Annotated in this window: 115 protein-coding genes, 1 tRNA gene and 2 pseudogenes (2 of these 118 running past the window's edge); 60 read left to right on the top strand and 58 right to left on the bottom strand. The window is 68.7% G+C overall.

Annotated features, from left to right (window positions below):
* Positions 1-190 carry the 5' end (the start) of a hypothetical protein gene (locus tag IEY31_RS03685; RefSeq protein ID WP_188969148.1) on the bottom strand. Its footprint begins 284 nt before the window's first position, so only the first 190 of its 474 coding nucleotides appear in the window; its start codon is at positions 188-190; its stop codon lies beyond the left edge, outside the window.
* A 112-nt stretch (positions 191-302) separates the two neighbouring features.
* Between IEY31_RS03685 and IEY31_RS03680 the strand changes: the two genes are divergently transcribed.
* Both IEY31_RS03680 and IEY31_RS03675 read left to right on the top strand, forming a co-directional pair.
* Positions 303-935 (top strand): MazG family protein, encoded by a 633-nt coding sequence (locus tag IEY31_RS03680; protein ID WP_188969146.1) that lies wholly within the window; start codon positions 303-305, stop codon positions 933-935.
* A complete protein-coding gene (locus IEY31_RS03675; protein ID WP_373289106.1) occupies positions 932-1,543 on the top strand; it encodes an NUDIX hydrolase in 612 nt (203 codons plus the stop codon). Before IEY31_RS03680 ends, IEY31_RS03675 begins: the two co-directional genes overlap by 4 nt.
* 85 nt (positions 1,544-1,628) lie before the next feature.
* Here the strand turns inward: IEY31_RS03675 and IEY31_RS03670 are convergent, their stop codons facing one another.
* Positions 1,629-2,654, bottom strand: a complete 1,026-nt coding sequence (locus IEY31_RS03670; protein WP_188969144.1) for a PEGA domain-containing protein — start codon at positions 2,652-2,654, stop codon at positions 1,629-1,631.
* A 325-nt stretch (positions 2,655-2,979) separates the two neighbouring features.
* Here IEY31_RS03670 and IEY31_RS03665 point away from each other — a divergent pair, with 325 nt between their 5' ends.
* Positions 2,980-3,912, top strand: a complete 933-nt coding sequence (locus tag IEY31_RS03665) for a cation diffusion facilitator family transporter (RefSeq protein WP_188969142.1) — start codon at positions 2,980-2,982, stop codon at positions 3,910-3,912.
* A 24-nt stretch (positions 3,913-3,936) separates the two neighbouring features.
* On the opposite strand, the gene IEY31_RS03660 is transcribed toward IEY31_RS03665, so the two are convergent.
* The gene (locus IEY31_RS03660; RefSeq protein WP_188969140.1) at positions 3,937-4,518 is read right to left on the bottom strand and encodes a 3'-5' exonuclease; all 582 of its coding nucleotides are present in this window, start codon (positions 4,516-4,518) and stop codon (positions 3,937-3,939) included.
* Positions 4,515-5,147, bottom strand: a complete 633-nt coding sequence (locus tag IEY31_RS03655; RefSeq protein ID WP_188969138.1) for a hypothetical protein — start codon at positions 5,145-5,147, stop codon at positions 4,515-4,517. The genes IEY31_RS03660 and IEY31_RS03655 overlap by 4 nt, the downstream gene beginning before the upstream one ends.
* 150 nt (positions 5,148-5,297) lie before the next feature.
* On the opposite strand from IEY31_RS03655, the gene fdhF reads away from it, so the two are divergent.
* From fdhF to IEY31_RS18890, 5 genes are all read left to right on the top strand, one after another.
* A complete protein-coding gene (fdhF, locus tag IEY31_RS03650; protein ID WP_188969136.1) occupies positions 5,298-8,369 on the top strand; it encodes a formate dehydrogenase subunit alpha in 3,072 nt (1,023 codons plus the stop codon).
* A gap of 24 nt (positions 8,370-8,393) precedes the next feature.
* Positions 8,394-8,897, top strand: a complete 504-nt coding sequence (locus IEY31_RS03645; protein ID WP_188969134.1) for a DUF1641 domain-containing protein — start codon at positions 8,394-8,396, stop codon at positions 8,895-8,897.
* Positions 8,898-8,917: 20 nt separating this feature from the next.
* The gene (locus IEY31_RS03640; protein WP_188969132.1) at positions 8,918-9,721 is read left to right on the top strand and encodes a formate dehydrogenase accessory sulfurtransferase FdhD; all 804 of its coding nucleotides are present in this window, start codon (positions 8,918-8,920) and stop codon (positions 9,719-9,721) included.
* A gap of 198 nt (positions 9,722-9,919) precedes the next feature.
* Positions 9,920-11,341, top strand: coding sequence for an OFA family MFS transporter (locus IEY31_RS03635; protein ID WP_188969130.1), 1,422 nt, complete (start codon positions 9,920-9,922; stop codon positions 11,339-11,341).
* An 18-nt stretch (positions 11,342-11,359) separates the two neighbouring features.
* Positions 11,360-11,491 carry an MFS transporter small subunit gene (locus tag IEY31_RS18890; protein ID WP_268238917.1) on the top strand — a complete coding sequence of 44 codons (132 nt, stop codon included), beginning with the start codon at positions 11,360-11,362 and terminating at the stop codon, positions 11,489-11,491.
* A gap of 89 nt (positions 11,492-11,580) precedes the next feature.
* Here the strand turns inward: IEY31_RS18890 and IEY31_RS03630 are convergent, their stop codons facing one another.
* Positions 11,581-12,381: an alpha/beta fold hydrolase gene (locus IEY31_RS03630; protein WP_188969128.1), complete on the bottom strand. Its 801-nt coding sequence runs from the start codon at positions 12,379-12,381 to the stop codon at positions 11,581-11,583.
* A 64-nt stretch (positions 12,382-12,445) separates the two neighbouring features.
* Between IEY31_RS03630 and IEY31_RS03625 the strand changes: the two genes are divergently transcribed.
* The 6 genes from IEY31_RS03625 to IEY31_RS03600 all read left to right on the top strand — a co-directional run bounded on the left by IEY31_RS03625 (position 12,446) and on the right by IEY31_RS03600 (position 18,686).
* The gene (locus tag IEY31_RS03625) at positions 12,446-13,189 is read left to right on the top strand and encodes an AzlC family ABC transporter permease (RefSeq protein ID WP_188969126.1); all 744 of its coding nucleotides are present in this window, start codon (positions 12,446-12,448) and stop codon (positions 13,187-13,189) included.
* On the top strand, positions 13,186-13,482 hold the full coding sequence (locus IEY31_RS03620) for an AzlD domain-containing protein (protein WP_188969124.1): 297 nt from the start codon (positions 13,186-13,188) through the stop codon (positions 13,480-13,482). Before IEY31_RS03625 ends, IEY31_RS03620 begins: the two co-directional genes overlap by 4 nt.
* A gap of 166 nt (positions 13,483-13,648) precedes the next feature.
* Complete coding sequence (locus IEY31_RS03615) at positions 13,649-15,307, top strand: PASTA domain-containing protein (protein ID WP_229723293.1); 1,659 nt, start codon at positions 13,649-13,651, stop codon at positions 15,305-15,307.
* A 28-nt stretch (positions 15,308-15,335) separates the two neighbouring features.
* Positions 15,336-16,469, top strand: coding sequence for a cysteine desulfurase family protein (locus IEY31_RS03610; RefSeq protein ID WP_188969120.1), 1,134 nt, complete (start codon positions 15,336-15,338; stop codon positions 16,467-16,469).
* Positions 16,466-17,068: an HD domain-containing protein gene (locus tag IEY31_RS03605; protein WP_229723292.1), complete on the top strand. Its 603-nt coding sequence runs from the start codon at positions 16,466-16,468 to the stop codon at positions 17,066-17,068. Before IEY31_RS03610 ends, IEY31_RS03605 begins: the two co-directional genes overlap by 4 nt.
* A gap of 31 nt (positions 17,069-17,099) precedes the next feature.
* Positions 17,100-18,686, top strand: a complete 1,587-nt coding sequence (locus IEY31_RS03600) for a GMC family oxidoreductase (protein WP_188969116.1) — start codon at positions 17,100-17,102, stop codon at positions 18,684-18,686.
* Between the two features lie 89 nt (positions 18,687-18,775).
* Here IEY31_RS03600 and IEY31_RS03595 read toward each other — a convergent pair whose 3' ends face one another.
* Positions 18,776-19,636: a GNAT family N-acetyltransferase gene (locus IEY31_RS03595; RefSeq protein ID WP_188969114.1), complete on the bottom strand. Its 861-nt coding sequence runs from the start codon at positions 19,634-19,636 to the stop codon at positions 18,776-18,778.
* A gap of 378 nt (positions 19,637-20,014) precedes the next feature.
* Between IEY31_RS03595 and IEY31_RS03590 the strand changes: the two genes are divergently transcribed.
* Positions 20,015-20,587, top strand: a complete 573-nt coding sequence (locus IEY31_RS03590; protein ID WP_188969406.1) for a DUF4258 domain-containing protein — start codon at positions 20,015-20,017, stop codon at positions 20,585-20,587.
* Between the two features lie 70 nt (positions 20,588-20,657).
* Positions 20,658-21,980, top strand: a complete 1,323-nt coding sequence (gene mnmE / locus IEY31_RS03585; RefSeq protein ID WP_188969112.1) for a tRNA uridine-5-carboxymethylaminomethyl(34) synthesis GTPase MnmE — start codon at positions 20,658-20,660, stop codon at positions 21,978-21,980.
* Positions 21,981-21,989: 9 nt separating this feature from the next.
* On the opposite strand, the gene IEY31_RS03580 is transcribed toward mnmE, so the two are convergent.
* The 3 genes from IEY31_RS03580 to IEY31_RS03570 form a co-directional block, all read right to left on the bottom strand.
* Positions 21,990-22,481 (bottom strand): DUF4385 domain-containing protein, encoded by a 492-nt coding sequence (locus tag IEY31_RS03580; RefSeq protein WP_188969110.1) that lies wholly within the window; start codon positions 22,479-22,481, stop codon positions 21,990-21,992.
* 68 nt (positions 22,482-22,549) lie between these two features.
* A complete protein-coding gene (locus IEY31_RS03575; RefSeq protein ID WP_188969108.1) occupies positions 22,550-23,191 on the bottom strand; it encodes a Dps family protein in 642 nt (213 codons plus the stop codon).
* Between the two features lie 47 nt (positions 23,192-23,238).
* Positions 23,239-24,156 (bottom strand): MBL fold metallo-hydrolase, encoded by a 918-nt coding sequence (locus IEY31_RS03570; protein WP_188969106.1) that lies wholly within the window; start codon positions 24,154-24,156, stop codon positions 23,239-23,241.
* 37 nt (positions 24,157-24,193) lie between these two features.
* Here IEY31_RS03570 and IEY31_RS03565 point away from each other — a divergent pair, with 37 nt between their 5' ends.
* Together IEY31_RS03565 and IEY31_RS03560 are read left to right on the top strand one after the other, a co-directional pair.
* Positions 24,194-25,210: a threonine ammonia-lyase gene (locus tag IEY31_RS03565; protein WP_229723291.1), complete on the top strand. Its 1,017-nt coding sequence runs from the start codon at positions 24,194-24,196 to the stop codon at positions 25,208-25,210.
* Between the two features lie 42 nt (positions 25,211-25,252).
* Positions 25,253-26,200, top strand: a complete 948-nt coding sequence (locus IEY31_RS03560; RefSeq protein ID WP_188969102.1) for an aldo/keto reductase family protein — start codon at positions 25,253-25,255, stop codon at positions 26,198-26,200.
* A 95-nt stretch (positions 26,201-26,295) separates the two neighbouring features.
* On the opposite strand, the gene IEY31_RS03555 is transcribed toward IEY31_RS03560, so the two are convergent.
* From IEY31_RS03555 to IEY31_RS03545, 3 genes are all read right to left on the bottom strand, one after another.
* Positions 26,296-26,463 carry a hypothetical protein gene (locus tag IEY31_RS03555; protein ID WP_188969100.1) on the bottom strand — a complete coding sequence of 56 codons (168 nt, stop codon included), beginning with the start codon at positions 26,461-26,463 and terminating at the stop codon, positions 26,296-26,298.
* Positions 26,464-26,769: 306 nt separating this feature from the next.
* Positions 26,770-27,021: a hypothetical protein gene (locus tag IEY31_RS03550; protein ID WP_188969098.1), complete on the bottom strand. Its 252-nt coding sequence runs from the start codon at positions 27,019-27,021 to the stop codon at positions 26,770-26,772.
* A gap of 88 nt (positions 27,022-27,109) precedes the next feature.
* Positions 27,110-27,727, bottom strand: coding sequence for a ParA family protein (locus IEY31_RS03545; RefSeq protein ID WP_188969096.1), 618 nt, complete (start codon positions 27,725-27,727; stop codon positions 27,110-27,112).
* Between the two features lie 63 nt (positions 27,728-27,790).
* On the opposite strand from IEY31_RS03545, the gene IEY31_RS03540 reads away from it, so the two are divergent.
* The gene (locus tag IEY31_RS03540; RefSeq protein WP_188969095.1) at positions 27,791-28,030 is read left to right on the top strand and encodes a hypothetical protein; all 240 of its coding nucleotides are present in this window, start codon (positions 27,791-27,793) and stop codon (positions 28,028-28,030) included.
* Positions 28,031-28,283: 253 nt separating this feature from the next.
* Positions 28,284-29,129 (top strand): PIG-L deacetylase family protein, encoded by an 846-nt coding sequence (locus IEY31_RS03535; protein WP_188969093.1) that lies wholly within the window; start codon positions 28,284-28,286, stop codon positions 29,127-29,129.
* Positions 29,130-29,169: 40 nt separating this feature from the next.
* Here the strand turns inward: IEY31_RS03535 and IEY31_RS03530 are convergent, their stop codons facing one another.
* The 4 genes from IEY31_RS03530 to IEY31_RS03515 form a co-directional block, all read right to left on the bottom strand.
* Entirely contained in the window at positions 29,170-29,775 is a 606-nt protein-coding gene (locus tag IEY31_RS03530; protein ID WP_229723290.1) for a type 1 glutamine amidotransferase family protein, read from the bottom strand.
* A complete protein-coding gene (locus IEY31_RS03525) occupies positions 29,772-29,978 on the bottom strand; it encodes a hypothetical protein (RefSeq protein WP_188969091.1) in 207 nt (68 codons plus the stop codon). The genes IEY31_RS03530 and IEY31_RS03525 overlap by 4 nt, the downstream gene beginning before the upstream one ends.
* Complete coding sequence (locus IEY31_RS03520) at positions 29,975-30,364, bottom strand: DUF3208 domain-containing protein (RefSeq protein ID WP_373289104.1); 390 nt, start codon at positions 30,362-30,364, stop codon at positions 29,975-29,977. Before IEY31_RS03520 ends, IEY31_RS03525 begins: the two co-directional genes overlap by 4 nt.
* A 170-nt stretch (positions 30,365-30,534) precedes the next feature.
* Positions 30,535-31,974 carry an amidase family protein gene (locus tag IEY31_RS03515; protein WP_188969087.1) on the bottom strand — a complete coding sequence of 480 codons (1,440 nt, stop codon included), beginning with the start codon at positions 31,972-31,974 and terminating at the stop codon, positions 30,535-30,537.
* A gap of 163 nt (positions 31,975-32,137) precedes the next feature.
* On the opposite strand from IEY31_RS03515, the gene IEY31_RS03510 reads away from it, so the two are divergent.
* From IEY31_RS03510 to IEY31_RS03500, 3 genes are all read left to right on the top strand, one after another.
* Complete coding sequence (locus IEY31_RS03510) at positions 32,138-33,004, top strand: prephenate dehydratase (RefSeq protein WP_188969085.1); 867 nt, start codon at positions 32,138-32,140, stop codon at positions 33,002-33,004.
* Between the two features lie 171 nt (positions 33,005-33,175).
* Complete coding sequence (locus tag IEY31_RS03505; RefSeq protein WP_188969083.1) at positions 33,176-33,676, top strand: AMP-binding protein; 501 nt, start codon at positions 33,176-33,178, stop codon at positions 33,674-33,676.
* Entirely contained in the window at positions 33,657-34,076 is a 420-nt protein-coding gene (locus IEY31_RS03500) for an AMP-binding enzyme (protein ID WP_188969081.1), read from the top strand. The genes IEY31_RS03505 and IEY31_RS03500 overlap by 20 nt, the downstream gene beginning before the upstream one ends.
* 22 nt (positions 34,077-34,098) lie before the next feature.
* Here IEY31_RS03500 and IEY31_RS03495 read toward each other — a convergent pair.
* Together IEY31_RS03495 and IEY31_RS03490 are read right to left on the bottom strand one after the other, a co-directional pair.
* Positions 34,099-34,818 (bottom strand): annotated as a pseudogene (locus tag IEY31_RS03495) (GMC family oxidoreductase N-terminal domain-containing protein); the annotation flags it as partial.
* A gap of 259 nt (positions 34,819-35,077) precedes the next feature.
* The gene (locus IEY31_RS03490; protein WP_188969079.1) at positions 35,078-35,884 is read right to left on the bottom strand and encodes an AAC(3) family N-acetyltransferase; all 807 of its coding nucleotides are present in this window, start codon (positions 35,882-35,884) and stop codon (positions 35,078-35,080) included.
* A gap of 314 nt (positions 35,885-36,198) precedes the next feature.
* On the opposite strand from IEY31_RS03490, the gene IEY31_RS03485 reads away from it, so the two are divergent.
* Positions 36,199-37,485, top strand: coding sequence for a 3-isopropylmalate dehydratase large subunit (locus tag IEY31_RS03485; protein ID WP_188969077.1), 1,287 nt, complete (start codon positions 36,199-36,201; stop codon positions 37,483-37,485).
* 136 nt (positions 37,486-37,621) lie between these two features.
* A complete protein-coding gene (locus IEY31_RS03480) occupies positions 37,622-38,893 on the top strand; it encodes a hypothetical protein (RefSeq protein WP_188969075.1) in 1,272 nt (423 codons plus the stop codon).
* A gap of 90 nt (positions 38,894-38,983) precedes the next feature.
* Here IEY31_RS03480 and IEY31_RS03475 read toward each other — a convergent pair.
* Positions 38,984-39,265: pseudogene (locus tag IEY31_RS03475) on the bottom strand (DUF4180 domain-containing protein); the annotation flags it as partial.
* Positions 39,266-39,311: 46 nt separating this feature from the next.
* On the opposite strand from IEY31_RS03475, the gene IEY31_RS03470 reads away from it, so the two are divergent.
* From IEY31_RS03470 to IEY31_RS03455, 4 genes are read left to right on the top strand one after another with little or no spacing between them, the layout of a single operon-like run.
* The gene (locus IEY31_RS03470; protein ID WP_188969074.1) at positions 39,312-39,830 is read left to right on the top strand and encodes a DinB family protein; all 519 of its coding nucleotides are present in this window, start codon (positions 39,312-39,314) and stop codon (positions 39,828-39,830) included.
* Entirely contained in the window at positions 39,827-40,345 is a 519-nt protein-coding gene (locus IEY31_RS03465; RefSeq protein WP_229723289.1) for a DinB family protein, read from the top strand. Before IEY31_RS03470 ends, IEY31_RS03465 begins: the two co-directional genes overlap by 4 nt.
* Positions 40,339-40,821 carry a dCTP deaminase domain-containing protein gene (locus tag IEY31_RS03460; RefSeq protein WP_188969073.1) on the top strand — a complete coding sequence of 161 codons (483 nt, stop codon included), beginning with the start codon at positions 40,339-40,341 and terminating at the stop codon, positions 40,819-40,821. The genes IEY31_RS03465 and IEY31_RS03460 overlap by 7 nt, the downstream gene beginning before the upstream one ends.
* 40 nt (positions 40,822-40,861) lie before the next feature.
* Entirely contained in the window at positions 40,862-42,154 is a 1,293-nt protein-coding gene (locus tag IEY31_RS03455; RefSeq protein WP_188969072.1) for an aminotransferase family protein, read from the top strand.
* Between the two features lie 25 nt (positions 42,155-42,179).
* Here IEY31_RS03455 and IEY31_RS03450 read toward each other — a convergent pair whose 3' ends face one another.
* Entirely contained in the window at positions 42,180-42,929 is a 750-nt protein-coding gene (locus IEY31_RS03450; RefSeq protein WP_188969071.1) for a WecB/TagA/CpsF family glycosyltransferase, read from the bottom strand.
* Between the two features lie 95 nt (positions 42,930-43,024).
* Between IEY31_RS03450 and IEY31_RS03445 the strand changes: the two genes are divergently transcribed.
* A complete protein-coding gene (locus IEY31_RS03445; protein ID WP_188969070.1) occupies positions 43,025-43,699 on the top strand; it encodes a Crp/Fnr family transcriptional regulator in 675 nt (224 codons plus the stop codon).
* 79 nt (positions 43,700-43,778) lie between these two features.
* Entirely contained in the window at positions 43,779-45,335 is a 1,557-nt protein-coding gene (gene bshC, locus IEY31_RS03440) for a bacillithiol biosynthesis cysteine-adding enzyme BshC (RefSeq protein ID WP_188969069.1), read from the top strand.
* Positions 45,336-45,430: 95 nt separating this feature from the next.
* Here the strand turns inward: bshC and ftsY are convergent, their stop codons facing one another.
* The 5 genes from ftsY to IEY31_RS03415 form a co-directional block, all read right to left on the bottom strand.
* Complete coding sequence (gene ftsY, locus IEY31_RS03435) at positions 45,431-46,387, bottom strand: signal recognition particle-docking protein FtsY (protein WP_188969067.1); 957 nt, start codon at positions 46,385-46,387, stop codon at positions 45,431-45,433.
* A 151-nt stretch (positions 46,388-46,538) separates the two neighbouring features.
* Entirely contained in the window at positions 46,539-48,299 is a 1,761-nt protein-coding gene (locus IEY31_RS03430; protein WP_188969065.1) for a GAF domain-containing sensor histidine kinase, read from the bottom strand.
* A 117-nt stretch (positions 48,300-48,416) separates the two neighbouring features.
* Positions 48,417-49,175 (bottom strand): metallophosphoesterase family protein, encoded by a 759-nt coding sequence (locus IEY31_RS03425; protein WP_188969063.1) that lies wholly within the window; start codon positions 49,173-49,175, stop codon positions 48,417-48,419.
* Positions 49,176-49,177: 2 nt separating this feature from the next.
* Positions 49,178-50,263 carry a quinone-dependent dihydroorotate dehydrogenase gene (locus IEY31_RS03420; RefSeq protein ID WP_188969061.1) on the bottom strand — a complete coding sequence of 362 codons (1,086 nt, stop codon included), beginning with the start codon at positions 50,261-50,263 and terminating at the stop codon, positions 49,178-49,180.
* Between the two features lie 167 nt (positions 50,264-50,430).
* Positions 50,431-50,895, bottom strand: a complete 465-nt coding sequence (locus IEY31_RS03415; RefSeq protein WP_188969059.1) for an Rrf2 family transcriptional regulator — start codon at positions 50,893-50,895, stop codon at positions 50,431-50,433.
* An 86-nt stretch (positions 50,896-50,981) separates the two neighbouring features.
* Between IEY31_RS03415 and IEY31_RS03410 the strand changes: the two genes are divergently transcribed.
* Positions 50,982-52,916 carry a chorismate-binding protein gene (locus tag IEY31_RS03410; RefSeq protein ID WP_188969057.1) on the top strand — a complete coding sequence of 645 codons (1,935 nt, stop codon included), beginning with the start codon at positions 50,982-50,984 and terminating at the stop codon, positions 52,914-52,916.
* Complete coding sequence (locus IEY31_RS03405; RefSeq protein ID WP_188969055.1) at positions 52,913-53,614, top strand: aminotransferase class IV; 702 nt, start codon at positions 52,913-52,915, stop codon at positions 53,612-53,614. The genes IEY31_RS03410 and IEY31_RS03405 overlap by 4 nt, the downstream gene beginning before the upstream one ends.
* Before the next feature lie 3 nt (positions 53,615-53,617).
* Here the strand turns inward: IEY31_RS03405 and IEY31_RS03400 are convergent, their stop codons facing one another.
* The 9 genes from IEY31_RS03400 to IEY31_RS03360 form a co-directional block, all read right to left on the bottom strand.
* Positions 53,618-53,917, bottom strand: coding sequence for a helix-turn-helix domain-containing protein (locus IEY31_RS03400; protein WP_188969052.1), 300 nt, complete (start codon positions 53,915-53,917; stop codon positions 53,618-53,620).
* A complete protein-coding gene (feoB, locus tag IEY31_RS03395; protein WP_188969050.1) occupies positions 53,917-56,142 on the bottom strand; it encodes a ferrous iron transport protein B in 2,226 nt (741 codons plus the stop codon). Before feoB ends, IEY31_RS03400 begins: the two co-directional genes overlap by 1 nt.
* Complete coding sequence (locus tag IEY31_RS03390; protein ID WP_188969048.1) at positions 56,139-56,369, bottom strand: FeoA family protein; 231 nt, start codon at positions 56,367-56,369, stop codon at positions 56,139-56,141. Before IEY31_RS03390 ends, feoB begins: the two co-directional genes overlap by 4 nt.
* A gap of 87 nt (positions 56,370-56,456) precedes the next feature.
* Positions 56,457-57,164, bottom strand: coding sequence for an RluA family pseudouridine synthase (locus IEY31_RS03385; protein ID WP_229723288.1), 708 nt, complete (start codon positions 57,162-57,164; stop codon positions 56,457-56,459).
* Between the two features lie 29 nt (positions 57,165-57,193).
* Positions 57,194-57,784: an NADPH-dependent FMN reductase gene (locus IEY31_RS03380; protein ID WP_229723287.1), complete on the bottom strand. Its 591-nt coding sequence runs from the start codon at positions 57,782-57,784 to the stop codon at positions 57,194-57,196.
* Between the two features lie 9 nt (positions 57,785-57,793).
* Positions 57,794-58,903, bottom strand: coding sequence for a M48 family metallopeptidase (locus IEY31_RS03375; protein ID WP_188969044.1), 1,110 nt, complete (start codon positions 58,901-58,903; stop codon positions 57,794-57,796).
* Positions 58,903-60,060, bottom strand: a complete 1,158-nt coding sequence (locus IEY31_RS03370) for a YjgN family protein (protein ID WP_188969042.1) — start codon at positions 60,058-60,060, stop codon at positions 58,903-58,905. The genes IEY31_RS03375 and IEY31_RS03370 overlap by 1 nt, the downstream gene beginning before the upstream one ends.
* A gap of 91 nt (positions 60,061-60,151) precedes the next feature.
* Positions 60,152-61,036, bottom strand: a complete 885-nt coding sequence (locus IEY31_RS03365; protein WP_188969040.1) for an NAD-dependent epimerase/dehydratase family protein — start codon at positions 61,034-61,036, stop codon at positions 60,152-60,154.
* Positions 61,033-62,328 carry a MerR family transcriptional regulator gene (locus tag IEY31_RS03360; protein WP_229723286.1) on the bottom strand — a complete coding sequence of 432 codons (1,296 nt, stop codon included), beginning with the start codon at positions 62,326-62,328 and terminating at the stop codon, positions 61,033-61,035. The genes IEY31_RS03365 and IEY31_RS03360 overlap by 4 nt, the downstream gene beginning before the upstream one ends.
* A gap of 224 nt (positions 62,329-62,552) precedes the next feature.
* On the opposite strand from IEY31_RS03360, the gene IEY31_RS03355 reads away from it, so the two are divergent.
* The 4 genes from IEY31_RS03355 to IEY31_RS03340 all read left to right on the top strand — a co-directional run bounded on the left by IEY31_RS03355 (position 62,553) and on the right by IEY31_RS03340 (position 65,600).
* Complete coding sequence (locus IEY31_RS03355) at positions 62,553-63,029, top strand: NUDIX domain-containing protein (protein ID WP_188969038.1); 477 nt, start codon at positions 62,553-62,555, stop codon at positions 63,027-63,029.
* Positions 63,030-63,162: 133 nt separating this feature from the next.
* Positions 63,163-63,837: an outer membrane lipoprotein carrier protein LolA gene (locus IEY31_RS03350; RefSeq protein ID WP_188969036.1), complete on the top strand. Its 675-nt coding sequence runs from the start codon at positions 63,163-63,165 to the stop codon at positions 63,835-63,837.
* 110 nt (positions 63,838-63,947) lie between these two features.
* Positions 63,948-64,946, top strand: a complete 999-nt coding sequence (locus IEY31_RS03345) for a prohibitin family protein (RefSeq protein ID WP_188969034.1) — start codon at positions 63,948-63,950, stop codon at positions 64,944-64,946.
* Positions 64,947-65,036: 90 nt separating this feature from the next.
* Positions 65,037-65,600, top strand: coding sequence for a hypothetical protein (locus tag IEY31_RS03340; RefSeq protein ID WP_188969032.1), 564 nt, complete (start codon positions 65,037-65,039; stop codon positions 65,598-65,600).
* Between the two features lie 105 nt (positions 65,601-65,705).
* Here IEY31_RS03340 and typA read toward each other — a convergent pair whose 3' ends face one another.
* The gene (gene typA, locus IEY31_RS03335) at positions 65,706-67,487 is read right to left on the bottom strand and encodes a translational GTPase TypA (RefSeq protein ID WP_188969030.1); all 1,782 of its coding nucleotides are present in this window, start codon (positions 67,485-67,487) and stop codon (positions 65,706-65,708) included.
* A 572-nt stretch (positions 67,488-68,059) separates the two neighbouring features.
* On the opposite strand from typA, the gene IEY31_RS03330 reads away from it, so the two are divergent.
* The gene (locus tag IEY31_RS03330; protein WP_188969028.1) at positions 68,060-68,971 is read left to right on the top strand and encodes an ABC transporter ATP-binding protein; all 912 of its coding nucleotides are present in this window, start codon (positions 68,060-68,062) and stop codon (positions 68,969-68,971) included.
* Positions 68,961-69,749, top strand: coding sequence for an ABC transporter permease subunit (locus tag IEY31_RS03325; RefSeq protein ID WP_188969026.1), 789 nt, complete (start codon positions 68,961-68,963; stop codon positions 69,747-69,749). The genes IEY31_RS03330 and IEY31_RS03325 overlap by 11 nt, the downstream gene beginning before the upstream one ends.
* Before the next feature lie 78 nt (positions 69,750-69,827).
* Here IEY31_RS03325 and IEY31_RS03320 read toward each other — a convergent pair whose 3' ends face one another.
* The 5 genes from IEY31_RS03320 to purB form a co-directional block, all read right to left on the bottom strand.
* On the bottom strand, positions 69,828-71,042 hold the full coding sequence (locus IEY31_RS03320) for an ABC transporter ATP-binding protein (protein ID WP_188969024.1): 1,215 nt from the start codon (positions 71,040-71,042) through the stop codon (positions 69,828-69,830).
* Positions 71,043-71,294: 252 nt separating this feature from the next.
* A complete protein-coding gene (locus IEY31_RS03315; protein WP_188969022.1) occupies positions 71,295-72,371 on the bottom strand; it encodes a type IV pilus twitching motility protein PilT in 1,077 nt (358 codons plus the stop codon).
* Positions 72,368-73,255, bottom strand: a complete 888-nt coding sequence (gene panC, locus IEY31_RS03310; protein ID WP_229723285.1) for a pantoate--beta-alanine ligase — start codon at positions 73,253-73,255, stop codon at positions 72,368-72,370. The genes IEY31_RS03315 and panC overlap by 4 nt, the downstream gene beginning before the upstream one ends.
* The gene (locus IEY31_RS03305) at positions 73,248-73,616 is read right to left on the bottom strand and encodes a phage holin family protein (RefSeq protein WP_188969020.1); all 369 of its coding nucleotides are present in this window, start codon (positions 73,614-73,616) and stop codon (positions 73,248-73,250) included. The genes panC and IEY31_RS03305 overlap by 8 nt, the downstream gene beginning before the upstream one ends.
* Positions 73,617-73,665: 49 nt before the next feature.
* Entirely contained in the window at positions 73,666-74,973 is a 1,308-nt protein-coding gene (gene purB, locus IEY31_RS03300; protein ID WP_188969018.1) for an adenylosuccinate lyase, read from the bottom strand.
* A 91-nt stretch (positions 74,974-75,064) separates the two neighbouring features.
* On the opposite strand from purB, the gene IEY31_RS03295 reads away from it, so the two are divergent.
* A complete protein-coding gene (locus tag IEY31_RS03295; RefSeq protein ID WP_188969016.1) occupies positions 75,065-75,421 on the top strand; it encodes an SH3 domain-containing protein in 357 nt (118 codons plus the stop codon).
* Between the two features lie 8 nt (positions 75,422-75,429).
* Here the strand turns inward: IEY31_RS03295 and IEY31_RS03290 are convergent, their stop codons facing one another.
* The 5 genes from IEY31_RS03290 to IEY31_RS03270 are packed head-to-tail and all read right to left on the bottom strand — an operon-like array spanning position 75,430 to position 78,063.
* A complete protein-coding gene (locus tag IEY31_RS03290) occupies positions 75,430-75,762 on the bottom strand; it encodes a DUF503 domain-containing protein (RefSeq protein WP_188969014.1) in 333 nt (110 codons plus the stop codon).
* Between the two features lie 2 nt (positions 75,763-75,764).
* Positions 75,765-75,980, bottom strand: a complete 216-nt coding sequence (locus IEY31_RS03285; protein ID WP_373289102.1) for a heavy-metal-associated domain-containing protein — start codon at positions 75,978-75,980, stop codon at positions 75,765-75,767.
* A gap of 8 nt (positions 75,981-75,988) precedes the next feature.
* The gene (locus tag IEY31_RS03280) at positions 75,989-76,543 is read right to left on the bottom strand and encodes a DUF1999 domain-containing protein (protein WP_188969009.1); all 555 of its coding nucleotides are present in this window, start codon (positions 76,541-76,543) and stop codon (positions 75,989-75,991) included.
* A 39-nt stretch (positions 76,544-76,582) separates the two neighbouring features.
* On the bottom strand, positions 76,583-77,467 hold the full coding sequence (locus tag IEY31_RS03275) for a ribokinase (RefSeq protein WP_188969007.1): 885 nt from the start codon (positions 77,465-77,467) through the stop codon (positions 76,583-76,585).
* A gap of 50 nt (positions 77,468-77,517) precedes the next feature.
* Positions 77,518-78,063, bottom strand: a complete 546-nt coding sequence (locus IEY31_RS03270; protein WP_188969005.1) for a nucleoside deaminase — start codon at positions 78,061-78,063, stop codon at positions 77,518-77,520.
* A 234-nt stretch (positions 78,064-78,297) separates the two neighbouring features.
* On the opposite strand from IEY31_RS03270, the gene IEY31_RS03265 reads away from it, so the two are divergent.
* On the top strand, positions 78,298-80,028 hold the full coding sequence (locus IEY31_RS03265; protein WP_188969003.1) for a long-chain-fatty-acid--CoA ligase: 1,731 nt from the start codon (positions 78,298-78,300) through the stop codon (positions 80,026-80,028).
* Positions 80,029-80,129: 101 nt separating this feature from the next.
* Here IEY31_RS03265 and tsaD read toward each other — a convergent pair whose 3' ends face one another.
* The gene (gene tsaD, locus IEY31_RS03260; RefSeq protein WP_188969002.1) at positions 80,130-81,131 is read right to left on the bottom strand and encodes a tRNA (adenosine(37)-N6)-threonylcarbamoyltransferase complex transferase subunit TsaD; all 1,002 of its coding nucleotides are present in this window, start codon (positions 81,129-81,131) and stop codon (positions 80,130-80,132) included.
* Positions 81,132-81,189: 58 nt separating this feature from the next.
* On the opposite strand from tsaD, the gene mnmD reads away from it, so the two are divergent.
* The 3 genes from mnmD (at position 81,190) to IEY31_RS03245 (ending at position 83,907) form a co-directional block, all read left to right on the top strand.
* A complete protein-coding gene (gene mnmD / locus IEY31_RS03255; RefSeq protein WP_188969000.1) occupies positions 81,190-81,858 on the top strand; it encodes a tRNA (5-methylaminomethyl-2-thiouridine)(34)-methyltransferase MnmD in 669 nt (222 codons plus the stop codon).
* Entirely contained in the window at positions 81,855-82,835 is a 981-nt protein-coding gene (locus tag IEY31_RS03250; protein WP_229723284.1) for an NAD(P)/FAD-dependent oxidoreductase, read from the top strand. Before mnmD ends, IEY31_RS03250 begins: the two co-directional genes overlap by 4 nt.
* 73 nt (positions 82,836-82,908) lie before the next feature.
* A complete protein-coding gene (locus IEY31_RS03245; protein WP_188968997.1) occupies positions 82,909-83,907 on the top strand; it encodes an isocitrate/isopropylmalate dehydrogenase family protein in 999 nt (332 codons plus the stop codon).
* An 88-nt stretch (positions 83,908-83,995) separates the two neighbouring features.
* On the opposite strand, the gene IEY31_RS03240 is transcribed toward IEY31_RS03245, so the two are convergent.
* The gene (locus tag IEY31_RS03240) at positions 83,996-84,520 is read right to left on the bottom strand and encodes a hypothetical protein (protein WP_188968995.1); all 525 of its coding nucleotides are present in this window, start codon (positions 84,518-84,520) and stop codon (positions 83,996-83,998) included.
* Between the two features lie 174 nt (positions 84,521-84,694).
* Positions 84,695-85,879, bottom strand: coding sequence for a trans-sulfuration enzyme family protein (locus IEY31_RS03235; protein ID WP_188968993.1), 1,185 nt, complete (start codon positions 85,877-85,879; stop codon positions 84,695-84,697).
* A gap of 135 nt (positions 85,880-86,014) precedes the next feature.
* Between IEY31_RS03235 and dxr the strand changes: the two genes are divergently transcribed.
* From dxr to IEY31_RS03220, 3 genes are all read left to right on the top strand, one after another.
* A complete protein-coding gene (dxr, locus tag IEY31_RS03230) occupies positions 86,015-87,175 on the top strand; it encodes a 1-deoxy-D-xylulose-5-phosphate reductoisomerase (RefSeq protein WP_188968991.1) in 1,161 nt (386 codons plus the stop codon).
* On the top strand, positions 87,172-88,317 hold the full coding sequence (locus tag IEY31_RS03225) for a M50 family metallopeptidase (protein WP_188968990.1): 1,146 nt from the start codon (positions 87,172-87,174) through the stop codon (positions 88,315-88,317). Before dxr ends, IEY31_RS03225 begins: the two co-directional genes overlap by 4 nt.
* Before the next feature lie 91 nt (positions 88,318-88,408).
* Positions 88,409-89,263, top strand: a complete 855-nt coding sequence (locus IEY31_RS03220) for a hypothetical protein (protein ID WP_188968988.1) — start codon at positions 88,409-88,411, stop codon at positions 89,261-89,263.
* Between the two features lie 109 nt (positions 89,264-89,372).
* Here IEY31_RS03220 and IEY31_RS03215 read toward each other — a convergent pair whose 3' ends face one another.
* The gene (locus IEY31_RS03215; protein ID WP_188968986.1) at positions 89,373-89,942 is read right to left on the bottom strand and encodes a peroxidase-related enzyme; all 570 of its coding nucleotides are present in this window, start codon (positions 89,940-89,942) and stop codon (positions 89,373-89,375) included.
* Between the two features lie 66 nt (positions 89,943-90,008).
* On the opposite strand from IEY31_RS03215, the gene IEY31_RS03210 reads away from it, so the two are divergent.
* A complete protein-coding gene (locus tag IEY31_RS03210; protein ID WP_188968985.1) occupies positions 90,009-90,653 on the top strand; it encodes an MBL fold metallo-hydrolase in 645 nt (214 codons plus the stop codon).
* A 52-nt stretch (positions 90,654-90,705) separates the two neighbouring features.
* Here IEY31_RS03210 and IEY31_RS03205 read toward each other — a convergent pair whose 3' ends face one another.
* From IEY31_RS03205 to IEY31_RS03195, 3 genes are all read right to left on the bottom strand, one after another.
* Positions 90,706-92,076 carry a M20/M25/M40 family metallo-hydrolase gene (locus tag IEY31_RS03205; RefSeq protein WP_188968984.1) on the bottom strand — a complete coding sequence of 457 codons (1,371 nt, stop codon included), beginning with the start codon at positions 92,074-92,076 and terminating at the stop codon, positions 90,706-90,708.
* 8 nt (positions 92,077-92,084) lie between these two features.
* Complete coding sequence (galE, locus tag IEY31_RS03200) at positions 92,085-93,077, bottom strand: UDP-glucose 4-epimerase GalE (RefSeq protein ID WP_188968983.1); 993 nt, start codon at positions 93,075-93,077, stop codon at positions 92,085-92,087.
* Between the two features lie 148 nt (positions 93,078-93,225).
* Positions 93,226-93,852, bottom strand: coding sequence for a C40 family peptidase (locus IEY31_RS03195; protein WP_188968982.1), 627 nt, complete (start codon positions 93,850-93,852; stop codon positions 93,226-93,228).
* Positions 93,853-94,228: 376 nt separating this feature from the next.
* Between IEY31_RS03195 and IEY31_RS03190 the strand changes: the two genes are divergently transcribed.
* The 4 genes from IEY31_RS03190 (at position 94,229) to dtd (ending at position 96,091) form a co-directional block, all read left to right on the top strand.
* Positions 94,229-94,606, top strand: coding sequence for a hypothetical protein (locus IEY31_RS03190; RefSeq protein WP_188968981.1), 378 nt, complete (start codon positions 94,229-94,231; stop codon positions 94,604-94,606).
* 13 nt (positions 94,607-94,619) lie between these two features.
* Entirely contained in the window at positions 94,620-95,270 is a 651-nt protein-coding gene (locus IEY31_RS03185) for a uracil-DNA glycosylase (RefSeq protein ID WP_229723283.1), read from the top strand.
* A gap of 108 nt (positions 95,271-95,378) precedes the next feature.
* Positions 95,379-95,651 carry a DUF1844 domain-containing protein gene (locus tag IEY31_RS03180; protein ID WP_188968980.1) on the top strand — a complete coding sequence of 91 codons (273 nt, stop codon included), beginning with the start codon at positions 95,379-95,381 and terminating at the stop codon, positions 95,649-95,651.
* Positions 95,651-96,091, top strand: coding sequence for a D-aminoacyl-tRNA deacylase (gene dtd, locus IEY31_RS03175; RefSeq protein WP_188968978.1), 441 nt, complete (start codon positions 95,651-95,653; stop codon positions 96,089-96,091). Before IEY31_RS03180 ends, dtd begins: the two co-directional genes overlap by 1 nt.
* A 73-nt stretch (positions 96,092-96,164) precedes the next feature.
* On the opposite strand, the gene dnaX is transcribed toward dtd, so the two are convergent.
* The 4 genes from dnaX to IEY31_RS03155 all read right to left on the bottom strand — a co-directional run bounded on the left by dnaX (position 96,165) and on the right by IEY31_RS03155 (position 101,484).
* Positions 96,165-98,471, bottom strand: a complete 2,307-nt coding sequence (dnaX, locus tag IEY31_RS03170) for a DNA polymerase III subunit gamma/tau (RefSeq protein ID WP_188968976.1) — start codon at positions 98,469-98,471, stop codon at positions 96,165-96,167.
* A gap of 250 nt (positions 98,472-98,721) precedes the next feature.
* Positions 98,722-98,806, bottom strand: a tRNA-Leu gene (locus tag IEY31_RS03165).
* Positions 98,807-99,048: 242 nt separating this feature from the next.
* Positions 99,049-100,005: a ferritin-like domain-containing protein gene (locus IEY31_RS03160; RefSeq protein WP_188968974.1), complete on the bottom strand. Its 957-nt coding sequence runs from the start codon at positions 100,003-100,005 to the stop codon at positions 99,049-99,051.
* 267 nt (positions 100,006-100,272) lie between these two features.
* Positions 100,273-101,484, bottom strand: a complete 1,212-nt coding sequence (locus IEY31_RS03155) for an MFS transporter (protein ID WP_188968972.1) — start codon at positions 101,482-101,484, stop codon at positions 100,273-100,275.
* 176 nt (positions 101,485-101,660) lie between these two features.
* Between IEY31_RS03155 and IEY31_RS03150 the strand changes: the two genes are divergently transcribed.
* Entirely contained in the window at positions 101,661-102,767 is a 1,107-nt protein-coding gene (locus IEY31_RS03150; protein ID WP_188968970.1) for a LacI family DNA-binding transcriptional regulator, read from the top strand.
* Between the two features lie 152 nt (positions 102,768-102,919).
* Here IEY31_RS03150 and IEY31_RS03145 read toward each other — a convergent pair whose 3' ends face one another.
* Positions 102,920-104,098 carry a M20 family metallopeptidase gene (locus tag IEY31_RS03145; RefSeq protein WP_188968968.1) on the bottom strand — a complete coding sequence of 393 codons (1,179 nt, stop codon included), beginning with the start codon at positions 104,096-104,098 and terminating at the stop codon, positions 102,920-102,922.
* 120 nt (positions 104,099-104,218) lie between these two features.
* Complete coding sequence (locus tag IEY31_RS03140) at positions 104,219-104,521, bottom strand: Lrp/AsnC family transcriptional regulator (protein WP_075836467.1); 303 nt, start codon at positions 104,519-104,521, stop codon at positions 104,219-104,221.
* A gap of 106 nt (positions 104,522-104,627) precedes the next feature.
* Here IEY31_RS03140 and ahbA point away from each other — a divergent pair, with 106 nt between their 5' ends.
* The 7 genes from ahbA to IEY31_RS03110 form a co-directional block, all read left to right on the top strand.
* Positions 104,628-105,683 (top strand): siroheme decarboxylase subunit alpha, encoded by a 1,056-nt coding sequence (gene ahbA, locus IEY31_RS03135; RefSeq protein WP_188968966.1) that lies wholly within the window; start codon positions 104,628-104,630, stop codon positions 105,681-105,683.
* Positions 105,684-105,818: 135 nt separating this feature from the next.
* On the top strand, positions 105,819-106,793 hold the full coding sequence (locus IEY31_RS03130; RefSeq protein ID WP_188968964.1) for a CobW family GTP-binding protein: 975 nt from the start codon (positions 105,819-105,821) through the stop codon (positions 106,791-106,793).
* Positions 106,794-106,862: 69 nt separating this feature from the next.
* Positions 106,863-107,450, top strand: coding sequence for a DUF2231 domain-containing protein (locus tag IEY31_RS03125; protein ID WP_188968962.1), 588 nt, complete (start codon positions 106,863-106,865; stop codon positions 107,448-107,450).
* 28 nt (positions 107,451-107,478) lie between these two features.
* Complete coding sequence (locus tag IEY31_RS03120; RefSeq protein ID WP_188968961.1) at positions 107,479-107,958, top strand: PaaI family thioesterase; 480 nt, start codon at positions 107,479-107,481, stop codon at positions 107,956-107,958.
* 431 nt (positions 107,959-108,389) lie between these two features.
* On the top strand, positions 108,390-109,949 hold the full coding sequence (locus IEY31_RS03115) for a 2-isopropylmalate synthase (protein ID WP_188968960.1): 1,560 nt from the start codon (positions 108,390-108,392) through the stop codon (positions 109,947-109,949).
* 98 nt (positions 109,950-110,047) lie between these two features.
* Positions 110,048-110,170: a hypothetical protein gene (locus IEY31_RS18885; RefSeq protein WP_268238916.1), complete on the top strand. Its 123-nt coding sequence runs from the start codon at positions 110,048-110,050 to the stop codon at positions 110,168-110,170.
* Positions 110,171-110,260: 90 nt separating this feature from the next.
* On the top strand, positions 110,261-110,398 hold the beginning of the coding sequence (locus IEY31_RS03110) for an NAD(P)/FAD-dependent oxidoreductase (protein ID WP_188968959.1). 231 nt of this gene lie beyond the right edge of the window; only the first 138 of its 369 coding nucleotides appear in the window; the start codon lies at positions 110,261-110,263; the stop codon falls past the right edge of the window.

Here is a 110,398-nt window from a genome sequence, read left to right as displayed (position 1 = left end):
GCACGCTTCCCTGATCGCTGCCGCCCAGCAGGTTGGGGCCGGTCATCTGCGGATCCAGAATCACGTAGGTGGCGGTGGACAGCCGGGCGCTGGTCCAGTCGGCAGGCAGCGGCGCTGGATTCTGGGCCTGGGCAGACACCAGCAGGGTGGTGAGCAGGGCAGCGGAGGCCAGCAGGGGTCGGGGGATCATACCCACAGTGCAGCACATTCCGCCTGACGCGCCGTGAAGTGGACATGAGGCATGTGCCGCCGCGCCCGCCGCGCCCACAAAGCCCCCCGGACCCAGACGCTACAGTGACCACATGCAGGACCTCCTGAACACGATGCGCCGCCTGCGCGCCCCCGGTGGCTGCCCCTGGGACGCCGAACAGACCCACACCTCCCTGCGCCCCTACCTGCTGGAAGAGGCGGCCGAGGCAGTAGACGCCATTGACGGCGGCTGCCCGGCAGACCTGGCCGGGGAACTGGGCGACGTGCTGCTGCAGGTGGCCTTCCACAGCGTGATTGCCGAGGAGGCAGGCACCTTCGGGTACGCGGACGTGGAAGGCTCCATCGTGGAGAAGCTGGTGCGGCGGCATCCACACGTCTTTGGCACCACGCAGGTCAGCGGCAGCGCCGAGGTGGTCAGCAACTGGCAGGCCATCAAGGCGGCGGAGCAGGGCAGCAGGCCGCGCCGCGCCGTGGACCGGGTGCCGTCGGCGCTGGGTGCCCTGGCCCGCGAGGCAGCGGCGCAGCGGCTGGCAGACGTCACGGGGAACCGCGACCATATCTCCGGCGTGCTTGAGGCAGCCGCCGACACCCCGCAGGGTGTCGCGGACGTGCTGGCCGCCGTGGTGGCCTGGGCCCGCGCCCTGGGTGTGGACGCCGAACTGGCACTGAGGGACCACACCACGCGTACGCTGGAAGCCCTGCCGGATGGGGCCGCCGCGCCGTGAGCGAAACGTCCCGCACGGACCCGCTGGACGTTTCGCTGCTGGAAGACGCCCGCCTGGACCCGGCGGCGGACCCCTGGGCCGGCTGGCTGTCCGGACGCCGCCGCCGGCGGCTGCACCTGCCGGAATACCGTCCTGCCGCCGTGCTGGTGGCCCTGACCCGCGAGGTGGACCCGCGCGTGCTGCTCACGGTGCGGTCTTCCGAGTTGCCCACCCACCGGGGCCAGATTGCCTTTCCGGGTGGCAGCCTGGAGGCCGGGGAAAGCGTGACCGCCGGGGCCGTGCGCGAGGCGTGGGAGGAGGTGGGGCTGGACCCCGCCGACATCACCGTGCTGGGCGAGATGGACGACGTGTTTACCCCGGCGGGCTTTCATGTGACGCCGGTGCTGGCGCGCGTACCGGCGCGGCCTGCGCTGCAATTGTCAGGCGAGGTCACGCAGATTCTGCTGCCCACGCTCTCGGACCTGCGCGCCCTGAGTCCCATCCGCGAAACCCGCCTCATGCCGGACGGGCAGCAGGTGGTGCTGTACCGCTACCCCTGGCAGGGCCACGACATCTGGGGCATGACCGCGCGGGTGCTGCACGATCTGCTGACGGATGGGCCACTGTAGACAAGACGGGCGGGGGCTTTGCAGCAGCGTCCGGACACGAAAAACCCCGCCAGAGAGGCGGGGCATCACAACCACACGGCTGAATTTAGCGGGTGGGGTTGATGGTGATCTGACCGTTGGTGGTCACGTTGTAGGTGCTCAGGAAGGTGCGGTAGCCGGGGGCGATCATCACGATCTCGTGGCTGCCACGGTCCACCTGCACATTCAGGGTACCGTTACTGATGGTGCCGGCTTCACGGCCGTCCACGAACACGCGGGCATTGTTTACGCTGCTGCGGATCGTAATGGTCAGCTTGGTGGGGGCCGGAGGCGTGACCACCACGGCGGCGAATTCGGCGTTCACGTTGGTCGTGGTGCCGGCACGGATGGCGACGGTGGTGGAGATATCGCGGTAACCGGGGGCCTGGATGCGAATGGGGTAGCTGCCGGGGCGCAGGTTGTTGTAGGTCACGTTCGCGCCGCCGAGCCGCTGACCGTTGAGGGTCACGGTGGCGTTGTCCACGTTGGCGCCCACGAACAGGCTGCCGGTGCTGACCGGGTTCTGCGCGGCCACGGTGTAGAACGCCGTGTCGGTCACCCAGGAGTTCTGGGGGATGGGCGTGACCACGATGCTCAGGGCCTGAGCGAGTCCGGCCTGGCTCTTGGCGTTCACAGTGGCGAACTGGTCCTGGGCGGTCTTGAAGGAGCTGATCTGGCTGAGGTTCAGTTCGGTCAGGCTGGCCAGGGCCAGCACCTTGTTCTGGCCGATGGGGCCAGCGATGGTGAACTTGAAGTTGTCGCCAGGTGCCGGGAAGCTCTTGGTGGTTCCGGACTTCACGAAGTTGCTGTCACCGCTGCTCAGGCGGTTAGGCAGAATCTGGTCCACGGTGCCGTCGGGGTTGACGTTAAACAGGTAGACGTAGGCGTCGCGGTTCACGCTGGCGCTGATTACGGCGTTCTCGTCAACCTTGTAGGCCGGGTTCTGGGCACCGCTGGAGTCCTTGTCAACGCGCACGCTCACGCTCAGGTCAGGCTGGGTGGGGTTCACGATGATGCTCTGGGCGCTGATCTTGGGGGCGGCGGCGGCGGTGGACAGCAGCAGGGCTGCGGGGATCATCAAAAGTTTTTTCACGGGTGGAACCTCCGAGACGCAGATTAAGCCGGGCAACATGACGGGCCATGAGTGGGGCAGGGGGCAACGTTAATCGTGCTTCAGCTTACGGTCAGCACGCTGATGGACGACTGACGTGCGTGTCAGCGGAGGTTTCCGGTTTCCGGCCGGCAGGTCAACACCCCCGGCACATCGGCACTTCATGAAGGGAACGGTCCAGTCTGACGCACAGCTAACGGCGGTGATGGAGGGAACATGCCGGCCTTCGGCTCTTCCCTGTCCCCGGGACAGTTCTGCCCTGCCTGCCACGCATTTCGCCGTGCCTAACCCTGCTAGCCTTTTTGGCATGAGCGCACCCGTTTCTTCACACGGCAGCCGGGGCAAGCGGGGGTCCGGACGGGCCTCCCGGCTGGCGCTGTGGACTGTGGTGGTGGCGCTGGCCGTGCTGGGCCTGAAGTTCGTGGCCTACCTGATGACCGGCAGCGTGGCGCTGTACTCGGACGCGCTGGAGAGCGTGGTGAATGTAGCAGCGGCGCTGGCGGCCCTGATCGCCCTGCGCGTGGCGGCCCTGCCCGCCGATTCCAACCACCCCTACGGCCACACCAAGGCCGAGTACTTCAGCGCGGTGGCCGAGGGCGTGCTGATCGTGCTGGCGGCGCTGAGCATCGGGCGCGAGGCGGTAGGTGGGCTGCTGGGTCCCAGTGAACTGAACGTCCCCTATGCAGGGCTGCTGGTTAACTTCGGGGCCGGCGTGATCAATGCGCTGTGGGCCACGCGGCTGCTGCGGGCCGGGGCCGAGCTGCGCTCCCCGGCGCTGGTGGCCGACGGGCGGCACCTGCGAACCGACGTGCTGACCAGCGTGGGCGTCCTGCTGGGCCTATTGGCCGCGAAACTGACCGGCATGACCTGGCTGGACCCGGCGCTGGCGCTGCTGGTGGCGGTCAACATTCTGTGGAGCGGTTTCGGACTGGTACGCGAGAGCGTCGGTGGCCTGATGGACGCCGCCGTGGACCCGCAGACCGAGGGCCGCATCCGCCGGGTCATGCGCGAGCACGGCGACGGGGCACTGGAGATGCACGACCTGCGCACCCGCCACGCCGGACGGCTGGCCTTTATCGAATTCCACATGGTGGTGCCGGGCGAGATGTCGGTGCAGGAGGCCCACACCATCTGCGACCGGCTGGAAGACGCCATCCGCGCCGAGATGCCGGACAGCAGCATCACCATCCACGTGGAGCCGCAGGACAAGGCCAAGCATCATGGGGTGCTGGTGCTGTAGACGACCAAAACGTCCAGTGACGCCTCAGTCAGCGGTGGCCTCTGCCCCCACCAGCCTGAGCAGTTGCACGTAGACTTTTGCCGTCGCGGTGGCGTCTTCCAGCGCGTCGTGCGCCGTGTACTCAATGCCAAAATGCCCGGTCAACTGGGCCAGCGGCGTGCCCACCCCGTGCGGCAGCACCCCGGCGTGTATCAGGAACTGGGCGGTCAGCTTGGTGTCCACGTAGCTGCTGCGGAACACCCGTCGGAGGTCAGGCAGAAGGGGGCGCAGAAACCCCAGATCGAAGCCGAAGTTGTGACCACCCAGCATCACCCGGCCCACCCCGGCGGCGTACCCGCGCAGGGCGGCGGCCACCTCCTCTGGTGGCTGGGCAGCGCGGTCATGCTCCAGCAGGTCGATGCCCGTCACGGCCAGCGCACCCGGTTCCACACAGTACTCGCGGTGCCTGACCCGCAGATGCAGCGGACGTGTGATCTGGCCGTCCTCGCCCAGCGTCACCGCCCCCACCGTCAGCAGCGGGTGGCGGGCCGGGTCACGGCCGCCGGTTTCCACGTCCACGAAGATGATCGGCTGACGCAGCGTGACGGGGCGGTCCCCCGCGCTCATCGGCCCGTGCCCGTCATGGGAAGGGCGTGCATCTGCAGGCGGCGGCGGATCAGCGGGTGCGGATCAGTGCGCAGGCGGCGCAGCACGTCGGGCGGCAGGTCAGGGCGGGCCGACAGCGCGAGCCGCACGCCGTACTCCGTGTCAGTGGAAAAGCGCTGAATCAGGTCAGCGCTCAGGTCCGGATGCTGCGCCACCGCCGCGCGCAGCTGCCACTCGCCCCAGCCGGCCAGCTGTTCGAGCCGCGGCTGGCTCAGACGTGCCCGCCCCGCCACCGCCCAGCGGGCCTGCCGGTCCGGGTGCCGCATTGCCAGATCCTGCACCCACTCCGGGGCGGCGTCCACCGCCGCCAGCCGGGCGACGGCCAGTCCGGACCACGCCCGGATGTGGCCCGCCTGCGCCAGCCGCAGCAGGGGAAGCGCGGGATTGTCCAGCACCGCCTCCGGGAACGTCACGGCCAGTTCGCCCAGCAGCGTGACCGGCGTGTTGGGGTGGCGGGCCACGGCGTCCAGCACATGCGGCGGCGCGCCGTGAACGAGTCGGGCCAGTTCGGCAGAAGTGGCGCGGGGCGCGGGCAGTTCGGTCCCGGGCAATGCGGTGCTGGGCAGGGAGGGAGCGGCAGGACCGGGCATCTGCCGCATTGTGCCGCCTGCCTTCCACTTCGCAACAGCGCCGGGGGCACCATCGTGACACAGGGGTTTTCGTAATCAAAGGCCCATGTTCTGCCGCCGAACTGCTCCTATACTCACTGGACCAAAACAAGTGCTGGGAGGCATTGACGCATGCAGCAAACGGATCATCTGGCCGTCCCCAACGACGCCCACATTCGCTCCACGGTCGGGCCGACCCGGCCGGCCAGCGGACCGGCGGTGGACATTCAAATTGACGGCGGAACCTTCACGGCCTTCATGGGCGAGCCGCTGGTGGACGCCATCAACCGCGCCCAGATCGAGCTGGCCCAGGTGTGCTACCACCCGCAACTGGGGCCGATCCAGACCTGCGACACCTGTTCGGTGGACATTAATGGGCAGCTTGGGCGGGCCTGCGGGACCAGTGTCACGGCGGGCATGGTGGTCCGCACGCAGACCATCGCGGCGCGGGCGGCGCAGCGGGACGCCTACGACCGCATCGTGGCAAACCACGACCTGTACTGCACGGTCTGCGACAACAACAACGGCAACTGCACCGTGCACAACACACTGGGCGTGCTGGGCATCGACCACCAGACCCGGCCGTTTCAGCCCAAGGGCTACCCCAAAGACGAGACCAACCCCTTCTACCGCTACGACCCGGACCAGTGCATCCTGTGCGGGCGCTGCGTGGAGGCCTGCCAGAACGTGCAGGTCAACGAAACCCTCAGCATCAACTGGGAGGCCGAGCAGCCGCGCGTGCTGTGGGACGGCGGCAAGCCGATTGGCGAATCGAGCTGCGTGAGCTGCGGCCACTGCGTCACGGTCTGCCCGTGCAATGCCCTGCAGGAAAAGTCCATGCTGGGGCACGCAGGCCTGTTCACCGGGATTCCGCTGCCGGTGTTTGACGCGGCGATTGACGTGGTCAAGGGCATGGAAGCCAGTGTGGGCCTCAAGCCCATCATGAATGTCTCGGAAATCGAGTCGGCGGCGCGTGACCGCTACATCAAGAAGACCAAGACCGTATGCACGTACTGCGGCGTGGGCTGTTCCTTCGACGTGTGGACCGACGAGCGGCACATTCTGAAGGTCGAGCCGGGGCTGGGCCACGCCAACGGCATCAGCACCTGCGTCAAGGGCAAGTTCGGCTGGGATTACGTGAACAGCGGCGACCGCCTGACCTCGCCCCTGATCCGCGAGGGCGACCGCTTCCGTGAGGCCAGCTGGGAAGAGGCGCTGGACCTCGTGGCACGGCGCTTCATGGACATCAAGGCCCAGCACGGCCCGGACGCACTGGCCTTTGTGGCCAGCAGCAAGGCCAGCAACGAGGAAGCGTTCCTGGTGCAGAAGTTTGCGCGGCAGGTCATTGGCACCAACAACGTCGACAACTGCTCGCGCTACTGCCAGTCGCCGGCCTCCAAGGGCCTGGCGCTGACCGTGGGCATCGGCGGCGACAGCGGCACCATCCGGGACATCGAGAACGCCAGCCTGATCATCACGGTGGGCAGCAACACCGCTGAGAGCCACCCGGTCCTGGCCACCCGCGTGAAGCGGGCGCAGAAGCTGGGGCGTACCCGCGTGGTCGTGTTCGACATCCGCGAGCATGAACTGGCCAAGCGGGCCGACGCGTTTCACCGCCCGAAGCCCGGCACCGACTTCGTGTGGCTGGGCGCAGTCAGCAAGTTCATTCTGGACAACGGTCTGGAGAACAAGGCTTTCCTGGCAGAGCGCGTCAACGGCCTGGATGAGTTCCGCGCATCGATCCGGGAATTCACGCTGGAGTACGCCGAGCGTGAAACTGGCCTGAGCGCCGCCACGCTGGAGGCTCTGGCCCGTCAGATCGCTGCCGAGGAACGCGTGTGCGTCCTGTGGGCAATGGGCGTCACGCAGCAGTGCGGCGGCACCGACACCAGCGCCGCCATCTCCAATCTGCTGCTGATTACTGGGAACTATGGCCGCCTGGGCACCGGGGCGTACCCGCTGCGGGGACACAACAACGTGCAGGGCGCGTCGGACATGGGAGCCATGCCGGATCAGGTGACCGGGTACCAGCTGGTGACCGACGAACTTGCCATTCAGCGCCACCAGCGCGAGTGGGGCGTCACCCTGCGGGCGCAGCGCGGCCTGGACAACACGCAGATGCTGGACGCCGCCATTCACGGCCAGCTCAAGTCAATGTGGATCACCGGCGAGGAAATGAGCCTGACCGACGCCAATGCCAACCACCTGCAGGAAGGCTTCGAGGCGCTGGAATTCCTGGTCGTGCAGGACCTTTACTTCACCAACACGGCGCGGTACGCGGACGTGGTGTTCCCCGCCGCCGCGTCGCTGGAAAAGGAAGGCACGTTCACGAACACCGAGCGCCGCATCCAGCGCCTGTACGAGGTCATGCCGCCCCTCAAGGGCACCAAGCCCGACTGGCAGATCTACATGGCCGTCGCGGAGCGCATGGGCCACCACTGGGGCTATACGCACCCCTCGGAGATCATGGCCGAGATCTCGCGCCTGACGCCCTATTTTGCCGGGGTGACCTACGAGCGCCTGGAAGGCTACAAGACGCTTTGCTGGCCGGTGGCCGAGGACGGCACGGACCAGCCGCTGCTGTATACCGAGCGCTTCAACTTTCCGGACGGGAAGGCCCGCCTGTACGCCGGGGAGTACCGCCCCCGCCAGCAGGCCCCCAACCAGGAGTTCGATCTGCACCTGAACTCCGGGCGGATGCTGGAACACTTCCACGAGGGCAACATGACCTTCCGGGTGGAGGGCATCGCGGTGACCGCGCCCGACGCGTTCGTGGAGGTCAGCCAGGAACTGGCCGCCGAGCGCCAGATCCAGAGCGGACAGTGGGTCCGGCTGGTCAGCGCGCACGGCGCGGTCCGGCTGCAGGCCCTGGTGACGGGCCGCGTCAGCGACAACGAACTGTACGTGCCCATGAACGCCCGCAAGGCCCAGGACGCCGTGAACCACCTGACCGGCTCCGAGGGAGACTCGATCACCAACACCCCCGCCTACAAGGACAACCGTGTCCGCATGGAACTTCTGGGCGAGGTGGGCGACAACCCGCTGCCGGCCCGCAACTTCCGCTGGGGCCACCCCACGCCCCAGACCGGTGTGGAGGTCGAGCGCAAGTGGGCGCGGCCCGACTACGTGTATCCGGGCGGCGCCCTGCCGATGCTCGGCGACAGCCTCAATGCCCGCACCGACGCCCTGGGCACGGACGACTGATGTTTTTTTCCACGAGGAGCTTTCATGGCCAGAGCGCTTGACTTCACGCCCCGCGACCCGACGCCGCAGGAGCGCCTGCATTCAACCGTCGAAGATTCGACCGCCGCGCTGGAAGAGGGGCTGTACGTCCTGCGACAGCTGCACGAGCACGGCGTGCTGGACGTGCTGGGTAAGACCGTGCGCGGCGGGGAGGGGTTGATCGCGTCGCTGCTGCACATCACTGGCGGGGAGAGCGGCACCACCCTGCTGCGCAATGCCACGGAACTGGGCAAGACGCTGGCCACCCTTGACCCGCGCGAGGTCAGCGTTCTGGGCAGCGCCGTGACCACGGGCGTGCACGAGGGTGCCCGGCACGTTGCCGCCGGCAAGGGCATCGGGGTGGGCGAGCTATTGGGCCTGCTCAGGGACCGGGACGTGCAGGTGGCACTGGGCGCGCTGATGGCCGTCCTGAAGGGTGCAGGCCGCGCCCTGCGCGAGGCGAACGGCGAGGCCACGCCGACCGCCAACCAGGCCGAGGTGGGCCGCTGAACCACACTCAGGGCAGGCAGATGGAAGCGGAGGGCATCGTCCATCTGCCCGTCGGGTTGTACCGGGCCGGCGGCTGGTTTCGCCGCACCGACGCCGTCGCCGTCGAGGAACCGCTGGAACTGCGCCTGCACACCCCGGACCGCGAACTGCCGCTGGGCGTGCTGATGCGGACGCCCGGCCATGACCGCGAACTGCTGCTGGGCTGGCTGGTCTCGGAGGGCCTGTGGCCGCAGGCATTCACCCTGGACGCCGATCCGGAGAACCCCAACGTGTGGCACCTGCACACCCCAGAGCATGAGCGGCTGGCGGCGGGGGCCAGACTGGCCGTGTCATCGAGCGCCTGTGGCGTCTGCGGTTCGGGCAGCGTGGAGCAACTGTTGAACCGGGCGTCTCCCCCATCCTGGACGGCGGGGCCGCTGGGCGCCGCACAGCTGGCCGGATTGCCGGAGCGGCTGCGCGAAACCCAGGCTGGTTTTCAGGAGACGGGCGGGCTGCACGGCGCGGCGCTGTTCTCCCCGGCAGGCACCCTGCTGTGCTCGCGCGAGGATGTCGGGCGGCACAACGCTGTGGACAAGGCGGTGGGCGCACAGGTTCACCGCCTCCCCCTGACCAACCACGTGCTGGTCGTGAGCAGCCGCGCGGGCTTCGAGATCGTGCAGAAGGCCGTGACCGCCGGAATCGGAGCGGTGGTGGCCGTGGGGGCGGCGACCAGTCTCGCGGTGGACACGGCGGCCGCCTTCGAGGTCACGCTGTGTGGCTTTGCCAGGGAAGGCCGCTTCACGGTGTATGCCGGAGCAGATCGGGTGCGGGGACTTGATGGCTGAGGCGAGGCAGAGGGCACCCACGTTTCCTTTCCACCCACTGTCCAGGGCCTCTCCGGCTGCGTCATGCCGATACGTCGCACGAGTCCAAACTGTATCCAATCTCACTTCATGAGACACAGATCGCCACTGGACTCAACACATTGACCCTGGCACCCGTTACTATCGCTCTACATCAAATCAATGAGGACAGGAGCATCTATGGGATTTTTGGACCGTGAACATTCCGTCGCCGGGCCGGGCTGGAGCCGCTGGCTGGTTCCGCCGGCCGCACTGGCCGTTCATCTGAGCATTGGGCAGATCTACGCCTATTCGGTGTTCAACAAGCCCCTCTCGCGGCTGATCAGCGGTGACGTCACGGCCGAAACAGGGGCGGCGGGCGACTGGTCGCTGTTCCAGGTGGGCCTGATCTTCAGCGTGGCGCTGTTCTTCCTAGGCGCGAGTTCTGCGCTGTTCGGCAAATGGGTGGAGCGCGAAGGCCCGCGCAAGACCATGTTCGCCAGCGCCCTGCTGTTCTGCGGCGGCTTCCTGATTGCGGCCCTGGGGGTCCGACTGCACATGCTGTGGCTGGTGATTCTGGGCAACGGGGTGATCGGCGGGATCGGCCTGGGCCTGGGGTACATCAGTCCGGTCAGCACACTGATCAAATGGTTTCCGGACCGGCCCGGACTGGCCACCGGCATGGCGATCATGGGCTTTGGCGGCGGGGCGCTGATCGGCAGCCCTCTGGGCACGGCGCTGATGGCCCGGTTTACCGGCGACGGCACCCTGGGCGTCGGCTCGACGTTCCTGATCATGGGCGCGGTCTACTTCCTGTTCATGGTGTTCGGCGCACTGATGGTGCGCGTTCCCGCCGAGGGCTGGGCACCGGCAGGATACGTGCCCAAGGTCAATGCGGCAGGCGGCATGATCTCCAACCACAATGTACTGGTCGATCAGGCGTTCCGCACCCCACAGTTCTGGTTGCTGTTCACGGTGCTGTTCCTGAACGTGACTGCCGGCATCGGCGTGCTCGGGCAGGCCAGCGTCATGATTCAGGAGATGTTCAGCGACAAGGTGCTGGGGACCGGCAACGGGGTTACGGCTGCCGCCGCCGCCGGGTTCGTGGGCCTGCTGAGCATCTTCAATATGGCGGGCCGCTTTTTCTGGTCCACCACCAGCGACCGGCTGGGGCGCAAGCCCACCTACATGATCTTCTTCGCACTGGGAACTGTGCTGTATTTCCTGATTCCCATGTTCGGCAACATGGCCAGCCTGGTGCTGTTCGTGGCCGGCTTCTGCATCATCCTGAGCATGTACGGCGGCGGCTTTGCCACCGTGCCCGCCTACCTGCGCGACCTGTTCGGGACCGCCAACGTGGGGGCCATCCACGGCCGGCTGCTGCTGGCCTGGAGCGCGGCGGCCATCGCCGGCCCCACCCTGGTCAACGGCTTTCGCGACAGCCAGATCAAGGCCGGCATTCCCGCCGCCCAGGCGTACTCGACCGTCATGTACATCATGGCCGGCCTGCTGGTCATCGGTTTTATCGCCAACCTGTTGATCCGCCCGGTGGCCAGCCGCTACTGGGCGGCCGCACCAGCGGGCCAGAGTCCCCTGCCCACTTCACCCGCCGCCGACGACTGAGCCGCTGAGGAAAATGATATGACCAACCGAACCGAGCCGCCCACCGAACAGCCCTCGCCCGTAACCTACCTCGCGTGGCTGGTTCCCGGCATTCCCCTGGTATGGGGCGTGTGGCAGACCCTGCTCAAGGTGGCCCAGCTTTTTCAGTAACGCTGGACCACTGGAACGCCCACGTTGAGCAGAAGCGGCCCTGGATGGATCCAGGGCCGCTTTCCTGTATTCAGACCGCTCCATTTGGCCTATGTCGCGGGCAAGTCACGGATAAACGCCCTGATCTCCTTCAGAACCGCCGCTTCGGCCACCGCACGGGTCACCGTGGGCAGGCCGTCGTTCTTCTGGGGACCGTAGCGTCCGAAAAAGCTGTGCACCGCACCGGGAATCACCGTCAGCCGGGCACTGGCAGGCAGGCGGCTCAGGCCGCCGCGCACATCGGCGGGGGCGGCCACGCCGTCCAGTTCGGCCAGCAGCGACAGTACGGGGAGGCGGGTGTCCCGGAGGCTCACGTTGCCCGCCGGATACGCGCCCATCAACACCAGCCCGGCCAGTTGTTCGGTGTGGCTTTTGGCGTATTGCGCGGCCATCGCCCCGCCCAGCGAGTGGCCCGCAAGAACCACCGTCTTGTCCCCACCGAACTTGCGGATCAGCACGTCGGCGCGGTTAATCCCCGTCACAGCGAGGTCCAGGGGAAAGGCTGGAATCACGGTCTGCACACCGTCGGCGGCCAGCGCACGGCCCAGCCACTCGTAGGCCTGTGGGCGCACGAGGCCGCCGGGGTAATACACCAGCAGCGTCCTCGCCTCGCCGGCTGGCCGGATGTTAATGAACACGCCGCCCTGGTTTTCCAGGGTAGAGGTCACGCCCACCGCCCCTCCCGCTGGCGGCACCCCATCCTGCCCAACGACCAGCGGGGGACGCACGACGGCGCTCTGGGCCAGGGCAATCAGATACCCGGTCACCAGGGCCAGCAGCACTCCCGCCCAGAACCGCACGCGCGGCGGCAGGACGAGGCGGGTCCGGTGACGGGGACGCAGACGGGTCATGTCCACCACAATAGATGGGACACCCCCAATCCCCACCAAATAATCACCCGCTAAGCTGGCGGCAATGCTTGCGCCTGCCCCGTTGTCGCCGTTCTGGCCCGCCTTCTGGCGCGGCTTTCGCGTCATGACGCCTCTGTGGCTGGGCATGGTGCCTTTCGCAGCGGCCTACGCGGTCACGGCGCGGGCCTCGGGCCTGAGCGTGTGGGAAACGCAGCTGATGAGCCTGACGGTGTTCGCGGGGGCCTCGCAGTTCGCGGCGGCGGGGCTGTTCGCGGGCTACGGAGCGGTGGGTGGGGCCTCGGCGCTGGGCATTGTCGCCACCACCGCGCTGTTGAACGTCCGGCACCTGTTGTACGGCCTGAGTCTGTCGCGGCAGGTGCCGCTGACCCGGCCGCAACGCCTGCTCGCCGCGCAGTTTCTGACCGACGAGGCCTACGGGATGGTCACGGTCAGGGGGCAGGACGAGCCAGGCGGCCCAGGCTTCGGCTACCTGCTGGGCGCCGAACTCAGCCTGTACGTGGTCTGGAACGCGGCCACGCTGCTGGGGGCCGTGGGCGGCGCAGTGCTGCCCTCGCCGGAAGCACTTGGCGTGGGCGTGATCTTTCCGCTGGCCTTTCTGGGCCTGCTGGTGCCGATGCTGCGCGGGCGGGTGACCGTGCTGGTGGCGCTGGTATCGGGACTGGCGGCCTGGGGCCTGTCGCGCGTGCTGCCGGGCGGCGTGGTGGTCCTGCTGGCCGGGGTGGGCGGAGCGCTGCTGGGCGCAGGGCTGAGCGGCCGGACGTCAGTGGGCCGCGAGGCGGGCGCGTGAGCGTCGCCGCCGTCATCGCACTGATGTGGGCCGTGACCTACCCTCCGCGCTGGCTGGGGCTCAACCTGGGCCGGGTGCGGCTCCCACCGTTCTGGCTGGCCTTCCTGCGATTCATCCCGGTCAGCGTGATTGCCGCACTGATTGTCCCCCAGGTACTGGGCAGCCCCGAGTGGCCGCGCCGCCTGTTCGCGGGCGTGGTGGGCGGGCTGATCGTGTGGCGCAGCGGGCACCTCGCGCTGGGCATTCTGGGCGGCTTCGCGGCGTACTGGGTGGTGCGGGCACTGGGAGGATGACGGGGCGCCGCAGTCCACAGACTGACGCCTGGAACGGCGCCGGGCCTTCAGCCGTTCAGCCTCCGGCAACGTTCAGACGCCTCACCTCCCACATCCCCCACACAGCCCGCGCTATGCTGTGGGGCGAATGACGGGGCAGGCGAGCGCGGCGGGAGAGACCACCAGGATGACCACCATTGACGGCAAGTACGGCGTGCTGCGGGAACTGTCCCGTCAGGGCAACGTGACGCTGTCCGAGGTCCGGGCCGCCGAGGGCGTGACCCGGCAGGTGGCGTGGTTCGACATTTCCACCCCGGCGGACCGGCAGGCGTTTCACGCGTACCGCTCGGTGCTGCGCGCCCTGAATCCGGTGGGGCTGACCGACATCGTGGCGAGGCCCGGCGCGTACTACGCGGTGTGGCAGTCGGTGGGCGGCGTGCCGCTGGAGGGCGTGCTGGCCCAGCCCAAGAAGCGTCAGGAGGTCGTGGACAACGTCCGCACCCTGGCTGCCCGGCTGGCCGAACACGGCTACGCCCTGAACGACGCCGACATCGTGGTCGAGGGTGACGAGCCGCGCATCGCCTACCTGCGGGCCCTGCAACTGCCACGCACGCCGGAAGACATTGCGGCGCGCAACGCACAGGCGCTCACGGCCCTGAACGGCGGACGCATCAAACGGCCCCGGCAGCCCGGAGCGTGGCTGACCTTTCTCCCTGGCCTGCTGTTCCTGAGCGGCGCGGGCTATCTCGGTGCGCAGGCCGCACAGATCTACCTGAACCCCCCGGTGCGCGAGGTGGCCGCCGTGAGCGGCAAGGAGGCCCGCGCCGCCGCCCGGCAGCTGACCGAGGACGGGTTCCGGGTGACCTACACCGAGGGCCAGTCGGGCAGCCAGGGCATCGGGACCATCATCCGGCAGGACCCACCGGCGGGCACCAACCTGCCGGTGGGCCGACTGATCACGCTGACGGTCAACAATCCGCCGTCCATCGAGGTGCCCAAGCTGGAGGAGCAGAATCTGGATCAGGCCAGAAGCACCCTCAAGGACCGCTCGATGGTGCTGGGCAAGGTGCTGAAGGTGGACGGTACCCTGACCAACACCCCCGAAGGCCGCATTGTCTCGCAGTTGCCCGAGGCCGGGTCCCCGGCCCAGCGCGGCCAGCCGGTGCAGGTCATGGTCAGCACCGGGGTCAATGGCAAGCGGACCTGGCTCCCACCCCTGGTGGGCCTGACCGTGGAGCAGGCACGCGAGTACGCCCGCGCCGCCGGACTGGTGGTCACCAAGGTCAGCGAGCAGCCCAGCGATCAACCCCCCGGCAGCGTGCTGGAGCAGACTCCCGCCCAGTTCGTTCAGGTCGAGGTGGGCAGTCCTGTCACCCTGACCGTGGCGGTGGCCCGCTACAGCGCCCCCAGCCGGCCAGCCGGCACGCTGCCGCTGCCGCCGCCCCCGGTGCCCGAAACGCCTGCTCCCGAGGTGCCCAGCGGGCCGCAACCCCTGCCGCAGGAGCCCGTGCCCGAGCCTATCCCGCAGCAGCAGATTCCGGAGCCGCAGGAGCCGCCGGACGTCACGGCGCCCACCCCCGCCGAGATTCCGGCCACCCCGGCCGCCGCCCTCCCGGAAACCCGCAGCGTCGGTTTCCAGTACACCTTCCCCGCCGATCTGCCTGCCGGGACGTACAGCGTGGTGGTCAGCGACGCCAACGGGGAGCGCACCATCCTGCAGCCCACCGACGCCTCACAGCTGGCCGGGCGCAACGCCAACAGTTCGGAGCCGTTGCAGGTCACGGGGGACGCGGTGTTCATCGTGCGGCGTGACGGAGCAGATTACGCCACCGTCAGCCCGAACTAGCCGGCACCCACATGACGGACCTGAATCCATGATCTATCTGGACTACGCGGCCACGCACCCCATGACCGGCGCGGCGCTCTCGGCCTATGCCCGGGCCGCCGCCCTGCCGGGCAATCCGGCCAGCATTCACGCGGCGGGACAGGCAGCCCGCGAGGTGCTGGAGGAGGGCCGCGCCCGCGTCGCCGCCGCGTTCGGCGTGGACCCGCGCACGCTGATCGCCAACAGCGGCGGCACCGAGGGCGACAACGCAGTGCTGCTGGGCGTGGCGCGGGCGTGGCAGGAGGGGCACGGCGGCCCCGGCCACCTGATTACCACCCCCACCGAACACTCCGCCGTGCTGGCCCCGGCCCGCTGGCTGGAGGCCCGCGGCTGGGCGGTGTCGTGGCTGACCCCCGATGCCGATGGGCGCTACTCGCCGCAGGAGCTGGCCTCGGTCCTGCGCCCCGACACGGCGCTGGTGTCGGTCCACCACGCCAACAACGAGCTGGGCACGGTTCAGGACACCCCTGCCCTGGCCGCAGTTGCCGCCGCACGGAGCGTGCCGTACCACAGCGACGCGGTGCAGGCCCCCGGCGTCCTGCCGGTGAACCTGCCGCACTGGGGCGTGACCTACGCCACCTTCAGCGCCCACAAGTGGGGCGGCCCGCGCGGCGTGGGCTTCGTGTACGTGCGCCGGGGCGCGGAACTGCCCCCGGTGACCTTCGGCGGCGGGCAGGAGGGCGGCACCCGCCCCGGCACCCAGGACACGGCCGGGGTCTACGCGGCCGGCGTGGCGCTGAGCGCGGCGGAGGCCGAGCGCGAGTCGACCTTCGCCCACCTGTGGCAACTGCGCGAACGCTTTGTGGGGGTGGTGGCGGACATTCCTGGCCTGCGGGTCAATCACCCGCACGCCGGCAGTCCGAAGGTGGCGTCGGTGACGCTGCCGGGGGCAGACGGTGAAGCGCTGCTGATGAACCTGGACCTGCTGGGGGTAGCGGCCAGCGCCGGCAGTGCGTGCAGCGCCGGAACCATGCAAGCAAGCCACGTCCTGAGCGCCATCGGCCTGAGCGACGCCGACGCCCGCGCCAGCCTGCGCTTCAGCTTCGGACGGGAGACCACCGAGGAAGAAATCGATCAGGCCGCCGCTGTACTGAGGCAGGCCGCCGAATGGAGCCGGGCTTGAGGCTGCCGGACATGCAGACCGCCGAGCACTTGCTTCCCCAGACGGCTGAAATGAATCCCGGCGCGTGGGTCCAACATTCGCAGTACGTCGCTCTGGCCGCGCGCCATATCGCTGCGGTCCACCCGCGCCTCGACCCCACACGGGCCTACACATTGGGATTGCTGCACGACATCGGACGGCGCACCGGACCAAACCGGGACCGCCACCTGCTGGACGGCCACGACTTTCTGTTGGACCTGGGCTACACCGACGCGGCCCGCATCGCCCTCACGCACGCCTTCGTGATTCCCGACATGGCCACGCTTCAGGGCGAGTGGGACGGCACGCCGGAGGAATGGCAGCGCCTGGGTGGTCTGGTGGCCTGCGCCCGCCAGACCGAGGAAGACCGCCTGATCCAGCTGTGCGGCCTGCTGGCGCTGGCCAGCGGCTTTTGCACGGTCGAGGAGAGGCTGGTAGACATCGCACTGCGTTACACCTTCCACGCCAGAACGCCCGACCAGTGGCATGCGAAGCTGAATGTGAAAGTTGAATTTGACCGCGAATGCGGCGTCAACATCTACCGCCTGCTGCCGGGATTGATGGAACGCCTGCTGGCCTGAGGATGGACATCCCTCATCTATACTCGGTCCAATGACAGTTCAGACGGCAATAAAGCGGGCCGATGTGATCATCGTCGGCGCGGGATCCGGCGGCTGCGTGGCGGCGCGGCGGCTGCTGGATGCGGGGCTGCGGGTGCTGCTGCTGGAGGCTGGGGGGCGCGACACCCACCCGCTGATTCGCGCCCCGGCGGGCTTTCCGCGCCTGTTCCGCTCGGCGGTGGACTGGAACTTTGAGACGGTGCCGCAGACCCACGCGAACGGGCGACGTTTCTACTGGCCGCGCGGCAAGGTGCTGGGCGGCAGCAGCGCCATCAACGCCACCATCTACATCCGCGGGTCGAAGCGCGATTACGACGGCTGGGGCGCGGGCTGGGCGTGGGCGGACGTGCTGCCCGCCTTCAAGGGCCTGGAGAACTTTCGCGGCGGGGCTTCCGGGACCCGTGGGACCCACGGTGAGTTGCCCGTCGGGGCGCGGGCGGCCCAGCATCCCCTGAGCGCGGCGTTCGTGACGGCGGCGGCGGCAGCGCTGCACGTTCCAGAGGCGCAAACGTTTAATGACGGCACCCTGGAAGGCGCGGGCCTGCTGGAAAGCAACCACCTGCGCGGCGAGCGCTACAGCGCCTTCCGGGCCTTTGTGAGGCCGGTCCTGAATCACCCCAACCTGACGGTATTGACCGGTGCGCAGATGCTGGAACTGCTGTGGGACGGGTCACGCGCCGCTGGCGTGCGCTTTCGCTGGCAGGGACGCACGCTGGATGCCCCAGCGGGCGGCGTGATCCTGGCGGCTGGCGCAGTCCAGACCCCGCAACTGCTGATGCTCTCGGGGGTCGGGCCTCGGGCAGAACTGGAGCGGCATCGCCTGCGCGTGCGTGACCACCTGCCGGGCGTGGGCGGGGGCCTGCAGGACCATCTGGCCGTCCCGGTGATCTTCCGCTCGCGCACGCCCTCTCTGGACGCCATGCCGGAGCCGCTGGCGCTGGCCCACTACCTGCGCGACCGCAGCGGCCCGCTGGCCAGCAACATCGCCGAGGCCTCCGCCTTTGCCCACGCCCGCCCCGGCCTGAGCCCGCAGACCGACGAACCGGACCTGCAGTTTCATTTCGGCCCGGCCTATTTCCGGAACCACGGCTTCACGAAGGAGCCCGGCCATCACTTCTCGGTGGGCCCGGTGCTGGTAGAACCGCACAACCGGGGGCGCGTCACGCTGGCCTCAGCGGATGTCCGCGACGCGCCGTTGATCGATCCGCAGTATCTGAACGACGAACGTGACCTGCAAAGCCTGATCGCGGGCGTGCGGCTGGCCCGCGAGATCGCCGACACGCCGCCGCTGCTGGCCCACCGACTGGCCGAGGCGCTACCTGGCGGCGGCATCCGCAGCGACGCGGCCATCAGCGCCCACATCCGGGCCGAAGCGGCGACGCTGTACCACCCGGTGGGCACGGCGGCGCTGGGAGACGGGCCGGAGGCTGTGGTGGACCGCCAGCTGGCCGTCCACGGCACGCAGGGTCTGTGGGTGGCCGATGCCAGCGTCATGCCGCGCATTATCCACGCCAACACCAACGCCACGGCCATGATGATCGGTGCCAGGGCGGCGGAGTTTGTGGCGCGGGGGCTGTAGCACCCCTTCTGCAGAGAATCTCCGCGTAATCTGGGCGGACGCTGGGTCAGACAGGACCGGGGCGGACCTGCTGCCGCGCCCGCAGGCGCCTACGCCTCCTCTTCCCCTTCCAGCAGGTACGTCACGATGCTGCGGCAGTGGGTGAAGCCCTCACGCGCGTACAGGGCGCGGGCGGCATGCAGGTGGTCATGGGCCCGCACCCGCAGGGTCCGCAGTTCGGGGCGGGCCTGCGCCTCGGCAGCGGCCAGGGCCAGCAGCACGCGGCCCAGGCCCTGACCGCGCTCGGCGGGGTGAACCGCCAGATACGTCACGTCGGCGCGGGCGTCGTCGGGGCTGTATTCCAGCTCGGCAAAGCCCACCGGCTGGTTGTCCCGCCACAGCGCCACGAGCCCCACCGTGTCGTCGGCAAAGTGCGCGGCGTACTGCTCTGGGGTCCAGTCCAGGCGTCCGGCCCAGGCGTCCTCGGCGGCGCGGTACAGGGCGCGGTACTCGGCGACCGGCAGGCTGTCGGTGGTGCGGTACCCCGGCGGCACCTGGGCCTTGCGGGCGATCCGGTCCAGCGGCGCGGAGTAGAAGGCGGTGCTGTGCAAGGGCGCAAAGCCCGCTCCCTCCAGCGCGGCGCGCACCGGCAGGTTATCGCGGGCGCTGAAGGCGTAGACCGGCTGACCGTCGGTGTGCTGTGCGGCGCGGGCCAGCAGCGCCCCCATGTGGCCGCCCTCGCTGATCGGCCCCTCCAGCACCAGACCGTCGCGGAAGGGCGACAGGGCGCAGTACGCACGCACGCCGTCGTCGTCTTCCTCCACCAGGCACAGGCCGTCCTCGCACTCCAGGTGCAGTTCGCGCGGGTCTCGGGAATCCGGGGCGAAGACCTCGCGCTCCGGGGCCGCGTCCATCCAGTGCAGCAGCGAGAGGATATCGGGAATATCAGTGGCCTGCATGGAACGGATCATGGTGGTGTCCTCCAGCGGGAAAATGAGGTGCGGCAAGGGGCGAGGTCTGTCCTGTCTCCCAGCCTAGGAGCAACGGGTCCGTGCTGTCTGCCCAGCGCGTCACGGCCCGTTTTGCCGCGCTGTGCTATATTGGCGCCATGCCCTGAACAGGGTACGACGCCTGCCTCCCCACCGACACGAAGCCGTGTCCGAGGGGCCTTTTCTTTTTAAAGGGCAGGGTGGTCGGTGGCCCGGAACAGAGGAAAAAGGTGTGGGGAGGCGGGGACCGTTTTTTCGGAGGTGTTCGCCGTGACCAAACAGTCCAGCAAACCGCTTGGGATCAACCACAACCGCCAGGGTGGCCGCCACGCCGTGCCTGCCGCGCCGCCGCCCGCCGGGGTGCAGACCGGAACCGACCTGCTGGCCCTGCGTGCCCAGCTGTCGCGTGCCGAGAAGGCCGCCCGCCGCGCCCCCACCCCGCCACCTGTCCGCGCCGTGCGCCCCGCGCCGGTCAAGCCGCAGCGCGAGGTGGAACTGGTCGGCATTGCCACCGACGAATTCAGCCTGTCGCGTGCCCACGCCCGCCTGCGCGACGCCGTCTACGACACGCGCTACCACGTGTGCCCGCACGCCATCGGGCACGCCCGCGCCGAGGGCTTTCTGGAGCACGACATCCTGGGCGTGCTGCTCAGCGGCCGGGTCCGGGCCGTGTACCCGGAAGACCGGCGCTGGCTGGTCTGCGGCACCTTCGAGGCCTGCGGCGTGGCCCTGCCGTTGCATGTGGTGGTGCAGTACTACCCGGGCGGCCATCTGGATATCGTGACGGCCTTTGTACCCAAACACCCACACCACATCATCAGCCGCGCCCGTCTGGCCGTGATGCTGCGCTACGACGACGAGCAGATCAGGGTCCGCACCAGCACGCCGGGCGCCAGGGCCGGGACACGCGGGCGGGGCCGCTGGAAACGGTAGAGGAGCAGGCCTGAAGGGTCCAGCCTGCTTTGACCTGTCAGTGGCCCCCTTCCCTGCTACCCTTGGCCCCGTGACCCGTTCTGGCCTGTCCGACACCATTGCCGCCATTGCCACCGCCCCCGGCAGCGCGGGCGTGGGCATTGTGCGGGTCAGTGGCCCGCAGGCGCTGGAGGTGGCCGACGGCATTTTCAGAGGACGGCGCGCCCCCTCCACGACACGGGGCGGGCGCTTTCTCTTTGGAGAACTGGTGGCCGATGACGGCGAGGTGCTGGACGAGGGCCTGTGTCTGGTGTTCCGTGGACCGCGCAGCTACACCGGCGAGGACGTGGTGGAACTGCAATCCCACGGCAGCCCGGCGGTCCTGACGCGGGTGCTGGCCCGCGCCCTGGAGCTGGGCGCCCGTCCGGCCCGGCCCGGCGAATTCACGCTGCGTGCGTATCTGGCGGGCCGGCTGGATCTGGCGCAGGCTGAGGCGGTGCTGGGTTTGGTGGAGGCGCAGACAGACGGCGCGCGGCGGCAGGCTAGCCTGGGGCTGTCGGGGGCGCTGGGAGCGCGGGTGGCGCGGGTGGCCGGCGGGCTGGTGCGCGCCCTGGCCGCCATTCAGGCCATGCTGGACTATCCCGAGGAGGGGGTGCCGGACGAGGACCGCGCCGGGCCGCTCTTGCAGGCCCAGGCCGAGCTGGAAGCCCTGCTGGCCAGCGCCCGTGCCGGACAGGTCAGCACGCGGGGGGCGCGGCTGGCGCTGATTGGCCGCCCCAACGCGGGCAAGAGCAGCCTGCTCAACGCGCTGGTGGGCTTCGAGCGCAGCATCGTGACGCCCACCCCCGGCACCACCCGCGACTACCTGGAAGCAGGCCTGGAACTGGCCGGGGTGCCGGTCACGCTGGTGGACACGGCGGGCCTGCGCGAGACGCTGGACGAGATCGAGGCCGCAGGAGTGCGGCAGGCGCGGGCGCTGGCCGAGGCCGCCGATCTGGTGCTGGCCCTGGAGGACGGCAGCGCCGCGCGCGAGGAGCTGCCGCTAGACCTGAGCGGCACGCCTGCGCGGGTGATCCGGCTGCGGACCAAGACCGATCTGCCCGCCGCCTGGACCGACACGGCGCTACTCGACGTGAGTGCGGTCACGGGTGCGGGCCTGCCGGCCCTGCGCGACGCGGTGCGTGTGGCCCTGCTGGGCGACGCGGCGCGCGGCGAGGCGTGGCTGACCACCGAGCGGCAGGCAGATGCAGCCCGGCGCGCGCTCGAGCACGTGCTGGCCGCCCGGACTCTGCCCGACGAGCTGGCCAGCTACGAGCTGGAAGAGGCCCTGCGCGCTCTGGCCGAGCTCACCGGGCAGGACGTTCAGGAAGACGTGGTGGACGCAGTGTTTCGCAATTTCTGCGTGGGCAAGTAAAGATGCCGGTCAGCCGTATTTCGCACGGTGCTCTTTTTTCAGCCGCGTGTAGTCCGCGTTCGCTTCTGCCTGGTCCCACCGCTCCTTGAAGATGCGGGCGGACTGCGCTTTCACCGGGTCTTCCGGCTGACGGGGCAGTTCGGCGCGGCCGTGGGCACCACTCTGGCCCTTTTTGTCGTCGGGAACGGGGCCATCGTACTTCTTGCCACCCTTGTGGTTGGCGTAGCGGCGCGACCGCGTAAAACCCATCTGCAGAAACTTGCGGGCCATATCCGCGCCGACGAAATCGCCGTCCGCAAGGTAACGCTCGAACAGAGCGTAGATGGCGTCACTGCTCTCGCGGGCCACTTCCGGTGTGGCAAAGCGCCAGTGCGGCAGGATCTCGCCCTTGTAGGGCTGCACCAGCAACACGCCCTGCTCGCCCCGGCCCACACGGTACAGCTCCGGATGGGCACGCAGGTCAAGTTCGGCGTAGTTCAGGCCGTAGTCGAATTTCGGCATCGGTGCGCCTCCATCTCAAGAGGGCGGGCCGCTGGAATGCACCGGCAGCCCGCCCCCTGTCCCGAACCTCAGTTCAGGCGGTCGTCGTCCATGATGGCCTGCAACATCCAGCGAATCTTGTCGATGGTGGCGGCGTACCCGTTGTACATGTCGGCGGTGGCCGGATCATTGGCCTCGTCCACGGTCTGACTGTCGTCGCGGAAGCCCCTGGACACGCGGGTCAGGTCGCTGACCAGATCGGCCACCTGGCTGCGGGCATCACGCACGGTCTCGGTGGGCACCTTGACCACGCTGAAACGCTCCAGATCGCTGGGCGCGGCGATGGGGCTGCCGCCCAGGGCCACGAGGCGCTCGGCCTGCTCGTCGATGCCGGGGAAGATCTCCTCGATGAATTCATCGTAGGCCAGGTGCAGGTCACGGAAGAAGCGTCCACGGATGTCCCAGTGGTACTTCTTGAACTTCAGGTACAGGCAGATGGTGGTGGCGAGGTTGCGCTGCAACGTCTCGGACACGGTGCCGAATTCGCTTTCCGACAGGTAGTTGTGGTCCACCAGCGCGTTGAACGCGGTGTCCAGATGGGCCGCGTCGGCCTTAGCCTCGCCGCCGGGCGTCGCGCCGGGCTTGGCGGCCTGGGCGTCGCTGGCCTGCTTGGCGGCCTTGCTGCTGGCCTTGGAGGGCGTGGATGAATCAGCCTTGCTCTTCTTGGTCATGGCTCCACGCTACCCCCGGTCCCAGCCTGCGAGCCATACGGATTCCTTTACGCTTGTACGCCGAAGATGAGTTTGTTGCCTGAAACCTTCATCTCTACCCGGCCCAGTTCCAGCAGTTCGGTCAGGTGGGCACTGACGACCGCGCGGTTCAGGACCACCGCCCCCGCGTTGGTCATGGTCACGCCCAGCGCGCCGCACACGCGGGCCAGCAGCTCATCAATACTGGCGTCTCCAGCCCTCACCGCCGCCAGAACCGCCTGTGTCGTCCGCCCATAGGCCCTGAGATTAACGGCCACCAGCCCGGCCAGATCGTCGGTGGGAACGCCGTGACCTGGCAGCACCGTACGCACACCCTCCAGTTGCGCCAGGGCGGCGGCGCTGGCCTTCTGCAACCCCGAGTCGGCGCAGAAGGTCAGGGGGTGCTTTTCCAGCGCTTCCGGCCCAAACAGCGCGTCGGCGGCGTACAGCACCTCGCCGACACGCACGGCAAACATCATCGAAGCGTGGCCCGCCACCTCGATCAGCTCGATATCAGCCCCACCGATGCGGCACAGCCCCGGTTCGGGAGCGAGGCGGGCCGGGCTGGGCGGCGCCAGCAGGAATTTGTTCTGCAACTCGCGTGGCGGGCGGGCGCCGAACAGCGTCAGCGGCTCCAGAATCGGATGGGTGATGATGGCGTCTTCCAGCGGCGGCGCGAACACCTTCAGTTCGGGAAAGCGCCTGAGAATCTGGGCATTGCCGCCGTGGTGGTCCGCGTGGCTGTGGGTGTTGAGGATGCCGCTGGGCGTCAGACCCGCCGCTTCCACCGCCCGCAGCAGCTTGCGTGCGTGGGCGTCGTCCAGGCCGGTGTCCACCAGCAGGGCGTCCGTGCCCCGGCCCACCACCACAAAACTGTTGACCGCGCCGGGCAGGTACAGGACGCCGGGTGCCAGGGTTATCAGCGGCGCCGCGGGAGACTGGGACATGGCAGACAGGGTAGCGTGGGGCCAGGAGGTTTTACCCTTGACCCTGGCCGCCACCCCACTTGTGACTCTGACCGACATTCAAGCCGCCCAGACCCTACTGGCCGGGTGGGTGGGCCGCACGCCGCTCGTTCAGTTTCCGGGCCGTGACCTGTGGCTCAAGGCCGAGAACCTGCAGCCCACCGGGGCCTTCAAGCTGCGCGGCGCTTTCAACAAGTTGCTGTCGCTCAGCGTGGAACAGCGGGCCAGGGGCGTCGTCGCGCACTCCAGCGGCAACCACGCCGGGGCGGTGGCCTACGCGGCTCGGGCGCTGGGCGTCCCGGCGGTAGTGGTCATGCCGTCCGGCGCGCCGCAGACCAAGCTGGCCGCCACCCGCGCGTGCGGCGCTGAAGTCGTGTTAATGGGCGAGGCCAGCGAGGAACGGGCCGCAAAGGCCGCCGAACTCGCGCGTGAGCGTGGCCTGACCCCCGTGCCCCCTTATGACGACCCGCAAATCATCGCCGGAGCCGCGACCGTGGGGCTGGAGATTCTGCACGACCTGCCCACGGTGGGCACAGTGCTGGTGCCGGTCAGCGGCGGCGGGCTGATCTCGGGAGTGGCCGCCGCCATCAAGAGCCAGCGCCCGGACGTGCGCGTGATCGGCGTGGAACCCGAACTGGCAGCAGACGCGCAGGCCAGCCTGCGGGCCGGGCGGCGCATGGCCTGGGCCGCTGCCGACGTGGCCCGCACCCTGGCCGACGGCCTGCGCGTGACGGAGCTGGGCGAGCTGACCTGGGAACACATCCGTTCCCATGTGGACGACATCGTGACGGTGGGCGAGGCCGACATTCGCCGGGCCGTGTGCGACACGGCCCTGAAAGCCCGGCTGGTGGCCGAACCCAGCGGGGCCGTGACGGTGGCGGCCCTGTATGGTGCCCATGAATTCGGCCCTGGTCCAGTGGTGGCCGTGGTCAGCGGCGGCAATCTGGACGTATCCACCCTGATAACCCTGCAGACATCCCCTGATCCGGTGCCCCTCCACACCACGCCGGACCACCCAGCCTTCACCGAACTTTGAACTTGACCAAGTCTCATGCTTTAACAGTTAAAGTAACCACCTATGGAATACCGGAATCTGGGCAGGAGTGGTCTGAAAGTCAGTGAGGTCGCGCTGGGCGGCTGGGAAACCTACGGCGCGGGCGTCAACGAGCAGCAGATGGTGCGCGACATCGTGACGGCAGCCTACGAGGGCGGCGTGAACTTCTTCGATCAGGCCGACGTGTACGCACGCGGCCGCAGCGAGGAACTGATGGGCGCGGTGCTGAAGGAACTGCCGCGCCACACGCTGGTGATGTCCAGCAAGGTCTTCTGGCCCATGAGCGACGACGTCAATGACCGGGGCCTGAGCCGTAAGCATGTGCTGGAAAGCATCGGCAAGACGCTCAAGCGCCTGGAAACCGACTATCTGGATATCTATTTCGCCCACCGCTACGACCCCGACGTGCCGATGGAAGAGATCGTGATGGCCTTTGATCAGGTGATCCGCAACGGTCAGGCACTGTACTGGGGAACCTCGATGTGGCCCGCCGCCCGCATTGCCCAGGCTGTCGAGTTTGCCCGCGCCAACGGCCTGCACGCCCCCGTGACCGAGCAGCCCGAGTACTCCATGATGCGCCGCGAGCGGGTGGAAAAAGAAATCCTGCCCTACACGGCGGGCGAGGGCATCGGCCTGGTGGTCTGGAGTCCGCTGGCCATGGGCCTGCTGACCGGCAAGTACGACGATGGCAAGCCCGAGGGTGCGCGTCTGACTGAGAAGGAAAACTGGGGCAAGAACTTCCTGACTGAGGAAAACATTCAGAAAGTGCGTGATCTGAAGCCGATTGCCGACGATCTGGGCATCACGCGGGCGCAGCTGGCGCTGGCGTGGCTGTTGCGTCAGCCGGGGGTCAGCAGCGTGATCACCGGGGCCACCAGGGTGTCGCAGATCCAGGACACCGTAAAGGCGGCGGGCGTGCGCCTCAGCGACGACGTGCAGCAGAAGATCGAGGATATCCTGAACCCGTCCTGAACGCGGTAGACGTCCTCCCGCTTTTAATCGCCAGTCCTCTCCCCAGCGGAGAGGATTTTTTTGGCGGTCCCGGCCCGAACCCTCAGCGCATGTCGTCACCACAGCGCCAGGGCCGCGCCCACGATCACTGAGGCCAGCCGCAGGAAAAAGACCCCGCAGCCCAGCGACCCGGTCAGATTCAGCGCGTCCCAGCCGCCCAGCAGCTGCCACCAGACGTGCATGTCTGGATCGCCGCCGAGTGTCGAGGGTGCGGGTATGGGCATCACAGACATCTGCCAACACGCCCGCAAGGGACTGGCCCTGCCACAGCATCACGATGCCCGCCGCGTGGCGGTCCCCACGTTGCAGGAAGGCGGCGGCGCATACCAGCACCTGAACGACGCTGCCCCCCAGCAGCATGGCGGTTCCGCCGGCCCAGCTCAGCAGGACTGTCCGGCCCCATGGAAGATCAGGTTCACCAGATCCAGCGGCTAGTTGTTCAGAGGGTGGACGACGCCAGAAACGGTGAAGGCCAACGCCGCCCGCAGGCCCACGAAACGCGCCGCCCTGCGCTGAAACGCGCTCAAGCCCTATGCCCGTTCGCGCAGCCACGCCAGCAGCAGGTCTTCCACCAGTTCGCTGACGCTCTCGGCCGGGTCACCGTCGTTCCTGACCTCACGCCACACGGCCCGGACGGTTTCCTTGCGGATGTACACCACCTCCACGCGTTCCTCGGACTCGCCCTTGTGGGGGCCACCCCCGGTGGCGGGGGCCGCCTTGCGGAGCCCGGCCTTCTTGCGTTTCTTCTTCGGCTTGCGGTCCAGATACTCGAAGCGGGGCATCAGCCGGGCCTCTTGCGGCCTTCAGCCGGGTGGTGGCGTCCTGAGCGGGGCGCGGCACTAGCTGACGCGGTGTTTCCGCAAAGCCCCGTCACCGCAGTTCCCGTGACAGACTCAGAATGTCGGTCCAGGCCACCCCGGCGCGGGGGTCGCGCACGTCGCGGGCCAGCACCCCGAGTTCGGCGGCCTTCTGGTACGCGGCGTACTGGCGGACCAGGGTGTTGCACACGGTCAGACCCTCGTCGCGCAGGTTCTCGCGGGCGTCTTCGCCGGCGTGGCCCACGGGCGGCACGCGGGTCAGGACCACGCGGGACTGGCGACCCACATCCCCCGCCTCCAGCAGAAAGTCCAACAGTTCGCGGGTGGCGTCCAGTTCCAGCGCACTCACCCCGCTCGGCACCAGAATCAGGTCTGCCCGCTCTGAGAGGCGGCGCAGTTCCTTGCGTTTCGGGCGGCCCTCGGTGTCGATCAGCACGGCGACGGCGGCGGCCAGTTTTTTGGGTTTCACGTCGTCCGGGGCCACTACCGGGAAGCCCAGTCCCGGCCCATCCGCACGCGCCGCCCAGCGCAGGCTGCTGCCGACGCGCCCGTCCTCGTCAACCAGTACAGTGGCCTGGCCGCGCTCATGGAACGCTCCGGCCAGATGAACGGCCAGCGTGCTCTTGCCCACGCCTCCCTTTTCAGACGTGATGGCAATGACGCGGGGCATGGGGGGAGCGTAGCAGACCGGACGGCGGGCCGGAGCAGGCCCGAAGTCAGGCATGATGGGGGCATGACTACCGAGACCCGCGAGGCGCGTCTGGACACCCTGATGGCCGCCGAGGTGTACTGGACGGCGCTGGCCATGAAGCAGCAGGGCAGCCGCTTTTACCGCGCCATTGGCGAGGCGCTGGAGGCGGCGGACGTGCCCAACCGCCGCCTGATTTACCAGACCTGGCCGGACGCTGTGTGGGACTTCTACTTACGCGGCTTACGCCTGGAGGCAGGCGAGTCCTCGCCGTCCTGGGGCTGAAAGATGGCGGCGTAAAAGACGGTGCGGGCCAGCGTGCCCAGGGCCTGAAGGGGGCCGCTGGGACGGTCCTGCCGCTCGCGCTGCCTGGCCTTCCCTTCCGGCCACGGGCTCCTGGCTCGGTACCGCCGTCCGGTTGCCCGATCAAGCCCAGAAACAGGGCGCGGAACACGGCCAAGAAGGTACTGAGGGCATGTCGCATGACGCCCACCCTACTCCACGCAGCCCTGCCGCGCCCGCGCACTAGACTCCGCGCATGACCGATTCACACGACGCGTCCCCCCTGAGTCCCACGCTGATGGCCGTTTTCGCTCATCCCGACGACGAGGCGTTTTCCGTCGGCGGCACCCTGACGCACTACGCGCGCCGGGGCGTGCGCGTGCAGCTGGTCTGCGCCAACCGGGGCGAGGCGGGCAAGATCACCGTGCCGGGCATGACCGTGGATGACCTGGGCCAGCAGCGCGAGCATGAGCTGCGCGAGGCGTGCCGGGCGCTGGAAATCCCTGCCCCTGTGTTTCTCGACTACCATGACTCGGGCCGCTACGAGCGCACCCGCCACGACGATCCGCTGGCCCTGATGAACGTGAATCCGCTGGATGTGGAGGTCAAGCTGCGCGCCGTCATTGCCGAGTACCAGCCGCAGGTGATCGTGACCTTTGACCCGCACGGCGGCTACGGGCACATCGACCACCTGCAGATTCACCGGGCCACCACGGCGGCGTTTTTCAGCACCGGCGTCCTGCCCTACGGCGGACCGCAGCGCCTGTACTTCACCGCGCTGAACGTGGAGGCCGCCCGCGGGCTGTCGCGCATGGGCCAGGATCTCGATCCGGAGGTGTACGGCGTGTCCGACAGCACCGTGGCCGTGAGGATGGACGTCAGCCCCTACCGCGAGAACAAGAAGGCCGCGCTGGCCGCCCACGGCACCCAGATGGGAGCCGACAGTATCCTGGGCAAGATGTCGCCCGAGGAACGCGACGAGATGGAGACGCGCATGCTGGGTTACGAAAGCTTCAGCATTGGCGGCACGCGCACGCCGATTCGCAACTGGCCGCTGCAGGGTCTGTTCGATGGCGTGGCTGGAGGCGAGGGGCTGGACTGAACCGGGTCAGGTGGGGCGCGTTCCGGATGGGCTGGATACGCTAGAGCTGGCCCAGCCGCCTCGCCGCATCCACCGCCGCATCCGCGCCCCAGATGGCGGCGGCGACGTGCAGTGCGGCGTACAGTGCCGGGAGGCCGCCCGGTGTGGTACACAGCTGCGCGTCGGTCCAGACCTCGCCCGGATGCACGTCCGCCGCGCCGTGGCCCCACAGGGTGTCGGCCAGATCGGCGGAGCCGCCCACCTCGCGCCCGGCCAGCGCACCCGCCTCGCCCAGCAGCAGCAGGCCGCTGCCGCTTGCGCCGGTGGGCAGGGCAGAGTGGCCCGCAAGAAACGTCCTGAGCAGCGGATCGCGGGCCGCCTTCAGGGCGCCGGGGCCGCCGGGCAGCAGCAGGGCCGCCGGTTCCGGCAGGGCGGCGTACAGCACGTGCGGCGTGCTGACCAGCCCCCCCGCTGTGACGATGCTGGCGCGCGACCGGTTGACCGTGATGGCCGCGCCCTCGCCGCCGCACAGCCGGCAGACCGTGACCATGATGCCCAGTTCCAGCTCGCTGACGCCGGCATAGACCGGTACCGCCACCACGGGACCGGGCATCGCTGATTCGGGCGCGATCTGGTCCGCCGCATGGCCGGCCCCAGCCCCGCTCATTGCGGGGCCGCCGGGTCCAGGGGGCGCAGGCGGTAGCCCCGGCGGGCCAGGGGGGGAGCCACCTGCCCCTCCCTGATCAGCGCGTCGGCAGCGGCTTCCGACAGGCGCTCGACCCGCAGCAGATACGCCCGCAGGCTTGCGGGGCCGCTGAACCGGCGCGGGTGGGGGTCACCCTCGGTCAGCAGATCGAGCCAGCGGATCACAGCTCGCGCAGGTCTTCCCAGAGTTGCCAGCCCACACCTTCCGGGGTGCCGTCCAGCAGCGGCCCCAGCGACTGTGAGGCGGCGCTGGCGTCCTCATGCAGTTCGGCGTTGCTGGGGCGCTCGTCGTACACGCGCAGCACCGTGAACTGGTAGAAGACCTGGGAGGCGGTGGGATCGCCGTTCTCGAAGAAGGCAAAGGGCGGATTGACCGTGTCCCACAGCACGTGGGCACTTTCCTGCTCGGCCAGGCCAGGGGGCGAGGGCAGGTCGAGCTCACGGGGTAGGAAATGCTCCAGATCGATGTCGCCGTCTTGGGCGTGCCAGATGTAGCCTTGCAGCAGACGGATAGCGGCGCGGCCTCCGGCCTGCGGTTCGGTGGGACTCACGCCACACAGCATACCCGCTCGGCGCGGGACGGAAGGCACGCGGGCGGGATGCGGCGGTCCTGCCCTGTTGAGGCGCGCCTCCGGCAGGGTTCCGCGCCTCAACCGCCGGGGTTGCGGCCCCCTTCCAAATGCACCCGTCCATCAACCCAGCACGCGTCCGTCCAGACCAATCAGTCCAGCACAGGAAAACGCACGCCGCCCAGTTCACCTCCCGAATGGGCGGCAACGTGCGCGGCCAGTGACAGCAGCGCCGCGTCCGTACCTGCCGGGGCAACCAGCAGCACGCCGCCGGGACGGGTGCCTGCCGGGGCGTCCGGCGCATGAACCGGCAGGGTCAGGCTGGGATACCCCGCCTTGGCTGCCAGCCCGCAGCCGTGAATGCCGGGAAAGACCACGGCGTCCAGCCCGCCCGCAAACAGCAGGTCGAAGCCCTGCTCGCGGGTCAGGCGCAGATCGCGGGCGCGGGCGTGCCGGTAGCCCTCCTCGCTGGCGTCGCCGCGCGTGCCCTGGGCCGCGTTGAGAAACGTCTGGCCGTATTTCAGGCAGCGGTCAGCCGCGTCGTGGTTGCCCGCAATCACGTCGGCGAGGCTGTGCGGGCCGTCGGTGACCCCCGACAGGTAGGCGTTCAGGTCCCCCTTGAACTCGTACTCCAGCACCTCCAGCATCACGCCGCTGGCGCCCAGTTCCGCGCGGCTGGGAAAGGCCACGTCATGTAGCGTGGCCCCGGCCCGTTCCAGGGCGGCGCGGGCGAGGCGCAGACTGGCGGCGTTGGCCTCCGAGACGCCCGGTTCGTCGGTGATGACCCCAATTCTCGCGCCGTCCCCGGTCATGGGGGCCAGGGTCAGTTCCGGGACCGGCACGCGGCGGCTGGCCTCATCCCGCTCGTCTGGCCCGGCCATGACGCCCAGTAGCAGCAGGGCGTCCCGGACGCTGCGGGTGATCGGCCCCGCCGTGTCCTGGCTGTGGCTGATGGGCACGATCCCCGTGCGCGGAATCAGCCCCAGCGTGGGCTTGAGGCCCACCACGCCGCTCTGGTGCGCCGGACTGACCACGCTGCCGCTGGTCTCGGTGCCGACCGCCGCCGCACACAGCCTGGCAGCCACCGCCACCCCACTGCCCGAGGAACTGCCGCCGGTGTCGTGTTCCGCGCCCCAGGCATTGACCGTCTGCCCCCCGTGCGAGGAGTAGCCGTTGGGCATGCCCAGAGTCATGAAATTGGCCCACTCGGTCATGTTGGCCTTGCCCAGCACCACGGCGCCCGCTGCCCGCAGCCGGGCCACCAGCGGCGCGTCCACCGTGGGCACGTGCGCGGCCATCAGGGCGCTGCCCGCCGTCGTGGGCAGGCCCGCCACGTCGATGTTGTCCTTGATCAGCACCGGGCAGCCGTGCAGGGGGCCGCGCTCCTCAGGCGTCAGGGCGTCGAGCGCGTCGGCCACTGCGCTGGCATGGGGATGCACGGTGATGACCGCCCGCAACTGCGGGTTCAGCGCCTCCAGGCGTTCGAGATACGTGCGCGTCACCTCGCCGCAGGTCAGGTCACCGCGCCGGGTGGCGCTGACCAGATCGGTAACGTCCAGATCGAGGATGGGATCAGGCAGGGGCAGGGTCATGGCGTCACTGTAGCGGCCAGATGTGGGACAGGGCTGTTGCTGTGGATGCAGGACCGGGGAGCTGGGCGACATCGGGGTACGCCTTTACCGGTCCACGTGGCTGGACGGGAATGTCTGCCTTCACAATCAAGGGACCAGAAGCCGGTGCGCTAGCCTCACGGGCATGAGTGAGCCTGTGCCCGAGCCCATCACCGTCGCCTTTCAGGGCAATCCCGGTGCCTACGGCGAGATCGCCGCACTGAACGCTGTTCCAGAGGCCGGGCCGGGCCGGCAGACGCGCGGCTACCCCACCTTTCACGGCGTGGCGCAGGCGGTGGAAAGCGGCGAGGCGCAGTACGGCGTGTTGCCGGTGGAGAACAGCCTGATGGGCGCGATTCATCAGGCGATTGACCTGCTGAGCGAGACCGAACTGCACGTGATCGGCGAGGTGGTGGTGCGCGTGAGCCACTGCCTGATGGCGCTGCCAGGGGTCGAACTCGCGGACCTGAAAAGCGTGGCCAGCCAGCAGCCCGCCCTGGACCAGTGCACCGGGCTGATCCGCAAGTACAACCTGCAACCCGTGGCCGCCCACGACACCGCTGGCAGTGCGCGTGACCTCGCCGAACGCGGGGCCAGCGGCGGGGGACGCAATGAGGCCGCCATCGCCAGCCGCCGAGCCGCCGAGCTGTACGGCCTGAACGTCCTGGCCCAGGAGATCGAGGACGAGCCGTTCAACTACACCCGCTTCATGGTCCTGTCGCGCCACGAACCCGCACCCAGCGACGTGCCGCACAAGACCAGTCTGGTGTTCGCCGTGCGCCATACCCCCGGGTTCCTGGTGGAAACCCTGAACGAGCTGCGGGGCCTGAACCTTAGCCGCATCGAGAGCCGCCCCCGCCGGGACCGCGCGTGGAGCTACCTGATGTACGTGGACATCGAGGGCGATTCGCGTGACCCGGCGGTGGCACAGGCCCTGGCGGGCGTGCTGCGCAAGGCCAGCTACGCCAAGATCATCGGCTCGTATCCCCGCGCCATGGAAACGGTGGGCTAGCGGTGAGATGGCCGCGCCCCTGACCCTCCTGCGCCGGCTGCTGCTCTCGCCGCCCGCCTGCCGCGACCCATAGCAACTGGCGGCCGCGGTGCGCGGCAGCACCGTGGTGGTCACCGGCGCCTCCTATGGCATCGGCGAGGCGACGGCGCGGCTGCTGGCGTCGTGCGGCGCGTGACCAGCGCCCTCATGGACGCCCTGCCGCCGCGGGCAGGTGCGCCGACACTGCTGACTCTGCCGCTGTTTCACGGGCACGGGCTGGCCGCGCTGGGCCTGGGTCTGGCCCTGGGCGCACCGCTGCACCTGTGTCGCCCCACGAAAGAAGCCATGTGGCACACGCTACAAGAGGAAGGAATTGAGGTCCTGGTGCTGTTGCCCACCCTGCTCCACCGGCTGCTGGATGGACCTGACAGGCAGGCTGCCCCGGCGCTGCGCGCCATCATCTGCGGCTCGGCCCCGCTGGGCGCACCGCTGGTGACGGCGGCGCTGGACCGTTTCGGCGACGTGCTGTTCAACCTGTACGGCTCGACCGAAACAGGCCTGATCTCGCTGGCGACGCCCGCCGACCTGCGGGCCGCGCCGGAAAGCGTGGGCCGGGTGCTGCCGGGCGTGAAGCTCGAACTTCACAGCGAAACTTCACGGCGAAACCGGACGTGTGTTTGCCAACGGACATGACACGGGCGATCTGGCCTCGCAGGACGCGGCGGGTCGCCTGACCCTGAATGGCCGCGCCGACGGGTTGCTGATCTGCGGCGGTGAGAATGTGTTTCCGGCCAGTCTGGAGGAACGCATCGCCGCGCTGGAAGCGGTGGCCGAGTGCGCCGTGGTGGGCGTCCCCTGCGCCGAGTTTGGGACCGGCATCCACGCCTTTATCGTGCTGAATCCCGGCCACGTACCTGACCCCGAACAGCTTCGAAGAGAACTGAATGCGCTGCTGCCCCGGATGTTCCGCCCGCAAAACATCACGCTGCTGGATGCACTGCCGAGGTCACCGGCGGGCAAGCTGCTGCGTTCCCGGCTGGCACGAGAGGCAGAACCAGAAAAGGGCCTTGCGGCAGAAAGGTTTCTCCGGTAACGCCCTCGTTGGCCGTCATCGCTCAATCGGCAGACACAGCCATTGCCCCGGCCGCCCGCGCAGGCAGCGCTTCCCGGCCCGGAAACAGATCGAATGGTGACCGTCCAGCTCGACAAATCCGTGGTCCACGAACAGCGCCGCGCCGTTGTGACACTAAAGGGCCGGGGCGGGCAGCGAGGAGTGAGTTTTCATGAAGCCACCGGTCTCGCCCACGTTTCTGCACAGCATGCCGCGCTGCTCGGACATGTACAGGGGTCATCTGGGTCTCGCCGGTGGCGTCCTTCAGCCCCGGCGTCTCGGTGTCGCAGACCACTGGCACGAAAAGGTGGTCTTGCAGGTTCTGGCCCACGCCGGGGAGATCAAGCAGAACTTCTACCCCCGCCTCCAGTTGTGCCCGCTCGCCCGCGCCCGACAGCATCAGCGGGTGCGGACTGGTGACCGCACCCGCCGCCAGAATCACACCCTTTCCGGCCATGACCTGCCGGGTTTCGGTGCCTTCCAGATATTCCACGCCCACGGCCTTCTTGCCCTCGAGGAGGATGCGGGTGATGTGCGCTCCGGTGCGGGCTTCCAGTCGGCTGGGGCCGCTGCTTGCCAGGGCTGGGCAAGCCGCCGAATGCCGTGCGCCGCCCTTCTGGGTCACGTGGTAGCGATCCATACCCTCCGTGGTCTCGCATTTGAAGTCGTCGTTGGCGGGATGGCCCAGTTGCTTGAAGCTCTCGGTGATGGCGTCGCAGATCTCATGGGTGTATCGACGGTTTGCCGCGCGGCCAGTACAACCTGCGCCCGTTCAGGTGCTTCTGCGCTTAGGTCTCGTAGTTCCATTCCAGTGGGGACTTGAACAGCTTGGGAAACGGCGCCGGAATGAGGAACGGCCTACCGGACCGGGCCGACGTGTTCGGCACAGGGCGGCCCAGGACTGCCGTGATTGAATTCGTGTTCGGGCCGAGTGTAGGACAGGCCGTCCGCAAAAACCCGGAAGGAAACCGACCCTTCTGGCGTTACAGCCCCAGGTGCAACCGGGGTTGCAGGCCGTCACGCCGCACCGTCTGGCGCACGTCCTGGCAGCGGCAGCCCCGGTACTGGCACAGCAGCGCTTCCGGATCACGCTGCAGCAGCCGCACGGTGCTGTCCACCAGATCGCGCACCCGGTACAGCCGCAGGGTAGACGGGCCGACGCGAGCCGACTGGAGCCCGAATTCCACCTCGGGCAACAGGTTGTCAAAATCCGCCGAGCAATTGGGAAAGGCGGTGGGCAGCACCTGACCGTCCAGCGGCACGTAGCGCGTCAGCATGGGCATGCCGGCCAGATACTCGCCATAGTGGACGCTGGTGTTGCTGCCGAAGTCCACGCCGATCAGCAGCGCGTAGCCGTTCAGATCGTATAGCGCCCCAACAGGCTGGTACGGACTGCTCAGTGACTGGGCCGCCGTGATCCGCGCGGCCTCCTGGCCCAGCGCCACGAAGCTGAGCGTGGGGTGAAACGAGCGCAGGGCGTCGCGCCGGTCCACCAGTTCCTGCGACACCCGCCCGATGTCACGGCTGACGCGGGTGTCACGGTGGAATTTTGCATGAACGTTGCTGCTGGGGCGGTTAAGCAGCGTGTTGTAGCTGAAGGCCGGGGCCACCAGCGTGGCTGTACGCCGTCCCAGCGTGTCGACCAGCGTTCTGGCGCCGCCCTCCAGCGTACCGAAGGACTTGAGGCTGGCGTGGACGATCAGGTGCTGAGTGCCGTCCAGCCCCAGCGCGGCCAGCCCCTCGTCGAGGTCGGCACTCTGCACAGCGGGCTTCCGCAGCAAGTTCAGCACACTGCGCAGTTTAACGGTCCCGCACGGGCCAGGGCTAGAGCCGGCGCCCACCTTCCGGGACGGGGGTGGGCCGGTGGGCGGGTGGTCCCGGAGGCTGCGGCTGGGCGGAGCCCGTCTATCTCACCCCGGACCGCAGGTCCGCACCCAGGCGCTAGACTCGGCGGCATGTTCGGCACCCGGCAGTGTTCGGAGCGCGGCGCCCCTCTGGCCCCGCCTCTTCGTCCGGGGCGTTGAGCGCTGGTTTCAAGCGTTCAGTTCGCCCCCGGCAGGCCTTGCGGCGTCCGGGGGTGTGCTGGTCTGGGGAGGAGAGGCTTATGGGAATGACGATTGCGGAAAAGATTCTGGCGGCCCACAGCGGCCATGCCCACGTGGTGCCTGGTCAGCTGATTGAGTGCAGGACCGACTGGGTGCTGTGCCACGAGATCACCACGCCCGCCGCCCTGCGGATGCTCGAGGAACGCGGCATGGACCGGGTCTTTAATCCTGACCAGATCGTGGCGGTGCCGGACCACTCGGTTCCGGCCATGAACATCAAGGCCGCACAGATGTACCAGAAGCTCAAGTCCTGGGTCAAGGAGAAGGGCATCAAGCACTTCTACGATGTCGGGCGCGGCGGGATTGCGCATGTGGTGCTGGAAAACACCGGTCTGATCAAGCCGGGGCAGACGCTGGTGTCGGGCGATTCTCACACCTGCAACGCCGGGGCGCTGGGCTGCTTTGCCACCGGCGTGGGCAGCACCGATCTGGCCGGGGCGATCTACGCGGGCCGGGTGTGGTTCAAGGTACCCGAAACCATGCTGATCCGGGTCACAGGCCGGACGCAGCCAGGCGTGACGCCCAAGGATGTGGTGCTGGAAGTCATCAAGCGCATCGGGGCGGACGGCGCGAACTATCTGGTGATGGAATGGGTGGGCGAGTACATCGACAACCTGGACATGGAAGGGCGCTACACCCTGACCAACATGGCCATCGAGGCGGGCGGCAAGACCGGCATCGTGGCGGTGGACGGCACCACCCGCGCCTACCTCGCCGAGCGCGGCGTGCAGTCTGGCGACTACACCGAGTACACCTCGGACCCGGATGCCAGCTACCGCATCGTGATTGATGTGGACGCCTCGGCCGTGGAGCCCACTGTGGCCTACCCGCACATTCCCAGCAACGGGCGCGTGGCGGGCAGTGACCGGATCGCCGTGACGCACGCCTACGTCGGCAGCTGCACCAACGGACGCATCGGGGACCTGCGCGACGTGGCCCGCATCCTCAAGGGGCGCAAGGTGGCCGATGGCGTGCAGATGATCGTTGTTCCGGCCACCCAGCTGATCTGGAAGCAGGCGGCCAGCGAGGGCCTGCTGGAAATCTTCGTGGACGCCGGGGCCAGCGTGAGCTACCCCAGCTGCGGGGCGTGCCTGGGCATGCACAGCGGCGTGCTGGGGCCGGACGATGTGTGCATTTCCAGCACCAACCGCAACTTCGTGGGGCGCATGGGCGATCCCACGGCGGCGATCTACCTCGCCTCGCCCGCCACGGTGGCGGCCAGCGCGGTCAGCGGCTTTATCTCTGATCCGCGGGAGTACAACAGCAGCATCGAAGCGGCGGACTGACGCCGGGCACAGGGCGGGAAGGAGGCGAACCAGACTGCCTCCTTCCCGCCCCTTTTTGATCAAAGCCGCCGGGATCGGCGCAGCCTCAGGCTGTTCTCCCCCACGCCCGGCGGATCCGTGCTTGACTACAGGCCTTATGGGTGAAGCCAAACGACGCAAAGCACTGGGCCTGATGCCCACCGTCCATCCCTTCGAGGCGCAGCTTGAAGCCTCCGGCGAGGTCACGCTGGTGCGGGGTCCGGACGACGCCGGGCTGACGCAGACCATTGTGGACGCGCTGCGGGCCACGCAGTCAAACGGCCCGGCCTGGGCCAGCGAGTACCGCACGTCGCTGCTGCTGTCGGGGGCCTACCACGCAACCCTGGCCACCCTGGAGGATGTGGAGGCCGTGCCCGTGCCGGGCCTGCGCCGCATCACGGGCGAGCTGGCGCTGGGGCCGCAGCAGATGAGCAGCGAACAGGTCTCCATTCCGGTGGATGGCGGCGCAATCCGGCTGCGCGAGCAGCGCCACTCCTTCGACGGCACGCGCTGGGAAACCCTGGGTGCCCCGCGCAGCCCGCAGCAGGTCATGTCAGTGCTGCAAAGCAACGCGGCCTTCAGCCTTCAGGGCGAATCCATCGGGCAGTTTGTGGCGGAACACTGGCAGGCCGGACGCATCGACATCGAGCCTGACCCGCCCGCCGAGATGCTTGAAGCCCTGGAAGAGGTCGTGCGCGAGTGGGACGGTGAGACCGAGGCGCTGTGGGCCGAGCTTCACCGTGAGCGCATGGAGGACCGCGCTGCACCAGTGCCGCTGGTGCGCCGCAGCACCTTTGAACTGCGCCGCCCCGCCCCGCTACAAAATCCGCTGGGCGGCGTGTTCGCCATTCGCTCGGGCGTGGAATTCATCCCAATGATGGAGGCCGATGCCTACAGCCTGGACGGCGAGACGTGGGCCAGTTACGCGGACCCCGACGCTGAGGTGGACGGCACGCACCTGCCGCCCGAACTTGCCAACATCTTCGACATGGAGATGGTGGGCGTGACCGTCCACGCCGACGGGCGCATGGAATGGGGCGAGGACGTGCCCGAGGAACACAAGGAGCGCATTCAGACTGAACTGCGCGAGGCCACCGGAGCCGGAAATGCGGAGGAGTGGGCCGAGTGGACCACCCAGATGCTGCGCGAGACCTACGGCGACGAGCTGACTGTTCTGGAGGCCCAGACCCTGCCGGTGCCCGTTGCCGTGCGCCTGGATCTGCCCGAGGACGCCCTGGGGGACCCCGATCCGCTGTCGCAGACGTTCATGGAATCGGAGGTCACCTTCGACGGCGAGCAGTGGCGTGACCTGTTCGACGACGTGCCGCCGGAACTGGCCGCCTTCCTCGCGCCTGCTGCGGATGGGAGCGGGGAAGCACAACTGAACTGAGCCGGTATGCCCGGCCCTGGCCCGACGCCCCTGCCGCGTGGGCTGGGGCCGCTGCGTTGCGCTGCGGACAAACCTGCGGGCATGTTCTTGGGCCAGCTCCACAAACCGTTCGCCATGAGCAGCAGGGTCCGGCAGCACCCGCGCCACGCGCAGCCAGAAGTGGGTGAACCTCTGGGACGCCTCGCCCGCCAGCCCGCCGCTCGGGCGGAAGAATGCGGGCGACCCGTCCGTCTCAGCCAGGATCACGCCATCCAGACTGTAGGCCGCGCCGATCACCCCGTTGCAGTCATCTGCCGTGTGGATAGGCAGCCCCAGCTTATGGGTACGGTGGATCACCGGCACGTCGTCTGCCGTCAGGCTGCCTGCCGTCATGCTGGACGCTGCGTAGCAAATGCCCGCTTTCTGCCAAAATGCCCGCATGACCCTCCCCGGCAACCGCCCGAACGATGACCGCAGCCAGCGCGCCCAGCTGGCCCTTGCCCGCCTGCTGCCCAAGCTGTTCCGGGGCGGGCAGGCGTTCGTGGGCGTGGAGGCCAGCCTGAGCGGCCTGGACGCCGGCACCGCCGCCCGCGTGCCCGACAGTCTGCCGCACAGCGTGCTGGACCTGCTGGCCCACATCAACTGGTGGAACCGCTGGATGCTCGACACCATCGAGATGGGACAGGCGCAGCCATATCCCGCCCACGCCGCCGACACCTGGCCCGTGCTGGGCGAGGGCGACTGGAGCCGGACAAAGAACGAGTTCTACGGGCTGCTGGCCCGCATCGACGCCCACGCCGCACGCCCCGATCTGGCCAACCCGGTCAACCATGAGGAGACGATTGGCGAACTGCTGGCCGATTTTGCGCTACACACCGCCCATCATTTCGGACAGATCGTGACGGTGCGTCAGGCGCTGGGCGCGTGGCCCCCCCCTGCCGGAGGTGATACCTGGTGAGCAAGCCGAAGACCGGCAAGGAGCCCGGCGTGGTGCCTGGAGTGGTGTCTGGCGAGGTCTTCGGCAAGGCGGTGGGCAACCTGTTTCTGGGCGGCCCGGCCAATGTGTCGTGGGAGCGGGCGCTGGAAGGGCTGGACGCAGGACAGGCCGAGCGCACGCCGAACCACCTGCCGCACAGCGTCGCGCAGATCGTGGCGCACGTTCAGTTCTGGCAGGCGCACCTGCTGGCCTCCCTGGACGGGCAAAATCCGGAGACGCCCGAACACGCCGAGGGCGGCTGGCCCGCACCGCGCGACTGGGCCGGGGTACGCGCCGGTCTGCTGCGCGACGCCTCCCGGCTGCGGGCGCTGGCCCGCGACCCCCAGCGGTGCGCCGCCCCCGACAGCAGCGGCGTGCCTTTCGCGGCCATGCTCGCCAACTATGCCGGACACAGCGTCTACCACCTGGGACAGGTCGTGAGCGTCCGGCAGGCGCTGGGGCTGTGGCCGCCACCGGGCGGCGGGGACACGTGGTAGACCGGCCACGGTCCGCCCGGCAGCGCGGTTTCGAGGTGGTTGCCGACCAGCACCGCCAGCACCCCGACGCCGCCATCGAGCTGCCCCGCCGGGCTTCACGGCACTCTGCGGGCTATGACCTGCATACCCCGGTCGGCTTCACGCTGGCACCGCAGGCCCGCACGGTTATCGTGACCGACCTCAAGGCGTACATGCTGCCGGACGAGGTGCTGTCGGTCTACCCGCGCTCCTCGGTGGGGCTGCGCGGCGTCATGCTCAGCAATACGGTGGGCCTCGTGGACGCCGACTACCACTCGAACCCCGACAACGACGGCAACATCCGCCTCTCGGTCCTCAACCTGGGGGCCGAAGTCTTCACGGCGCGGGCGGGCGACCGGATCGCGCAGGCAGTGTTCACCAAATATCTGCTGGCCGACGGCGACGACGTCGCGGCTGGTCCCGAACGTCAGGGCGGCTCCGGCCACACCGGACGCTAAGCGCCCCTCTCCCCTCCTCCCCATACTCCAGGAACCCGACATGTCCAATGTGTTTTACCGCTCGCGCAGGCCCTACCCCATCGCCACGCACGCCGAGGGCGTGTACCTCTTTGACGACACCGGCACACGCACGCTGGACGGCAGTTCCGGCGCGCTCGTCGCCAACATCGGACATGGGCGGGCGGCGGTGGCCGACGCAATGGCGGCGCAGGCGCGCCGGCTGGCCTTTGTCCACGGCTCGCAGTTTTCCAGTGACGTGCTGGAAAGTTACGCCTCGCGCCTCGCCGCGTTTCTGGGGCTGCCCGCGTTCCGTTTCTGGGCCGTGTCCGGCGGCTCGGAGGCCACCGAGAGCGCCATCAAGCTGGCCCGCCAGTACCACGCCGAGCGCGGCGAGACAGGCCGCTACCGGATCATCACGCGCCGGCCCAGCTACCACGGCGCGTCGCTGGGGGCGCTGGCGGCCTCGGGCATGGGCGCGCGGCGCGAACTGTACACGCCGCTGATGAATGAGGCCGCGTGGCCCAAGCTGCCCAAACCGGACCCAGCCCTGTCAGGCGAGGCCGACGCCGAACGCCTGCGCGCCCTGCTGAAGCAGCTGGGGCCAGAGACGGTGGCCGCCTTCATGTGTGAGCCGGTGGTGGGCGCGTCAGACGCGGCGCTGGCCCCGAATGCGGGTTATCACGCCCGCGTCGCGGACATCTGCCGCGAGTACGGTGTGCTGTTCATCGCCGACGAGGTGATGTGCGGGATGGGCCGCTGCGGCGCTCCGCTGGCCGTGCGGCTGCACGACGACGTGACGCCCGACATCGTGGTGCTGGGCAAGGGACTGGCGGCAGGCTACGCGCCCCTGGCTGGACTGATGGCGAGCCCGACAGTCCACGACACCGTGATGAACGGCTCCGGGGCCTTCAAGCACGGCTTTACCTACGCGGGACACCCGGTCAGCGTGGCGGCGGGCCTGAGCGTGTTGGACATCATCGAGAACGAACGGCTTGTCGAGGCAGCGAACGAGAGGGGTGCACAGCTACTTACCGGATTGCAGGCGTTGAAAGCGGAGCACCCGCACGTCCTTGAGGCGCGGGGGCACGGACTGCTGCTGGGCCTGGTACTGGGCGACCCGGCCACCGGCGCGGCGTACGCAACGCCGGGGCTGGCGGACCGGGTGGCGGCGGCGGCGCGGGAGCATGGGCTGATCACCTACCCTGGTTCCGGCGCGGTGGACGGCGCGCGCGGCGATCACCTGCTGCTGGGGCCGCCCCTGAGCATCACGGCGGCGGAGGTGGACCAGCTGCTGGCGGCGCTGGACGCGGCGCTGTCCGACACGCGGGCCTGAATCCGCGGTTCCCCTTCTTGCGGCCCTAGCCCTTGCGCCGCTTCTCGGCCCGGACCATCCGCACGAAATTCAGCAGGCGCGGCGCACGGTTCCACCGTTTGCGGTCCCCCGCGACGCGCCAGACCCATTCCACACCCAGTTTGCGGGTCCAGGCCGGGGCCAGCTCTGCGGTGCCGGCCAGCACGTCGATCACGCCGCCGCAGCCGATCATGACCGGGACGCCCAGCACGCCGCGCCACTGCCCATTGAAGACCTCCTGCCGTCCGGCCCCCATGGCCGTCAGCAGCAGGTTTGCGCCGCTGTCGCCAATCAGCCGCGCCACCCGCTCGTCGTCCTCCGGGCCGAAGTAGCCGTGGTGGATGCCGGCCACGACGACGCCGTAGTCGCGGACCGCGTTCTGCGCGGCGGCCTCGGCCACGCCGGGTTTCGCACCCAGAAAGAACACCCGCAGCTCCGCGCCGTGCCGCTGCATCAGACCCCTGACGATGTCGAAGCCGGGCGCGCGGGGCACCTCCTCGGCGTGAAGCTGCCGGGCGGCGTACACGATGCCCACGCCGTCGGCGGTGACCAGATCGGCGTCCTGCACGGCCCGCGCGAATTCCGGGTGGCTGCGCGCCTGCACGATGATCTCGGGGTTCAGGGTTACCACCGTGTGCGGCCGGCGGGCCGGGTCCGCCAGCCAGTCACCCAGCAGCGTCAGCGTGTCACTCAGGTTGATCACGTCCAGCGGCAGGTCAAACAGGCGCAGACGCGGGCGGTGGGGAGAGGGGGACATTCCGGCTGATTCTAAACTCTCCGGGCCGATTTTCATGCCGGTGCCGCGGCCAGTCTTCCGCACCACGCCGTCCGTTGCGGCATACTGACCCACATATGTTGCCCGGAGCATTTGGAACCCTGCCTGAAGAAGCCCAGGCGCAGGTCATGGCGGCGAGTCGGGTGGGACGCTGGGCGCGGGCCGGGCTGCTGTTTCACCCGGAAGACGCCGCCGAGACGCTGTACCTGATCCTGCGCGGCGCGGTGCGGCTGTACCGCCTGGGCAGCGGGGCCCGCGAGGTCACGCTGGACGTGCACGGCCCCGGCGCGTTGCTGGGCGTCTCGGCCCTGACCCCAGGGGAAAGCTACAACGTCTACGGCGAGGCAATGGACGACGTGGAGGCGCTGATGCTAGGCCAGGACGCGCTGCATCGCCTGACCGACGCGCAGCCGGCGGTGGGCGTGGCCCTGACCGAGCAGATCACCCGCCAGACGCGCGGCGTGCAGGAGCGTCTGTCGGGACTGGTGTTTCTGGAGGTCTCGCAGCGGCTGGCGCTGGCGCTGCTGACGCTGGCCGAGCGCGAGGGCGGCTGGCCCCAGGAGGGGCCCATCGCCCTGCGCGACCGGGTCTCGCATCAGGACCTGGCCTACGTGGTGGGCAGCACCCGTGAGACCATCACCAAGCTGCTGGGCGATTTCCGCTCGCGCGGCCTGCTAGACCTGGGCTACCGGCGCATTATCCTGACGGACCGGGACGGCCTGCAACGGGCCACGCGGGAGTCCCTGCGTTAGGCGCAGGGCGGCCGGCATGACCTCACATCTATCAGCAACTGTTTCCCGGTCTGCGCCGGGGCGGGAAGGAATGGGCAGTATGGCGCGCAACATAGCGGCGGAGTACACCGCCGGAACACTGGCAGAGTTTTTCCGTCTTCCGGTGGGCGGCACACAGCAGGCGCGGGCCGAGCAACGCCCGGACATCGACCGGGCCGCGCTCGCCGGGGCCTTAAGAACGTACCACCGCGATCTGGGCACACTGGACGCCCGCGTGGAACAGGCACTGACCCGGCTGGCGCACCCGCACTCCAGGGTGGTTGTGACCGGGCAGCAGGCAGGCGCACTGACCGGCCCGGCCTACAGCGTTCACAAGGGGGCCGACGCCGCGCTGCTGGCCCGGCAGCTGGACACCGAGGACGTGCCCGTGGTGGCCATCTACTGGGTGGCCAGCCAGGACCACGACGCGGCGGAAGTTGCCAGCACCAGCCTTCTGGACCTCTCGGAGCAGCTGCACCGGCTGACGCTGGACGTGCCGGAGGGCATGCCGGTGGGCCGCGTGCCGTGGCGCGGGGAGTGGACCGCGCAGGCAGAGGCCGTGCTGGACGCATTCGACGCCCCGCCAGAACACGTTGCCGCCGTGCGGGGCCGCCTGGCGCGGGCCACGCAGGGGGGAGGGAGTTACGCCGACGTCTTTGCCCGCCTGATTCACGGGCTGCTCTCCCCCGCCGGGCTGATCGTGCTGGACCCGCTGCACCCCGCTCTGGCCCGCCTGATGGCCCCCACCCTGGCCCGCGAACTCGACAACCCGCTGGCCTCCTCGGCACTCATCGAGGACGCGGCGGCCCGGCTGATGGCACAGGACTTCACGCCGCAGCTGCGCCGCCCGGCAGGGGCCACCAACGTCTTTATTGAGGAGGACGACGGTCACCGGCGGTTGCTGCGGCTGGACGGGGCGCGCTTCAGCACCGACACCCGCGCCTACACCCACCGCGAGCTGCGGGCCATGCTGGAGGCCGATCCCAGCCGCCTGACCCCGGCGGCCGGCCTGCGCCCGGCTGTTCAGGACGCGCTGCTGCCCACGCTGGCCTTTGTGGTGGGCCCCGGCGAGATCGCCTATGGAGCGCAGCTGCGCGAGGTCTACGAACTCCACGGCCTGAAGCAGCCGCTGCTGTGGCCGCGCTTGAGCGTGACGTGGCTGGAGCCCAATGTGGCCCGCCTGCTGCGGCGGCTGGGCGCCACCGCCGCTGAGGTGCAGGCCGATCCGGAGGGCGTGCTGGGCCGCGCCCTGGCCCGCGAGCGCGGCGCGGAGGCCGTGACCACCCGGAAACTGGACGAAATCGCCACCCAGTTGCGGGCCGTGATGGACGAGATTGCCGCCCTGGACCCCACCCTGGTGGGCGCGGCGGGGCGGACCCGTGAGCGCGTCACCGCGCGGGTGGGCCGGCTCCAGACCCAGGCAGTGCGGGCACTGGCCCGGCAGGAAAATGACCGCAGCGGGCAACTGTCGCGCCTCAAGGCCCATCTGCTGCCGAACGGCACGCCGCAGGAACGCGAGATGAACTTCCTGACGTACCTGCTCAAGCACGGCGACAAACCACTGGAGCTGCTGCTGGCGCTGGAGCCGGGCTGGCGAGGGGAAATCGAGATTCCCTGAAGTCCAGGGTGGAAAGAGGGGAAGAGGGCGGGCACCGGGGTTACAGTGCCTGCCCTCTTCCTGTGACGCCACCCAGCAGTGGGTGGCAGGGCGGATTATGCCCTGGGCACGTCCACATCGAACAGCGCCCGCACGAAGTCCTGGCTGTCGAACGGCTGCAGGTCGCTGGCGCTCTCACCCACGCCGATGAACTTGATCGGCACGCCCAGTTCGCGCACGATGGGAATCAGGATGCCGCCCTTGGAGGTGCCGTCCAGCTTGGTGACGATCACACCGGTCAGCGGCGTGGACTCGTGGAACTTCTTGGCCTGTTGCAGCCCGTTCTGCCCGGTCACGGCGTCCAGCACCAGCCAGACCTCGGCGGGCTCGCCGGGATCGGCCTTCTCGATCACGCGGCGCACCTTCTTCAGTTCTTCCATCAGGTTGTGCTTGTTGTGCAGGCGTCCGGCGGTGTCCACGAACAGCAGGTCCGTGCCCCGGGCGGCGCGGGCGGTGGCGGCGTCGTAGGCGACGGCGGCCGGGTCACCCCCGTCGGTGCCCTGCACCACCGGCACGCCCAGCCGGTCACCCCACTCGCCCAGCTGCGCCCCGGCGGCGGCGCGGAAGGTGTCTCCGGCGGCGAACATCACGCTCTTGCCTCGGCCCATGTAGTACTGGCCCAGCTTGGCGATGGTGGTGGTCTTGCCCACACCGTTGACCCCGATCACCATAACCACATGCCCACCAGGCTCCACCGACATCCGGCTGGCCTGCGGCGCAAAGCCCAGCTTGCGGAATTCGGCGCGGCGGGCATTGGGCTCCAGTTGCAGGGTCAGGGCGTCCATCAGCGCCTGCTGCAGGTTCTTGCCCTCGCTGCGGCGCACGTCCTCCAGAATTTCCTCTGTGGCGGCGCGGCCCACGTCCGCCGCGATCAGGGCGTATTCCAGATCCTCCACCGTTTCCAGGCGGTTGGAAAACACGTCCTTGACGTCGTTGCCCAGGAATCCGGCAGTGTCGTTGATCTGGGCGCGGGTCTTGCTCAGGCCGCTGCGCAGGCGTTCGAGCCAGCTCACGGACGGCCCCCACAGGAGACAGGGCTGACACACAGAAGTAATGAGACGGTCATGGTTACACCATAGCGCCCGCTGTGAGGGGCAAAAGGGCCATGAGAAGGAAAAAGCGGCCACCGTCCATGCGGCGTGACCTCCCTCCCGGCGCCTCCGCCTAGGCCTGTGGCATCTGCGCCTCAATGGTCGTGCCCTGACCGGGCGCGCTGATGATGCGGTACTGGCCGCTTCTGGCCTGCAGGCGCTCGCGCATCTGAGTCAGGCCCAGACCGCCCGCGCTGCTGACCCGCCCGGTAACAGCGTCCAGATCAAAGCCCAGGCCGTCGTCGCGCACGCGCAGCAGCACCTGTTTCGGTCCGCCGTCCAGGGTCACGCGGACCTCGGCGGCGCGGGCGTGTTTGGCCACATTGTTCAGGCTTTCTTGCAGGATGCGGAACACCACCGCCTCGTCGCCGGGCGACAACCGCACCTCGCCGGTCACATCCAGACTGCTCCGGATACCGTTCTGCTCGCCGAAATCCAGCACGTAGCGGCGCACGGTTTCCAGCAGACCGTAGCGCTCCAGGTCGATGGGCCGCAGCGCGAAGATGCTGCGCCGGACCTCCCGGATCTGCTCGCGCAGCAGGGTGGTGGCCGAGCGCACCTCGGCCTCGGCACGCGCCGGGTCACTCTGCATCTGCCGGGCCACCACGTCCAGCTTCAGGGCCGCAAAAGCCAGCGACTGCGCCACGCCGTCGTGAATCTCGCGGGCGATGCGGGCGCGCTCGTCGCTGATGGCCAGTTCCTCGGAATACAGGTACGCGCGGGCGTTGCGGACCGCCAGGGTGGCCTGCCCGGCCATCAGGGCCAGCAGCGACACGCGGGCCGCCTCGAAGGCCCCCTCGCGCGGATCGCCCAGCATCAGAACGCCCAGCAGGCCGTTCTCGTCGCGCATGGGCAGGCCCAGCACGCTACGCGCTTCGGGAAACACCTGGCAGGCTTCCGCGCCGGTCACGATGAGCGGCCCGTTGGACTGCGCCACCCGCGCGGCGAAGGGAGGGGTCATCCCGCCGTGCTCCCCGTCCCCGTCGCCGCTGATCTCGCCGCGCTGGTCCTGGGCGTATTCCAGGCGCAACACACCGTCCTCGTCACTCAGGTACGCGGCGCGGGCCTGCGCACCCACCCGGCCCGCCATGGTGCCGGTCACGCGTGACAGCAGGCGGCGCATGTTGCGCTCGGCGCGGATGCTCTGGTCCACGCTGTACAGCGTCATCAGGTCCAGCGTGCGCTGGCGGGCGGCCTCGACGCCGGTGGCGACCTCGGCGGCCAGGGCCTGGGCCAGTTCGGTGGTGTCGGCGCTGGGCGGCGTCTCGAAGTGCAGCAGCAGTGCGCCGCCACCGGGAATGCCCACCTTGAGCGGGTGCAGCGCCGCGCTGGGCGAACTGAGCAGCGTCTCGCCGCGCGAGGTGCCGCTGAGGCCGCCGGGCACGGTCAGGGTGGCGTGAGTGGCCCCGGTCACCCGTACCGCCCCGCGCGCGGCCACCTCCAGCACCGCGCCCAGGTCCGCCGCGCCGCCCAGGTCACGCATCAACTCCTGCACCCCCTGCAAACGCCCGTGCGAGGCGCTGAGCTGTCCGTACAGGTCGCGCAGTTCAACCTCGGCACGCTCGCGGGCGCGGGTGCCCTCCGCGATCCATTCCACGCTGAAATACGTCACGGCCGGTCCCACCAGCCCGTAGAACAGCAGGTGCGCCCACAGCTCGCGGCGGCTGTCACCCAGCAACGAGATCAGCAGTTCAACAGCCCCCACCACCAGCACGATCAGTGGCGGCAACAGATTGCGGACCAGCCGCACCCGGTCCGACAGCGGGGCGCGCGGCGCGGCGGGAGGCCGGGCAGGCGGGCTGAGGGGGCCGGGCGTGCCGGGAATATCGGTCATGTCGGTCAGTCTAGAAGCAGTGGCCGGCAGAGTCAGTGACATCCAGCGCGGGCTGCGTCCACCCCGCGCGGCTGGAGGCTCCCTCTGCCTGGACCGCCGCGCCTCATCCCCGGTGCCTTACCCGCCCCGCCCCACCATCTCGCCCCTCCTCATCAGCGCGGCCTCAAACTCCCCGAAGGGAGAATGCGCCGCAGACCAGCGCACGGCCGCCTCGATGTCGAAGGGCACGGCGCGGAAGTCCACGGCCCACTGTCCGGCCCGCCGCTCCAGCAGCGTCCAGCGGGCGCGCGGGTCACCGTCCACCTGATCGCTGACCGGGCCGGTATTGACCACCAGCGTGTCGCCCACGCGGGTGGCCCCGGGGCGGTGGGTGTGGCCGCACACGACCACCTCGGCGTTGAGCGGCTCCACGATGGCGCGCAGTTCGCGGGGATCACGCGCCCGGTAGAACCCTGCCTCCGTCCCCATTCCGCTTCCTGCAGAGTCAAACCGCCACTCCCACAGCAGCATGTCCCAGGCGCTGTGGGGGGTACCGTGGCACGCAAACAGCCGCCCGTCCAGCGCGTGGGCGGTCAGCGGCAGGGCGGCCAGCCGGGCCAGGGCGGCGGCGTCCAGCTGGGTCTCCAGCCACGCCCCCAACTCCAGCGAGATCTTTGCGCGCCGGCCGCCTGGCCACAGCTTCTCCTCGTTGTTGCCGCGCACCTCGGTGGCCCCCAGCCCCACCTGCAAGGCGGCGGCGCGGGCAGGATCGGCACTGCCCTCGATCTGGTCTCCCAGGTTGACGATCAGGTCCGGCGAGGCGGCCCGCAGGTCTGCCAGCACGGCGTCCAGCGCGAAGGCGTTGCCGTGCACGTCGCTGATGACGGCGACCCGCACGGCTAGCGGGCGTCCACGCCGACGATCCCGGCCACGTTCTGCACGCCGTCGCGGGCCAGTAGGTCCGCCAGCCCCCGGTTCAGGCGGCGCACCAGTCCCGGTCCCTCGTAGACCAGGGCGCTGTAGACCTCCAGCAGGCTGGCCCCGGCACGCAGCTTGGCGTAGGCGTCAGCGGGGCTGAAGATGCCGCCGACCCCCACAATGGGCAGCGTTCCCCCGGTCAGGCGGTAGGCCTCGCGAACCAGCGCGGTGGACTTGCGGGTCAGGGGCCGTCCGCTCAGGCCGCCCGCCTCGCCCGCCCGCCCGCTGAACAGCCCGTCGCGCGACAGCGTCGTGTTGCTGACGATCAGCCCGTGTGCCCCTGCTGCCTGCACCGCGCCCACGCTGGCCTCGAAGTCGGCGGGGTGCAGATCCGGGGCCAGTTTCACCAGCACCGGCAGGCGGCGCAGATTGTGCACGCGGCCCCGCTCCACTTCCTGCAGTACGGCGCGCACCAGTTCGCCCAGCCCGTCGGCAGCCTGCAGCGCCCGCAGCCCCGGCGTGTTGGGACTGCTGACGTTGATAACGAAGGCGTCGGCCACGTCGTGCAGGGCCTGAACGCACTTCAGGTAATCTCCGGCGGCTTCCTCGTTGGGCGTGTCCTTGTTTCTGCCGATGTTGACCCACACCGGCGCGGGCCGCGTGGACAGGGCGCTCAGACGGGCGTGTAGCGCCCCGGCACCCGCGTTGTTGAAGCCCATGCGGTTGATCAGCGCCTCGTCCTCCAGCAGCCGGAACAGCCGGGGGCGGGCGTTGCCTGGCTGGGGCCGCGGGGTGACTGTGCCCACCTCCAGAAAGCCGAAGCCCAGGGCGGCAAAGGCCGGCACCGCCACCGCGTTCTTGTCCAGCCCCGCCGCCAGTCCGATGGGCGAGGCGAAGGGCTGTCCGAACAGCGTCTGCCCCAGGGCCGGGGCCGGAGACGCAACGGCGCGGGCCAGCGCAGGCCAGCCTGGAACCTTCGAGGCGGCCTCCAGCACGCCCAGGGTCAGGTGGTGGGCGTCTTCGGCGTCCAGGCGAAACAGCAGGGGGCGGGCAAGGCGGCGATACATCGTCAGACAGGATACGCAGTCGGGCCGTCACCGTGAACCACATGACCCGCAGTTGCGCGCAATCGCCCCGTCAGATTCAGCCCGGGCAGAGCGGGCAGGAAAAAGGGCAGGAGGCGGTCCGGGAAGATCGGGACCGCCTCCTGCGCGCTGCCTGGGGCACCCGGTCTTCAGGAACCCGCTGAGCCGCTGTAACTGCCCTCGATCTGCACCAGACGCGAATGCTGCTGACGGTCACTCTGCTCGATCAGATCGGCCAGCGTGGTGCCGCCCAGCACGTCGCGCAGCGCGGCGTCCACGCGGAACCACAGGTCCTGGGTGCCGCACACGTTCTGGCTTTCACAGGTGTGGTCATCTTCCACGCACTGCACCGGGGCGATGCTGCCCTCCAGCGCGGTGACCACGTCATAGGCGTTGATCTGATCGGCCGGGCGGGCCAGCCGGTAGCCGCCGTGCGCCCCCCGGATGCTGCGAATAAATCCGGCGCGGCGCAGGTTGCTGGCGATCTGCTCCAGATAGTGCTGGCTGAGGCCCTGGCGTTCCGACACGTCCTTGAGGGGCACCGCGTCGCCACCCTGACGCCCGATCTCGATCAGGGCGCGCAGGCCGTACTGAGCTTTGGTAGACACCCACATGGAGGTAGTCTATCACCCAATTCCGGGTAAACTGTAAGGGATTAGGGAAGGGCACCCTCCAGGGCCGCGCTGCGTACAATTCCGGGGTGCCTGCCGCGCCCTCTCTCCTCTCCCCCGCCGACGTCCTGCTGCGCCTGCGGGCGGCGGACGCGCCGGGCGTGGCCCTGCTGGAATCGTTGGGGCCTGCCGTGCCGTATGGGCGCTTCTCGTTCCTGAGTGCGTGGCCGACGCGGGTTCAGATGGCCCTGCCAACTCGTCCCGGCGGACCCGCCCTGTTTCCCGCGTGGCTGGGCGGCCTGAAGTACGAGGCGGCGCGGGACTTCGGACTGGACACACACCCGGCACGCGGCGAGGCGGCGTGGTGGGGCCACTACCCCTCCGGACTGGTGTGGGACCGGCTCGCCGGCACGCTGGAGGTGGTGGGGCCTCCGCACGTGGACTGGGCGCGGGTCCTGGCCCTGGACCCGGCCCCCCGGCCGGCGCTGAGCGTGGGCGAATTCGGCGCGGATGATGTGGACTACCCGGCGGGCGTGCGGGCCATTCAGGAACTGATCCGCGCAGGCGAGGTGTATCAGGTCAACCTCTCGCGGGGGGTGCGGGCGCAGGCACAGGGCGATCCGCTGGCGGCGTACCTGCGGCTGCGGGACCTGAATCCCAGCCCGTTCATGGCCTTTCTGGACATGGGCGAAGAGGTGGTGGTGTCGTGCAGCCCCGAACGACTGGTGGAGTGGGCCGGGGGCGAGGTCTCGGCCCGCCCGATTGCCGGCACCCGGCGGCGCGGTCAGACCCCCGCCGAGGACGCCGCGCTGGAGGCCGAGGTGCGCTCATCCCCCAAGGAGGTCTCGGAGCACCTGATGCTGGTGGATCTGGTGCGCCACGACCTGGGCCGGGTGTCGGCGGCGGGAAGTGTCAGTGTGCCGGAACTGATGCTGGTGGAACGTTACAGTCACGTGATGCATCTGGTCTCGGAAGTGCGGGGCCGGGCGGCAGACGGCGTGACACTGCCCGACGTGCTGGCGGCCACCTTTCCGGGCGGGACCATCACGGGCGCGCCCAAGGCGCGGGTGATGACCGCCATCCGCGACCATGAGCCGGGGCCGCGCGAATGGTACACCGGGGGCGTCGGGATCCTCAGCGGCGCGCGGGTGGACGTAAACATCCTGATCCGCACGGCGGCCTTTACAAGAGTGGAACGGCACTCCACCAGATCGGAACAGCACTGGGAGGTGGTGGTCCGGGCGGGTGGCGGCACCGTCATCGACTCGCACCCGGCCCATGAGGCAAGCGAGACGGTGCACAAGGCCCAGGCCCTGCTGAGCGCACTGTCGGGCGTGCCGGGGCGTCCGGCCCAGCCGCCCGCGGCGCCCACGCCGGGCCGGGTGTGGACGCCGCCACCTGCCACCCACAACCCGGGAGCAGGACTCCGGGTGCATCTGCTGGACAACCGCGACTCGTTCACCTGGAATCTGGTACATGACCTGCGGGCGCTGGGCGCAGCGGTCACGATCTTTTCCCAGGACTCGGCAGTGGCCGACCTCCTGTGCGGGCGCCCGGACGCCGTGCTGACCGGGCCGGGACCGGGTACGCCCGACAGCAGTGGCCCCACGCTGGCGCTGACCCGCGAATGCCTGCGCCGGGGGCAGCCACTGCTGGGCGTGTGCCTGGGCCATCAGGCGCTGGGGCAGGTGCTGGGCGGCGCGGTGGTACGGGCTGCGCCGGTGCATGGCCGCCCGGAGGCAGTGCAGCACGGCGGCGCGGGGCTATTTCAGGATGTGCCGCCCGGCGCAGCGTTCGGCCGCTACCACTCGCTGGTGGTGCGTGGCCTGCCGCCAGAACACGTCACCGCCACCGGTGCCGGCGGCGAGACCATGGCGCTGGCTGCCCCCGGTCGCCCCGCCTGGGGCGTGCAGTTCCACCCCGAGAGCGTCCTGAGTCCGGCGGGCCGGGTGCTGCTGGGCAACTGGCTGCGGCTGAGCCGGGAGTGGAACGAACAGGTGGCCCACCAGGGACAAAAGACATGAAGCCCCTGCCTTCCGGGCTGGACCATCCCGCGTGGCTGCACGGCCTGAGCGCGTTTGCCACCGTCCGCACGCGGCGGGGTGAGCCGGTGCTGTGGGCCGCACATCTGGAACGGTTGCGGCAAACCTGCGCCTTTCTGGACCTGCCGGCCCCGGACGCCGGGTGCCCCACGCTGGACCCGTGGCCCTGGGGGCTGCTGCGCGTCACGGTCACAGGGGACGGCACCTTCTGGACCCACCGTCCGCTGACCCCCGGCCCACGTCCAGAAGGCGGCGTGCGCGTGCGCCTGACGGGCGTTCAAGTCCACCCGCAACTGGGCGCGCACAAGACCGGCAACTACCTGCCGTACCGCCTCGCCCGGCAGGAGGCCGCAGACGTTTTCGAGGGCTGGCTCGTCGGCCCGGACGGCACGCTGGCCGACGGCTCGCGCACCTCGCCGCTGCTGGAGATTGGTGGGCAACGGATTGTCCCCGCGGGCGGGTTGCCGGGCCTCACGCGGGCCGCGTTCCTGGCAGGCCAGGATTGGTCAGAGCTAGGGGTTCACCCCAGCGAAGTGTCCCGCGCGACCCGCGCGTGGATCTGCGGCAGCGGCGTGGGCGTGGTGCCGGTGCGGGAAATCTCAGGGGAAGGCTGGACCCTCAGCCTGCCTGTGTGCTGGCCTGCAACCGATGACCCCGCCCTGGTGTGGCCGGAAGAGTAGGATTCAGCTGCGGAGTCGCCCCAGGTAGGCTTCTCCCCGTGGCGTGAGCTTAAGGAGGCCCAGCGGCGCCGCCTCGCCGTTCGCGTTGCGGCACATGCTTTTCAGGGCGCACGGCCCACAGGCACAGCCGTCGGTGGCCGGCAGGGCCTCCTGCACGTAGCCGCCGGTTTGCAGGGTTCGCAGCATCCCGCTCAGGGCCGCTTCGGAGCTGCCCAGATCATGGGCCAGTTCCGAGGGCGTGCGAGGTTCCCCGGCCACCACACGGAGGATGACCGCCAGCGGAGCCGGTGCGGTGGGCGCCACTACAGCAGCCTCACGGCCACCTGATACCCCGCGAAGGCCACCACCCACGCCGTGACCATCTGCCAGCCCACCGTCATCCACGCCAGCCGCCGCCCATGCTCCTGCGCCATCGCGCCCACCGTGGCAATGCAGGGCGTGTACAGCAGCACAAACACCAGATAGGCCAGGGCCGACGCCGGGGTGAATGCCTGCGCCAGCGCCGCCGCCAGTGGGGTCTTCGTTTCGGCGGAGGCGTCGGCGTTCAGGCTGGGCAGGGCCAGGACTGTGGGCAGGGCAGACACGCTGGCCCTGAGGGTGTCCCAAGTGGCACCCAACGTTTGCGTGACGCCGTCCAGCACACCCAGTGGCTCGGGATTGGCCGCGATCTCGCCGAGGTAGATCTGCCCCAGCGTGCCCACCACGACTTCCTTGGCGATGAAGCCGGGGATCAGGGCGCCCGTGGCCTGCCAGTCACCGAAGCCCAGCGGCGCGAAGATGGGCGACACCGCCCGGCTGACCGTGCCGAACAGGCTGTCCTGCGGCGGCACGGTGGCAAATTTCTCGCCGGACACGGCAGGCAGCGCCAGCAGCAGCCAGACCACCGCCACCGTTCCCATCACCGTGGTGCGGGCACGCCGGGCAAAGGAGGCCGTGCGCCGCCAGGCGTGCTTCCACAGCACCTTCCAGGCGGGAAACCGGTAGGGCGGCAGCTCCAGCAGCACGCCGCCGCCCTCGGCGGGCAGGGTGGTGCGGCGCAGAATCAGCGCGAAGAAAAAGGCCACCGCCATGCCCAGCACGTACATGCTCCAGACCAGCCAGCTGCCCGAACGCGGAAACAGCGCGGCGGCGAACACCACGTACACCGGCAGCCGCGCCGAGCAGCTCATGAACGGCAGGATCATGCTGACCAGCACGCGGTCGCTGCGCCGCTCCAGCGCGCGGGTGGCGTAGATGGCCGGCACATTGCACCCGAAGCCCAGGATCAGTGGAATAAACGAGCGCCCGTCCAGTCCGATGCTGCGCATGGCCCGGTCCATCAGGAAGGCGGCGCGGGCCATGTAGCCGCTGTCTTCCAGAAAACTCATGGCGAGGTAGAGGACGAGCAGCGTGGGCAGGAAGCTGAGGACCGTGCCCACCCCTGGAATGATCGCGCCCACCACCAGATCGCGCCCCAGCGGGAACCACGCCAGCGCCGCTGCCGCCCAGCCGCCGATGATTTCCTGCAGCGGGCCGCCAATCAGATCCACAAAGGGCGAGGCCACGCTGAAGGTCAGGCGGAAGACCAGCAGCACCAGGGCCAGGAAAAGAGGAATGCCCAGAACGGGATGCAGCGCCACCCGGTCCAGCCGTTCGGAGAGGGTGCGCCGCGCCAGCGCCTGCGGAACGGCCAGCCGCGCCAGATCGCCTGCGCGGGCATAGCGGGCCTCGGCAATCTCGATCAAAGCGTCGACACCCTCGGTCTCCAGGGCGGCGAGGTGGGCGTCCGCCGCGTCCAGCAGCGCGGCATGCCCGGTGGCCGCCAGCCGTCCGCGGACGCTGGGATCGCCCTCCAGCAGCGCCAGGGCCAGATAGCGGTGCGCGTGCAGGGGCAGGGTGGGCATTCCCACCATGCGGGCGGTCAGGTCATTGGCCGCCGCCTCGATCTGCGGGGGGTAGCGCACGGCAATCCCCAGCGTCGCGCCCTTCAACACGTCGCCCATCAGGGCTGCCGTGCCCTGGCCGCGGATCGCCACCGTCTGCGTGACCGGTACGCCCAGCGCGCGGGACAGGGCGGCGGCGTCCACGGTCATGCCCTTGTTCTTCGCCTCGTCCACCAGATTCAGGGCCACCGCCACCGGCAGCCGGAAGTCCAGCAGTTGCAGCGTCAGGTACAGGTTGCGCTCCAGGTTTCCAGCGTCCAGGACATTCAGCACGGCGTCGGGAGCCTCGTCCAGCAGCGCGGTGCGGGCAATCAGTTCCTCAGGGGTGTGCGGGCTCAGGGAATACGCGCCGGGCAGGTCCAGCAGGTGAATGGCGCGGCCCGCGTATTCCAGCCGGGCCTCGCGTTTCTCAATGGTCACGCCCGACCAGTTGCCCACCTTCAGGCGCGTTCCCGCCACAGCATTGATCAGGGTGGTCTTGCCGACGTTGGGGTTGCCCACCACCACTACCCGCGGTTCGCTGGCCCCCTTCAGGCGGCCCAGGGTGGCCTGACAGGCGGCCTCGTCGGGAATGTGGAGGTCAGGAGGTGAAAAGGCGGTTGTCACTGTCTCACCCGGATGCCTTGCAGGTCGGCGGCACGCAGGGCCAGGTCAGTGCCGTTGACCCGCACTTCCAGCGGATCGCCCAGCGGGGCGCGGCGCACCACAGTCACCGGGGCGCCGCGGACGAAGCCCAGTTCCAACAGGCGGCGGCGCAGCGGATGGTCCGGGGCCAGCCCCACCACATGGGCGTGCTCACCAGGGGCCAGGGTGTCCAGCGTCCGTTCGTTCATGCCTGCTCCGAGGTGGGAGATCCCATACCCGACCAGACTACTCGGATTAGAGAAAAGGACAAGGCAGCATGCATCACACTTAGCGGGTCAATGCTCCAGCCGGTCCCACAGCCGCTGCATGTCCCCCGGCAGCGCCGCCTCGGCCACCACCTGCGCCCCGGCCCAGGGAAAGGCAAGGCGGGCGGCGTGAAGCGCCTGACGCTCCAGGCCCAGGCGGGCGGTGAGTTCTGGGGTCTGGCCGGTGGCGATGAACTCCAGGAAGGCGTCCCGTTCCAGCCCGTAGATCTTGTCGCCCACCAGCGGCAGGCCCAGGTGAAACAGGTGCGCACGGATCTGGTGCAGGCGGCCCGAGCGCGGGTGCGCCTCGATCAACGCGTGCCCGGCCCGGCGGCCCAGCACCCGGAAATCGGTCACGGCGGGGCGGCCATCCGGCACCACTGCCTGCCGCATCAGCACCCGGTTGGCCGCGCCCAGGCCCAGATCGCCCAGCGGCGCGTCCACCGTGCGGCGCTCCCAGTCGGGCGTGCCGCGCACGACGGCGCGGTACAGCTTGCCCACCAGATGCGTCTTGAACAGCGTGAAAAAGCGCCGGGCGGCCTCGGTGTCGCGCGACAGCACCAGCAGGCCGCTGGTCTCACGGTCCAGGCGGTGCGGCGGCGAGAGGTCTAGCTCGCCGGTTTCGCGCTGCATCCAGCCCACCACGTCCGGCACCTCCGCCCGGCCACCACGGTGAACCCGGTGCGTCAGCCACAGCGCGGGCTTGTGGACGATGTAGAAGTCGGGATGTTCGGTCACGACGCGCGGCTTCTCCGGGGCCGGGGCGGTCAAATTTCCCACACGCTGTGATAGTCGCGCCCGTGCAGGCGCTCCGAGAGGTCGACAGTCCGGTCTACCGTTCTGGCTAGCCGCTCCGCCAGCCAGACCCCTGGCACCTCCGGCGCGTCCCAGTGGGCGGAGGTGGCGTACACGAAGTGCGGGTTGATGACGCAGCGGAAGTCGTACATCAGCCCCAGCGCGAATGCCCCGTGGCTGAGGTAACCGTGATCCAGCCCGCCAGACACCAGAAACGTGACGGGCCGGTCAAACCACGCGCCGTGCAGGCCGCGCCCGATGTCGCTGCTGCCGGTGAGTTCCACCAGCGCCCGCGCGCCAGAGCCCAGCCCCCAGTTGTACACAGGGACGCCCAGCAGCACGCCGTCGGCCTCGCGGACGGCGCGGTGGTAGACCCCGGCGTTGGGGTGGGCGTAACAGCCAGCGTTGTCGAAGGGGGGCAGCGGCGTCTCGCGCAGGTCGAGGTGCGTGACCGCGTGCCCGGCCCCGCGCAACTGCCGGGCAGCCAGCGTGCACAGCCACGCGCTGCGGCTCTCGGGATCAAGACTGGTCGAGATGACGGTGAAGCTCAGGGAAGCGGCCATCCTGGCAGGCTAGCGTGAAGGCGCGGGCAGGCCGTCCGCTTCCAGCCGCTTGAGGTGCTCGATGCGGGCCGGCGTACCGGGATGGGTGCTGAGCAGGTCGATCAGGGACGGCCCCGAGGTGGTCGCCGTGCCCTCCTTCTGCCGGTCCTGCCGTTCCAGGCGCGCCAGCATGGTCCGCAGGGGCCGGGTGGTGCTGTAGGTCTCCAGCATGTAGCGGCCCGATGCCTCGTCCGCCTCGGTTTCCGCCGCCCGCGAGTAGCCGCCGCTCAGGATGGCCGCCGGCACCGCTGCCGCGAAGGTTCCCGCGCTGATCAGGTCGCCGGCCACCACGGTGGTCACCAGGGTCAGCCCCAGCGCCTGATACACCCCGGCCAGCCCATGCCGCCCGGTGACGTGGCCGGTTTCGTGGGCCAGCACGCCCATCAGTTCGCGGTCACTGCCGGCCAGGGCCACCAGCTGATCGGTCAGGACCACCGTGCCGCCGGGCAGGGCGAAGGCGTTCGCGCCCAGCCCGTTCGGGCCGCCCGCCTCGCCATCACGGATCAGCAGGCGATACGGGTAATTGCTGCCCGCCCAGCCGGCCACCTCACGGAACGCGGCCCCGAGCTGCGCCTGCCGGGCCAGGCTTAATCTGGAAGGGCCGAAGAATTCGCCGCTTTCCAGAAATCCGATGGTCTCGCGGTCAAAGGCGGCCAGCACGCTGCGGGGCGTGGCGAAGGCCGCCTGACGCGCCACGGCCGGGATGCCGTACATCAGGAACAGCGCCAGCGCCACCAGCGAGGCCCCCAGCGCGGCCAGCGCCGCCCCCCAGCGGGACTCCAGCGCCCGGATGCCGCCCAGCGCAAGGTTGCGCCCGGTGGCGCGTTCCCACGCGCTGACCCCCGCGTCGTCATGGGTCTCGAACCGGCCCCCGCCCGGCAGCGTCACGGCGCGGCGCACACCGGGCACCGGGGCCTCCACGTCCAGCAGGTGGGCAGGCCAGCGGTGCTCGGCGGCCCCGCCGGCCACCTTCAGCGTCGCCGTCTGCGCGGCCACCGTCAGCGTCGCGGGCTGATCGCGGCTGCTGCGGCCATCGAAATACACGCCCTGCAGGGCGAGTGACCCACCGTCCGGCCCCACTAGAAGCCCACCTGAATGTCAAGCAGTTCGGTGGCGGCCTCACCGAACGCGGAGGCCTCACCGCCCACGCCCGCCACGAAGTCGTCCAGCGGGGCAATGGCGCGCACCGTCACGCCACCCAGAATGTAACGGGTCTGGCGCACGGCAGCCCACGGTGACGCCAGCCCCAGCGTCAGCACCCGCGCGGCGCTGTTGCTGACGCTGATCCACACCAGCCGCCACGGACTGAAGGTGGCCCGTGTCCGGAACACGCCGCCCAGTTCCACGTTGTTCAGCATGTAGACCATCGTCGCGCCGCGCACGTACTGCCACGCCACCACGTACAGGATCAGGACGGCCAGATAGCCGGCCACCAGCGCCGCCAGCCACAGGCCGGACGACAGTATGTTGCCTGAATCGAGAAGGCCAGCGTCAAACCCACTCAGCAGCGCCGCCGCCAGCGCGAACAGCGGCACGCCGAGAATCACGCCGCCCGCAAGGGTCAGCCCCAGAGCGGTCAGGCCGATCAGGTAGAAGGGGCCGACATCGCCCCGGAAGGTGGCCCGCGCCGCGCCGTAGGCCAGCCCCTCGGTCTGATAGCGCCGCTGCATGTACCACGCCCACGGCAGCGCCAATCCGGCGGAGATGCCCGCCACAAAATTGGTCACCAGATAGGCCACATACGCCCTGCCCACCGTACCGTGAAAGCGGAAGCGCAGCCCCCGGTGAACGGTATTGACCGCCTGAAAGCGCATGGACTGGCGCACCAGCAGCGGGTAGGCGGCGCCGTAGATCAGCACCAGCACCCCGGCCACCCACTGCGTGGATTCAAACTGCCCGGACACCGCGTAGGCCAGGAACAGCGCCGCCACCAGCAGGTAGCCGCGTAGCAGCGCCGCCGGACTGGCGCGGTACTCGAAGTTCTGGCCATCCACCCAGGTGTGTCCGTAGAAATATTGCCGGTTGCGGACACGCGCCCACGGCAGGTACAGCCCCAGCGTCACGAAGGTCAGGGCGATATTCACGATCCACAGCCGGAAATATTCCTGGGCCGTGCCGGTAAAGGTGACGGGATATTCGGTGACGGTGGCCGGAAAGGGCCCGGCCGCGGGGCACGGAGGCTGGACATGTCGGCCCAGCAACGGCTCATCACGGGCAGACACGGCAGGATCACTCATCTGCCCGTTATGCTACGCGGCCGGCCAAGGTGGCGGACGGCGAACGGTGGGAGCGGAGGGGGACAATAGGGACATCGCCCCCCCCCCTTCGTCAGCCCTTCGCAGCGCCGAGAATTTCCGGCAACTGGTCGCGCAGGGCCAGCATCGGCAGCCCGAACACCGTTCTGGCCGGTTCGTTGGGGGCGGTGTTGCCCTCCTTGAGCATGGCGTACTGGTCCCTGGTGATCGGCGGACTGGGCAGCAGATTCATCAGCGGGACCGCCAGATTCATCAGGGGCAGCGGCACAGGCACAATGGGCTTTTTCTTGCCCAGCGCGCCCAGTTCCAGCTCCAGCAGCTGCCGGAAGGTGTACTCCTGCGGCCCGGTCAGGGCATAGGTCTCGCCCAGGCCCAGGTCAGCTTCGGCGGCCCCGGCAAAAGCCTGCGCCACGTCCTGCACGCTCACGGGCCGGAACGGAAACGCCCCGTTGCCAATCTGCGGCACGATGGGCGCCGCACTGACCAGCTCACGCAGCACCCGCCCGAAGAAGTCGTCGCCCACCCCGAAGATCAGGCTGGGGCGGAAGATGGTGAAGCGCAGGCCGCTGTCCCTGACCAGCGCCTCGGCGCGGCCCTTGCTGGCGCTGTAGCCGCTGCCGCTATCCACGTCCGCGCCCAACGCGCTCATGTGAACGTAGCGTGCCGTGCGTGGCACGGCGGCCAGCACGTGCCGGGTGCCGTCCACGTGCACCGCCTGAAAGGTCTGCGTGCCCTTCTCGGCAATGATGCCCACCAGATGAACCACGGCGTCGGGATCGGCGGCAGCCACGGCGGCCAGCACGCTGGACGGATCGGTCACGTCCAGCCGGACCGCCTGCCCCGCGCCGCCCTCCCGGCCCTCGCGGCTGCCCGCCCAGACCTGATGCCCGCGCGAAACCAGTTCCCTGACCACTGCCTGCCCCACAAAACCGGTGCCCCCGGTCACGAGAATCCTCATGTCTGTTCTCCTTCCTGATCTGGCCCTGGCCGGTTCACGCCTGCCTGAGATGAGTGCGGTGCCTGGGAAGGCGTAGCTTCGCGGTCTGGGTCTGCGGCCTGCGCGGCGTGCAGGGCATGGCCCAGCACCCCGGAAATGGTGGCCGCCGCCGCTGGCGCATCGGGTCCAGCATAGAGGCCGCCCAGTTCAGCGGCCAGCGCAGGCCGGGCGTTCATCAGGGCGCCGCCCAGAAAAACCGGCAGGCCCAGCCGTTGCAGCGCTGTTCGCTGGCACACAGGCCGTTGCCGCTGGGGCTGGGGCGCGGCCTGGTCCGCGCTGCCGGACACCCACGCCAGACCATGGGTCCCAGTCCGCACCGGCCTGCTCGCCGGGTACACGGCGCGGTCCGGCGGCGCATCCGCCACCCAGGCCCCGTCCACCCAGGCCCCGTTGCCCCAGTCACCCAGCGCCCACTCGCCGTTGATGCTCAGCAGGATGGCCTGCGCGCCCCGTTCGTGGGCGAAGATGGTCAGGTCGCCCAGCGGCACGTTCGCTCCCAGGTACGCCACCCGCAGCCCCCGGCGGCGCAGGGCCAGGGCCTGCATCATCAGTCCCAGCTCATGCTGCTCGCCGGGCGCGCAGGCCGCCACCAGCAACGGTCCCCAGCCGGTGTCTGTGTCTTCCGGCCCCGCGATGTCCATCAGGGCCGACAGCCGCGAACGCAGAAAATGACTGGCCCCGCGTTCGTGGGCAATGGTGATCTCGCCCCTGGCCCAGCGCTCGCCGATCTCCACCAGCGCCGGGGACATGACGCCGGTCATCACGTCCTCGACCGGCAGCCGCGCGTGCGCCCCGGCCAGCACGTCACCGGCCCGCACGTAGTCGGCGGTGACCAGCGCCTGGGTCAGCTGACCCGCCAGGGCAGGCAGGGACACCGGGGCGGACATCGGGACTGGGGATGAGGCGGCAGGGGCTGCCAGCAGCGCATGTTGGCGGGCCGGGGCAAGGGTGACGGGACGCACCAGCCCGCTTCTCCCCGCGCCTCCCCCCGTCATGCCCTTGCGGGTCAACTCGGCGGCCATCCGCGCCCCGACGCCGCTGCGCTGGTGGCCCAGCATGATCCCGATATCGCGCACGTCGTCCGGCGAGTACATCCGGTACCCACTGTCGTTGCGCACGGGGCGCGGAAACCCGTAGCGCCGCTCCCACTGCCGCAGCGTTGCAGCCGGCACGCCGGTCTGCGCCTCTACCTCCGAGGCGGTGAACATGGCCGTCTGCGCCCACTGTTCCTGGTTCTCCCCGCCTGCATTCATTCTGCGCATTGTGACCGAAAGTCGCGCAGTGGACCGTGGGACTTCGTGCCGAGATTGCGCCTGCGGACGCCAGTTTCCTGACCTCCGGGTCAGCGCACAAGGCCCCGGACCGCCCTGGCCTGGGCGCACAGGCAGGCGCTGCGGCCCGGCACAGTCCGCTAGACTGCCGGCCAGATGAACCGCTTGCCGCCCTGTTCCCACCGTCGGACCGCCCCGGAGCGTCCATGAGTCACCTGTCGCGCACCCTGCCGATCAAGCGCGCCGCGCACGTGTATCTGGTGCGGGACGGTCAGCTGCTGCTGGTCGAGGAACGCATGGACGACGGCAGCATCTTCTACGGTCTGCCCGGCGGCAAGGCCCATCCCGGCGAGACGCTGGGCGACGCCGCCGTCCGGCAGGTGCTGGTGGAAACCGGCCTGACCGTCACCGATCTGGTGTTCATCAGCCTGCTGGAAGGCGAGCTGCTCACCGGCACGCGCAACGAGTGCTACGCCACCTTCGGACGCTTCACCGCCACCTACTCCGGCGAACTCAATCCCACCGATCCCGAGGTGGTGGGCATCCGCTGGGTGCCCTTCGATCAGGTGGAGATGCTGGTCCGCTACGGCCCCCCGCCCGAGGTCGAGGAACGCAACCCGCTGATCTGGGTTCCGACACGCGACTTCGTGAAGGGCCAGCCGCGCGCGTACTACCCGATCTAACCACTGCCCAATTTAACCATCCGACTTGACGGGCCGGGGGCGGGCGGACCAGCCAGCCAGCCCAGCCAGAGCGTGAACCCCGCGTCAGCCGCCGCGCGGCCTTCTCACACGCCGTGACGCGATACTTCCGGACATGAGGAAACCTCTCAAATTAACGTCCATTCTCGCCCTTTGCGGCGTGTTGCTGATTCCCTCCGCCTCCGCCCAGACCGCCCAGGACATCATCTCCAGAGTCGACGCCGCCCAGAAGGCCGCCAAGGACGTCTCGTTCCGCCTGAGCGGCAGCGCCTCACTGGAATCCAGCGCCCAGAAGATCGACCTGACGGTCAAGAGCATTCCGGCGCAGAACGTGGCCCGCCTGCAGTTCAACGCGCCCGACGCGCTGGCCGACAACATTGTCGTGGCCGACAAGAACGAGATTCGCCAGTACCTGTTCCTGACCAACCAGGTCACGGTTATGTCCACCAAGAAGGCGGCGGATGGCGCCGGTTTCGGCGGCCTGGATTTCACGCAGCTGAGCAACGCCGCCGCGCTGCTGTCGGAGTACAACGTGAAACTGCTGTCCACCACGGGCGCGGCAGGCAAGCGGCTGTTCCAGCTGGAGGCCACGCCCAAGAACGGCAACTCCACCGACCGGACCCGCGTGTACATCACCGAGGCAGGCTGGCGGCCCACCCGCATCCAGATCGTGAGCAGCGCGGGCAAATCGCTGGCGGACCTGAACGTCAGCAATTACAAGGTCAACTCCGGCCTCAGCGCCGCGGGCCTCAAGCAGTTGCCCAAGGACGCGGAGATCATCCGGCAGTAGTGAAGTAACGCTGAAGCGGGGGGCGCTCAGGCGTCCCCTTCTTTGTTGCCGTGAAGGGCAGCAGGCCGTGGGGCAGCAACTTTCGCCGCGCTGGTCGCGTACCTGGGTGTATGACCAACCCTGGCGACGGCCGCAACCGCGACTCCACCCCCCACATAACCAATCCGGTCAACAATCCCAGCGGCCCGCCGCCGGTTCGCATCTCCCCGCGCCTGGGCTGGATTATCGGCGGCGTGGTAGTGGCAGGCCTGATCGTGTCGCAGAGCGTGCGGGTCATCCCGGCGGGGTTTGTGGGCGTGGTGTTCAGCGCCCTGAGCGGCGTCAAGCCTAACCCACTGGAGGCCGGGCTGCATTTCGTGGTGCCGTTCGTGGATCAGGTGAACCTGTACGACGCCCGGCTTCAGGAAGTGACCCTCGCGCAGAACGCGGCCCAGAACGACGAGGGGTCAATCCGCGCCCGCAGCAAGGAGGGACTGGACATCACAGCAGACGTGACGGTGCAGTTCCGCATCGACCGCAGCAAGGCGGCCATTCTCCATAAGGACCTTGGACGCAACTACATCAACACCGTCCTGCGCCCCCAGCTTCGCAGCAAGGTGCGCGACTCCATCGGACAGTTCGGGGCCGCCGACCTGATCAGCAACCAGCGCACCCAGCTGGAGGCCAGCATCACCACCGAACTGCAGAAGTCGTTTGCGCGCAATAACCTGATTCTCGACGCCATCCTGCTGCGCGAACTGAAGATCCCCGAGAGCGTTGCCCAGGCCATCGAGCAAAAGCAGACCGCTGAGCAGCAGGTGGCCGTGGAGAGAAATCGCCTGCAACAGGCCGAGATCAGCGCCCAGCGCGACGTGGTGCAGGCCGAGGGCAAGGCCAAGGCCGCCATCGAAACGGCCAAGGGCGAGGCCGAGGCGCTCTCCTTGCGGGGCCGCGCCCTCAAGGAAAACCCGCAACTGATCCAGCTGACGGTGGCCGAGCGCCTGGCCCCCGGCGTCCAGACCATCATGCTGCCCAGCGACGGCAACTTCCTGCTGGACCTGAAATCGCTCGGAACGCAGACGCAGCCCACGCCACAGCAGCCCACCGCACCGGCCAAGCCGGGCAATTGACGGAATGCAGCGCACCCGCCGGATGGGCGTTAGACTGGTCAGAATGAGCCGAACGACGCTTGAGCAGCCTGGCGAAAGAAGGTTCGCCCCATGATGGCCGTCCTGATCCTGCTTATCATCTTCGGCGGCATCACGGCCATCGTCTACGTGGACCACGCGGGCAAGTCCGCCCGCAAGGCCATGACCCTCACCCCGCAGGAAGCCTCGCCGCTGTCCGCCGCTGCGGCCCAGGCGCCCCTGCCCCGCCCGCAGGCCGAGGCCCCGGAATCGCTGGCCCTGCGCCTGCCCGGACCGGCCCGCACCCAGGCCTGGGAACTGCTGTGCACAGTGATTGACGCTCACCGCGCCGGGGTGGACGGTGACAGCCGCACTGCCTACCTGCTGTCGCAGACCCGCGAGGCCTACCTGCCCGACACGCTGCGGGCCTACCTGAATCTCACCGAGGGTGCGCGGCGCACCCTGGAAAGCCAGGGCCAGCCGCCCGAAACGCTGCTGACCGAGCAGCTGGGTCTGCTGGAAGACGGCGTGCGCGAGGCGCTGCGCCATGACCACGCCACGGCGGACCGCCTCCTGAGCCAGGGCCGCTTTCTGCGCGAACGCTTCGGCACGGCAGAATCGGAGCTGAGCCTGGGGCCAAAACTCCGCAAGAGCTGAGCGCGGAGACGCATTCGCGTCATCAGCATGGACACAGTCCAGCCCAGAAGAGAAGCCCCCGTGTCCTTTGCAGGAGCGGGGGCTTCTCTTCTGGGTGGAGTCGGTTTACTTGCGCATGCTGGGGTTCAGCACCTTCTTGCGCAGGCGGATGTTGTGGGGCGTCAGCTCCACCAGTTCGTCACTGCCGATGTATTCCAGGGCATCTTCCAGGCTCAGGCGGCGGGGCGGGGTCAGCGTCAGGGCGTCGTCCGCACCGCTGGAGCGCACGTTGGTCAGCTTCTTGTTCTTGCAGACGTTAACGTTCATGTCCTGCTCGCGGGCGTTTTCACCCACGATCATGCCCACGTACACTTCCGCGCCCGCGTCGATGAAGAACGAGCCACGGTCCTGCAGCTTCCAGATCGAGTACGCGAAGGCCGGGCCGTCTTCCATGCTGACCAGCGAGCCGTTCTGGCGGATCTTGATGTCCCCGGCCCACGGCGCGTAGCCGTCAAAGACGTGGCTCATGATGCCCTCGCCCTGGGTCATGGACAGGAACTGGTTGCGGAACCCGAACAGCGCCCGCGAGGGAATCTTGAACTCCACGCGGCTGCGGCTGCCCTGCGGCTCCATGTTGACCATCTGGCCCTTGCGCCCGCCCAGCACACCGATCACGCTGCTGGCGTGCTGCTCCGGCACGTCGATGACCAGGTGCTCGACCGGCTCGTGCTTCTCGCCGTCAATCTCGCGGATGATCACCTGCGGGCTGCCCACCTGCACCTCATAGCCCTCGCGGCGCATGGTTTCCAGCAGGATGCTCAGGTGCAGCTCGCCGCGTCCGGACACGATGAACTCGTCGGGGCGCACCTCTTCGACCTTCAGCGACACGTTGGTCATCACTTCGCGCTTGAGGCGGTCGTTCAGGTGGCGGGAGGTGACGTATTTGCCGTCCTTGCCCGCAAAAGGCGAGGTGTTGGGCTGGAAGGTCATGCTCACGGTGGGTTCGTCCACGGTGATGATGGGCAAGGCCTCGGGATCGGCCAGATCGGCCACGGTTTCCCCGATCTGCGCGTCCTCGATGCCGGCCAGCGCCACGATGTCACCCGCACTGACCTGATCGGCCTCGATGCGGCGCAGGCCCATGTGGGTGAACGGCTGAATGACGCGCGACTTGGTCATCGTGCCGTCCTTGTGCATCAGCTGCACGAATTCGCCCTTCTTGACCGTGCCGCGCTGCACCCGGCCCAGCACGATGCGGCCCAGGTACTCGGAGTAGTCCAGGTTGGTCACCAGCATCTGGAAGGGGGCCTCCAGGTCGGTGGGAGGCGCAGGAATATGCTCCAGAACCATCTCGAACAGTTCGTGCATGTCCTCCTGCGGGTTGTTCAGGTCCTTGAACGCCTTGCCTTCACGGGCAATCGCGTACAGGATCGGGAAATCCAGCTGATCGTCGTTCGCGCCCAGGTCGGCCATCAGGTCGAAGGTCATGTTGACCACTTCCTCGGGCCGCGCGTCGATGCGGTCGATCTTGTTGATCACCACGATGGGCTTGAGGCCCAGTTCAATCGCCTTGCGCAGCACGAAGCGGGTCTGGGGCATCGGGCCTTCTGCCGCGTCCACCAGCACCAGGCAACCGTTCACCATGCCCAGCACGCGCTCCACTTCCCCGCCGAAGTCCGCGTGGCCGGGGGTGTCGACGATGTTGATCTTGACGCCCTTGTACTCCACCGCCGTGTTCTTGGCGAGAATGGTGATGCCACGTTCCTTTTCCAGGTCGTTGCTGTCCATGGCCCGCTCGGCGATTTCCTCACCGTGGCCGAGCTTGAGGGTCTGGCGGAGCAGGGCGTCCACCAGGGTGGTCTTGCCGTGGTCGACGTGCGCGATGATAGCGATGTTCCGGTATTCCATATTTTTTCCTCTCTTCTGCCCGGCGCTGCCTGCCGGAGAAAGCCCGACAAGTGGGAGGACAGTGTGTTGTTTGCGTGGTGCTTCCGGTCCGCGCCACAGGCCAGGGAAAAGTGCGCTGGGGCGTCAGGACCGACCTCAAAAAGCCCGCCTCAACTCCTGCGCCAGTTCTGCTGGCCGCGAGTGGGCGGGACACCCGAACGAAGATTTTAGCAGATTCGGGCACGGGTGATGTCAGATGCAGATCACGTTAGCAGTCAGCGCAGACCACCGGTTGTGCCTGCCGCCCCGGTGAGGTGCCAGCTGACTGGCACGTCCTCCGGTTCCGCAGCATCAGTCCCATAATGGGCGCCTCCATGGATTGCCGGGACTGCGGGTCTGAGCGTGGCGCCGAGATCTGGAAACCAACAGGGGCAAGCCCGCGTAGTACGTCTGAAGACCAGAGCGAGACGAACCGAGAGCCCCGCCACAGACTCCACGGCCCTGAGACGTTGACTGCACCCGGATGGACCGACGTGTCACCCCAGGTCAACGACCACCCCGCCCAGGCCGTACGGGACCACACCGGAGGACGCATGAACGCCATAGAAACCAGCGGCCTCAGCAAACTGTATGCCCCTGGCGTGGGCCTGGCCCCGCTGACGCTGAGTGTGCCCGCAGGCGAGATTTTCGGTTTCATCGGGCCGAACGGTGCGGGCAAGACCACTGCCATCCGGACGCTGATGGGTTTCCTGCGGCCCACCGGGGGCCGTGGGCAGATCCTGGGCCATGACGTGTGGCAGCAGCGGGTAGCGGTTCACCGGCGGGTGGGCTACCTGCCCGGCGAGGTCCACCTGGTCCGGGACCACACGGCCCGCGACCTGATGACCCGCAGTTGCCGACTGCGCGGCGGTGCCAGCAACACCTACGGGCTGGAGGTGGCCCGGCGGCTGCAGCTGCGGCTGGACGTCCGCCTGGGCACCCTGAGCAAGGGCAACCGCCAGAAGGTGGGCCTGACCCTGGCCCTGATGCACCGCCCCGAACTGCTGATGCTGGACGAACCCACCAACGGTCTGGACCCGCTGGCCCAGGAAACCGCGCTGGACCTGCTGCGCGAGGCCAGCAGCGAGGGCCGCACCGTGTTTCTGTCCAGCCACGTCCTGAGCGAGATCGAGCGTATTGCTGGGCGGGTGGGCATCATCCGGCGCGGCGAACTGATCCGGGTGGAGGGCGTGCGTGAACTCAAGGCCAGCCTGCCGCAACAGGTGACGCTGCGTTTTGCCCGCCCCCCCAGCGTCGACCTTGCCGCGCTACCCGGTATGAGCGGCGGCGTGACCGACGGGCTGGACTTCCGGGGGCAGTGGCGCGGCGGCCCCGACGCGCTGGTCCGGGCGCTGGCGGGTCAGTCGCTGTCCTCACTGAGCCTTACGCCGTCCACGCTGGAGGACGCCTTCATGGACGAGTACCGCAGCGAAACGCCGCGCATGGCGGACATTCATGTGGCTTGAAGTGTGGGCACAGACGATGAAGGACTCGCGGCGCAGCGTCCTGTGGTGGGCGGTGGGTATCACGCTGTACACGGTGACTCTGCTGGCCTTCTTTCCGCTGCTCAAGGGCAACAGCGCCCTGGCTGACCTGATGCAGACCCTGCCCCAATCGCTGCGGGCGCTGGCAGGCGACAACCTGGGCACGCCCGCCGGGTACGTGGGCGGCAAGCTCCTGAGCCTGATGCCCGTCCTGCTCACCATCTTCGCCGCCCTGCAGGGCTCGGCGCTGATTGCGGGTCACGAGGAGCGCGGCTGGCTGGAGTTTCCCCTGGCACAGCCGTTGCCACGCGGCGCCCTGCTGCTGGGCCGTGGGGCCGCCCTGCTGACCATGCTGCTGGCGCTGGGCACCGTGCTGTTCCTGAGTATCTGGCTGGCCGGACAGGTGTTTCAGGCCCCGCTGCCCGCCGGAAGACTGCTGGGCGCGGCGGCGCTGCACACGCTGGGCGCCTGGCTGTTCGGGGCGCTGGCCTTCGCCGTCGGCGCGGCGACCGGCCGCTCCGGTCTGGCCGCCGGGGTGGGCGCGGGCCTGGGCATCGGGCTGGTGGTGCTACAGAGCGTGGCGGCGCAGGTGCCGCTCCTGGGCGATGTGGCGTGGCTCAACCCCTGGAAATACGCGCTGAGCGATTTGCCGCTGGAACGCGGGGTCAGCCCCACGCCCCTGCTGGTCTGCCTGCTGCTGGGGGCCGCACTGGTCTGGATTGCCGCGCCGGTGTTCGGCAACCGGGACGTGCGCGGCTGAGCCCCGGAGCGACAGCACCACACGGAAGGGCCGGAGGCGCAACCACGCCTCCGGCCCTTCCAGCTTCACTAAACCGAATCAGTCGCTGGCGACGGTGCGGTCCTTGCTCAACATGGCTTCCGCGCCCTTCTTGGCCACGCCGGGGTACTCGTAGCCCAGGGCAGGGGTGTCGGCCTGACCGCGCTTACCGAGGGCCGTGCCCCGGTCGATAGCCAATTCGGTGGCCGTGTCAAAGGCATGCAGACGGGTCTGGTCAATCACCAGTTCGATATCGTCGCCGGGCTGCACCAGGGCCTGACCTTCCACCTTGACGGTCACGTCCTGACCGGCAACCTCAACGATCAGGTCAGTCTGCGCGCCCAGCGGCTCGACAACCACGACCTTGCCGCGAACCACGTTGGTGCCCACGGGCGTCTCGGTCAGCCCGATCAACCCGATGTGCTCGGGGCGGATGCCCATCAGGACTTCCTTGCCCTCATAGGCTTTCAGGCTCTGCTCCAACTTGCCCATCGCGGCCACGCGGTCCGTGCCGATCATGAACTGGCCGTTCTGCACCTTGCCGCTGATCAGGTTCATGCTGGGGCTGCCGATAAAGCCCGCCACGAACTTGTTCTGCGGGAAGTCGTAGAGGTTCATGGGCGTGTCCACCTGCATGATCAGGCCGTCGCGCATCACCACGATGCGGTTGCCCAGCGTCATGGCCTCCACCTGATCGTGGGTCACGTAAACGATTGTGGCGCCCAGCCGGCGATGCAGCTGGTTGATCTGCGAGCGCATCTCGACGCGCAGCTTGGCGTCGAGGTTGGAAAGAGGCTCGTCCATCAGGAACACGGCGGGTTCGCGCACGATGGCGCGGCCCATCGCCACGCGCTGACGCTGACCGCCGGACAGTTCCTTGGGCTTGCGGCCCAGCAGGTGCTCGATCTGCAGGATCTTGGCGGCGTCACGCACGCGGCGCTCGATCTCTTCTTTTGGGGTCTTGCGCAGTTTCAGGCCGAAGGCCATGTTCTCGTAGACGTTCATGTGCGGGTACAGCGCGTAGTTCTGGAACACCATTGCGATGTCGCGGTCCTTGGGCGGCACGTCGTTGACCACGCGGTCTCCGATCTTCAGGATGCCGTCGCTGATATCTTCCAGACCCGCGATCATGCGCAGGGTGGTGGACTTGCCGCAGCCGGACGGCCCCACGAAGACCATGAACTCGCGGTCCTCGATGTGAAGGTTGAAATCCTTCACCGCATGCTGCTTGCTGCCGTACATCTTGTTGATATGTTCCAGGATGACTTCTGCCATGAGTACGCCTACCTTTCGCCCCTACTCTTGTCCGTGAATGGGTATGACACAAAAAAAATGCCGATACAGTTCGGACAACCGGGGTACGAGAACGAGAAACCCGTTGCTTACGCTTATGCCAATCTGACGCTCACAGTGTAGCACCCTCTCCAGCGCGGTGGAGGATGATCTACACGACAGGTGAAAGGTCGGTACTAGGCGCCGGAAGGGCAAACGGCGACGCGTTGTCTCTAGAGTATCCAGAGTCTCCGGCTAGTACCCGTGGCCGCTGCGCGTGACCATCAGCTTCAGCTCATGAGGACTGCTCGCGGCGTTCAGGGCCTCATCCATGGTGATCATGTTGTGCTGGTACAGCTGTGCCAGATGCTGATCGAAGGTATGCATGCCGCGAATGTTGTCTTCCATCAGGGCGTCCTTGATCAGCGGGGTCTTGGCCTCGTCCTTGATGTATTCCTGGATCAGGGGGGTGTTGAGCATCACCTCCAGCGCCAGCGCACGCCCCACGCCGTCCGAACGCCGCAGAAGCCGCTGGCTGACGATGCCCACCAGCGTTTCGGCCAGTTGCAGCCGGACCTGGGCACGCTCGTAGGGGGCGAAGAAGTCGATGATGCGGTTGACAGACCGCACCGCGTCCTGGGTGTGCAGGGTGCTGAGGACAAGGTGTCCCGTCTGCGCCGCGCTCAGGGCGGCCTCGACGGTCTCCTTGTCGCGCATCTCGCCGATCATAATCACGTCGGGGTCCTGACGCATGGCGTATTTCAGGGCAGTGCGGAAATCGCGGGTATCGGTGCCGATCTCGCGCTGCACCACGATGCTCTTCTTGTTCCTGTGCAGGATCTCGATGGGGTCTTCCACCGTGATGACGTTGGAGGCAAAGGTGCAGTTGATGTGGTCGATCAGGCTGGCCAGGGTGGTGGACTTGCCGCTGCCGGTGGGGCCAGTCACCAGAATCAGGCCGCGCGGGGCCTCGGCCAGGCCCTGCAGGACGCCGGCCGGCAGGCCCAGCGACTCGAAGCCGGGAACGGCGTCGGTCACCACCCGCATGACAATGCCCACCGAACCGCGCTGCCGGAAGATGTTGCAGCGGAAGCGGCCCAGCCCGGACACCCCGTAGGCCAGGTCCAGCTCGTTGCGGTAGGCAAAGTCGTCCCACTGCTCGGCGGACATCAGCGCCTGCGCCAGCAGGGCAGTGTCGGGAGGCATCAGCGCCTGCGCGCCAAAGGCCACCAGGTGGCCGTCCACCCGGCCCATCGGCGGGCTGCCAGCGTGCAGGTGAATGTCCGAGGCCCGGCGGCCCACCATCTCCTGCAGCAGCTCGTCCAGGGTCACGCGGGATTCGCCTCCGGGTGGGCCGAACCCAGCGGCATGTTGTCGATCAGCCGGACGCCGAACATTCGGGCCGCCACCAGCACACGGGTCATGGAATCATTGTCCACAACCTCTCTTTCCTGCATGTCACGGCCCACGACGCTCAGGTAATCCAGCGTGACCTCGGGCTCGGTGGCCAGCACGTCCAGCCCAGCCTGGCGCAGCGCCGCAGCCGTCCGCTCGCCGCTGGCATACGCGGTCTGCACCGCCGTCAGAGCGCGCGACAGCACGGCGGCCCGCGCCTGCTGCTCCGTGCTCAGGTAGCTGTTGCGGCTGCTGAGGGCCAGCCCCGAGGGCGCGCGCACGGTGGGCAGCCCCACCACGTCCACCGGCACGTTCAGGTCACGGACCATCTGGCGCAGCACGGTCAGCTGCTGCCAGTCCTTCTCGCCGAAAAAAGCCACGTCCGGGCGCACCAGATTCAGCAGCTTGAGCACCACCGTCGCCACCCCGACGAAGTGACCGGGACGCGAGGCCCCGTCCAGCCCCTCACTGACGCCCGACACCACCACGCGGGTATTGAAAGCAGGCGGGTACATGGTCTCCGAAGTGGGCATGAACACCACGTCCACGCCCGCCGCCTCCACCACGCCCAGATCGCGCTCCAGATCACGGGGGTAGGCGGCCAGGTCCTCGGCAGGGCCGAACTGCAACGGATTGACGAAGATGCTGACCACCAGCACGTCGCAAACCTCGCGGGCGCGGCGCATCAGGGTGGCGTGGCCGTCGTGCAGATAGCCCATGGTCGGTACCAGCCCCACGCGGCCCCGTCCGGCCAGTGCCGAACGCAGGGCCTCCGGGGAGCGGACAACCTGGGGCTGCACCCGCGCAGCCACTTCAGGCACGCCGGCCGTCCAGCCCCAGCGCTCCCACCACGGCGTCGAGCAGCCAGGAAATGACGGTCAGGATCAGGGCCCCCACGATGGCCGCGCCGAAACCCGCCGTATCCAGCGCCGTGACCGCCGCCACCAGCAGCAACACCACGCCGTTGACCACCAGAGTGAATAGGCCCAGCGTCAGCAGGGTCAGCGGCAGCGAGAGCAGCAGCAGCACCGGGCGGATCAGCGCGTTCACAATGCCCATCACCAGCGCGGCGATCAGCACGCTGCCCACCGCGGCGCCGCCCTCGAAGAACACGCCCGAATACACCTGCGTCAGCAGATACAGCGCCAGCGCGTTGACCAGAAGCCGGAGAATAAATCCCATGGAAACAGCATAAGGGATGGCGCGGCGCGGCAGCGCCGGACCGGGGCGGCTACATCCCGAAGCGCACGTAGATGTCGTCCACGTGCCTCAGGTACCACGCCAGATCGAAGGCCCCGTCCAGTTCGGCGGCATTCAGCGGGCATTCGGCGTCGGCGGCCAGCAACTCGCGCAGGCCCTCACCGGTTTCCCAGCTTTTCAGGGCGTGGCGCTGTACCAGATCGTAGGCAGCCTCACGCGACATGCCCTTCTCGTCAATCAGGGCGTGCAGCACGCGCTGGCTGAACACCAGCCCGCCCAGATCGTTCATGTTCTTCAGCATGCGCTCGGGGAACACCACCAGATCGCGCAGCACCCCGGTCAGGCGGCGGGTGGCGTAGCTGGCGGCGGCGGTGGCGTCGGGCAGAATCACGCGCTCGGCGCTGGAGTGGCTGATGTCGCGCTCGTGCCACAGGGCCACGTTTTCCAGGCCGGTGGTCAGGAAACCGCGCAGCAGCCGGGCAAAGCCGGTCACGTTCTCGGTCAGGATCGGGTTTTTCTTGTGCGGCATGGAGCTGCTGCCGGTTTGTCCCTTGCCGAAGGGTTCCATCGCTTCCCGGACCTCCGAGCGCTGCAGGTGGCGAATTTCCACGGCAATCTTTTCCAGCGTGGTGCCGAAGATGGCCAGGGCCGCCAGCACCTCGGCGTGGCGGTCACGGGCCAGGGTCTGGTTGGTCACGGGCGCGGCTTCCCAGCCCCAGGCGCGGGCCACCTCCACCTCCACCTGCGGGGAGACGTGGGCGTAGGTGCCCACCGAGCCGGACAGCATCACCACCTGAATGCGCCTGCGGGCTGCCGCCAGGCGCTCCAGGTCACGGTCCAGCGCGGCCATCCAGTTCAGAAACTTGAGGCCGAAGGTCATGGGCTCGGCATGGATGCCGTGGGTCCGGCCCACCGTGGGCGTGTGCTTGTACGCCAGCGCCTGGGTGCGGCAGACCTCACGCAGCGCACCCGCATCATCGAGGATCAGGCCCAGGGCCTCATCCAGCAGCAGGTTCTGGGCGGTGTCCACCACGTCGGTGCTGGTCAGGCCATGGTGGATAAAGCGGGCCTCGTCACCGTAGCGCTCGCTCAGGGCGCGGGTAAACGCCACGATGTCGTGGCGGGTAACGGCCTCAATCTCAGCCACGCGGGCGGCGAAAGCCTCGTCAATGGGATCGGCCCCCGTCTGCTCCAGCAGCGCCGTGTGGGCCTCGCGCGGCACCTCGCCCTGACTGGCCTGGGCGTCCATCGCAGCAAGTTCCACGCGCAGCCACGCGCGGTACTTGCTGGCCTCGGACCAGAGGGTCTTCATTTCGGGCGTCAGGTAACGTTCGATCACGCGGCGAGGCTAACACGGGGCTCGGGCGGACGGAGTGACGCACCGTTGCAGTCTCAATGGATGGACCGGGGTGCCATGATGGCTTCTACCTATGCAACTGAAACGCTGGGCCACTTTTCTGCTTGCCGTCGTCTCGACGGCCCTGGCCTACCCAGGAAGTGTCCCCGCATCCGCCCGCCTGCACGCGCAGGCCAGCTCCACCAGCCCGTTGCTTGCGACGTTGCCCGCCAAAGCCAGCCTGGACATCCTTTCCTGTACGGCCACGTGGTGCGAAGTCACCGCTCAGGGCAAGACGGGCTGGTTGGAGCGCCCACGGGTCAAGGCCAGGTATGGACGCTGCACTGAGCTGAGCAAAGTCGGCCTGTTCGACATCAAGAAGACTGAGGCCAGTTATACGCCAGGGTTGGACCGGGACAAGGATGGAGTCGGCTGCAACAGGGTCAGATAACCTCCCGCTCAGTCCGCCAGCTCTTCCTCTTCCAGATCGCCCTCGCCGATCACCGTGATCTCGGTGTCCTCCGAGGCCACGCGGTACGGCCCCTCGCTGGCAATGTAGTCGGCGGCCATCTTCAGGGTTTCCTTGACCCAGCCGTAGTCGTTGCTGATGGTGGCCACGCCGATCACTTCCCAGTCATGGGCGTCCAGCCCGTCCAGGCGGGCCACGGTCAGGGGAAAGCGGGCCTTCAGGCGCTCGACAACCGGGCGCACCAAGGCGCGTTTCTCCTTGAGGTTGCCCACCCACGGCATTTCCAGCCGCATGGTCAGCACTCCGACGTACCCCAGCGCCACCGCTACAGCATTCCGGCCAGGAAACCCTGACCGCGCACTGCACGCACCAGATCCATGATGGTCAGTTGCGTGGGATCGTAATGCACCTCGATCTGGCCGTCGTCGGGGGTGGCCCTCGACACGCCGGGCAGGGCGGCCAGGGCGGCGGCAACCGTCTGCCCTGCGTCACGGGACATGCCGCGGACGCCCAGCAGCACACGGGTGGCGGAAGTGTTCATGCCTGCCATTATGCGGTGTCCCCTGCGTCCGGCGGGCCGAAAATCCCACCACCCCCAGCAGGGTGTGACGCGGCGTTGCCGTGGCTGCCCAGCCGCTGACCCGGTGAAGTCTCCAGGCGGCTGCCCAGGTGCCGCACCGCGTAGGCCCCGAGGGCGACCGCTTCCTCGGCGCGTGCGGTGTCTTCCAGACCCGGCACCAGCGGAAAATGCACCTCGTAGACGGCGGCGTCGTAGGCGCTCTTGACCGTGGCGTGCAGCAGGCCCTGGGCGGTCTCCGTGGGCGCACCGGGCAACAGGCTCAGGGTCCGCACCAGCACGATGGGCTTGTCGCCCTGCCACACCGACTGCGCGAAGATGAATCCCGCCAGCTGACCGTCTTCCTCGGCCACAAAGGAATGCTCGCTGCGCTCGTAGAACTTCAGCGCGGGCAGGCTGGTGCTGATGCGGCCCTCGCGCTCGCGTTCAGGCAGGGTATCGAAGGCGGGGTCCAGGTGCCGCTGCACACTCAGATCCAGCGCCTGAAGCGCGTCGGTGTCCTGTTCGGTGAAAATCCGGTAACGCATGGGGTCAGGCTAACAGGGGATGGAGGGCAGCGCCACGCGTCAGCGCTCACTTTCCCGCTGAACTTCGGCCCAGCTCGGCATGGCGTCCTGGGCGCCGGGGCGGGTGCAGGCCAGGGCGGCGGCGATGCCGGCCCAGCGCAACGCGGCCGCCAGCCCATCGCCGTCCGAGAGCCGCGCGGTCAGCACGCCGCAGAAGGTGTCGCCGGCCCCGGTGGTATCCACCGCATGGACCGGGTGCGCGGGCAGGCGGTGCGTTTCCCGCGCCGTGACGGTCAGGCTGCCCTCGCCGTCCAGCGTGACGGTCACGGCCTCCGGTCCGCGCTCCAGCAGGGCGCGGGCGCCAGCCTGCACCTCGCCCTCACCAGCCAGCGCGGCCAGCTCGTGTTCATTGACCAGCAGATGACCGGTCAGCCGCAGCAGTTCGGGGGCGGTGTCGCGGGTAGGAGCGGCGTTCAGCAGCACGGTCAGTCCCGCAGCCGACGCGCGCCGGGCGGCCTCCAGGGTGATTTCCGGCGGCAATTCCTGTTGCATCAGCAGGTGGGTGAAGCCGGAAAAGTCGACCGGCAGATGCTCCGGCATCAAGCGGGCGTTCGCGCCGCTCGCCACAGTGATGGCGTTCTCGCCCTCGTCCGAGACCGTGATCAGGGCCAGTCCGGTGGGGGCGTCCAGGGTCCGCAGGCGGCCCAGGTCCACGCCCACCCGCCTCAATCCAGACAGCGCCACGTCACGGAAAGCGTCGTCGCCTACCGCCCCCACCAGCAAGACGGCTGCCCCGGCCAGCGCCGCTGCCACCGCTCCGTTGGCCCCCTTGCCGCCCGGCGAGGTTCGGGCGTCGCCGCCCAGCACAGTCTCACCGGGGGCGGGAATGCGGGCGGTCCGCACCGTCAGGTCCGCGTTGATGCTGCCCACCACCAGCACGCTCACGTCCGCCCCCAGTTGAAGTACTTCATGACCCGGATGATAGAGGGTGAGGTTCAGACCCCTTCGGTTTCCGCCGGGTAGCGCCCACGCCACAGCGCCCAGCCCTCGTCGGGAAAGGCGCGTTTGGCCTCGGGGGCGAACAGGCGGGCGCCCTCGGCCTCCAGTTCGGGCAGGGGGCAGGGCACGACCTCGGTTTCCTGCATGGCCGGATGATCGGACCACGCCAGCAGGCGGCCCGAGCCGCCCCACGCGTCGTCGGTGGCCCACACAATGCGGCCCACCTCCAGCAGCGCGGAGGCCCCGCCGCACATCAGGCAGGGCTCCAGGCTGGAGTACAGCGTCAGGTCCTGGGGATTTTCCAGCTTGCCCGCCTGAAAGAACACGTCCATCTCGGCGTGGGCCACGCTGGCGTCCCCCACCCGGTCGGCGGTCTGCGGCTCGCCCACGCGGTTGCGGCCCCGCGCGATAACCGTGCCGTTCTTGTCGACCAGTACGGCTCCGATGGGCGAACTGCCCGCCGCCAGGGACTCGCGGGCCAGGGCCAGGGTCTCGCGCAGGTGGGCTTCGTGAACAGATGGGGCCGGGGCGTCGGCGGTCATGCGCCCAGTCTGCCTCCCGGCGGCCCCGGCAGCGCTCAGGACAGCCTGCACACAACCTTGAGGACGTTCACATCCGCAGCGGTGGGAACGGGGCCGGGGTGGGGAGCGACTTGAAGATCAGGTCGGCAGACTGTCATAATTAGACCAAGTTCAATTCTTTCGCCCCTCAGGCTCCCGGGTTGCCCGGCGCCGCGCCAATTCATCCGCCCCCCCTCTCACCTCCCGAGGAGCGCCATGTCCCCCACCGCACCGTCCCACCCACAACTGCCCCGCCCCTGGCTCCAGCACTACGAGGTCGGCGTGCCGCACGACTTCACGCCCAGCACCCTGACCCTGCCGCAGATGCTGGAGCGCAGCGCCCAGCGCTACCCGGACCGGGTGGCCACGGGCTTCCTGGGCGCCAACACCACCTACCGGGAACTGTGGCAGAGCGCGCAGAAGCTGGCACTGGCGCTGCAGAAGATGGGGGTCAAGCCCGGGGACCGCGTCTCGGTGATGCTGCCCAACTGCCCGCAGTTCGTGACGGCCTTTTTCGGCACGCTGCTGGCCGGGGCAGTGGTGGTCAACACCAGCCCGCTGTACGTGGCCGACGAACTCAGGCACCAGCTGAACGACAGCGGCAGCGAGACGCTGATCATGCTCGACACCTTCTATTCTCGCTACGCCGAGATTCAGGACAGCGTGCCGGTCAAGCGCGTGATCGTGACTGGCATCCAGGACGCCTTGCCGTTTCCCAAGAACCTGCTGTATCCCATCAAGGCGCGGCGCGAGGGCACCTGGGTGGATGTACCGGCCAGCGCGCACGTGCTGCAGTACGCGCGGCTGCTGAAATTCCAGTCGCCCACGCCCGCGCCCGCGCCGCGTGAGCCCGGTGACCTCGCGCTGCTGCAGTACACCGGCGGCACCACCGGCACCCCCAAGGGCGCGATGCTCAGCCACCTTAACCTGATGGCCAACGCCGAGCAGGGCCGCGTGTGGATGACGGACCTGAAAGACGGGCAGGAGGTCACGCTGGCCGCCATTCCCTTCTTTCACGTCTACGGCATGACCGTGGCCATGAACCTGAGCATCATGACCGGGGCAACGATGGCGCTGGTGCCCAATGCCCGCGACATCAAGATGGTCCTGTCGCAGATCGAGGCGTCGGGGGCCACGCTGTTTCCCGGCGTGCCCACGCTGTACAACGCCATCAACAACCACCCGGACACGGCCAAACACGACCTGACCAGCATTCGCGCGTGCATCAGCGGCAGCGCGCCGCTGCTGCTGGAAACGGCTCGCAAATTCCGCGAGATCACGGGGGGCGCCAATCTTGTGGAGGGTTACGGTCTGACCGAGGCCAGTCCCATCACCCACACCAACCCCATCTTCGGCCAGCAGCGGGAAGGCAGCATCGGCCTGCCCATGCCCGGCGTGGATTCCATCGTGGTGGGCGAGGACGGCGAGATCGTGCCTGTCGGCGAGGTCGGCGAACTGTGGGTGGCCGGGCCGAACATCATGCTGGGCTACTGGCAGCGCCCCGACGCCACCGCCGAGACCCTGCGGGAGGCGTATGGCAAGACCTGGCTGCTGACCGGCGACATGGCGACGATGGACGAGGACGGCTATTTCAGCATCGTGGACCGCAAGAAGGACCTGATTCTGGTGGGCGGCCACAACGTCTACCCGCGTGAGGTCGACGAGGTGTTGAACGCCCATCCCGCCGTGCTGGAGGCGGCGGCGGTGGGCCTGCCCGACGAGTACCGGGGCGAGAGCGTCCACGCCGTGGTTCACCTGAAGCCAGGTATGAAGGCCACCGAGGCCGAGATCATCGCGTACTGCCGCCAGCACCTCAGCGCCTACAAGGCCCCGCGCAGCGTGGAGTTCCGCGATGAGGAGCTGCCCAAGACGGCCGCCATGAAGATCCTGCGCCGCCAGCTGGCCCAGGAGGCCAGGGAAACGCAGACCAGACAGCCGGGCGCGTAAGGCAACGAAGCCCGGACCGACAGATCCAAACATCCCCCCCGCCCAGATCGGCGAGGGGGATGTTTCGTTGGCGGGCGAGTCGCGCCGAGGGTCAGCGGAGGCTATCCGTTCGCCAGCGGGGCGTAGGCCGTGGCTCCCGCCGCCAGGGAGCTGGGGGCGCGGCCTGCCCTGAGGGCGGCGGCCCCAGCCAGGGCGATCATCGCGCCGTTGTCGGTGTTCAGGCCCTTGCCCGGAAACACCACCCGCAGATCGGTGCGGGCAAAGGCCTCGCGCAGGGCGGTGTTGGCGGCCACCCCACCCGATACCACCACCGTGCGCCGCCCGTACGCCTCGGCGGCGCGGCGGGTGGTCTTGACCAGCACATGCACGGCGGCCTTCTGGAAGCTGGCGGCGAGGTCCTCGGGGGCTGCTCCCGCCTTGTGCGCCAGCAGCGCGGCGGTCTTGAGGCCGCTGAAGCTGAACTCGAAAGCTTTCTGGCCCTGCAGCGGTTCCTTAAACGGCACGGCGTCGGGGTTGCCGCGCAGGGCCGCCTCGGCAATGGCAGGGCCGCCGGGGTAGCCCAGCCCCGAGAGCCGCGCGATCTTGTCGAAGGCCTCGCCCGCCGCGTCGTCGCGGGTGGCGCCCACCAGCACGTACCGGCCCTCCTCGGGCACGTCGAACAGGTGGGTGTGGCCGCCGCTGACCACCAGGGCCAGGTACGGCGCCTGCAGGTTGTCCTCGGATGCGGCGGCAAAGATGTGGCCTTCCAGGTGATGGGCGGCGAAGAACGGCACGTCCAGCGCCTGCGCCAGACCCTTGCCGTACATCAGGCCCACCAGCAGCGCGCCCACTAGACCGGGACCGGAGGTGGCCGCCACCGCCCCGATGTCGGAGACCTTCAGGCCCGCCTCCGCCAATGCGTCGCCCATCACGGCGTCGATGCGCTCCACATGCTCGCGGCTGGCAAGTTCGGGCATCACGCCGCCGTACTGAGCGTGGACGGCCTGGGTCCAGATGCGGTTGGCGCGCACCTGCACGCCGCCGGCGGTCAGTTCCACGATGCCCACGCCGGTGTCGTCGCAGGAGGTGTCGATGCCCAGTATGTACAGCGGCGCAGCACTCATCGCCGGGGAGTGTAGCAGGGGCGGCCAAGACAGAAGGAAAGCCGTATCCTCGCTGCGTATGGACCTCGCCGCCGATCTTCCCCCCATCATCGAGACGCCCGACGGCTCGCGCACCGCCTTCAGTGCCCGTTTCGGCGAGGCCTACGGCTCGCAGCACGGCGCGCAGACGCAGGCGCGGCACGTTTTTGTAGAGGGGACCGGGACGCACGGGCATCCGACACCCCGTGTGCTGGAAATCGGCTTCGGCCTAGGCGTTAATTTCCGCGCCACGCTGGCCGACACGGCGGCACGCGGCGTGGGGCTGGAGTACATGGCCTACGAGTTCGACCCGGCCCCGGTGGGCTGGCTGCATGAGGTGTCGAAAGGCGACATCGGCGCGGACCACCCGGCCTGGCAGTCGGTGCTGGCACGCTGGCCGAACCCGCCGCTGGACCTCGAGGCCGGAAGCGTGTGCCTGACCGTCCACTTTGCCGACGTGCTGACCGCAGCGTTGCCGCAGGGCTGGGCCACCGCCGTGTATCTGGACGGCTTCTCGCCCACCCGCAATCCGGAGGTCTGGACGCCGGAGTTTGTGGCGCGGCTGGCCGCCACACTGGCGCCGGGCGGCGTCCTGGCCACCTACAGCGCCGCGGGGCATGTGCGCCGCTCGCTGGAGGCGGCGGGCCTGACGGTGCAGCGGCGCCCCGGGGCGCCGGGCAAACGCGAATGCCTGCGGGCCGTGCGGTGAAGTCGGCCCTGGTGATCGGCGGCGGCATTGCCGGAGCCTCCGCCGCGTATTTTCTGTTCAGGCTGGGGGTGCAGGTCACGGTCATTGACGCCGGAGTTCACGCGGCCAGTTCGGTGCCGTCTGCCCTGATCAATCCGGTGCGCGGGCAGTCGGGTGGCGTCGACGCGCGGGCGCTGGAAGGCATGGCAGCAACCTGGGCGCTGCTGCGGGAGCTGGAGGCCGCCGGGCACCCGGTGCCCCATGGGCAGACGGGCGTGCTGCGCCCGGTTCCCCACGATCAGGCCCGCGCCCGCTTTGAGCGCAATCTGCCGCCTGAATTGCCACACCGCTGGCTGACGAGAGCCGAAGTTCCCACGCCACTGCCCCCCAGCTGGAACCACGCCCTGTGGCTGCCGGAGGCCGGCTGGGTAGACGGCTCAGCCTTCACGCGGGCCTTGCTCGAAGCGTCAGGAGCGACGGTGGTCCGGGGGCGGGCGCAGGAGATGAATGGGCGATGGGTGGTGGTTGATGGAGAGGGCAACGACCGCATATCGGCCCGTTCCACACCACAGATCATTCACTGCGGCGGCTCCATCGGCTCCTCGTGGAGACACGAGACCCGCATCCACCGCAGGGGCAGCCTGCTCACGCTGGACCGTGCAGCGACGAACGTGCCCCTGAGTTTCGGGGCGTATCTGGCTCCTTCTGCAACGGGCGGCGTGCTGGGCGCCACCTACGAGACCCCGGCGCAACGCTGGTCCCCGCCGACACTGCCGCTGGCCTCGCTGGGCTGGCTGCTGAACAAGGGTGAGACCCTGGCCGATCTGGGCGGCGTGCGGGTCACCGGGCGCTGGACGGGTTCGCGCCTCTCCGAACTGCGAAACGGACAGGACGGGAACGGCGTGTGGCACCTGTCGGGCCTGGGCAGCAAGGGTTTCCTGCTGGGGCCGCTGCTGGCACGCGCCCTGGCCGAACGGGTGGTGGAGGCGCTGGCGTAGCGGGCCGCCGCATCCCGTCACACGCCGGGTAACGCCCCCCGCGCCTGGCCACTGGTGAACTAGACTGTCAATTATGGCGAAATACCGCATCTGTTCTATCGAGGGCGATGGCATCGGCCACGAAGTCATCCCCGCCACCCGCCGTGTGCTGGACGCTGCCGGCTTCGACGCCGAGTACGTGGACGCCGAGGCCGGGTACGAGTATTACCTCGACCACGGCACCAGCGTTCCGCAGGCCACCTACGACGCGGTGGAAAACACCCACGCCACCCTGTTCGGCGCGGCCACCAGCCCCAGCGGCGAGAAACCGCCCGGCTTCTCCGGCGCGATCCGGCACCTGCGCCAGAAGTACGGGCTGTACGCCAACGTGCGCCCTACCAAGACCCGACCGGTTCCCGGCGCGTACGAGAACGTCGATCTGGTGATTGTGCGCGAGAACACCCAGGGGCTGTACGTCGAGCAGGAGCGGCGTTACGGTGACACCGCGATTGCCGACACCGTGATTACCGGCGAGGCCAGCCTGCGCATCGGCAAGTACGCCGCCGAACTGGCCATGAAGCGCGACAAACGCCTGACCGTGGTGCACAAGGCGAACGTGTTGCCCGTGACGCAGGGGCTCTTTCTGAACACCATCCTGGACCACACCAAGACGGTGGAGGGGTTAAACACCAGCACCATGATCGTGGACAACGCGGCCATGCAGCTGGTGCGCAACCCCCGGCAGTTCGACGTGATGGTGATGACCAACATGTTCGGTGACATCCTCTCTGATCTGGCCGCCGGACTGGTGGGGGGCCTGGGCATCGCGGCCAGCGGCAATGTGGGCGACAAGTTCGGCATCTTCGAGTCGGTGCACGGCAGCGCCCCCGACATCGCCGGGCAGGGCATTAGCAATCCCACCGCCACCATCCTGGCCGCCGTGCTGATGCTTGATCAGCTGGGCGAGCACGACACAGCGCGGCGCATCGACACCGCCGTGAACAAGGTGCTGACCGAGGGACCGCGCACCCGCGATCTGGGCGGCACGGCGGGCACCAAAGAGTTCACGGAAGCGGTGATCGCGGCACTGTAAGCAGGCCTGCAACCACCAACTGTGCAGCGCAAACGAAAGGGGTGGCCCCCAAACGGAGGCCGCCTCTTTTTACTTTGCAGGCTCCAGACTATTTCTTGAGGGCCGCCACCTGCGCCTGCAGTTCCTTGACCTGGGCCTGCAACTCGCGGATCATTTCGGTCATCTGCCGGATGCTGGGGTCCCCTCCGATGATGGTGGTTTTCGCGTCGTTGAGTGCCACGGTCAAGGCGTCGCTACGGTCCGCACGCAGAATCACGTCCCGCAGGACGACCGTCTTGAGTTCGCTTCCAGCCCGGTATGCAAACTGCACCTCGTAGCGGCCCAGCGGCAACTGCCGCACGTCGCGCGCACTGGGCCTGAGTTCGGCTGAGGACACCGGGCCGGCGCCGTACTTCTTGATCAACTCCGGATCGGCGGGAAAGACCTTGACGTACACCAGCCCCGTATACGGCGCGGCCTGGGTGCCCACGGACGCCCCGCTGTTGGGATAATTGATGACCAGGGTCTGCGTGACTGTCTGTGGGGTGGTCTGGGCGGAGGCGGCGGGACCGGCACCCAGCATGGCGGTCAGTAGCGAAACCAGAACGGCACGGGCGTGGGTTGAGGCTGACATGCGTTCTCCCTCCTGCACTGGGCGGGCGTCCGGACGCCGGCAGTCTGCCCACAGCGGCTCGCCAGCAGGAAACCTTCAACTGTCGCCGACGTGGCCGGGCCGGGGGGAAGCAGGACCACGAAGCACCTTCCATCTTAAGCCCGGCTACGGCCCTCCGCCTCGCCTGCCGGCCCGCTAGTCCAGCGCACTCTCAAAATCGCCCAGCAGGTCCCCGATGTCCTCGATGCCCACGCTGATGCGCAGCAGCCCCGGCGTGATCCCCAGACGGCGGCGCTCGGCCTCGGGCAGGGCGCGGTGCGAGGTGCCCCACGGCCACGACAGGGTGGTGATCACGTCGGCCAGACTGGGGGCCAGCGGAATGCGGCCCGCCAGCGCCTTGACAAATGCCGGGGCGTCCTCGATATCGGCGGCCAGCATGCCGCCAAAGCCGTGGGGGTACAGGTCCATCGCCAGATGAAACTGCGGGTGATCGCTGAGGCCGGGGTGGTACACCGCCTTCACGCGCGGGTGGTTGACCAGCACGTCGGCCACCGCCTGCGCGTTGCCGCTGTGCGCCCGCATCCGCAGACCCAGGGTCTTGAGGCCCTGCATGGTCATCCACGCGTCGAAGGCGGACATGGTGCCGCCCAGCCGCAGCAGCCGGGTGCGGGCCAGCGCCACCAGCTCGGCGCTGGCGCACAGCACGCCGCCGAACGCGTTGCTGTGGCCGCTGAGGTACTTGCTGACGCTGTGGGTGACGAGGTCCGCGCCGTGCAAGGCGGGACGGAACACGGCGGGGCTGGCAAAGGTGTTGTCCACGCTCAGGAGTGCGCCGTGACCATGCGCCAGCCGGGCCAGCGCAGGCACGTCCGGCACGGTCAGCAGCGGGTTGGTCAGGCTCTCGACATGCACGATCTTGGTGTTGGGGCGCAGGGCTGCCTCCACCTCGTTCAGGTCGCAGGCATCCACGAACGAGACCTCAATGCCCAGGCGCGGAAATTCCTCGGCCAGCAATGCGTAGGTCACGCCGTACACGCGGGCGTCGGTGACCACATGATCGCCGGTTTTCAGGACGCCCAGAAAGGCGGCGCTGATCGCGGCCATGCCACTGGCCGCCACCAGCGCGGCCTCAGTACCTTCCAGCACGGCCAGGGCGCGTTCCAGGCTGGCCGCGTTGGGCGTGCCGTTGCGGTAGTAGAAGGCCGCAGGCTCCGCGCCGCTCATGGCCCCGTCCAGGGCGTCCAGATCGGGAAAGGCGTAGACGGTGGACTGGTAGATCGGCTCGACGAGCGGCACCGACGAGTTGGGCCGGGCCTCCTCGCCTGCGCGGGCGGCCAGGGTGGTCAGGTCATACTTGGCGTGCTTGTCGGCAGGAGTCACGCGCACAGGCTAGCGTCTCTCGTGGCCGGAAGACCCGAGACCCACCCGGTGTTCCCTACAGCAACCGTTGTCCGGCCCCCTTCACGTTCCACTCCCCACACTCTGCACGCCCGTCATCCGTCATGCTGGGGCGCAATGGAGCTTACGGTTTTGGGCAGCACAGGCAGCATCGGCACGCAGGCGCTGGATGTGGCGCGGGAGCGCGGATACACGGTGACGGCGCTGGCAGCAGGGCGCAATCTGGAACTGCTGTCGACACAGGTCCGGGAGTTCCGCCCGGCGCTGGTCAGCGTGGACCCGGCGGTGTACGCCGAGGCCAGAGCGCTGCTGCCCGGGACCCGGTTGACGGCGGATGTCAGCGAGGTGGCCGCCCACGACACCACCGTGGTGGTCAACGCCATGAGCGGTCTGATTGGACTTGCACCTACCCGCGCGGCCCTCCAGGCAGGTCAGGCCGTCGCGCTGGCGACCAAAGAAGCGATGGTCACGGCGGCGGGCCTGATCTGGGAGGCGGCCTCAGCAGGCGGCGGGCGCGTGGTCCCGGTGGATTCCGAACACACCGGCGTCTTCCAGTGCCTGACCGGCGAGGACATGGCCGACGTGGCCGAGGTGATCCTGACCGCTTCCGGCGGCCCCTTCCGCGACGGCCCCGCCGATCTGGGCGGCGTGACGCCCGCGCAGGCGCTGAAGCACCCGTCGTGGAGCATGGGGCCGAAGGTGACCATCGACAGCGCCACCCTGATGAACAAGGGGCTGGAGGTAATGGAGTGCGCCAGCCTGTATGGCCTGCCGCTGTCGCAGGTGGGCGTGGTGGTCCACCCGCAGAGCCTGATCCACGCAGCGGTGCGCTTCCGCGACGGCAGTCTGAAGGCGCAGTTCGGCCCCACCGACATGCGCCTGCCCATCGCCTACGCCATCGATGCCGCCCCCACCGGCATGCAGCGCCCCGGCGACGTGCGCGGCACCAGACGGGGGCCGGAGGTGGCCGGGCACCTGTCGTGGCCCATGCGCGGCACCTGGGAGTTCCGGGAACCGGATTTTGACCGCTTTCCCTGCCTGGGGCTGGCCTACCGCGCGGGTGAGGCGGGCGGCCTGCTGCCGGTGGCGCTGAACGCGGCGGATGAGGTGGCGGTGGAGGCGTTTCTGGCCGGTCATCTGCCGTTCATGGGCATCCCCAGACTGCTGGAGCGCGTGTTGAACGAGACCCCTGCCGGAACGCTGGACTGGGACGCGCTGGCCGCAACCGACGTCTGGGCGCGGGTGCGGGCCTGGGAACTGGTGGGGGTGCGGGCGTGAGCTTCCTGCAAAGCCTCGCGGCAGCCCTGACCCCGGTGGGCCTGCTGTGGACCCTGTTGCTGATCAGCATCGCCACGTTCCTGCACGAGCTGGCGCACTACGCGCTGGCCCGCTGGCAGGGCGTACAGGTCAAATCGTTTTCCATTGGTATGGGGCCGATTGTCTTCAAGCGGCTGTGGCGTGGCACCGAGTGGCGGCTGTCTCTGCTGCCCATCGGCGGCTACGTGGAAATCGACGGCATGGCCCCCGAGGAGGTCCGCACGGGCGAGGGCGAGGTCAGTTACCGGCAGGCCACCCGGGGCTTCGCGGCCCTGCCCGCGTGGGGCAAGATCGCCGTGCTGCTGGCCGGACCCCTGATGAACCTGCTGCTGGCCATCGGCCTGATGACGCTGACCTTTTCCTCGCAGGGCATACCGGCCCCGGACCGGGCGCGCATCGAGTCGGTGCAGCCGGATTCGCGCGCGCAGACGCTGGGGCTTCGGACCGGGGACGTGATCACCGCCATCGACGGTCGGGACATCCCCGACACCCTGCAGGTGGACGGACGCACCGTGACAGGCTGGGAGAACCTGCGCAACGTGCTGGGCACGCCGGGGCCGCATAGCTTCACGCTGGAGCGGGCCGGGCCGTCCAGAACCCTTGAAACGCGCACCGTGACCTTCGACTGGACACCCACAGTGAACGGCCAGCGGCAACTGCTGGGCATCGGCTACGGCCCGGACATCGTGCCGGTGGGTGTGGGCACGGCCTTCCGGACCTCGCTGACCACCACCGCAGAAGCGGTGCCGCAGGTGCTGCGGGCCTTCGGCAACCTGTTCGGCCGCTTTCTGACCCTGAACTTCTCGCAGGACGAGAACGTCACCGGTCCCATCGGCACCACCGAGATCGTGAGCCGCGCCGCCGCCCTTAGCCCGTGGGCACTGGTGCAGGTGGCCACGCTGCTGAACCTGTCGCTGGCCTTTTTTAACCTGATTCCGATTCCGGGGCTGGACGGCGGACGCATCCTGCTGGTTCTCGTGGGCGTGCTGCGCCGCCGCCCGCTGAGCTTCTCGCAGGAGCAGGCCATCAATGTGGCCGGCTTCGCCTTCGTGCTGCTGCTGATGACCTTCGTGGTGGTGCGCGACGTGAGCCGCTTTTTCTAATGCAAGGCGCGTCTGTGGACTCCTGAAAGCGCGGCGTGGGAGGCAGATTCGCTCACGTGCCCGAGTGAAATGGTGTGTTAGAACAGTCTTCATGATTGGAACTTTGAAGAAGAGCGTCACGGTGGGACTGGCAGCGGCGGGGCTGGCCGCAACGGGTATGGCCAGCGCGACGGACGTGCGGCTGGGCCTGAACAGCAGCGCGGGCCTGGGCTGCCAGATCGTGGGCGGGCGCGTGGGCTTTCAGGAGGGCCGCTTTGGCATCTACGCGCAGGGGGCCTACTGCACCAGCAACGTGGAGGGCAGGTCCGGCACCGGGTCCTTTGGCGGCCTGATCACGGGCGACCTGCTTACCTACGGGAACGTCACCACCTACGCCCTGCTGGGTGCGGAGGTGCAGGGCAGCAACACCGCCGTTCAGGGCGGCCTGGGCCTGCGCTACGGCATTGCCCTGTTACCGGTGGAAGGCTACGTGGAAGTAGGCGCACAGCGCATCAGCACGGCGCTGCAGCCCATCATCGGGCCGCGACTGGCGGTGGGCATCAACTACCGCCTTAACGTCGCCAGCCTGCAGGGCCAGATGCCCGCGCCTTTCAAGTTCGAGGACGGCACCACCACCCAGTACGCGGGCAGCGCACCGGCCGAGTGCAAGCTGACGCCCGAGCAGGACATTGCCAGCGCGCGTGGCGCGGCCCGCTCGGCCGCCGATGAGGGCCTGGGAGCCGCGGCCAGTGCCTACGGCGCGGCGTACTCCAAGGTGTCCTACAAGATCGAGATCACCAGCGTGGGCATCAACGGCAACGTGGGCAGTGCGGGCGGCAAGGTGACCATCAGCGCCACACAGAACAGCAACGGCGAGCAGGTCAGCGGCACCTACGGCGGCACCATCAAGCTGGTGCGCTCCGGCTGCGGCTGGCAGGCCACCGGCTTTACCCGCAACGACGGCTAGGCGTAAAAGACACCAGCTTTCACAGGGGCGTGACCGCCCGAACACCCGCCACCGGTATGGGGTTCGGCCAGTCACGCACTTTTCGGGTGTGACCGCCTCTCCCGCACCCCTAGCCCTGGCGTCCCCGCGAGTGATATTCCGCGTTGGGAATGAAGCCCAGCGCGCTGCTGACGCGGTTGGTCATGTTGAACATGCCGATCACCTGCACGGCCTCCAGAATCTGGGCGTCGTCTAGGCCCGCGTCCCGCAGGGGGGTCAGATCGGCCTCGGTCATGCCGGCGGGGTCCAGGGTCAACTGCTCGGCGAAGGCGCACAGGGCGGCTTCACGGACAGACAGGTCGGCGTGCCGCCAGTTGACGGCCAGCGTGTCGGCTTTCTGGGCCTCCATGCCGTATTCCCGCAGCGCCGCCCCATGCGAGACTGCGCAGTACACGCAGCGGTTCAGGCCGCTGACCACCACCGCCATCATCTCGCGCTCAAGGTTGCCCAGGTGGCCCGGCTTGTTGACCAGCAGGTTGAAGTAGTTCCACCATGCCAGGAACTGCTCGCCGTTCAGCGCCTGCGCCTGAAACACGTTGGGCACGAATCCCAGGTTCGCCTCCGCCTTGTTCCACAGTTTGCGGACGCCCTCGTGCGCGTCTTCATTCGTCGGCACGGCCAGCCAGGAGATCTTATTCATGAGACCGCCAGCTTATCCCGCACGCGCCATTTTCTGTGCGGGCCGCCGCGTGAGATAGTCACGCCAGTGATTGCCCCTGCCCCACATGTCCGTGTTCACCGCCTGTACGCCAACGTCTACCTCCTGAGCAGCCCGGCCGGGCGCCTGCTGGTGGACGCCGGGGCCTGGCCCTACGCCGCCCGTTTCGACCGCATCCTGGGGCAATTCAGCCCGGACGCCGTGCTGCTTACCCACGCGCACGTGGACCATTCGGGCGGCGCGTGGCGGGCGGCCCGGCGCGGTATTCCGGTGCTGGCGCACCCGCTGGAGCACCCGCAGCTCTCCGGAAAGGTCCACAATCTGCCGTACCCGGCGGGCCGCCCGGACATCGGGCGAATGGTGTCCAGGGCGCATCCCAAGGTGCCCAGCGCCGCCCTGCACGCGGTTCACCCTGGCGAGACGGTGCTGGGCTGGGAGGTGGTGGCCCTGCCTGGCCACACCTACGGGCAGATCGGGGTAATGAGGGACGGCGTGCTGGTGGCCGCCGACGCGGTGATCGGGGCCGCCGACGGCGCGCATCTGCCACGGGCCGCCTACAACGCCAACCACGCCCAGGCCCTGGATACCCTGAAGCGCATCGCCGGAATGGACCTGCGTACGGTCCTCCCCGGTCACGGCGGCCCGCTGACACCCGAGCAGGTGCGGCGGCGGGCGGGCCGGCCTGGACCGTAACCCGGACCTTCGGGGAGTCGCCGCGAACCGGCTCTTCCCCTGATTCCGCTGATCAGCCGGTTGTCCCGGAGGAAGTCTCCAGCCCGCCCAGCGCGTCCATCAGCTCCAGCGCGTAGCGCACCCCGGTCTCGAAGTCACGGCGCAGCACATTCTCGTTGGGCGCGTGAACGCGGCCCGCCACGTTGCCGATACCCAGGGCGACGACCGGCGCGCCCACCGACTGCATGAAGGGGTGCATGGGACCGCTGCCGCCGCTGCTAGGGTGCAGAATCGCGTCCTGTCCGTACACCTGCCGCGCCACCCGCACGGCGGTCTGCACGAACGGATCATTCAGGGCGCTGCGGGCCGGGTGCTGGTGGCTCTCAAGCTCGACAATTTCCACGTCCTGCAAATCCTGGGCGTCCAGATGGGCACGCAGCAGTTCCACGATCCGGTCCGGGTGCTGGTCCGGCACCAGACGAAAGTCGATCTTGACGAAGCCCTCGGCAGGCAACACGGTCTTGCTTCCCTCCTCGCCGTAGCCTCCGTGAAAGCCGTTCACGTTCAGCACCGGCATCAGGTTGGTGCGGGCGTTGAAGTCCTCCGGCGCTCCCAGACGGCGCGTGACCTCGTAGGCGTCGTACAGCGACTCGCCCTGGCCGGGAATGCTGGCAATGGCCTCGCGGTCCGCCTCTGAAGTCTGGCGCACGTCGTCGTGAAAGCCGGGGATGGTCACGTGTCCGGTCCCGTCGCGCAGGCTCGCCACAGCCTTCGCCAGCCGCCACAGCGGATTGTCCACCACCGCGCCGGTGCTGCTGTGCAGGTCACTGGCCGCCACCCGGCAGCGCAGTTCCAGGCACACGATGCCCTTGAGACCAGCGTACAGGACGGGGCGCCCCTCGGGCGTCACGCTGCCGAACTCCCACCACACGCCGTCCGCCTTCAACTCAGCGGCGTGGTCCTTCACGAAGGCTTCCAGGCTGGGGCTGCCCACCTCTTCCTCGCCCTCCAGCAGCCACTTGACCTTCAGGGGCAACTGTCCGCTGTGCCGTTCACGCAGCGCCCGCAGCCCGGCCAGCCGCGAAACGAACTCGCCCTTATCGTCGGAGGCGCCGCGCCCGTACAGGCGGCCGTCGCGCTCGGTCAGCGTGAAGGGAGGCGTGTCCCACAGCTCCAGCGGGTCTTCCGGCTGCACGTCGTAGTGGTTGTAAATCAGCAGCGTGAATGGGCCGTCCCCGGCCTCCGCCACCAGCACCGGGGCCACCTGACCGGCGTGGCGGGCGACGCGGAAGCCCTCGGCCTCCAGCAGCGCGGTCACGGTGTCCGCCGTTTCGGGCAGCATGCGGCCCTGGGCGGACACGCTCTGCATGGCCACCAGCTCACGCAGATCAGTCAGGCCGCGTTCGATGTGGGCGGAGAGGTCAGGGAAACCGGGTGTGGTCATGCTCCAATCTACTTCTCAAACCCGTGCGGATGCCCCCGGTGCCAGTTCCACGCGGTCTGCACGATGGCCTGCAAGTCGGTGAACTGCGGCGCAAAGCCCAGTTCCTGCACGATGCGCGTGGCGTCGGCCACCAGCCGGGGCGGATCGCCTGCACGGCGCGGCGCCATCTCGCGCTCCAGCGGCGTGCCCACCACCTCGTCCACCGCGTCCAGCACCTCGCGGACAGAAAAGCCGTGGCCCAGGCCCACGTTGTAGGTGGCGGCGTCGGTCTTCCCGGCGTGCAGCGCTTCCACCGCCAGCACATGCGCGTCGGCCAGATCCTGCACATGCACGTAGTCGCGGATACAGGTCCCGTCCGGGGTGTCGTAGTCCTCGCCGAAGATCATCATCCGGTCACGCTGCCCAAGTGCGGTCATGCACGCCAGTTCAATCAGGTGCGACTGGCTGGGGTGCGCCTCGCCAATGTCCCCGGCGGGGGACGCGCCGCAGACGTTGAAGTACCGCAAGATCGTGTACGGCAGCCCATGCGCCGTGTGAAAGGCGTGGATCATGCGCTCGGTCATCAGCTTGGTCTCGCCGTAGACGCTTTCAGGCTGCATGGCGGCGTTCTCAGGGATGGGCACGGCGTCGGTGGTGCCGTACACGGCGGCGGTGCTGGAGAACACCAGCGGCACCTTGCGGGTGTCCACAATGGCCTGCAGCAGGTTCAGGCTGCCCACCACGTTGTTACGGTAGTAGCGGGCCGGGGCGCGCATGCTCTCGCCCACCTCGATCAATGCGGCGAAGTGGATCACAGCGTCGGGCTTGTGGGCTTCCAGGACCGCCTTGACGCCGGGAAAATCCAGCAGATCGGCCTGGACCAGTTTTACGTCTTTCGGCAGGGCCTCAGCGTGACCGTTGGACAGGTTGTCCAGCACCACCACCTCGTGCCCCGCCGCCCGCAGTTGCCGCACTGTATGTGAACCGATGTAGCCCGCGCCGCCGACGACCAGAAGTTTCATTGCGGTTCAGGGTAGCAGGCGAGTTCAACGGAGGCATCCCCTGTGCCGCCCTGCACAGCCTGTCCGGAGAAGAAGTCTGCCCGGACCAAACACAGCGTGCGGGCGGATGAGTCGATGTCATCCGCCCGCACGCTGTGGAATTCCTGGTTCAGTTCAAGACGCGGCGCGCGCCGTTGTAGCGGCTGGCCCAGTACGTATTGGCGAACAGCGGCTCGATAACGGTACGGCCCTTGTAGCTGTTGGCGTTGGCCATCATGCCGTCGCCCACGTACAGGCCGACGTGACTGGCGACGCGGCCCATGGTGTTAAAGAACACCAGATCGCCCGCGCGCAGATCGCGGCGGCTGACCGCACGCCCGCTGCGCCACTGCGAGGCAGCGGTGCGCGGCAGATTAATACCCAGGTTCCTGAACACGCTCTGGGTGAAGCTGGAGCAGTCCAGACCGTTGCGGCCACTGCCACCCAGTACGTAGCGCACGCCCAGGAAACGGGCGGCGGCCGTCCGCACGAACGCGCCGCCAGTGTTCGTGGCGGCGGGCGCGGCGTTGCGGACGGGAGCGTTGACGGCCCCCCCACCGATATTGAGCTTCTGGCCCACCTGAATGGTGGAGCTGTTCAGACCGTTCAACCGCATCAGCGTTCCAGCGTCCGTTCCCGTGGCCCGCGCTATGGCGGTCAGGGTGTCACCGCTTTTGACGGTGTACGTGGCGGCCACAGCGGAGGTGCTGGTCAGCGCGGCGAGGGCAAGGGGCAACAGGAAGCGGGAGTAATTCATCGACTGTAGGAGTTTATCCCAGCTTTATTTATTTGCCCTTAATTCTTGGACGGAACCGCCTGGTTTATGCGCCTATACGTTGTTTATGCGTCCCGGCCCTTCTCATGCCGCACCCGGATCTGCCGTTTGGCTCAAGCTTCTCAGATTCGGACTCATGTTGGAACAGCAGCCAAAAGTAGTGTCAGTCACAGCCATAAGCCCAACTGTACCCTTGATCACATCCTCATCTTCCTCATATCTTGGAACGTGGTGTCTGGCAGATATGAAACTTTGCGGTGGGGTGATGGCAATTCCGGCTGGACCTTCCGCACGCGCAGACTCCTATACTCGGTTCCAGGGAACAGCCATCCGATCAGGCACCCGATCTGGAGGACCGATGAAGGAACCCATGACCACCGATCAGCTCCTGCAAGGTCTCAAGCACTACCGCCGGATTGCCCGCCAGGACATGCTGCGCGCCCCTGAGACGCCGTGGCCCGACGCCTTCTTGAAACATGCCGAGTGCCGCCGCGAGGTGTACGTGGCGCTGGGCACCCACGCCGAGAAGCACGCCCCCGACGACGTGATCGCGCACGCCCTGTCGCTGTACGAGGCCATTCCGTTTTCCACCGGCACGCCGGAGCATGAGCATCCCGATCTGAAGGGCCGCGAGAACGCGCTGGAGAACTTCTTCCTGCTGGTGGGGCTGGACCCCAAGACCCGCCGCGAGGCCCGCAGCCGCCGTCCCAAGCTGGAAACCGCCGCTGGCGGCTGACCCGGCTGCCGCGTTGGGGGCGCTGGACCTGCTGGCCCAGGGGTGTGCCGCGTGCCGCCTGCGCCCCGGCTGCAGCGGCGTGGTGGTGGCCGAGGGCCACGCTGCGGCCCGGCTGGTGATCATCGGCGAGGGGCCGGGGCGCGAGGAAGACCGGCTGGGCCGCCCCTTCGTGGGGGCGGGCGGGGAGCTGCTGGACCGCATCCTGGCCTCGGCGGGCATCCGGCGGGACGAGGCCTACCTGACCAACACCGTCAAATGTCGTCCACCGGGTGACCGCCCGCCCCGGCCCGACGAGGTGAATACCTGCACAGGGCTGTGGCTGGGCGCGCAGCTCAGGCTGCTGCGCCCCCACGTGATCCTGAGCCTGGGCAACACCGCCACGCAGCACCTGCTGCGGACAGACCGGGGCATTGCCAGCCTGCGCGGCCAGTGGTTTGCCTTCACGCATGACAACGGCGCGGGCGGCACGCACCAGGCCCTGCTGATGCCCATGTTCCACCCGGCCTACCTGCTGCGAAATCCGGCGCGCAGTCCCGGCACCCCCAAGGCGCTGACCTGGCGCGACATCCGCGAGGTGGCCGCCGTCCTGTGCGGCGAGAAGAGGCCGGAGGCCGTCGCGCAGCTTGCGCCAGCGGACATGGACGGGCAGCCGGGGCTGTTTTGAACCCTGCCCCGTCTGGCCCACAGCTCCTGAATGGCTGAACACACCCACCGACCAGCACCGCGAGCGGGACAACGGACCTGCTTCCGGCGGCCCCGTAGACTGGGGCCCATGCCCCATCCTGAATTCGTTGGACTCGTCAATTCCCTCCAGGCCACCGCCGAGGCCGCACTGGGCGACCTGAATGCCGCCACCGCCAGCGCCGCGCGCGACGGACTGCTTCAGGAGGGCCGCGCCCGCCAGACCGCCGAGCGCAGCCTGAAACTGCTGACCATGCTGGCCGACAAGACCCGGGGCAACCTGGACTTCGCGGAGGCTGACCTGCTGACCGGGGCAATTTCGAGCCTGCGTGAACGGCTGGGCAGCGGCGCGCAGGGCCACTAGTGCGGGCCGTCGTACAACGGGTGACCCACGCCACCTGCACCGTGGCGGGCGCAGTTACCGGGCAGACCGGGCCGGGGCTGCTGGTCCTGCTGGGCGTCGCGCCGGGCGACACCGCCCAGACCGCGCGGGCGCTGGCGGCCAAGATCGCCAAGCTGCGGATCTTCGGCGATGACGCGGGCAAGATGAACCGCAGCGTGCTGGACACAGGCGGCGGCGTGCTGAGCATCAGCCAGTTCACGCTGTACGCCGACACCCGCGCTGGCAACCGCCCCAGCTTTACCGGAGCGGCCCCACCCGAGCAGGCCCGCGGGCTGTACGGCGCATTCAACGCCGCCCTGCGTGACCTGGGCCTCAGCGTGGGCGAGGGCCGCTTCGGCGAGCACATGGTCATCGACCTGGGCAACGACGGTCCCGTGACCATCACGCTGGACCTGGATTGAACCGGATGACGGTTGCGGGACCCACTTGGGCCTGACCGGAAGGGGCAGCAACGCAGACGGGTGAAGCGCCGGTCTAGCCCTCGATCTCCTCGTCCGTCTCGTCGCTCTCCACCGCCGGGGCCACCGGGTTGCGGTTCTTGCCGATCTCGCGCACGCGCCCGCTGAAGCGGCCCTTGATCTCCTCGTACATGGGGTGGGCGCGGATGTCGCCGGGGCGCGAGGGCGCGGCGCTGGCCACCGGCTGGGGCGCCGCCGCCGGGCGCGGGGCCGGGGCCGGACGTTCCACCGTCAGCGCGGCGTACGGCGCGTCTTCCAGGCTGGGCGGGCCAGAGGGTGCCCCCGCGTCCAGCGGACCGCCGATGTCGTCCCAGTCGGGTTCCACATCGATGGCTTCCACGATGTACAGCTCGCGTGAGGCGGCGCGGGCCTCCGGAGGGGCCGATCCGGCAGGGGGCGCAGGCGCGTCGGCCACATGGGCGGTCAGCCAGGGATCCGCGTCAATGGTGGGCAGCGGGGCAGGGGCCACGTCGTCCGGGCTGGCGGGGCGGGCTAGGCGGGTCTCAGGCGGGCGCGTCTGAGGCCGGGGCGGTGGCCCGCCGCCCGGCGGTTCCAGCGTCGCCACAGCCGCCGGGCGCGGCGGCAACGTGGTCTGGGGCTGGGGAGGCGTGGCCTGGGCAGAAGCCTGCGCCCCCGGCACTTCGGTCCCCCGGCTGGCCCGGCGCGGCGCCGGATCGAACGGCGCGATCTCGATCTCGGCGGCGGGGGCGGCCTGCACAGGCACCGTCCGGGGCGCCTCAGGCGCAGGACGGGACGCCGGGGCAGAAGCCGCCCCCACAGCACCGCCCCCGGCCCCGCCACCCAGTTTCTGCTTCTTGTTGGCCTCGGCGGTGACCAGTTCGAAGGTGACCGGGCCGAACACCTTGAGGGCCAGCGTGGCGATGTCGTCGAACTTGCTCAGCGCCTGCTTGGCGTGAAAGCCGTTGTCGCTGTAGGTCAGGCTGACGTAGCCCGCCTCGGCGTGCATCCTCGCAGGCTTCAGAAAGGCGCGCAGCTGCATGCTGGCGGCGCGCACCACGTCGGCCCAGTTGCCCTGCTGGGCTGGCGGGGCCTCCTCCTGCGCCTGGGGGCCAGCCTGAACCACCGCCACCGCGTCCCGCACCACCTCGCGGGCCGGGGCGGGGCCGCTCCGCTCCTGGGCTGCCACAGCCGCGCTGCCTGCCCCAGCGCCTGCACCGACCGCTCGCAGACCGGCCAGCTCCTTTTCCATGCGGTTGAGGCGCTGCAACAGGTCCGCTGGCATGGCCGCCGCGCCTGCGCCCGTCGCCGCCCCTCCTCCACCGGTCCCACCGTCGGCGGCCAGCAGGGCGTGGGTCAGCGCCAGTTCCAGGCTCTGTCCGTCGGCGGAACGGGCAAAACGCGCCTCCTGTTCATCCAGCGCGGCCTGCAACTTCAGGAGCCTGGGCACGTCCGCGCCGTCCAGCCGCCCCTCGTCACCCAGGCCCAGTTCGGCGTGCAGGGCGGCCCCCAGCGCCGAGACCAGACCCTCCACCACCGTGCGGGCCGCGAAGCCGTCGCGGTACAGGTGGCCGGCCCCCTGCAGCGCCGCGCCCGCGTCGCCCACCACCAGGGCCGCCGCGATGCCGCGCACGCGCTCGCCGGGCGGCAGGCCCAGCGCCTCCTCCACCCCGGCCCGCGTGACCACCTGACCGGCGGCCAGCATGCGCTCCAGCAGGCTCTCGCCGTCGCGCATCGCGCCGTCGGCCAGCCGTCCAATCAGGTTCAATGCCTCCGGCTCGGCGGTCATGCCCTCCTGCCGGGCCAGCCCCGCCAGTTTCCCGGCAATCTCCTCCGGCGTCAGGCGGCGAAAGCGGTAGTGCTGGCAGCGCGAAAGGATGGTAGGAATGATCTTTTCCGGCTCGGTGGTGGCCAGGATGAAGATGACGTGGCCCGGCGGCTCCTCCAGCGTCTTGAGCAGCGCGTTGAAGGCACTCTTGGTCATCATGTGCGCCTCGTCCAGAATGTAGATCTTCTTGCCGCCGCGCATGGCCGCCAGCCCCACCAGCTCGCGCAGGTCACGCACGTCGTCCACACCGTTGTTGCTGGCCGCGTCAATCTCCATCACGTCGGGATGGGATCCGGCGCGCACGCTCAGGCAGGACTCGCATTCGCCGCAGGGTTTCGGCGCAGGCCCGCTGCAGTTGGCGGTCATGGCGATCAGCCGCGCCGTGGTGGTCTTGCCCACCCCGCGCGGCCCACTGAACAGGTAGGCGTGACCCACGCGCCCGGCCTCCAGCGCAGCCTTCAGCACGTCCTTGACGTGTTCCTGGCCCACCACCTGGTCCCAGCGGATGGGCCGCGCACGCTGATAGATGGCGCTCATGCCTGCGCCTCTGGTGCGGCGGGCAGCAGGCGGCAGAGGGCGGGTAACACCGGGAAAAAGACCGATTCATTGACCGCCAGACCCTCACCGCTTACCGCAAACCTCTTCACCTCTCCAGTGTAGTGCGGGGCGGTCCGGGGCGGGGTGAGGGAAGGCCGGATTGAGAGGCTCCGGCCAGGGTCCCGGCACATACAGGAAAGGCCCCCAACACTGCTGCCGGGGGCCTTTCACTGGTCCTGCTCTCTTGCTGTGGTGCCGAGGATGGGATTTGAACCCACACACCTCGCGGCGCTAGTCCCTGAAACTAGTGCGTCTACCAATTCCGCCACCTCGGCATCTGTCTTTCGTGAAACGGCCCTTCCGCTTGGTAGCCGCGCCCGTGGGGCGTTTCGGAAGGCTCGGTTACTTTACTGGCGAGTTTGGAAACTGTCAATAGGCCGGCCAGCCAGACCCCGCAGATACGGCCGCCCGGAGACCCAGAAGAGAGCGCCCTGACCCATTGCAGGCCAGGGCGCTTACTTCTCCGGAACGCCGTCAGGCGAGGACGACGGCGCGGTGGAGCTGGGGAATCAGAGGACTACAGCGCCAGAATGGCAGCGAAATCGCCGTTCAGGCCTTCGGGGAAGAAGCCGCCCTTGACCGCGTCGACCTTCAGGAAGACGATGTTGCCCACCTGACGGGGGGTACGGCTGAAGGCAATCGAGTTGGTGTCGGCCAGCACGATGTTGGCACCGCCCGCCGCATTCAGGATGCCCTGGTCCACGTCGCTGGCGCCGTCCACCGCGTCGCGCAGGTTGCTGATGGCCGCCACCACGTCACTGACCTTGAGGGCCGGGGTGACTTGGGTGTTGCGCTGCTGGTAGAGCAGGGTGCGGATCTGCCCGGCGTGGTACGCCTCGACGGCCAGAATGCCCGCCGCGTTTTCCAAGTTGCCGCCCGCCGAGGTATCGGACAGGAAGCGGGCCGCACCCTTGTACGCGCTGACCCCCACATCCTCGAAGATGAACGCGCCGTGCAGGAAGAACAGGTCGTTGGCAAAGGGGTTGAAGCCGGTGATGGCGCCGCCCGAGGCCGCGTTGCCCGCCGCCAGGAAGGCCGGACCGAGATCGATCATGGGCTGGGCTACGGCGCCCGCACCCAGCACCTTGCGGATGATGCGGACGTGGTTCAGCTCGTCGGAGGCGATCTCGTTGGCGTAGGCCGCCACGTCGGCGGACTCGAACTTGATGCCCGCGCCGCCCTTGCCGGTAAAGCCGGCGGGCAAAATGACCTTCTTGCTGTCGCCGCCCACCGCGTCCAGCTCTTCCAGGCGGCCCACGGCGGCCAGGTAGAACGCGGCTTCCAGATACTCCAGGTTCAGGGCGAAGTTGAAGATGGTACCGTCCAGGTTGGCCTTCTTGTCGCCGCCCTGCGCCATTGCGCCGCCCATCATGCCGGGCGCGCAGCCTGCCAGCAGGGTGCCGGCGCCGACAGCGCCAGCGGCTCCCAGGAATTTACGGCGGTTCAGCAGTTTTTCGTTGGTTTCGTTGCTCATGGTGTTCCTCCAGGGAAGTGAGAGGCGGGGGCACAGGACGCGGCATCAGGACACGAAAGGGTTGGCCTGCCCGGCTGTTCAGATGGCCCCTTTCGCCTTGTTGTCCTTCTACCCAGACATAAGCGGGCGGGCGGTAATTGGATCATCTCGGTCACGCCTATAAAGATTGGATAAAGGCACTGGGGCCGAATGGGTCGTGTGGACCTGCCGTCACACAGGGCATGGAGTCCCACGCCCCCTTCGCCCATACGGCCTGTCAGGGGGCGGTCAGGGTACGGGGCGCTGGCTTCTGGTAGCCGCGCGCCGCCGCAGCAGCCCGAAGGCCGCGCCTCCCAGCAGGGCCACCAGCACGGCCCCGGCCAGCGCCACGCCCAGCGCCGCACGCAGGCCAACCTGCTGGGCCACGAACCCGATCAGGGGCGGCCCCAACAGAAAGCCGCCGTAGCCGATGGTGGCCACCTGCGCGATGCCGCGCCCGGCCAGCGCGTGCCCCGCCGCGCCGTACAGCACCGGGACCACGTTGCTCAGGCCCAGACCGGACAGGGCGAACCCCGCAGCGGCCAGACCCGGCCCCTGCGCCAGCAGCGCGGCGCCCAGGCCCAGCCCCGTGAGCGCCGCGCCCACCCGCACAATGGCCTCGTCGCCCAGCCGCCCACGCGCCCGGTCCCCAAACCAGCGGCCCAGCGTCATGGTCACCACAAAGGCCGTGTAGCCGACGCCCGCGTTGCCGTCCCCCTGGCCCAGCACATCGTGGAAATACAGCGCCGCCCAGTCGTAGTTGGCCCCCTCCGAGAGCATGCCCAGAAAGCACAGCAGGCCCAGCAGCAGCGCGGCGGAACTGATGCCCGCGCGGCGCGGCGGCGCGGCGGCCCGAGCCTCGTCCGCGTCCCCGGCCACCGGAGCATCCGGCAGCAGCAGCCGGCCCGCCAGCAGGCCCGCGACGGTCGTGACGCCCACCACCAGCAGCACGTGCGTGAGCATCGGCACGCGGCCTACCAGCAGGGTGCCCAGGCCCGCGCCCAGCACCCCGCCCAGACTGAAATAGGCGTGCAGGCGGCTCAGGACCGGGCGCTTCAGGGCCTGCTCGACCGTGACCCCCTGGGCATTCATCGCCACGTCCAGGCTGCCGTTGGCGGCCCCCAGGACGGTCAGCGCCAGCACCAGTCCCAGATAGCCCGGCACCACGAACGGCAGCGCCAGCGACAGCATGCAGGCCACCACCGCCACCCGCGTTACCGGACCGCTGCCGTACCGCGCCGTCCAGCTGCCTGTCAGCGGCATGGTGACCAGCGCCCCTAGTCCAATCGCCAGCAGCGCCCCGCCCACCTGGGCCTCGCTGAGCCTGAACGCGTCGCGCACCCCAGGAATATTCACCGCCCAGGTGGCAAAGAACGCGCCGTTGACCAGAAAGATCAGACTGACGGCGCGGCGGGCGGACTCGGCGCGGCCAGGGGCAGGGGGAAACTGGGAAGGGGACATGCAGGCTCCTGGAGTAAAGGAAATGGGGAGAGACTCGGGACGCAGCCACGGGAGACACCGGGCCCGGACAGCCCTCGGCCCGGGCCGACCCTGGGACTGTAACCCGCACGATCTGGGCGGGGATGAACAGGGCTAAAACGATTCAGATAGCCGGGAGGAGGGCTAAGATAGAGATCATGCCGCCCAAGCCTGCCGCACCGTCCAGCGGACGCATTACCCTGCGCGAGGTGGCGCGCGCCCTGGGGGTCAGCGTGGCCACCGTGAGCAACGCCTACAACCGCCCCGATCAGCTCTCGGCGGCGCTGCGCGAGCAGGTGCTGGAAACGGCGCGCACGCTGGGCTACGGCGGCCCTGACCCCCTGGCCCGCAGCCTGCGGCGGGGCCGCACCGGGGTCATCGGCGTGGTGTACGACGCGCCGCTGGAATACGCCTTCGCCGATCCGGCTGCCGCGCAGTTTCTGGGCAGCGTGGCACAGGCGCTGCAGGATGCCTCCTACAACCTGTTGCTGCTGGCCAGTCCCGCCGACACCCAGGCCGATCCACTCCTTCCCGTGCAGAGTGCCAGCGTGGACGGCCTGATCGTGTACAGCGCCGCGCAGAACAGCGATTTGCTGCGCGCGGTTCTGTCGCGCAACCTGCCCACCGTCCTGGTGGATCAGGACCAGCATGCCCAGGCTGCCGGCGTAGGCATCGACGACGCTGGAGGGGCCACCCTGGCGGCGCAGCATCTGCTGGGACTGGGCCACACCCACATCGGCGTGCTGTGCCTGGAACTCGGTCTCCGGCAGGGCGGCGGGCGCGTGACCCACGAACGGGAGCGGCAGATCGTCTATCACCCCACCGCCGAACGCCTGCGCGGCTACCGTGAGGCGGTGGCCGCCGGCACACCCGCCCACGCCCAGCTTTTCCTGACCGAAGCCGGGCGCAACACCATTGCCGACGGCGAGGCCTGCGCGCTGGAGTTGCTGCAGGCCGAGCCCCAGACCACCGCGCTGCTGTGCATGAGTGACGTGCTGGCTCACGGGGCGCTGAGGGCCGCCCACACCCTGGGCTGGGCCGTGCCGCAGCGCCTGAGCATCATCGGCTACGACGACGCGCCCGGCAGCGCCGACCTGAACCTGACCACCGTCTGGCAGCCCACCTCTGAAAAGGGGCGGCGCGTGGGTCAGGCCATGCTGGCCCTGCTGGGCGGCGAGGCCCAGGTGGACGTGCGGCTGCCGACCCGGTTAATTGTGCGCGGCAGTACGGCGGCGCGGCCCGCCACGCCGGCCCAGCATCTCTAGCCAGTTCTTACCGGCACTTTTTGGGCTGTGATCACATGCCGTGGATCCGCTGCCCAGGCCACGAACCGCCTGCGGCCTACAGTCCCCGCCGGAACCATCACGCAACAACGGGCGTGCCGCGCAGGCCACACCCGTTGTCAGGCAGAACGGCGTTACTGCGGCAGCGTCAGGCGCAGGGCGGCAGCGTGCAGCATCTTTACGCCGGTCTCCAGACTGGCCTCATCGATGGTGAAGCGCGGGTGGTGGTGCGGCCAGCGGCTGTCCTGCTCGTCGCTGCCGGAGCCGACGTTGAAGTATGCGCCGGGGGCCTTTTCCAGGTAGGCGCTGAAGTCCTCGCCCCCCATGGTGGGTTTAGCGTCGCGGAAGTGGTCCGGCCCCACGGTCTCCAGCGCGATCTCCTTGAGCTGCTCGGCCACCCAGTCGGTGTTGATCAGGGCGCGGTAACCGAATTCGTACTTCAACTCGTACGTCGCGCCGTGGGCCTCGCACACGCCCTTGATGACGCGCTCGATCAGCTGGGGCGCACGCTGACGCAACTCGGCATCAAAGCTGCGAACCGTGCCCAGAATCTCAGCGCGGTCCGGGATGACGTTGTGTGTGGTGCCGCTGTGGAACGAGGTGATGCTGATCACCAGCGGGTCCAGCGCCGCCACACCACGGCTGACGATGTGCTGCAGGTTGGTGACCACCTGCGCGCCCACCGCGATGGGATCGATGGCCTCTTCCGGGTGTGCACCGTGCCCGCCCCGGCCCCGGATGGTCAGTTCCAGCATGTCGGGCGCCGCCATGAACGGCCCCGGCTTGACCGCCACCATACCGGCAGGCAACTGGCTGTTCAGGTGTAGGCCGGTCACCACATCCACGCCGTCCATCAGCCCGGTTTCCATCACCAGTTCCTCCGCACCGCCCGGCCCGATTTCCTCAGCGTGCTGGAAGATCATGCGGACTTCGCCAGGCACCTCGTCGGGATTCCCGGACAGCAGCTTCGCCACGCCCAGCAGAATCGCGGTGTGCCCGTCGTGGCCGCAGGCGTGCATGACGCCCTTGTTTTTAGAGGCGAATTCGAAGCTGTTTTCCTCGGTGATGGGCAGCGCGTCGATGTCGGCCCGCAGCAGCAGCGTGCGGCCCGACTGGCCGCCCCTGAGCACCGCCAGCACGCTGGTTGCGGTGGGCCGCGTGACCGTTAGCCCCGGCATCCTGTTCAGCTCCGCCTCGATGTAGGCCGCAGTTTCATGCTCGTGAAAGCCCACCTCGGGGTTCATGTGCAGGTGCCGCCGCCACGCCACGAGCTGCTCGCGCAGCGCCGCCGTCCTCTCCTGGGTTGCTGTCATGCCGCCAGCCTAGCGCGGGTGCCGGGCCGGTGTCCGCCTGCCGCAGATGCATTCGCTTATGTGGGACAGCCCTACCCCACCCTCCCAGAAAGCAACCCGTCAGAGGGTGCGGACCGCCGCCTAGCCTCCCCCGTTGGCCCGGCCCTCGTCGAGCCCCACGCCGAAGCCCTGGTCCAGCAGCGCGTCGTTGTAGGTGCGGAAGGCCAGCATGGTCTGGGTGCGGGCGATGCCCTCCACCTTCCGCAGGTGGCCGGTCACCACGTCGTCGAGCTGGTCGTACTCGGCCAGCTTGAGAATTGCCACGATGTCCCACTCGCCGGTCACGCTGTAGACCTCGCGCACGGCGGGAATGGCGGCCAGCGCCTCGGCGGTTTCCTGCACGCGCTGGCGGTCCGCCTGCACCATCACGATGGCCGTTACCATTTGAGGTTCCTCATGGAAGACATTGTGACGCGCAGCGCCGCAAAAAACAGCGCCTGACCGCTCGTTCGGGGACGTTTCGCCGCTCAGGAGCGCCTATTGTGGAGGCATGACCGCCCCCTCGCCTGCCCCGGAAACCACGCTCCCCACGGCGCGTGAGCAGCTTCTCAACCGTATACAGAAAAATATTCCTATCGTCCGGCGCCCCTACCAGCTGATTGCCGAAGAAGTCGGGTTGAGCGAGGCCGAGGCCCTGGAAATTCTGCGCGAGGTCAAGGCCGAGGGCGTGCTGCGGCAGGTCAGTGCCATCTTCGACACCCGCACGCTGGGGTACCAGAGCAGCCTGGTGGCCGCCGTGCACGACGAGGATCAGCTGGACGCAGGCGCGGAAGTGGTGAACGGCCACCCCGGCGTCAGCCACAACTACAAGCGCAATCACGATTTCAATCTGTGGTACACCATTGCCGTGCCGCCCGAGAGCGATCTGGAAGCGCACGTCCAGAAGTTGCACGAGCTGAGCGGCGCCCGTCTGACCCGCCTGATGCCCACGCTGCACCTGTTCAAGATCGGCGTGGAGTTCGACATGACCGGTAAAGAGGACTGGAACGCCAAAGCCAAGCCGCAGTACACCAGTGAGCAGCGCAACATCGGCTACGAGGTGACGGATCTGGACCGCGCCTTCGTGGTGGAGTTCCAGAAGGATCTGCCCGTGACCGAGGAGCCCTACGCCGATGCCTGCGCCGCGCTGGGCCTGAGCATCGACGAGGTGGCCGCCCACGCCGAGAAAATGAAGGCTGCCGGGGCGCTGCGGCGCGTCTCTGCCGTGTTCCGCCACCAGAAGGCGGGCTTTACCTTCAACGCGATGGGCGTGTGGGCCGTGCCGCAGGAGGACGTGGCCGAGGTGGGCCGCCAGATGGCCGAATTCAAGGCCGTGTCGCACTGCTACCTGCGCCCCACCTACCCGGAGTGGCCGTACACGATTTTCACCATGGTTCACGGACGCAGCAAGGAAGAGGCGTTCGGCAAGATCAGGGCAATTGAGGAAGAGGTGGCCAGCGGCGTGGCCCACGACATCCTGTACTCAACGAAGGAATACAAGAAAATCCGGCTGGAATTTTACAAGCCGGAGTTCTACGAGTGGGAACAGGAAAACCTGAAAAGCTGACGCAGCCGCGTCCGTCCCGGAGGCCAGCGTCAGTGCATTGGCCTCCCCTTCGGACGCTGCTGGGCAGACAAGGGGCGGCGCAATGGGCGATCTATCCCAGACCTCCGCACCTGGGCAGACCGCTATCCTCTGCCCATGACCACGCCTGTCCCCTCCCCTGACCCGCGCATTCCCATCCTCGTGATCGGCGGCTTTCTGGGCGCAGGCAAGACCACGCTGGTCAACCATCTGATCCGCAGCCTGCCGCACCGGCTGGGCGTGATTGTCAACGAGTTCGGGCAGGCCGGGGTGGACGGCAGCCTGATCGAGCGCCTTCAGGACGACGTGACCGAGCTGACGGCCGGCTGCCTGTGCTGCACGGGCCGCGACGATCTGCTGCGGGCACTGGTCACGATTTCCATGCGCGACACGAAACCTGACGCGGTGATCGTGGAGCTGTCGGGCGTGGCGGACCCCACACCGGTGCTGGCGACGCTGCTGGAGCGCGGGGTGCGGGCCGCCTTCCGCGTTACGACACTGGTGGCGGTGGTCGACGCCCGCCACGTCCTGCACACCCTGCGCGAACACCCGGAGGCGGCGCGGCAACTGGCTTACGCCAACGTGGTGGTCCTGAACAAGACCGATCTGGTGGGCGAGGAGGCGCTGGAGCGGGCCGAGGCCACCCTGCGCGGCGTCAACCCGCTGGCCCGCGTGATCGGCGTGGAACGCGGCCAGATCGATGCCGACGCCCTGCTGGCCCGCGATGACTTCGATCCGCGCGTGCTGGACGGCCAGGACACAGAGAGGCACGCGCACACGCCGGACCTGAAGACCTTTACCCTGCGTGCAGACCGTCCCCTGGACCCCTACGAGTGGCAGCGCTTCATGACCTCGTTCATCCTGGCCCGGCCCGCCGAGGTGCTGCGCGTCAAGGGCTGGCTGGACCTGCACGGCTACCCCCAGCGCATCCTGTTTCAGGCGGTGCGTGACCTGTTCACCGCCGACGCCTGGGACACCGGGGGAGGCGACAGCGAACTGGTGTTTATCGGGCGCGGGCTGGACCGCGAGGAATACGCGGCGGCCTTCGCCGCATGCCTGACCCCTGATCCGGCAGACCTGATTCCCGATTGAGCGCCGTCCATGAATCCGCCTTTAGCGGGCGCGGCACGCCAGCGCAGGCGCCGCGCCTATCGTCAGGGCATGAGCCTTCTTCCCTGGCAAGCCGATCAGGATAAGCCCAGCTATGTTCTTGAAGACGCGGTGGTCAACCACGACGCCATCGAGGCGCTGGCCGAGAAACTGCAACTGGCCCTGCGCGGCGCGGAGGACCTGCTGCCCGAGGGCGTGACTGACGCCCTGCACGGCGTGCCGCTGGGCCACCCGATTCACCCGATTCTGGTGCATCTGCCGCTGGGCGGCTGGATGATCGCCGGGATGCTGGACTTCTTCCCCGGCCAGAACACCGAGGCCACCGAGCGGGCCGCCGATCTGGCGCTGACGCTGGGCACGGTGGGGGCCGTCGCCACCATCGCCACCGGCTGGACCGACTGGAGCGGCGCACGCGGTCAGGCACGGCGCACCGGTCTGATTCACGGCCTCCTGAACGAGACGGCCTTCTTCCTGAACGTCGGGTCCATCGTGGCGCGGCGCAAACACAGGCGCGGCCTGGGCAAAGTGCTGTCGGGCACGGCGCTGGGACTCTCGCTGGCGGGCGGCTTTCTGGGCGGCGAACTGGTGTACCGCCACGGGCTGGGCGTGGGCCGGACCCTGGACCACCCACAGGGCTAAGACTGCCCCGGCGCCCTATTCTCCCCGCATGACGCTGCATCCCGATCTGAATTTTCCCAGTCCCGAGGAGCTGGCCCGCCTGACGCCCGAGCAGGTGGCCGCCTTCATGAATGGTCCGCAGGGCGGCGGCTTAAGCGGTACCCTCGGCGCGCGTCTGGGCATTAATTTCATCGCCATTGCTCGCGAACGCCTGAGCGCGCAGATGCCGGTAGAGGGCAACCTCCAGCCCGCCGGACGGTTGCACGGCGGCGCAAACCTCGCGCTGGCCGAGGAACTGGCGAGCGTGGGATCGTGGGTCAATCTCGATCCGCGCAGGCAGGTGGCGGTGGGCGTGGACCTGAGCGGCACGCACGTCCGGGGCGTGTCCGGCGGCTTCGTGACCGGCGAGGCGACACTGGCCTACCGGGGCCGCAGCGTGCTGGTCTGGACGGTGGAGATCAGGGACGAGCGCGGACGGCTGACCAGCATGGCCCGCTGCACCTGCAACGTGGTGTCGGTGGGCAATTAAGAGAGCTGTCACGGCCCCGTGCTCCGGCGACCGCAGCGGCCTAGAAATGAGCCAGCACGCCCAGCACCTGCACGAGATCATGCGAGGCTGCCACCGCGCCGCCCTGGCACACGGGCGGCGGCCCGATGGCAGCCTCAGTTACCTGCAGGGCACGAACGTGCCAGGCTTCGTCAGGGTGGCCCAGGCCATGCTGCACCAGGGGTGGTGCGGTGGCAGGGGGCCAGGGCGGCTAGACGACTCCCCTTGCCCCCACCGCCGCATCCGTTACAGTCCAGCCATGATCCGCTCTGGCCTCCTTCTTACCCGTCCTCCGGTGGAGTGAACGGCCAGCAAGGTTTTCTGCGCGCCCGATCCCCCGGAGGAGTCCCCTCCGGGGGATTTGCTTTGCCCATCAACCTGCCTCTCAAGCACATTCAAGTACAGGAGCCCCCATGACCCAGCCGCAAAGCACCGACCGCATCCGCATCTTCGACACAACCCTGCGCGACGGCGAGCAGTCGCCCGGCGTAGCCCTGAACCACGCGCAGAAGCTGGAAATCGCGCATCAGCTGGCAAGGTTGGGTGTGGACGTGATCGAGGCGGGCTTCCCCATCGCCAGCCCTGGCGATCTGGAAGGCGTGTCGCGCATTGCCCGCGAGGTGCGCGGGCCGATCATCACCGGGCTGGCGCGGGCCGGACGGGCCGACATTGAGGCGGCAGCGCGGGCCGTGGAGGCTGCCGAGAAGCCGCGCATCCACACCTTTATTGCCACCAGCCCGATTCACATGGCCAAGAAGCTGAATCTGGAACCCGACGCCGTGGTGGAGCGCGCCGTGCAGGCCGTGACGCTGGCCCGTTCCTTCGTGGACGATGTGGAGTTCAGCGCCGAGGACGCCACCCGCAGCGACTGGGATTTCCTGAGCCGGATTTTCAAGGCGGCGGTGGAGGCCGGGGCCACCACCATCAACGTGCCGGACACCGTCGGCTACACCACCCCCGACGAGATGCGCAAGCTGTTCGCGTTCCTGAAGGCCGAACTGCCCGCACACGTCATCCTGAGCAGCCACTGCCACGACGATCTGGGCATGGCGGTGGCCAATTCCATTGCCGCCGTCGAGGGCGGCGCGCGGCAGATCGAATGCACCATCAACGGCATCGGTGAGCGGGCCGGCAACGCCAGCCTGGAAGAGATCGTAATGGCTTTTCATACCCGCGCCGATCACTATGGGTACAGGACCGGCATCCAGACCCGCGAGCTGTACCGCTCCAGCCGCCTGATCAGCCGCCTGAGCGGGATGCCGGTGCAGCCCAACAAGGCCATCGTGGGCGACAATGCCTTCGCGCACGAGTCCGGCATTCATCAGGACGGCGTCCTGAAGGCCCGCGAGACCTACGAAATCATGAACGCCGAGCTGGTGGGCCGCGAGGCTGCCGTGCTGGTCATGGGCAAGCACTCGGGCCGGGCCGCCTTCCGTAAAGCGCTGACCGATCTGGGTTACGCGGACATGCCCGACGACAAGGTGCAGCACCTGTTCGGGCGCTTCAAGGATCTGGCAGACCGCAAGGGACAGATCTTCAGCGACGACCTGCGTGCCCTGGTCGATTCCCGCAGTGACGTGCCACAGACTTTCAGCCTGGAAGGCTTCCAGATCACCAGCGGCATGAACATGACTCCGGTGGCCTTCGTGCGCCTGCACACCCCTGACGGTCCGGTGGACGCCACGGCGCACGGCGACGGCCCTGTGGAGGCCGCCTTCCAGGCCATCAACAGGATCACGGGCATCACGCCCACGTTGGAGAGCTACCGCATTCAGGCGGTCACGCAGGGCGGCGACGCGCTGGGCGAGGTCAGCGTCAGCGCCCGCCACGGCGAAACGCTGCTGCACGGCCTGGGTGTGGCAACCGACGTGGTGGAGGCCAGCGCCCGCGCGTGGCTGCGCGTCCAGAACATGATCGTGGCCGGCATGGGCACCGAGCGGCGGCAGGGCGAGTTTGCGCCGGGGCGCATTTGAACAGAGGCGGTGGGGCACATCTTGCCTCACTGCCCAAGAAAAATTTGTGAAGTCTGACGCCAGAAGAGTGTCAGGGATCGCGCCCATGATTCAGGAACTTGCCCTCCTTCACACCCGCCCCGGCCAGACCGCCGCATCTGGGCCGGCGGGTGACCCGGATCATGGCCGGAGAGGTGCGCGTGGAAGACGGCCCGGCGCTGCGGGGCCACGAGATCCTGTAGGCCGCCGGCACCGCCCCAAGAATCCTGCCCGGCACCGAGGGGGCGCCGCGTGACGGCGCGGGCCGCCTGCTGACCGAAGAGTTTCTGCACGTGCAGGGCCAGACCCGGCTGTGCAGCGGCGGGGACACCGCCCGCTTGAAACATCCCACCTCTGCCGGGGACTGCCCGTTCAACGGCATGTGGGCCAGTCACAATATGGCCCGCAGCCTGCAAGCCTGGTCTCTCAAG

It is taken from the genome of Deinococcus aerolatus (assembly GCF_014647055.1).
In the GTDB taxonomy this organism is placed as follows: domain Bacteria; phylum Deinococcota; class Deinococci; order Deinococcales; family Deinococcaceae; genus Deinococcus; species Deinococcus aerolatus.
Note: the sequence above shows the minus strand (reverse complement) of the source record. Positions and strands in the feature narration are given on the sequence as shown.

Excerpts from the sequence above, each read along its gene's own strand:
- IEY31_RS03680 (WP_188969146.1), top strand. The coding sequence starts at position 303 with ATGCAGGACCTCCTGAACACGATGCGCCGCCTGCGCGCCCCCGGTGGC.
- IEY31_RS03665 (WP_188969142.1), top strand. The coding sequence starts at position 2,980 with ATGAGCGCACCCGTTTCTTCACACGGCAGCCGGGGCAAGCGGGGGTCC.
- IEY31_RS03660 (WP_188969140.1), bottom strand. The coding sequence starts at position 4,518 with ATGAGCGCGGGGGACCGCCCCGTCACGCTGCGTCAGCCGATCATCTTC.
- IEY31_RS03655 (WP_188969138.1), bottom strand. The coding sequence starts at position 5,147 with ATGCCCGGTCCTGCCGCTCCCTCCCTGCCCAGCACCGCATTGCCCGGG.
- fdhF (WP_188969136.1), top strand. The coding sequence starts at position 5,298 with ATGCAGCAAACGGATCATCTGGCCGTCCCCAACGACGCCCACATTCGC.
- IEY31_RS03645 (WP_188969134.1), top strand. The coding sequence starts at position 8,394 with ATGGCCAGAGCGCTTGACTTCACGCCCCGCGACCCGACGCCGCAGGAG.
- IEY31_RS03640 (WP_188969132.1), top strand. The coding sequence starts at position 8,918 with ATGGAAGCGGAGGGCATCGTCCATCTGCCCGTCGGGTTGTACCGGGCC.
- IEY31_RS03635 (WP_188969130.1), top strand. The coding sequence starts at position 9,920 with ATGGGATTTTTGGACCGTGAACATTCCGTCGCCGGGCCGGGCTGGAGC.
- IEY31_RS18890 (WP_268238917.1), top strand. The coding sequence starts at position 11,360 with ATGACCAACCGAACCGAGCCGCCCACCGAACAGCCCTCGCCCGTAACC.
- IEY31_RS03630 (WP_188969128.1), bottom strand. The coding sequence starts at position 12,381 with ATGACCCGTCTGCGTCCCCGTCACCGGACCCGCCTCGTCCTGCCGCCG.
- IEY31_RS03625 (WP_188969126.1), top strand. The coding sequence starts at position 12,446 with ATGCTTGCGCCTGCCCCGTTGTCGCCGTTCTGGCCCGCCTTCTGGCGC.
- IEY31_RS03615 (WP_229723293.1), top strand. The coding sequence starts at position 13,649 with ATGACCACCATTGACGGCAAGTACGGCGTGCTGCGGGAACTGTCCCGT.
- IEY31_RS03610 (WP_188969120.1), top strand. The coding sequence starts at position 15,336 with ATGATCTATCTGGACTACGCGGCCACGCACCCCATGACCGGCGCGGCG.
- IEY31_RS03600 (WP_188969116.1), top strand. The coding sequence starts at position 17,100 with ATGACAGTTCAGACGGCAATAAAGCGGGCCGATGTGATCATCGTCGGC.
- IEY31_RS03595 (WP_188969114.1), bottom strand. The coding sequence starts at position 19,636 with ATGATCCGTTCCATGCAGGCCACTGATATTCCCGATATCCTCTCGCTG.
- IEY31_RS03580 (WP_188969110.1), bottom strand. The coding sequence starts at position 22,481 with ATGCCGAAATTCGACTACGGCCTGAACTACGCCGAACTTGACCTGCGT.
- IEY31_RS03575 (WP_188969108.1), bottom strand. The coding sequence starts at position 23,191 with ATGACCAAGAAGAGCAAGGCTGATTCATCCACGCCCTCCAAGGCCAGC.
- IEY31_RS03570 (WP_188969106.1), bottom strand. The coding sequence starts at position 24,156 with ATGTCCCAGTCTCCCGCGGCGCCGCTGATAACCCTGGCACCCGGCGTC.
- IEY31_RS03560 (WP_188969102.1), top strand. The coding sequence starts at position 25,253 with ATGGAATACCGGAATCTGGGCAGGAGTGGTCTGAAAGTCAGTGAGGTC.
- IEY31_RS03555 (WP_188969100.1), bottom strand. The coding sequence starts at position 26,463 with ATGCCCATACCCGCACCCTCGACACTCGGCGGCGATCCAGACATGCAC.
- IEY31_RS03550 (WP_188969098.1), bottom strand. The coding sequence starts at position 27,021 with ATGCCCCGCTTCGAGTATCTGGACCGCAAGCCGAAGAAGAAACGCAAG.
- IEY31_RS03545 (WP_188969096.1), bottom strand. The coding sequence starts at position 27,727 with ATGCCCCGCGTCATTGCCATCACGTCTGAAAAGGGAGGCGTGGGCAAG.
- IEY31_RS03540 (WP_188969095.1), top strand. The coding sequence starts at position 27,791 with ATGACTACCGAGACCCGCGAGGCGCGTCTGGACACCCTGATGGCCGCC.
- IEY31_RS03535 (WP_188969093.1), top strand. The coding sequence starts at position 28,284 with ATGACCGATTCACACGACGCGTCCCCCCTGAGTCCCACGCTGATGGCC.
- IEY31_RS03530 (WP_229723290.1), bottom strand. The coding sequence starts at position 29,775 with ATGAGCGGGGCTGGGGCCGGCCATGCGGCGGACCAGATCGCGCCCGAA.
- IEY31_RS03515 (WP_188969087.1), bottom strand. The coding sequence starts at position 31,974 with ATGACCCTGCCCCTGCCTGATCCCATCCTCGATCTGGACGTTACCGAT.
- IEY31_RS03510 (WP_188969085.1), top strand. The coding sequence starts at position 32,138 with ATGAGTGAGCCTGTGCCCGAGCCCATCACCGTCGCCTTTCAGGGCAAT.
- IEY31_RS03485 (WP_188969077.1), top strand. The coding sequence starts at position 36,199 with ATGGGAATGACGATTGCGGAAAAGATTCTGGCGGCCCACAGCGGCCAT.
- IEY31_RS03480 (WP_188969075.1), top strand. The coding sequence starts at position 37,622 with ATGGGTGAAGCCAAACGACGCAAAGCACTGGGCCTGATGCCCACCGTC.
- IEY31_RS03470 (WP_188969074.1), top strand. The coding sequence starts at position 39,312 with ATGACCCTCCCCGGCAACCGCCCGAACGATGACCGCAGCCAGCGCGCC.
- IEY31_RS03455 (WP_188969072.1), top strand. The coding sequence starts at position 40,862 with ATGTCCAATGTGTTTTACCGCTCGCGCAGGCCCTACCCCATCGCCACG.
- IEY31_RS03450 (WP_188969071.1), bottom strand. The coding sequence starts at position 42,929 with ATGTCCCCCTCTCCCCACCGCCCGCGTCTGCGCCTGTTTGACCTGCCG.
- IEY31_RS03445 (WP_188969070.1), top strand. The coding sequence starts at position 43,025 with ATGTTGCCCGGAGCATTTGGAACCCTGCCTGAAGAAGCCCAGGCGCAG.
- bshC (WP_188969069.1), top strand. The coding sequence starts at position 43,779 with ATGGCGCGCAACATAGCGGCGGAGTACACCGCCGGAACACTGGCAGAG.
- IEY31_RS03430 (WP_188969065.1), bottom strand. The coding sequence starts at position 48,299 with ATGACCGATATTCCCGGCACGCCCGGCCCCCTCAGCCCGCCTGCCCGG.
- IEY31_RS03420 (WP_188969061.1), bottom strand. The coding sequence starts at position 50,263 with ATGTATCGCCGCCTTGCCCGCCCCCTGCTGTTTCGCCTGGACGCCGAA.
- IEY31_RS03415 (WP_188969059.1), bottom strand. The coding sequence starts at position 50,895 with ATGTGGGTGTCTACCAAAGCTCAGTACGGCCTGCGCGCCCTGATCGAG.
- IEY31_RS03405 (WP_188969055.1), top strand. The coding sequence starts at position 52,913 with ATGAAGCCCCTGCCTTCCGGGCTGGACCATCCCGCGTGGCTGCACGGC.
- IEY31_RS03390 (WP_188969048.1), bottom strand. The coding sequence starts at position 56,369 with ATGAACGAACGGACGCTGGACACCCTGGCCCCTGGTGAGCACGCCCAT.
- IEY31_RS03380 (WP_229723287.1), bottom strand. The coding sequence starts at position 57,784 with ATGGCCGCTTCCCTGAGCTTCACCGTCATCTCGACCAGTCTTGATCCC.
- IEY31_RS03370 (WP_188969042.1), bottom strand. The coding sequence starts at position 60,060 with ATGAGTGATCCTGCCGTGTCTGCCCGTGATGAGCCGTTGCTGGGCCGA.
- IEY31_RS03365 (WP_188969040.1), bottom strand. The coding sequence starts at position 61,036 with ATGAGGATTCTCGTGACCGGGGGCACCGGTTTTGTGGGGCAGGCAGTG.
- IEY31_RS03360 (WP_229723286.1), bottom strand. The coding sequence starts at position 62,328 with ATGAATGCAGGCGGGGAGAACCAGGAACAGTGGGCGCAGACGGCCATG.
- IEY31_RS03355 (WP_188969038.1), top strand. The coding sequence starts at position 62,553 with ATGAGTCACCTGTCGCGCACCCTGCCGATCAAGCGCGCCGCGCACGTG.
- IEY31_RS03350 (WP_188969036.1), top strand. The coding sequence starts at position 63,163 with ATGAGGAAACCTCTCAAATTAACGTCCATTCTCGCCCTTTGCGGCGTG.
- IEY31_RS03345 (WP_188969034.1), top strand. The coding sequence starts at position 63,948 with ATGACCAACCCTGGCGACGGCCGCAACCGCGACTCCACCCCCCACATA.
- IEY31_RS03340 (WP_188969032.1), top strand. The coding sequence starts at position 65,037 with ATGATGGCCGTCCTGATCCTGCTTATCATCTTCGGCGGCATCACGGCC.
- typA (WP_188969030.1), bottom strand. The coding sequence starts at position 67,487 with ATGGAATACCGGAACATCGCTATCATCGCGCACGTCGACCACGGCAAG.
- IEY31_RS03330 (WP_188969028.1), top strand. The coding sequence starts at position 68,060 with ATGAACGCCATAGAAACCAGCGGCCTCAGCAAACTGTATGCCCCTGGC.
- IEY31_RS03325 (WP_188969026.1), top strand. The coding sequence starts at position 68,961 with ATGTGGCTTGAAGTGTGGGCACAGACGATGAAGGACTCGCGGCGCAGC.
- IEY31_RS03320 (WP_188969024.1), bottom strand. The coding sequence starts at position 71,042 with ATGGCAGAAGTCATCCTGGAACATATCAACAAGATGTACGGCAGCAAG.
- IEY31_RS03305 (WP_188969020.1), bottom strand. The coding sequence starts at position 73,616 with ATGGGATTTATTCTCCGGCTTCTGGTCAACGCGCTGGCGCTGTATCTG.
- IEY31_RS03295 (WP_188969016.1), top strand. The coding sequence starts at position 75,065 with ATGCAACTGAAACGCTGGGCCACTTTTCTGCTTGCCGTCGTCTCGACG.
- IEY31_RS03285 (WP_373289102.1), bottom strand. The coding sequence starts at position 75,980 with ATGAACACTTCCGCCACCCGTGTGCTGCTGGGCGTCCGCGGCATGTCC.
- IEY31_RS03280 (WP_188969009.1), bottom strand. The coding sequence starts at position 76,543 with ATGCGTTACCGGATTTTCACCGAACAGGACACCGACGCGCTTCAGGCG.
- IEY31_RS03270 (WP_188969005.1), bottom strand. The coding sequence starts at position 78,063 with ATGACCGCCGACGCCCCGGCCCCATCTGTTCACGAAGCCCACCTGCGC.
- IEY31_RS03265 (WP_188969003.1), top strand. The coding sequence starts at position 78,298 with ATGTCCCCCACCGCACCGTCCCACCCACAACTGCCCCGCCCCTGGCTC.
- tsaD (WP_188969002.1), bottom strand. The coding sequence starts at position 81,131 with ATGAGTGCTGCGCCGCTGTACATACTGGGCATCGACACCTCCTGCGAC.
- mnmD (WP_188969000.1), top strand. The coding sequence starts at position 81,190 with ATGGACCTCGCCGCCGATCTTCCCCCCATCATCGAGACGCCCGACGGC.
- IEY31_RS03245 (WP_188968997.1), top strand. The coding sequence starts at position 82,909 with ATGGCGAAATACCGCATCTGTTCTATCGAGGGCGATGGCATCGGCCAC.
- IEY31_RS03240 (WP_188968995.1), bottom strand. The coding sequence starts at position 84,520 with ATGTCAGCCTCAACCCACGCCCGTGCCGTTCTGGTTTCGCTACTGACC.
- dxr (WP_188968991.1), top strand. The coding sequence starts at position 86,015 with ATGGAGCTTACGGTTTTGGGCAGCACAGGCAGCATCGGCACGCAGGCG.
- IEY31_RS03220 (WP_188968988.1), top strand. The coding sequence starts at position 88,409 with ATGATTGGAACTTTGAAGAAGAGCGTCACGGTGGGACTGGCAGCGGCG.
- IEY31_RS03215 (WP_188968986.1), bottom strand. The coding sequence starts at position 89,942 with ATGAATAAGATCTCCTGGCTGGCCGTGCCGACGAATGAAGACGCGCAC.
- IEY31_RS03205 (WP_188968984.1), bottom strand. The coding sequence starts at position 92,076 with ATGACCACACCCGGTTTCCCTGACCTCTCCGCCCACATCGAACGCGGC.
- galE (WP_188968983.1), bottom strand. The coding sequence starts at position 93,077 with ATGAAACTTCTGGTCGTCGGCGGCGCGGGCTACATCGGTTCACATACA.
- IEY31_RS03195 (WP_188968982.1), bottom strand. The coding sequence starts at position 93,852 with ATGAATTACTCCCGCTTCCTGTTGCCCCTTGCCCTCGCCGCGCTGACC.
- IEY31_RS03190 (WP_188968981.1), top strand. The coding sequence starts at position 94,229 with ATGAAGGAACCCATGACCACCGATCAGCTCCTGCAAGGTCTCAAGCAC.
- IEY31_RS03180 (WP_188968980.1), top strand. The coding sequence starts at position 95,379 with ATGCCCCATCCTGAATTCGTTGGACTCGTCAATTCCCTCCAGGCCACC.
- dnaX (WP_188968976.1), bottom strand. The coding sequence starts at position 98,471 with ATGAGCGCCATCTATCAGCGTGCGCGGCCCATCCGCTGGGACCAGGTG.
- IEY31_RS03160 (WP_188968974.1), bottom strand. The coding sequence starts at position 100,005 with ATGAGCAACGAAACCAACGAAAAACTGCTGAACCGCCGTAAATTCCTG.
- IEY31_RS03155 (WP_188968972.1), bottom strand. The coding sequence starts at position 101,484 with ATGTCCCCTTCCCAGTTTCCCCCTGCCCCTGGCCGCGCCGAGTCCGCC.
- IEY31_RS03150 (WP_188968970.1), top strand. The coding sequence starts at position 101,661 with ATGCCGCCCAAGCCTGCCGCACCGTCCAGCGGACGCATTACCCTGCGC.
- IEY31_RS03145 (WP_188968968.1), bottom strand. The coding sequence starts at position 104,098 with ATGACAGCAACCCAGGAGAGGACGGCGGCGCTGCGCGAGCAGCTCGTG.
- IEY31_RS03140 (WP_075836467.1), bottom strand. The coding sequence starts at position 104,521 with ATGGTAACGGCCATCGTGATGGTGCAGGCGGACCGCCAGCGCGTGCAG.
- ahbA (WP_188968966.1), top strand. The coding sequence starts at position 104,628 with ATGACCGCCCCCTCGCCTGCCCCGGAAACCACGCTCCCCACGGCGCGT.
- IEY31_RS03130 (WP_188968964.1), top strand. The coding sequence starts at position 105,819 with ATGACCACGCCTGTCCCCTCCCCTGACCCGCGCATTCCCATCCTCGTG.
- IEY31_RS03125 (WP_188968962.1), top strand. The coding sequence starts at position 106,863 with ATGAGCCTTCTTCCCTGGCAAGCCGATCAGGATAAGCCCAGCTATGTT.
- IEY31_RS03120 (WP_188968961.1), top strand. The coding sequence starts at position 107,479 with ATGACGCTGCATCCCGATCTGAATTTTCCCAGTCCCGAGGAGCTGGCC.
- IEY31_RS03115 (WP_188968960.1), top strand. The coding sequence starts at position 108,390 with ATGACCCAGCCGCAAAGCACCGACCGCATCCGCATCTTCGACACAACC.